89 protein-coding genes and 1 pseudogene are annotated in these 96,898 nt (G+C 64.4%); 47 read left to right on the forward strand and 43 right to left on the reverse strand.

The features are described from left to right. Positions 1-322: 322 nt before the first annotated feature. Complete coding sequence (gene ppc / locus ACLV74_RS15060) at positions 323-3,208, reverse strand: phosphoenolpyruvate carboxylase (protein ID WP_411880208.1); 2,886 nt, start codon at positions 3,206-3,208, stop codon at positions 323-325. A gap of 104 nt (positions 3,209-3,312) precedes the next feature. Here ppc and hemC point away from each other — a divergent pair, with 104 nt between their 5' ends. The 4 genes from hemC to ACLV74_RS15080 are packed head-to-tail and all read left to right on the forward strand — an operon-like array spanning position 3,313 to position 7,579. After that, on the forward strand, positions 3,313-4,278 hold the full coding sequence (gene hemC / locus ACLV74_RS15065) for a hydroxymethylbilane synthase (RefSeq protein ID WP_411880209.1): 966 nt from the start codon (positions 3,313-3,315) through the stop codon (positions 4,276-4,278). Then, complete coding sequence (locus ACLV74_RS15070) at positions 4,278-5,114, forward strand: uroporphyrinogen-III synthase (RefSeq protein WP_411880210.1); 837 nt, start codon at positions 4,278-4,280, stop codon at positions 5,112-5,114. The genes hemC and ACLV74_RS15070 overlap by 1 nt, the downstream gene beginning before the upstream one ends. Beyond that, positions 5,111-6,265 (forward strand): uroporphyrinogen-III C-methyltransferase, encoded by a 1,155-nt coding sequence (locus tag ACLV74_RS15075; protein WP_411880211.1) that lies wholly within the window; start codon positions 5,111-5,113, stop codon positions 6,263-6,265. The genes ACLV74_RS15070 and ACLV74_RS15075 overlap by 4 nt, the downstream gene beginning before the upstream one ends. A gap of 24 nt (positions 6,266-6,289) precedes the next feature. Continuing rightward, entirely contained in the window at positions 6,290-7,579 is a 1,290-nt protein-coding gene (locus tag ACLV74_RS15080) for a heme biosynthesis HemY N-terminal domain-containing protein (RefSeq protein ID WP_411880212.1), read from the forward strand. A gap of 223 nt (positions 7,580-7,802) precedes the next feature. Here ACLV74_RS15080 and ACLV74_RS15085 read toward each other — a convergent pair whose 3' ends face one another. Then, a complete protein-coding gene (locus ACLV74_RS15085) occupies positions 7,803-11,006 on the reverse strand; it encodes an Rne/Rng family ribonuclease (protein WP_411880213.1) in 3,204 nt (1,067 codons plus the stop codon). Between the two features lie 700 nt (positions 11,007-11,706). On the opposite strand from ACLV74_RS15085, the gene ACLV74_RS15090 reads away from it, so the two are divergent. The 4 genes from ACLV74_RS15090 to ACLV74_RS15105 are packed head-to-tail and all read left to right on the forward strand — an operon-like array spanning position 11,707 to position 14,973. Next, positions 11,707-12,804 carry an RluA family pseudouridine synthase gene (locus tag ACLV74_RS15090; protein ID WP_411880214.1) on the forward strand — a complete coding sequence of 366 codons (1,098 nt, stop codon included), beginning with the start codon at positions 11,707-11,709 and terminating at the stop codon, positions 12,802-12,804. A 46-nt stretch (positions 12,805-12,850) separates the two neighbouring features. Next, positions 12,851-13,510, forward strand: coding sequence for an HAD family hydrolase (locus ACLV74_RS15095; protein WP_411880215.1), 660 nt, complete (start codon positions 12,851-12,853; stop codon positions 13,508-13,510). A gap of 17 nt (positions 13,511-13,527) precedes the next feature. Then, positions 13,528-13,893 carry a Rieske (2Fe-2S) protein gene (locus ACLV74_RS15100; protein ID WP_411880216.1) on the forward strand — a complete coding sequence of 122 codons (366 nt, stop codon included), beginning with the start codon at positions 13,528-13,530 and terminating at the stop codon, positions 13,891-13,893. A 21-nt stretch (positions 13,894-13,914) separates the two neighbouring features. After that, complete coding sequence (locus ACLV74_RS15105) at positions 13,915-14,973, forward strand: S49 family peptidase (RefSeq protein WP_411880217.1); 1,059 nt, start codon at positions 13,915-13,917, stop codon at positions 14,971-14,973. Positions 14,974-15,044: 71 nt separating this feature from the next. Here the strand turns inward: ACLV74_RS15105 and ACLV74_RS15110 are convergent, their stop codons facing one another. Both ACLV74_RS15110 and ACLV74_RS15115 read right to left on the reverse strand, forming a co-directional pair. After that, positions 15,045-15,812, reverse strand: a complete 768-nt coding sequence (locus ACLV74_RS15110) for an SAM-dependent methyltransferase (protein ID WP_411880218.1) — start codon at positions 15,810-15,812, stop codon at positions 15,045-15,047. Continuing rightward, positions 15,809-16,429: a Maf family nucleotide pyrophosphatase gene (locus ACLV74_RS15115; RefSeq protein ID WP_411880219.1), complete on the reverse strand. Its 621-nt coding sequence runs from the start codon at positions 16,427-16,429 to the stop codon at positions 15,809-15,811. Before ACLV74_RS15115 ends, ACLV74_RS15110 begins: the two co-directional genes overlap by 4 nt. Before the next feature lie 25 nt (positions 16,430-16,454). Between ACLV74_RS15115 and ACLV74_RS15120 the strand changes: the two genes are divergently transcribed. The 24 genes from ACLV74_RS15120 (at position 16,455) to nagZ (ending at position 38,681) form a co-directional block, all read left to right on the forward strand. Then, the gene (locus ACLV74_RS15120) at positions 16,455-17,006 is read left to right on the forward strand and encodes a YceD family protein (protein WP_411880220.1); all 552 of its coding nucleotides are present in this window, start codon (positions 16,455-16,457) and stop codon (positions 17,004-17,006) included. 243 nt (positions 17,007-17,249) lie between these two features. Continuing rightward, positions 17,250-17,432, forward strand: a complete 183-nt coding sequence (gene rpmF, locus ACLV74_RS15125; RefSeq protein ID WP_007873878.1) for a 50S ribosomal protein L32 — start codon at positions 17,250-17,252, stop codon at positions 17,430-17,432. Between the two features lie 85 nt (positions 17,433-17,517). Further along, positions 17,518-18,633, forward strand: a complete 1,116-nt coding sequence (gene plsX, locus ACLV74_RS15130) for a phosphate acyltransferase PlsX (RefSeq protein ID WP_411880221.1) — start codon at positions 17,518-17,520, stop codon at positions 18,631-18,633. After that, positions 18,633-19,610, forward strand: a complete 978-nt coding sequence (locus ACLV74_RS15135; protein WP_411880222.1) for a beta-ketoacyl-ACP synthase III — start codon at positions 18,633-18,635, stop codon at positions 19,608-19,610. Before plsX ends, ACLV74_RS15135 begins: the two co-directional genes overlap by 1 nt. 44 nt (positions 19,611-19,654) lie before the next feature. Continuing rightward, positions 19,655-21,007 carry a sialidase family protein gene (locus ACLV74_RS15140; protein WP_411880223.1) on the forward strand — a complete coding sequence of 451 codons (1,353 nt, stop codon included), beginning with the start codon at positions 19,655-19,657 and terminating at the stop codon, positions 21,005-21,007. Continuing rightward, positions 20,988-21,629, forward strand: coding sequence for a hypothetical protein (locus tag ACLV74_RS15145; RefSeq protein WP_411880224.1), 642 nt, complete (start codon positions 20,988-20,990; stop codon positions 21,627-21,629). Before ACLV74_RS15140 ends, ACLV74_RS15145 begins: the two co-directional genes overlap by 20 nt. 97 nt (positions 21,630-21,726) lie before the next feature. Further along, the gene (gene fabD / locus ACLV74_RS15150; protein WP_411880225.1) at positions 21,727-22,677 is read left to right on the forward strand and encodes an ACP S-malonyltransferase; all 951 of its coding nucleotides are present in this window, start codon (positions 21,727-21,729) and stop codon (positions 22,675-22,677) included. Beyond that, positions 22,674-23,420 (forward strand): 3-oxoacyl-ACP reductase FabG, encoded by a 747-nt coding sequence (gene fabG, locus ACLV74_RS15155; RefSeq protein ID WP_411880226.1) that lies wholly within the window; start codon positions 22,674-22,676, stop codon positions 23,418-23,420. Before fabD ends, fabG begins: the two co-directional genes overlap by 4 nt. 159 nt (positions 23,421-23,579) lie before the next feature. Then, a complete protein-coding gene (gene acpP / locus ACLV74_RS15160) occupies positions 23,580-23,819 on the forward strand; it encodes an acyl carrier protein (protein WP_007873885.1) in 240 nt (79 codons plus the stop codon). An 84-nt stretch (positions 23,820-23,903) separates the two neighbouring features. Next, entirely contained in the window at positions 23,904-25,148 is a 1,245-nt protein-coding gene (gene fabF, locus ACLV74_RS15165) for a beta-ketoacyl-ACP synthase II (RefSeq protein WP_411880227.1), read from the forward strand. A gap of 34 nt (positions 25,149-25,182) precedes the next feature. Continuing rightward, positions 25,183-25,725 (forward strand): hypothetical protein, encoded by a 543-nt coding sequence (locus ACLV74_RS15170; protein WP_411880228.1) that lies wholly within the window; start codon positions 25,183-25,185, stop codon positions 25,723-25,725. After that, positions 25,722-26,366: an RNA polymerase sigma factor RpoE gene (gene rpoE / locus ACLV74_RS15175; RefSeq protein WP_411880229.1), complete on the forward strand. Its 645-nt coding sequence runs from the start codon at positions 25,722-25,724 to the stop codon at positions 26,364-26,366. The genes ACLV74_RS15170 and rpoE overlap by 4 nt, the downstream gene beginning before the upstream one ends. Positions 26,367-26,476: 110 nt before the next feature. After that, entirely contained in the window at positions 26,477-27,100 is a 624-nt protein-coding gene (locus ACLV74_RS15180) for a sigma-E factor negative regulatory protein (RefSeq protein ID WP_411880292.1), read from the forward strand. 36 nt (positions 27,101-27,136) lie between these two features. After that, entirely contained in the window at positions 27,137-28,150 is a 1,014-nt protein-coding gene (locus ACLV74_RS15185) for a MucB/RseB C-terminal domain-containing protein (RefSeq protein WP_411880230.1), read from the forward strand. An 80-nt stretch (positions 28,151-28,230) separates the two neighbouring features. After that, positions 28,231-29,688 carry a DegQ family serine endoprotease gene (locus ACLV74_RS15190; RefSeq protein ID WP_411880231.1) on the forward strand — a complete coding sequence of 486 codons (1,458 nt, stop codon included), beginning with the start codon at positions 28,231-28,233 and terminating at the stop codon, positions 29,686-29,688. 605 nt (positions 29,689-30,293) lie between these two features. After that, positions 30,294-32,105 (forward strand): translation elongation factor 4, encoded by a 1,812-nt coding sequence (lepA, locus tag ACLV74_RS15195; RefSeq protein ID WP_411880232.1) that lies wholly within the window; start codon positions 30,294-30,296, stop codon positions 32,103-32,105. Next, positions 32,105-33,094: a signal peptidase I gene (lepB, locus tag ACLV74_RS15200; protein WP_411880233.1), complete on the forward strand. Its 990-nt coding sequence runs from the start codon at positions 32,105-32,107 to the stop codon at positions 33,092-33,094. Before lepA ends, lepB begins: the two co-directional genes overlap by 1 nt. Before the next feature lie 67 nt (positions 33,095-33,161). Continuing rightward, on the forward strand, positions 33,162-33,503 hold the full coding sequence (locus ACLV74_RS15205; RefSeq protein WP_411880234.1) for a DUF4845 domain-containing protein: 342 nt from the start codon (positions 33,162-33,164) through the stop codon (positions 33,501-33,503). After that, the gene (gene rnc / locus ACLV74_RS15210) at positions 33,504-34,205 is read left to right on the forward strand and encodes a ribonuclease III (protein ID WP_411880235.1); all 702 of its coding nucleotides are present in this window, start codon (positions 33,504-33,506) and stop codon (positions 34,203-34,205) included. A 180-nt stretch (positions 34,206-34,385) separates the two neighbouring features. Next, positions 34,386-35,339 carry a GTPase Era gene (gene era, locus ACLV74_RS15215; protein ID WP_411880293.1) on the forward strand — a complete coding sequence of 318 codons (954 nt, stop codon included), beginning with the start codon at positions 34,386-34,388 and terminating at the stop codon, positions 35,337-35,339. Between the two features lie 159 nt (positions 35,340-35,498). Beyond that, positions 35,499-36,248, forward strand: a complete 750-nt coding sequence (recO, locus tag ACLV74_RS15220) for a DNA repair protein RecO (protein ID WP_411880236.1) — start codon at positions 35,499-35,501, stop codon at positions 36,246-36,248. 12 nt (positions 36,249-36,260) lie between these two features. Further along, positions 36,261-37,067: a pyridoxine 5'-phosphate synthase gene (locus ACLV74_RS15225; RefSeq protein ID WP_411880237.1), complete on the forward strand. Its 807-nt coding sequence runs from the start codon at positions 36,261-36,263 to the stop codon at positions 37,065-37,067. A 139-nt stretch (positions 37,068-37,206) separates the two neighbouring features. Then, positions 37,207-37,602: a holo-ACP synthase gene (gene acpS / locus ACLV74_RS15230; protein ID WP_411880238.1), complete on the forward strand. Its 396-nt coding sequence runs from the start codon at positions 37,207-37,209 to the stop codon at positions 37,600-37,602. A gap of 20 nt (positions 37,603-37,622) precedes the next feature. Beyond that, positions 37,623-38,681 (forward strand): beta-N-acetylhexosaminidase, encoded by a 1,059-nt coding sequence (gene nagZ, locus ACLV74_RS15235; protein WP_411880239.1) that lies wholly within the window; start codon positions 37,623-37,625, stop codon positions 38,679-38,681. Between the two features lie 308 nt (positions 38,682-38,989). Here nagZ and ACLV74_RS15240 read toward each other — a convergent pair whose 3' ends face one another. From ACLV74_RS15240 to ACLV74_RS15345, 22 genes are all read right to left on the reverse strand, one after another. Further along, the gene (locus ACLV74_RS15240) at positions 38,990-39,526 is read right to left on the reverse strand and encodes a YgjP-like metallopeptidase domain-containing protein (protein WP_411880240.1); all 537 of its coding nucleotides are present in this window, start codon (positions 39,524-39,526) and stop codon (positions 38,990-38,992) included. 33 nt (positions 39,527-39,559) lie between these two features. Continuing rightward, on the reverse strand, positions 39,560-41,116 hold the full coding sequence (gene lysS / locus ACLV74_RS15245) for a lysine--tRNA ligase (protein WP_411880241.1): 1,557 nt from the start codon (positions 41,114-41,116) through the stop codon (positions 39,560-39,562). Between the two features lie 144 nt (positions 41,117-41,260). Beyond that, on the reverse strand, positions 41,261-41,920 hold the full coding sequence (locus ACLV74_RS15250) for an LON peptidase substrate-binding domain-containing protein (protein WP_411880242.1): 660 nt from the start codon (positions 41,918-41,920) through the stop codon (positions 41,261-41,263). Positions 41,921-42,066: 146 nt separating this feature from the next. Then, complete coding sequence (gene accD / locus ACLV74_RS15255) at positions 42,067-42,939, reverse strand: acetyl-CoA carboxylase, carboxyltransferase subunit beta (RefSeq protein WP_411880243.1); 873 nt, start codon at positions 42,937-42,939, stop codon at positions 42,067-42,069. Between the two features lie 108 nt (positions 42,940-43,047). Further along, positions 43,048-43,866 carry a tryptophan synthase subunit alpha gene (trpA, locus tag ACLV74_RS15260; RefSeq protein WP_411880244.1) on the reverse strand — a complete coding sequence of 273 codons (819 nt, stop codon included), beginning with the start codon at positions 43,864-43,866 and terminating at the stop codon, positions 43,048-43,050. Then, entirely contained in the window at positions 43,863-45,167 is a 1,305-nt protein-coding gene (trpB, locus tag ACLV74_RS15265) for a tryptophan synthase subunit beta (protein ID WP_411880245.1), read from the reverse strand. The genes trpA and trpB overlap by 4 nt, the downstream gene beginning before the upstream one ends. Continuing rightward, a complete protein-coding gene (locus ACLV74_RS15270) occupies positions 45,145-45,870 on the reverse strand; it encodes a phosphoribosylanthranilate isomerase (protein WP_411880246.1) in 726 nt (241 codons plus the stop codon). Before ACLV74_RS15270 ends, trpB begins: the two co-directional genes overlap by 23 nt. A gap of 160 nt (positions 45,871-46,030) precedes the next feature. Further along, positions 46,031-46,825 carry a tRNA pseudouridine(38-40) synthase TruA gene (gene truA, locus ACLV74_RS15275; protein WP_411880247.1) on the reverse strand — a complete coding sequence of 265 codons (795 nt, stop codon included), beginning with the start codon at positions 46,823-46,825 and terminating at the stop codon, positions 46,031-46,033. 39 nt (positions 46,826-46,864) lie between these two features. Next, positions 46,865-49,564: a FimV/HubP family polar landmark protein gene (locus ACLV74_RS15280; RefSeq protein WP_411880248.1), complete on the reverse strand. Its 2,700-nt coding sequence runs from the start codon at positions 49,562-49,564 to the stop codon at positions 46,865-46,867. 253 nt (positions 49,565-49,817) lie between these two features. Beyond that, entirely contained in the window at positions 49,818-50,957 is a 1,140-nt protein-coding gene (gene asd / locus ACLV74_RS15285; protein WP_411880249.1) for an aspartate-semialdehyde dehydrogenase, read from the reverse strand. A gap of 379 nt (positions 50,958-51,336) precedes the next feature. Further along, on the reverse strand, positions 51,337-52,407 hold the full coding sequence (gene leuB, locus ACLV74_RS15290; RefSeq protein ID WP_411880250.1) for a 3-isopropylmalate dehydrogenase: 1,071 nt from the start codon (positions 52,405-52,407) through the stop codon (positions 51,337-51,339). Positions 52,408-52,470: 63 nt separating this feature from the next. Beyond that, positions 52,471-53,121 carry a 3-isopropylmalate dehydratase small subunit gene (gene leuD / locus ACLV74_RS15295; protein ID WP_411880251.1) on the reverse strand — a complete coding sequence of 217 codons (651 nt, stop codon included), beginning with the start codon at positions 53,119-53,121 and terminating at the stop codon, positions 52,471-52,473. A gap of 10 nt (positions 53,122-53,131) precedes the next feature. Further along, entirely contained in the window at positions 53,132-54,553 is a 1,422-nt protein-coding gene (gene leuC / locus ACLV74_RS15300; protein WP_411880252.1) for a 3-isopropylmalate dehydratase large subunit, read from the reverse strand. A 45-nt stretch (positions 54,554-54,598) separates the two neighbouring features. Further along, a complete protein-coding gene (locus ACLV74_RS15305; protein WP_411880253.1) occupies positions 54,599-55,573 on the reverse strand; it encodes a LysR family transcriptional regulator in 975 nt (324 codons plus the stop codon). A gap of 135 nt (positions 55,574-55,708) precedes the next feature. Further along, on the reverse strand, positions 55,709-56,686 hold the full coding sequence (locus ACLV74_RS15310) for a succinylglutamate desuccinylase/aspartoacylase family protein (protein ID WP_411880254.1): 978 nt from the start codon (positions 56,684-56,686) through the stop codon (positions 55,709-55,711). Beyond that, a complete protein-coding gene (locus ACLV74_RS15315; RefSeq protein WP_411880255.1) occupies positions 56,679-57,431 on the reverse strand; it encodes an amino acid ABC transporter ATP-binding protein in 753 nt (250 codons plus the stop codon). Before ACLV74_RS15315 ends, ACLV74_RS15310 begins: the two co-directional genes overlap by 8 nt. A gap of 11 nt (positions 57,432-57,442) precedes the next feature. Next, on the reverse strand, positions 57,443-58,093 hold the full coding sequence (locus ACLV74_RS15320) for an amino acid ABC transporter permease (protein WP_411880256.1): 651 nt from the start codon (positions 58,091-58,093) through the stop codon (positions 57,443-57,445). 10 nt (positions 58,094-58,103) lie between these two features. After that, complete coding sequence (locus ACLV74_RS15325) at positions 58,104-58,772, reverse strand: amino acid ABC transporter permease (protein WP_411880257.1); 669 nt, start codon at positions 58,770-58,772, stop codon at positions 58,104-58,106. Between the two features lie 42 nt (positions 58,773-58,814). Beyond that, on the reverse strand, positions 58,815-60,254 hold the full coding sequence (locus ACLV74_RS15330; protein WP_411880258.1) for an MmgE/PrpD family protein: 1,440 nt from the start codon (positions 60,252-60,254) through the stop codon (positions 58,815-58,817). Positions 60,255-60,334: 80 nt separating this feature from the next. Next, positions 60,335-61,123, reverse strand: a complete 789-nt coding sequence (locus ACLV74_RS15335; RefSeq protein WP_411880259.1) for a transporter substrate-binding domain-containing protein — start codon at positions 61,121-61,123, stop codon at positions 60,335-60,337. A 324-nt stretch (positions 61,124-61,447) separates the two neighbouring features. After that, a complete protein-coding gene (locus ACLV74_RS15340; RefSeq protein ID WP_411880260.1) occupies positions 61,448-61,861 on the reverse strand; it encodes a RidA family protein in 414 nt (137 codons plus the stop codon). A 60-nt stretch (positions 61,862-61,921) separates the two neighbouring features. Then, positions 61,922-62,881, reverse strand: a complete 960-nt coding sequence (locus ACLV74_RS15345) for an agmatinase (RefSeq protein WP_411880261.1) — start codon at positions 62,879-62,881, stop codon at positions 61,922-61,924. A gap of 139 nt (positions 62,882-63,020) precedes the next feature. On the opposite strand from ACLV74_RS15345, the gene ACLV74_RS15350 reads away from it, so the two are divergent. Next, positions 63,021-63,920: a LysR family transcriptional regulator gene (locus ACLV74_RS15350; RefSeq protein ID WP_411880262.1), complete on the forward strand. Its 900-nt coding sequence runs from the start codon at positions 63,021-63,023 to the stop codon at positions 63,918-63,920. Between the two features lie 94 nt (positions 63,921-64,014). On the opposite strand, the gene gltA is transcribed toward ACLV74_RS15350, so the two are convergent. The 7 genes from gltA to ACLV74_RS15385 all read right to left on the reverse strand — a co-directional run bounded on the left by gltA (position 64,015) and on the right by ACLV74_RS15385 (position 70,063). Further along, positions 64,015-65,325, reverse strand: a complete 1,311-nt coding sequence (gltA, locus tag ACLV74_RS15355) for a citrate synthase (protein ID WP_411880263.1) — start codon at positions 65,323-65,325, stop codon at positions 64,015-64,017. Between the two features lie 49 nt (positions 65,326-65,374). Then, positions 65,375-65,683, reverse strand: a complete 309-nt coding sequence (locus tag ACLV74_RS15360; RefSeq protein WP_411880264.1) for a succinate dehydrogenase assembly factor 2 — start codon at positions 65,681-65,683, stop codon at positions 65,375-65,377. A 22-nt stretch (positions 65,684-65,705) separates the two neighbouring features. Next, entirely contained in the window at positions 65,706-66,410 is a 705-nt protein-coding gene (locus ACLV74_RS15365) for a succinate dehydrogenase iron-sulfur subunit (RefSeq protein ID WP_411880265.1), read from the reverse strand. A gap of 55 nt (positions 66,411-66,465) precedes the next feature. Further along, positions 66,466-68,259 (reverse strand): succinate dehydrogenase flavoprotein subunit, encoded by a 1,794-nt coding sequence (sdhA, locus tag ACLV74_RS15370; protein ID WP_411880266.1) that lies wholly within the window; start codon positions 68,257-68,259, stop codon positions 66,466-66,468. Positions 68,260-68,312: 53 nt separating this feature from the next. Further along, positions 68,313-68,678, reverse strand: a complete 366-nt coding sequence (gene sdhD / locus ACLV74_RS15375) for a succinate dehydrogenase, hydrophobic membrane anchor protein (protein WP_411880267.1) — start codon at positions 68,676-68,678, stop codon at positions 68,313-68,315. A gap of 19 nt (positions 68,679-68,697) precedes the next feature. After that, the gene (gene sdhC / locus ACLV74_RS15380; protein WP_411880268.1) at positions 68,698-69,144 is read right to left on the reverse strand and encodes a succinate dehydrogenase, cytochrome b556 subunit; all 447 of its coding nucleotides are present in this window, start codon (positions 69,142-69,144) and stop codon (positions 68,698-68,700) included. A 121-nt stretch (positions 69,145-69,265) separates the two neighbouring features. Continuing rightward, positions 69,266-70,063: a GntR family transcriptional regulator gene (locus tag ACLV74_RS15385; protein WP_411880269.1), complete on the reverse strand. Its 798-nt coding sequence runs from the start codon at positions 70,061-70,063 to the stop codon at positions 69,266-69,268. A 315-nt stretch (positions 70,064-70,378) separates the two neighbouring features. Between ACLV74_RS15385 and ACLV74_RS15390 the strand changes: the two genes are divergently transcribed. From ACLV74_RS15390 to ACLV74_RS15410, 5 genes are all read left to right on the forward strand, one after another. After that, positions 70,379-71,365 carry a malate dehydrogenase gene (locus ACLV74_RS15390; RefSeq protein WP_411880270.1) on the forward strand — a complete coding sequence of 329 codons (987 nt, stop codon included), beginning with the start codon at positions 70,379-70,381 and terminating at the stop codon, positions 71,363-71,365. A 56-nt stretch (positions 71,366-71,421) separates the two neighbouring features. Next, on the forward strand, positions 71,422-72,201 hold the full coding sequence (tam, locus tag ACLV74_RS15395; RefSeq protein ID WP_411880271.1) for a trans-aconitate 2-methyltransferase: 780 nt from the start codon (positions 71,422-71,424) through the stop codon (positions 72,199-72,201). Between the two features lie 118 nt (positions 72,202-72,319). After that, on the forward strand, positions 72,320-73,309 hold the full coding sequence (locus tag ACLV74_RS15400) for an HpcH/HpaI aldolase/citrate lyase family protein (protein WP_411880272.1): 990 nt from the start codon (positions 72,320-72,322) through the stop codon (positions 73,307-73,309). A gap of 30 nt (positions 73,310-73,339) precedes the next feature. Next, positions 73,340-74,005 carry a hypothetical protein gene (locus ACLV74_RS15405; RefSeq protein WP_411880273.1) on the forward strand — a complete coding sequence of 222 codons (666 nt, stop codon included), beginning with the start codon at positions 73,340-73,342 and terminating at the stop codon, positions 74,003-74,005. Between the two features lie 49 nt (positions 74,006-74,054). Then, positions 74,055-76,670: a bifunctional aconitate hydratase 2/2-methylisocitrate dehydratase gene (locus ACLV74_RS15410; protein WP_411880274.1), complete on the forward strand. Its 2,616-nt coding sequence runs from the start codon at positions 74,055-74,057 to the stop codon at positions 76,668-76,670. Between the two features lie 99 nt (positions 76,671-76,769). Here ACLV74_RS15410 and ACLV74_RS15415 read toward each other — a convergent pair whose 3' ends face one another. After that, complete coding sequence (locus ACLV74_RS15415; protein ID WP_411880275.1) at positions 76,770-77,144, reverse strand: helix-turn-helix domain-containing protein; 375 nt, start codon at positions 77,142-77,144, stop codon at positions 76,770-76,772. Between the two features lie 19 nt (positions 77,145-77,163). Continuing rightward, complete coding sequence (locus ACLV74_RS15420) at positions 77,164-77,457, reverse strand: type II toxin-antitoxin system HigB family toxin (protein WP_411880276.1); 294 nt, start codon at positions 77,455-77,457, stop codon at positions 77,164-77,166. Positions 77,458-77,605: 148 nt separating this feature from the next. On the opposite strand from ACLV74_RS15420, the gene ACLV74_RS15425 reads away from it, so the two are divergent. Beyond that, on the forward strand, positions 77,606-78,055 hold the full coding sequence (locus ACLV74_RS15425) for a BON domain-containing protein (protein WP_411880277.1): 450 nt from the start codon (positions 77,606-77,608) through the stop codon (positions 78,053-78,055). Between the two features lie 81 nt (positions 78,056-78,136). Here the strand turns inward: ACLV74_RS15425 and ACLV74_RS15430 are convergent, their stop codons facing one another. Continuing rightward, entirely contained in the window at positions 78,137-78,520 is a 384-nt protein-coding gene (locus ACLV74_RS15430; protein ID WP_411880278.1) for a hypothetical protein, read from the reverse strand. Between the two features lie 14 nt (positions 78,521-78,534). Beyond that, positions 78,535-79,038 (reverse strand): pyridoxamine 5'-phosphate oxidase family protein, encoded by a 504-nt coding sequence (locus tag ACLV74_RS15435; RefSeq protein ID WP_411880279.1) that lies wholly within the window; start codon positions 79,036-79,038, stop codon positions 78,535-78,537. Positions 79,039-79,304: 266 nt separating this feature from the next. On the opposite strand from ACLV74_RS15435, the gene ACLV74_RS15440 reads away from it, so the two are divergent. From ACLV74_RS15440 to ACLV74_RS15455, 4 genes are all read left to right on the forward strand, one after another. Next, positions 79,305-80,333: an iron ABC transporter substrate-binding protein gene (locus tag ACLV74_RS15440; RefSeq protein WP_411880280.1), complete on the forward strand. Its 1,029-nt coding sequence runs from the start codon at positions 79,305-79,307 to the stop codon at positions 80,331-80,333. 52 nt (positions 80,334-80,385) lie between these two features. Continuing rightward, entirely contained in the window at positions 80,386-81,972 is a 1,587-nt protein-coding gene (locus ACLV74_RS15445) for an ABC transporter permease (RefSeq protein WP_411880294.1), read from the forward strand. Between the two features lie 4 nt (positions 81,973-81,976). After that, positions 81,977-83,074 carry an ABC transporter ATP-binding protein gene (locus ACLV74_RS15450; RefSeq protein ID WP_411880281.1) on the forward strand — a complete coding sequence of 366 codons (1,098 nt, stop codon included), beginning with the start codon at positions 81,977-81,979 and terminating at the stop codon, positions 83,072-83,074. Between the two features lie 194 nt (positions 83,075-83,268). Then, positions 83,269-83,631, forward strand: a complete 363-nt coding sequence (locus tag ACLV74_RS15455) for a DUF1428 domain-containing protein (protein ID WP_411880282.1) — start codon at positions 83,269-83,271, stop codon at positions 83,629-83,631. A 16-nt stretch (positions 83,632-83,647) separates the two neighbouring features. On the opposite strand, the gene ACLV74_RS15460 is transcribed toward ACLV74_RS15455, so the two are convergent. After that, complete coding sequence (locus ACLV74_RS15460; RefSeq protein ID WP_411880283.1) at positions 83,648-84,484, reverse strand: helix-turn-helix domain-containing protein; 837 nt, start codon at positions 84,482-84,484, stop codon at positions 83,648-83,650. Positions 84,485-84,635: 151 nt separating this feature from the next. On the opposite strand from ACLV74_RS15460, the gene ACLV74_RS15465 reads away from it, so the two are divergent. Continuing rightward, a complete protein-coding gene (locus ACLV74_RS15465) occupies positions 84,636-85,049 on the forward strand; it encodes a hypothetical protein (RefSeq protein WP_411880284.1) in 414 nt (137 codons plus the stop codon). Between the two features lie 5 nt (positions 85,050-85,054). On the opposite strand, the gene ACLV74_RS15470 is transcribed toward ACLV74_RS15465, so the two are convergent. From ACLV74_RS15470 to ACLV74_RS15490, 5 genes are read right to left on the reverse strand one after another with little or no spacing between them, the layout of a single operon-like run. Beyond that, positions 85,055-86,311, reverse strand: coding sequence for an acyl-CoA dehydrogenase family protein (locus tag ACLV74_RS15470; RefSeq protein WP_411880285.1), 1,257 nt, complete (start codon positions 86,309-86,311; stop codon positions 85,055-85,057). Next, positions 86,308-87,690, reverse strand: coding sequence for an LLM class flavin-dependent oxidoreductase (locus ACLV74_RS15475; protein ID WP_411880286.1), 1,383 nt, complete (start codon positions 87,688-87,690; stop codon positions 86,308-86,310). The genes ACLV74_RS15470 and ACLV74_RS15475 overlap by 4 nt, the downstream gene beginning before the upstream one ends. A gap of 10 nt (positions 87,691-87,700) precedes the next feature. Then, positions 87,701-88,732 carry an ABC transporter substrate-binding protein gene (locus ACLV74_RS15480; protein ID WP_411880287.1) on the reverse strand — a complete coding sequence of 344 codons (1,032 nt, stop codon included), beginning with the start codon at positions 88,730-88,732 and terminating at the stop codon, positions 87,701-87,703. 47 nt (positions 88,733-88,779) lie between these two features. Further along, positions 88,780-89,565, reverse strand: coding sequence for an ABC transporter ATP-binding protein (locus ACLV74_RS15485; protein WP_411880288.1), 786 nt, complete (start codon positions 89,563-89,565; stop codon positions 88,780-88,782). Then, complete coding sequence (locus tag ACLV74_RS15490; RefSeq protein WP_411880289.1) at positions 89,552-90,421, reverse strand: ABC transporter permease; 870 nt, start codon at positions 90,419-90,421, stop codon at positions 89,552-89,554. Before ACLV74_RS15490 ends, ACLV74_RS15485 begins: the two co-directional genes overlap by 14 nt. 300 nt (positions 90,422-90,721) lie before the next feature. On the opposite strand from ACLV74_RS15490, the pseudogene ACLV74_RS15495 reads away from it, so the two are divergent. From ACLV74_RS15495 to ACLV74_RS15505, 3 genes and pseudogenes are all read left to right on the forward strand, one after another. After that, positions 90,722-92,344 (forward strand): annotated as a pseudogene (locus ACLV74_RS15495) (rhodanese-like domain-containing protein); the annotation flags it as partial. Between the two features lie 246 nt (positions 92,345-92,590). Beyond that, the gene (locus tag ACLV74_RS15500; RefSeq protein WP_411880290.1) at positions 92,591-95,479 is read left to right on the forward strand and encodes an aconitate hydratase; all 2,889 of its coding nucleotides are present in this window, start codon (positions 92,591-92,593) and stop codon (positions 95,477-95,479) included. Then, positions 95,480-96,670, forward strand: a complete 1,191-nt coding sequence (locus ACLV74_RS15505; protein ID WP_411880291.1) for an FAD-dependent monooxygenase — start codon at positions 95,480-95,482, stop codon at positions 96,668-96,670. It begins immediately after the preceding gene. The last annotated feature ends 228 nt before the right edge of the window (positions 96,671-96,898 follow it).

Raw genomic sequence — 96,898 nt, forward strand, 5'->3', positions numbered from 1 at the left:
GCTCTGCAGCCAGGGCGGCGGCTCAGTTCTTAATCGACGTTAGGGCGGGGTGGGAATTGCTCAGACTGTCGGTCCGCTGTGAACGGCCGATTGCGAATGTGTGGTTCCTCACCCCAGCACCCTAACCATACAAGCGAAGCGAGTTTAGCGAGACCCCGCCTGAACCGAGCACCGCAGGTTGCCCGTAGCGCAGCGGAGGGACGCAGCAACCAGGGGCGCCTTTTCTTTTGCTTACTTTTCTTTGGCGAAGCAAAAGAAAAGTGAGTTGCTGCCGGGCAACCCCCGGCCAGCAGGACTTAGCAGGGGGAAGGGGGGGTGGCCCTTACCCCGTATTCCGCAATCCGGCCGCAATCCCGTTAATCGAAATATGAATCCCCGTCTGCACCCGCTGGTCGGCCTGGCCCGCCCGGTAACGCCGCACCAGCTCGACCTGCAGGTGGTGCAGCGGGTCGATGTAGGGGAAGCGGTGGCGTATCGAGCGCTGTAGCGCTGCGTTGCCGGCCAGGCGCTGCTTTTCGCCGGTGATCAGCACCAGCGCCTCGGCCGTCAGGTGCCATTCGGCCTCAATGGCGCTGAAAATCTTTTTGCGCAGGCGGGCGTCGGCCACCAGCTCGGAGTAACGCGAGGCCAGGGCCAAGTCGCTCTTGGCGAGCACCATGTCCATGTTGCTGAGCAGGGTGCGGAAGAAGGGCCACTGCTTGTACATCTTCTGCAGCAGCGCGAGCGCTTCCTTGCGCGCGGCGGGCGTGCCGCCCTGGTCCAGCATGTGCGCGATCGCCGAGCCGAAGCCGTACCAGCCGGGCAAGGTGAGGCGGCACTGGCCCCAGCTGAAACCCCAGGGAATGGCGCGCAGGTCTTCGATCTTTTGCGAGGCCTTGCGCGACGCCGGACGCGAGCCGATATTGAGTTCGGCGATCTCGCGGATGGGCGTGGCGCTGAAGAAATATTCGGTGAAGCCGGGGGTGTCATAGACCAGCGTGCGGTAGGCCGCCATGCTGGCTTGCGAGAGCTCGGCCGCGGCCTGCAAAAAGGCCTTGGTCGCCGGTTTGGTCGGCTGCAGCAGCGTGGCTTCCAGCGTGGCAGCCACCAGGGTTTCGAGGTTGCGCCGGCCGATCTCCGGATTCGCGTATTTGGAGCCTATGACCTCGCCCTGCTCGGTCAGGCGGATCTGCCCGCGCACCGTGCCCGGGGGCTGGGCCAGGATGGCCTGGTAGCTGGGGCCGCCGCCGCGGCCCACAGTACCCCCGCGGCCGTGGAACATGCGCAGCTGGATGTTGTGTGAATTGGCGAGCACGTCAAAGAGTTCAACCAGCGCAATCTCTGCGCGGTACAGCTCCCAGTTGCTGGTGAAGATGCCGCCGTCCTTGTTGCTGTCGGAGTAGCCGAGCATGATGTCCTGCTCGGCGCCGCTGCGTTTGACCAGCTGGGCGATGCCGGGCACGGCGTAGAAGTCGCGCATGATGGGCGCGGCATTGCGCAGGTCTTCAATGGTTTCGAAGAGCGGCACCACGATCAAATCGTTGGTGGCGTTGTTGTCCAGCGTGCCGTGCATCAGGCCAACTTCTTTTTGCAGCAGCAAGACTTCGAGCAGGTCGCTCACGGTCTCGGTGTGGCTGATGATGTAGTGGCGTATCGCTTCCTTGCCGAAGCGGGCGCGCGCCGTGCGGGCCGCTTCAAAAATCGCGAGTTCGCTTTGCGCATGGGCCGAATACGCGGTGCCGACCACGCGCAGCGGCCGCGCGTCGTTGAGCAGGCCCACCAGCAGCGCGCGCTTGGCGGCTTCGTCGAGCTTGCTGTAGTTCGCTTCGATGCGCGCGACGGCCAGCAGCTCGGCCACCACTTCCTCATGCTTGTCGGAGCTCTGGCGCAGATCGACCGTAGCCAGGTGAAAGCCGAAGACCTCGACCGCGCGAATGAGCGGATGCAGGCGCTGGGCGATCAGGGCCTGGCCGTGGTTGGACTTGAGCGAGGATTCGATGGTGCGCAGGTCGGCCAGGAAATCTTCCGACTTTGGGTAGGCGTTTTGCGGCGCCACGGCATGGCGCGCGGCTTCGCCGCCGGTCAGGTCCTTGAGCGTGGCGGCCAGGCGCGCATAGACGCCGGTCAGGGCGCGGCGGTAGGGCTCGTCCTTGCGGTGCTCGCTGGTGTCGGGCGAGCTTTCGGCGAGGGTGCGCATCTCGGGGCTGAAGTCGACCAGCATGGCCGACAGCGAGAGTTCGCCGCCCAGGAAGTGGACTTCGGTCAGGTAGTGGCGCAGCGCCACTTCGGCCTGCCGGCCCAGCGCGTAGTTGAGCGTGTCGGCGCTGACGTTGGGGTTGCCGTCGCGGTCGCCGCCTATCCACTGGCCCATGCGCAAAAAGCTGTGCACCGGCTGGTTGCCGAGCTCGCGCTCGAGGTTGGCGTACAGCTTGGGAATCTCGCGCAGGAAAGTGGCTTCGTAATAACTGAGCGCGTTTTCGATCTCGTCGGCCACCGTGAGTTTGGAAAAGCGCAGCAGCCGGGTTTGCCACAGCTGCATCACGCGGGCGCGCAGTTGGGCTTCATTGGCGGCCAGTTCGCGCGGCGTGAGGGCGTCCTTGGCGGCGTTGTGGGCCTGGGCCAGCGCCTTGATGTCGTCGCGCGCGGTGAGCAGCTGGGCGATGTCGCGTTCGGCGTCCAGGATGCTTTTGCGCTGCACTTCGGTGGGGTGGGCGGTCAGCACCGGCGAGACGAAGCTGTGCGCCAGCGTGTTCGAGATCGTGCGGGTCGAGATGCCGGCCCAGCGCAGGCGGGCCAGCGCCACTTCGATGCTGCCTTCCTGCGTGTCGCCCGCGCGCTCGTGCACAGCGCGGCGGCGGATGTGGTGGCGGTCTTCGGCCAGGTTGGCCAGGTGGCTGAAATAGGTGAAGGCGCGGATCACGCTGACCGTCTGGTCGCCCGACAGGCCCTTGAGCAGCTTTTTGAGCGCCTTGTCGGCTTCCTGGTCGGCGTCGCGCCGAAACGCGACGGAGAGCTTGCGCACCTGCTCGATCAGTTCGTAGGCGGACACGCCTTCCTGCTCGCGGATCACGTCGCCCAGGATGCGGCCCAAAAGGCGAATGTCCTCGACCAGGGGACGTTCGTTGTCCCTGGAGCGGGTGGAGGCTTTGGGCACGGCAACTGCGGTGCCGTCTCTGGCGCCTTCACTGGCGTGTGGTGGAACCCTCTTGGCGCGCGCGGAAGTGACCATCTCTACCCTCTAGTTCTTGATCCTCGCATGCTAGCATTCACTTCCCCTTATGTATTACAAGCAGGTTACGAGTGTCCGCAGCGTCTGAATCCAAGCCCCATGATATGAAGAAGGTGGTCATCGCCACGCGCGAGAGCCGTCTGGCCCTGTGGCAGGCCGAGCATGTGAAGGCGCTGCTGGAGGCGCGACTGGGCTGGCAGGTCGAGCTGCTGGGCATGACCACCCAGGGCGACCAGATCCTGGACCGCTCGCTGAGCAAGGTCGGCGGCAAGGGCCTGTTCGTCAAGGAACTCGAAGTGGCGCTCAGCGAAGGGCGGGCCGACATCGCCGTGCATTCGCTCAAGGACGTGCCCATGGACTTGCCCGAAGGCTTCGCGCTGGCCTGCGTGCTGGAGCGCGAAGACCCGCGCGATGCTTTCGTCTCTAACCAATTCGCCTCACTGGCCGATTTGCCGCAGGGCGCGGTGGTGGGCACGTCCAGCCTGCGCCGGCTGGTGCTGATCAAGGCTTTGCGGCCCGACCTGGTGATACAGCCGCTGCGCGGCAACCTCGACACGCGCCTGCGCAAGCTCGACGAAGGCCAGTACCATGCCATCGTGCTGGCGGCCGCAGGCCTGAAGCGCCTGGGCCTTGAATCACGCATACGCAACACCTTCGAACCGGCCCAGATGCTGCCCGCCGCGGGGCAGGGCGCGCTCGGCATTGAGGTGCGCGCCGACCGCGCCGACCTGCTGGCCGCGCTGGCCACGCTGGCGCACACGCCGACCTGGCTGGCCGTGACGGCCGAGCGCACGGTCTCGCGCGCCATGGGCGGCAGCTGCTCCATGCCGCTGGCGGCCTTCACGCAAGGCGCGGCGGCCGGCGATGCCATGCGGCTGAACGCGGCCTGGGGCGACCCGGCGACGGCTGAGGCGCCATCAATCACGACCGCCCCGCTGGCCCCACTGGTGCAGGTGAACCAGACGGCGGTGGTGCGCAATTTTGCCGAGGCCGAGGCCCTGGGCGAAGCCGTGGCCGCGCAATTGCGCGCCGGTGGCGCCGTGTGGGCCGGCAAGGGCCCGGGCGCCTGATGCCGCAGATGCCGGTGCGTCCGGCCGGTATGGCGGCCCCCGTCATCGTGACGCGCCCCGCGCAGGATGCCCAGCACTGGGTGCGGCAGCTGCGTGAGGGCGGTATTGCGGCCGAAGCGCTGCCGCTTATCGCCATCGCCCCCGCATCCGATGCCGCGGCGCTTTTGCAGGCGCGGCAAAGCCTGGACCGCTATGCGGCCTGCATGTTTGTCAGCGGCAATGCGGTGGAGTATTTTTTCAAGCCTTTGGCAACTGCGAAACCAGGTTTGCCGCCGTCCCTGCGCTTCATGGCGCCCGGGCCCGGCACCGTGGCGGCGCTGCTGGCTGCGGGCGTGCCCGCCGGGCAGGTCGACGCGCCGGGCGCCGACGCCGAACAATTTGATTCCGAAGCCCTGTGGGCCGTGGTGGGCCGGCGCGACTGGCGGGGCCAGCGCGTGCTGGTGGTGCGGGGCGAAAGCCCGGACGCCGCGGGCGGCGGGGTGTCATCGGGGCGCGACTGGATCGCGCGCCAATGGGAAGCCGCCGGCGCGCAGGTGGATTTTGTCGGCGTGTACCAGCGCCGCGCGCCGCAGTTCAGCGTTGAGCAGCTTGAGCGCGCGCGCGCCGCAAGCGCGGACGGCTCGGTGTGGCTGTTCAGCAGCTCGGAAGCGGTGGCCAATTTGACGCGCCTGCCCGCGCTGGCCGGCATCGACTGGCGCGGCGCCCGCGCGGTGGCGACACATCCGCGCATTGTGGAAGCCGCGCGCGCAGCCGGCTGGGGTGTTGTTGTGGCGTCACGCCCCGCCCTGACGGACATCAGGGACACATTGGCCTCGATAGAATCCCTGTATCCATGAGCGATACCCACACAGCCCAGCCCACCCCTTCCACGCCCGACAACCAGCCTGTGCTGGAGCGCGCGCTGGTCGTGGCTGAACCGTCCGTCGTCGCGCCCGATACCTGGCTGGTGCCGCGCAAATGGGGCCTCCTGGTGGCCGCGCTGGCGGCCGGCGGCCTGCTGGCCAGCGGCCTGCTGTGGCAAAAGCTCGGCAATATCCAGGAAGAGCTGGCGCGCCGCAGCATCGATTCAGGCGCGCAGGCCATCGAGGCCCGTGCCCTGGCGCGCCAGGCCCAGGAAGCCACGCGCGAGCTGTCGGCGCGGCTGGCCATCCAGGAGACCCGCATCAGCGAGGTCAGCCTGCAGCGCACGCAGCTCGAAGAACTCATGCAAAGCCTGTCGCGCTCGCGCGATGAAAACCTGGTGGTCGACGTTGAATCGGCGCTGCGCCTGGCCCAGCAGCAGGCCCAGCTCACCGGCAGCGCCGAGCCGCTGCTGGCCGCGCTCAGGTCGGCCGACCAGCGCCTGGGGCGCGCCGCCCAGCCGCGCCTGAACCCGCTGCAGCGGGCCATCGCCCGTGACATGGACCGCATCAAGGCCGCGACGTTGACCGACGTGCCGGTGCTGATGCTCAAGCTCGACGAACTCGCCCGCCTGGCCGACGACTTGCCGGTGGCCAACGCCATGGTGGCCAGCAATTCCCTGCGTGCCGCGCCTGCCCTGGCTGCGCCTGCTCCGGCCAAGGCCGCCAGCGCGCCGGCGGCCGACAAGCCTTCGATGGGGGTGTTCGACAAGCTCTCGCTCAACGCCTGGTCGCAGCGCACGCTGGACAACCTGCGCGAAGAAGCGCGCAAGCTGCTGCGCGTGAGCCGCATCGAGCAGCCCGAGGCGGCGCTGCTGTCGCCCGAGCAGTCCTTCTTCCTGCGCGAAAACCTGAAGCTGCGCCTGCTCAATGCGCGCCTGGCGCTGCTGTCGCGCCAGACCGATTCGGTGCGCGCCGACCTCGCCAGCGCCAGCGCCTGGCTGGGCAAATACTTCGACCCGTCCTCGCGCAAGACCCAGGCCGCGGCCCAACTGCTGGCGCAGGTGCAGGGCCAGCTCAAAAGCAGCGAGCTGCCGCGCCTTGACGAAACCATGGCCGCGCTGGCCACGGCGGCCGCGGGCCGCTGATTCCCTCAAAGGCAGGACACACGCATGCGCGCCGCTCTCTGGCTCATCGCCCTTTTCGGCGTGGCGGTTGCCGTGGCCCTGTTCGCGGGCAATAACCAGGCGGTGGTGACCATCTTCTGGCCGCCGCACCGGGTCGACATTTCCTTCAACCTGATGGTGCTGCTGCTGGCGGGCCTGTTCATGGTGCTGTACCTGGCGCTGCGCGCGGCGTCGGCGGTCTTCTCGCTGCCGGCCGAGGCCCGCCGCTGGCGCGCCCAGCAGAAAGAACGCGCCATGTACGGCGCCCTCATGGATTCGCTGGCCCACCTGCTGGCCGGGCGCTACATCCGCTCCACCAAATCGGCGCAAAACGCGCTGGCGCAGGAAAAAAGCCTGGGCCTGCTGGCCGACCAGTCCGGCCACGTAACAGGCCACAGCGCCAGCCGCGGCAGCCAGCTGCGCTCCCTTGCCCATTTGCTGGTGGCCGAAGCCGCGCAGTCCTTGCAAAACAAGGGCCTGCGCGAGCAGCACCTTCAGCAGGCGCTGCAAAGCTCGGCGCCGCGCCACGCGCAGGAAGTGCGCGAGGGCGTGCAGTTCCGCGCCGCGCGCTGGGCGCTGGACGACCGCGACGCCGGCGCCGCGCTGGACTGGCTGGCCCAGCTGCCGCAGGGCGCCTCGCGCCGCACGCTGGCCCTGCGCATGAAGCTGCGCGCCTCGCGCCATGCGCGGCAGACCTCGCAGGCGCTGGAAACCGCGCGCCTGCTGGCCAAGCACCGCGCGTTTTCACAGGCCGCCGCGCAAAGCATCATCCGCGGACTGGCGCTGGAGCTGCTCAACGACGCGCACGACCCGTCGCAATTGCAGCAGGCCTGGTTTTCACTCGACGAAAGCGAGCGAGCCATGCCCGAGCTGGTGGTGCATGCCGCCTCGCGCCTGATGGCGCTGCACGGCGATCCGGAACTGGCGCGCAGCTGGCTGCTGCAGGTCTGGGACCGCATGATGCAGCCGCGCTCGGACATCGGCGACAACCTGCGCATCAAGCTGATCACCGTGCTCGAAACCGGCCTGGATTCCCTGGACGCCGCCTGGCTGGCGCGCATTGAAGCGGCGCAGCTGAGCCGCCCGCGCGACGCCAACCTGCAGTACCTGGCGGGCATGGCCTGCCTGAACCGCCAGCTCTGGGGCAAGGCCCGCCAGTTGCTGTCGCAGGCCGCCCCGGCCTTGCAGGACGTGACGCTGCACCGCAATGCCTGGCGCGCCCTGGCCGCGCTGGCCGAGCAGCGCGAGGACGAAACCGCCGCCGCGCAGGCTTACAAGCGCGCCGCGCAGATTTAAGCGCTTTCCTCTTTCCCTCTTGTTTTGTTGTTTGCGGCTTGCCGTCAAGGCCTCGCTCGGCGTGCGCCTGTCCTGAAGACCATTCGCGCGTGAGCGCCAGCTTGCAGGGAGCAGCGGGGCTGCCGGTAGCGGCATTCATCCATGCATCGCGCAAAGAAAAAGGCCCGCATTTGCGGGCCTTTTTAGAGGGGCTCAGCCGTTCGGGCGGCCGAGGCTGGGGCGCTTACGACTTCTCGAAAGGCAGGGGCATCGCACCCAGGTCGCGTTTGGTCTCGACCAGCACCAGCGGGCCTTCGTCCGACACCGCCACGGGCGGGCGCTCGCGGGGCACGTGCGCAGGCTTGGGTTCGGCCGCGATGGCGGCTTGGACCTCGGCGATCTTGGCCGCGTCGGAATTAACCCACTGCAGACCTGAAGACTGGGCTACCTGGGCCAACTGGTCCAAGGGCAGGTCGTAAGACGCGACCTTGGGCAGGCTGGCGGCCACGGGCGCCGGTGCGGCGGCCTGGACCGGTGCGGGCGCCGGGGCTGCGACTACAGGTGCGGGTGTGGGCGCCGGTGCGGCCACCGCAACGGGAGCCGTATACGCGGGAGCCGGTGCTGCTTCAGGCACGAACGGCGCTGCGGGCGTTACGGCGACGGCGGGTGCCGCGTAGTCAGCGGCTGCCGGTGCGCGTTCTTCCCGTGCTTGTCGTTCTTCCCGTTGTGGCTGCTGCTGGGGCTCCGCGAACCCGGCCTGGCCGGCGTCGGCGGCGCCTTCAGCAGGTTGCTGCTGCTCGCTGCGCTCGCCGTTTTCACCGCGTTCGCGGCGGTCACGGCCATAGCGGTCGCGGCTGCGGCGTTCGCGCGGCTGGCGCTGCTCATCACCTTGGGCGCCCTGGCCGTTCTGCGCGGGGGCAACCACATTGCCGGCTTCGTCGAGCACGGGGGCTGCGGGGGCGGCATCGGGGTTGAAGCCGACCGCGCCTTCGGCGGGGGCGTTCTGGCCTTCGGCGCCTTCGGGACGGTCCGCACCGCGGCGGTCGCCGCGGCGTCCGTTGCGGTCGCCGCGTTCACGGCGGCCTTCACCACGTTCGCCGCGCGGCTCGCGGTTGCCCTGGCGTTCGCCGTCCTGGGGAGCGCGCTCCTGGCGCGGCTCGGCGGCGTCACCGCCCATGGCGGCTGCCATCGCGGCCTGGTTGGCCATTGCGAGGTCCTGCTCGACCGGGTCGCGCTGGATACGTTCACCGCGTTCGCCACCGCGTTCACCGCCACGCTCGCCGCGTTCACGGCGGTTGCGGCCGCCTTCGCGGCCTTCACGGTTGGGGGTTTCACCGCGCGGCTGGTCGACGGCGCCTTCGGCGCGGGCCTCACCGGCCGGGCGTTCCTGGCGGCCGGCTTCGTTGCGGCCTTCGGGGTTGCGTTCGCGGCGCTCGCCGCCGCGGCCTTCGCCACGATCACCACGGCCTTGGCCTTCAGGGCGTGCTTCACGGCCCTCGCGGGGTTCGCCGCGGCCTTCAGCGCCACGGCCCTCGCCGCGACCTTCGCCGCGGCTGCGGCCGCCGCGCCGGCCGTCACGGCCGCCGCGTTCGGAGCGCTCACCGCGCTCGCCGTTACGGCCTTCACCGCCGCGGCCTTCACGCCGGCCTTCGCCGCGCTCGTCTTTTTTCACTTCCTTGGCAACAGGTGCCGGGGCCGGCGCTTCGCCGCCGCCGAGCAGGCTCTTGATCCAGCCGAAGAAGCCTTTTTCAGCAGGTGCCGGCGCAGCCACGGGGGCGGGACGGGCAGCGGGCTTGTGCGCAGCTTGCGCAACGGGTTCCGGCTTGGGCGGGGCCACGGGAGCGGGCGCATCGGGCAGTACGCCCTTGATGACGGGCTCCTGCTTGTTGTGCTTTTCCTGGCTGCGGCGCGTGACGGTGGTCGGGTCTTCGATTTCATCGGCCATCTTGTAGCTGGCGGCGATGTTGTCCAGGCGCGGGTCGTCGTGCTTCAGGCGTTCCAGGCGGTAGTTGGGGGTTTCCAGCGTCTTGTTGGGCACCAGCAGCACGTTGATGCGCTGCTTGACTTCGATCTTGGCGATCTCGGAGCGCTTTTCGTTGAGCAGGAAGGAAGCCACGTCGACCGGGACCTGGCACAGCACGGAGGCTGTGCTGTCCTTGAGGGACTCTTCCTGGATGATGCGCAGGATCTGCAACGCCGAGCTTTCGGTGTCGCGGATGTGGCCGGAGCCGCCGCAACGCGGGCAAGGGATGGATGCGCCTTCGGACAGGGCCGGGCGCAGGCGCTGGCGGCTCATTTCCATGAGGCCGAACTTGCTGATGGTGCCGAACTGCACGCGGGCGCGGTCTTGCCGCAGCGCGTCGCGCAGGCGGTTTTCCACGTCGCGGCGGTTGCGCGACTCTTCCATGTCGATAAAGTCGATGACGATCAGGCCGCCCAGGTCGCGCAGACGCATCTGGCGCGCGACTTCGTCGGCGGCTTCGAGGTTGGTGCGGGTGGCGGTTTCTTCAATGTCGCCGCCCTTGATGGCGCGGGCCGAGTTGACGTCGACCGAAACCAGGGCTTCGGTGTGGTCGATCACGATGGCGCCGCCGGAAGGCAGCTGCACGGTGCGGGCGTAGGCCGACTCGATCTGGTGCTCGATCTGGAAGCGGCTGAACAGCGGCGCGTCGTCGCGATAGCGCTTGACGCGGTGCTCGTGCTCGGGCATCACGTGGGCCATGAACTGGCGGGCCTGTTCGTAGACGTCGTCGGTGTCGAACAGGATGTCGCCGATGTCGCTGTTGAAGTAGTCGCGGATCGCGCGGATCACGAGGCTGGATTCCTGGTAAATCAGGAAAGCGCCCTTGCCACCCTTGCCGGCGCCGTCGATCGCGGTCCAGAGCTTGAGCAGGTAGTTCAGGTCCCACTGCAGTTCAGGCGCGCTGCGGCCTATGCCGGCGGTGCGCGCGATGATGGACATCCCGTTGGGATATTCCAACTGGTCCATGTTCTCTTTGAGCTCGGCCCGGTCTTCGCCTTCGATGCGGCGGCTCACGCCACCGCCGCGCGGGTTGTTGGGCATCAGGACCACGTAGCGGCCTGCGAGGGAGACGAAGGTGGTGAGGGCCGCGCCCTTGTTACCGCGTTCTTCCTTTTCGACCTGGACCAGCAGTTCCTGGCCTTCCTTGATGACGTCGTTGATGCGTGCCTGGTTGACGGGCACGCCTTGCGCAAAGTATTGCTTGGAGATTTCCTTGAACGGCAGGAAGCCGTGGCGGTCTTCGCCGTAGTCGACGAAGCAGGCTTCCAGCGAAGGCTCGACGCGCGTGACGACGGCCATGTAGATGTTGCCCTTGCGCTGTTCGCGCCCTTCGATTTCAATTTCGTAGTCGAGGAGTTTTTGTCCGTCGACGATCGCCAGGCGGCGTTCTTCAGCCTGAGTGGCGTTTACCAGCATCCGTTTCATGGGTAGCCTTCCTTATCGTTCTTCGTTTTGATGTCATGTCTCGAACATCAATCACATGCCCAAAATGGGCCAACGACGCCGGAGGGACGCAGTGCGAACGTGGAGGAATTGCCGGAGAGCTTTTGACGGCGCGCGGCCGACCGGGATGAACCGGTCAGCGACGTGGTCTGGGCGTAGGCGCGTGGATGGAGCGAGCAGGGGTCAAACGGGTGGGTGCCGCGCAAAGCGCGGCTGCTTGCGCCCACTGCACAAAGGCCGGCGGCTGATTCATGCCGAACGCAGGGCCCACGAATGTCGTGAAGCGCCGCAGGCATATGTAAATCAGACTGACCAGTATTGTCATCAGAAGGCTACCCGTTAAAGGACTTGATCTCGGCAGGATCCGTGCGCAGCCTGTTGTTCATGACTTGGGCTGCACACATGGTATTCCGTAGTTGTGTTCGCAAAACGTCGACTCGTCTACCGTGCAAAGACGCTCGCCGCGAGGTGCCTGGCACTCGTCGCTTGCGGGCAATTGCCGGCGTGGGCATCGACCTTCCAGCGAGGCTGCTTGCTTGCCTTTTCAGGGCCGGGGACTTGTGTGGACTAAACTCCAGACAAATCAACCACTTACAGCGCATCGCTAGTGAAACACATTATAGGGTCAGCAAAGGGCTTGGCAAGGAGACCCGGGAAAACACCGGTATGGGCGTCTGCGGCCGTGTCCGGGCCCCAGCCGCCAGCCACCCCGGCGCGGCACGTTCCCCAGGCGCCGGCCCCGGCTGCGCCCCAGGCCACGCTGGTGACGGTGGACGAGGACTACGCCGGCCAGCGGCTGGACAATTTCCTGATCCGCCAGCTCAAGGGTGTGCCCAAAACCCATGTCTACCGCATCATCCGCAGCGGCGAAGTGCGGGTGAACAAGGGCAGGGCGCAGGCTGACACGCGGGTGGAAACCGGCGACGTGGTGCGCCTGCCGCCGGTGCGCACCTCGGAGCGGGCCGGGCAGAAGGCCGAGGCCATGGCCCAGGAAATCGCCCGCCACGGCGCCAGTTCCACCACGGGCGGCTACGCGCCCTCCCGCGAATTTCCCATCCTGTTTGAAGACGATTTCGTGCTGGCGATAGACAAACCGGCCGGCGTGGCCGTGCACGGCGGCAGCGGCGTGAGCTTCGGCGTGATCGAGCAGCTGCGCATGGCGCGCCCGGATGCCGATTTCCTGGAGCTGGTGCACCGGCTGGACCGCGAAACCAGCGGCATCCTGCTGATCGCCAAGCGGCGCATGGCGCTCAAGCTGCTGCAGGAGCAATTCCGCGAGCGCGAAACCGACAAGGTCTACCTGGCGCTGGTCGGCGGCGACTGGCCGGCCAACCACCGCGTGATCGACAAGGCGCTGCACAAGTATTTGCTGCCCGACGGTGAACGCCGCGTGAAAGTGGTCGACAACGAGCACCCCGACGGCATGCGCTCGGTGACGCTGGTCAAGGTCAAGGCGGCGATTCCCGCCAGCCCGCTGGTGCCGGCAACGCCTTTCACCTTGCTGGAAGTCACCATCAAGACCGGCCGCACACACCAGATCCGCGTGCACCTGGCCAATGAAGGCCACCCGATCGCCGGCGACGACAAATACGGTGACTTCGAGTTCAACCGGGCGCTGCAAAAAACTGCCGCCGGCGCCGCGCCGCTCAAGCGCATGTTTTTGCACGCCTGGCGCCTGAAGTTTCACCATCCCAAAACCCGCAAGGCCGTGCAACTGGAGGCGTCCTTGCCGCCCGAGCTGCAGCAGTTTCTGCCGGCGGCGCCCGCGGAAGTGGTTTAACACCCTGCCGCACCGGGGCGTAGCGGCCCGGTGACAATAAGGCGATATGCAAACCCGAAATTTCGACCTGATCGCCTTTGACTGGGATGGCACGTTGTTTGATTCGACCAAAATCATCGTGCGCTGCATCCAGGCCGCGGTACGCGATGTGGGCGGCACGGTGCCCACCGACAAGGAAGCTGGCTACGTGATCGGCCTGGGCCTGATGCAGGCGCTGGCCCATGCCGCGCCCGACGTGCCGCCTGAAAAATACCCGCAGCTAGGTGAGCGCTACCGCCACCATTACGCGGCCCATTACGACGACCTGAGCCTGTTCGACGGCGTGCTACCCCTGCTGGATGCGCTGAAGGCGAGCGGCCACCTGCTCGCGGTGGCCACCGGCAAGTCGCGCCGCGGCCTCGATGAAGTGCTGCGCACGGTGGAGCTCAAGGGCGTGTTCGACGGTTCCCGCACGGCCGACGAAACGGCCGGCAAGCCCGATCCATTGATGCTGCATGAATTGATGGCGGAGTTTGACGTGGCGCCCGAACGCGTGCTGATGGTGGGCGACACCACCCACGACCTGCAGATGGCGCTCAATGCCGGCTGCCCCAGCGTAGGCGTGAGCTACGGCGCGCACGAGCCGGACACCTTCGCCGTGCTGGCGCCGCGCCACGTGGCGCACTCTGTGCAGGAACTGCACGACTGGCTGCTCGCCCATGGCTAGGGCCAGGCGCTAAGGCCATGGACGAACGGCAAGCCTTGTGCAACAGCCGTGACCTGCTCGAAGGCGGGCTTGCGGTGCCGTTCGACGTGGTCTACGCGGGGCAGACCTGTCGCGCTTTTGCGGTGCGGTTTGAAGGCGGGGTCCACGCCTATCTGAACCGCTGCACGCACGTTGCGATGGAGCTGGACTGGCAGCCCAACCGGGTCTTCGACGACCAGGGTCAGTGGCTGTTGTGCGCCAGCCATGGCGCCGCCTACCGCCCCGATACCGGCCAATGCGCCGGCGGCCCCTGCCAGGGCGGCCTGGTCAAAATCGCGCTTTCGGAAGCCGAGGGGGTTGTTTATTGGCATTCTGCTTACAACCTTAAACCGCTACAGTTCTAATACCTCTCTAAACTATTGCCCATGAACGATCCCCACCGCACCGAGCCCTCCACAGACCCTGATTTGCTGCGCGAATCGGATTTCCGGCCCAACCAGCCCGAGTCCCTTCCGCCTTACTCGCAAGCCAAAAAATCCGCCGACTACCCTTCCGCTACGCCCGGCTGGGAGCGCGCGACGCTGGAGAAGCTGGCCTTTGCCTCGCTCAATGAGCAAAAGGCCACGCGCCGCTGGAAGACCTTTGTGCGCCTGGCCTGGCTGGCATTTTTTGTCGCCCTGGTCTGGATGGCGCTGCACCGCGGCACGCCCGCCAGCGACGCGACCGTTCCGCACACCGCCGTGGTGGAAATCAAGGGCGAGATCGCCGCGGGCGCCGACGCCAGCGCCGAATTCGTCAACGCGGCGCTGCGCGCCGCCTTTGAAGACGACGGCGCCAAGGCTGTCGTGCTGCTCATCAACTCGCCCGGCGGCAGCCCCGTGCAGGCCGGCATGATGAACGACGAAATCCTGCGCCTGAAGGCCAAGCACAAGAAGCCGGTCTATGCCGTGGTGGAAGAAACCTGCGCCTCCGCCGCCTATTACATCGCCGTCTCGGCCGACAGGATTTACGTCGACAAGGCCAGCATCGTCGGCAGCATTGGCGTGCTGATGGACGGCTTCGGCTTCACCGGCCTGATGGACAAGCTGGGCGTGGAGCGCCGCCTGCTGACCGCCGGCGAGAACAAGGGTTTCCTGGACCCGTTCAGCCCGCAAAGCGAAAAGCAGCGCGCGTTCGCGCAGGCCATGCTGGACCAGATTCACCAGCAGTTCATTGCGGTGGTCAAAGCCGGCCGCGGCAAGCGCCTGAAGGAAACGCCAGAAATGTTCAGCGGCCTGTTCTGGAGCGGCCAGCAGGCCGTTGAACTCGGCCTGGCCGACCAGCTCGGCAACCTCGACTACGTCGCGCGCGAAGTGGTCAAGACCGACGAGATCATCGACTACACGCGCCGCGATAACGTGGCCGAGCGCCTGGCCAAGAAATTTGGCGCGGCCATGGGCGAGGGTGCGATGAAGGCCTTCAAGGCGATTCCGGCGCTGCGTTAAGCAGGCGTTGCCTTCGTGAAAAAGCCCGCGTCATGCGGGCTTTTTTGTGGGCGTTCGCCGCGGCTTGTGCTTCAGCGACCTATGCCGAACACGGTCGGCAAATCCAGCGGCGCCTGCAGCTTGTCGCGCTTCCACGCGCTGACCTGCGAGCTGCGCGACCAGCCCGTGCCCATGGTCAGGCCGCAGCTCAGCGCCAGCCGGGTGTTGCCCTGCAGCGTCTGCAGCAGCGACTGGAACAGCGCGGCATTGCGGTAGGGCGTTTCGATGAAGAGCTGGGTCTGGCCGGATTTCAGCGCCAGCGATTCCAGCTCGCGTATGCGCTGCACCCGCTCGGCCGGCGCCTGCGGCACGTAGCCGGCAAAGGCAAAACTCTGGCCGTTGAGGCCGCTGGCGGCCAGCGCCAGCATCAGCGACATCGGGCCCGTGAGCGGCACGACTTCCAGTCCCAGGTCGTGCGCTGCGCGCACCACGGACGAGCCTGGGTCGGCAATCGCCGGCATGCCGGCTTCGCTGACCAGGCCCATGTCGCGGCCTTCCATGGCGGCCATCAGCAGAGGGCGCGCGTCGAAGTTGCCGCTGTGGTCCCCCTTTTTGTGGACCTCGCGCGGCAGCTCCTGGATTTGCTGCGACTGCAGCGGTGCGACCAGCGGGTGCAGCGCGTCGATGCGCTTGAGGTAGGCGCGCGTGCTTTTGGCGTTTTCGCAGATCCAGCAAGACAGCCGCGAAGCGACCTGCAGCGTCTGCAGCGGCATGACGTCCTGAAGCGGCGCCTGCACGTCGCAGCCGAAATCCAGCGGCGCCGGCACCAGGTAGAGCTTGCCCTTGGCGGCGGCGCTCATGGCCGGCCTCCCGAGAGTAGCTTTACGCCCGCAGCCTGGATCATCCGGCAGGTGCGTATCAGCGGCAGGCCGACCAGCGCCGTCGGGTCGTCGTTGTCTATGGACTCCAGCAGCGCGATGCCCAGCCCCTCGCTTTTGGCGCTGCCCGCGCAGTCGTAGGGTTGTTCGATGCGCAGGTAATGTTCGATCTCCTCGTCGCTCAGTTCGCGGAACTTCACCTTCACCGGGGCCAGGCTTTGCGCCTCATAGCCGCTTTCGAGGCAGACTACGGCCACGGCGGTCTGAAAAATCACGGTGCGCCCGCGCATGCGGCGCAGTTGCGCCACCGCATTTTCATGGGTGCCAGGCTTGCCCAGCGGCTCGCCGTCCAGGTCGGCCACCTGGTCGGAGCCGATAACGACCGCGCCCGGGAACGCCGCGGCAACCGCGCGGGCCTTGGCCAGCGCCAGGCGCTCGGCCAGTGCGCGCGGAGCCTCGCCGGGCTGCGGGGTTTCATCCACCTCGGGCGCGGCGACTTCAAACGGAATGTGCAGCCGCTGCAGCAGTTCGCGGCGGTAAGGCGAGGTCGAACCCAGGACGAGAGGGCGGTTTGTAATGGAATCGGGAGCAAGGGTCATGCCCTGATTCTCTTACACTGCATCCATGTCCAGATCCCTTCAGCCCAACCGGCTCAACATGAAAGCGTTTGCCCAGGAGGGCGCGACGCTTGACGAAACCACTCCGCTACAAAAGATGGAGCGCCTTGCCGAGGAAACGCAAGGCCTGCGGGCCGATTCAATCGTCAGGTGGCAAGCGCTCGGCGAGTTGCGCCCGCGCGCCGGCACCGACGACGATGTGTGGCTGCACCTGCAGGCCCAAGCCACCGTCCCGCTGACCTGCCAGCGCTGCATGGGCGTTGTGGAAACGCCGGTGGAAGTGGACCAGTGGTACCGCTTTGTAGCCACTGAAGACATCGCCATGGCCGAGGATGACCAGTCCGAAGAGGATTTGCTGGTCATGGAGCCCCAGTTCAACCTGCTCGCCGTGCTGGAGGATGAACTGCTGATGGCCTTGCCGCTGGTGCCCATGCATGAGGAATGCCCGGTTGCGCCCAGGCTTCAGGCCGGTGATCTTGAGGATTCAGGCGCGGCGGGCGAGTCTGGCGAAAAACCCAACCCCTTCGCGGCGCTGGCACAGCTCAAAATCAAAAAATAGTATTTTTGTATTACTAATTGTGGGTTCGCCGCCGCAAATCACCGACATTTCACCCGCCGCAAGCCTTTGTGATGAAACTGCCTCGGCATCAAGCTATAATCAAAGGCTTCGCGTACCAATGCGGTGAATACGGCGACGTGGCGCTCAGGCTGCCACGAGCCGATATTCAGGTGCAGCTCCCGCTGCCTGAACTCGGATTTTGGTGCGTAATTTACCAACCTTACACCCCATCAGGAGCCGAACATGGCCGTCCAGCAGAACAAAAAGTCACCTTCGAAGCGCGGTATGCACCGCTCGCACAACGCACTGACCGTGCCAGGCATCGCCGTGGAATCCACCACCGGCGAAACCCACCTGCGCCACCACATCAGCCCCACCGGTTTCTACCGCGGCCGCAAGGTGCTGAAAACCAAATCCGAAGCGTAATTCCACGCTTTAAGCATGGGCCCGCACTCATCCTGCGGGCCTTTCTTTTGCCTGAATTCCTCATTTTGACTGCACCGGTCGCCCCATGATCAGGATCGCTGTCGATGCCATGGGCGGCGATATCGGCCCAGCCGTCACGCTGCCGGCCAGCCTGGCTTTCCTCAACGGCCACCCGGATGCCGGCGTGGTGCTGGTCGGCCAGCCCGAAGTCCTGGCCTTGCATCCGCTGCACGCGCAACTGCAAGCCCATCCGCGCTGCCAGATCGTTCCGGCCAGCGAGATCGTCACCATGGACGATCCCATCGAGATCGCTTTGCGGCGCAAGAAAAACTCCTCGATGCGGGTCGCGATGAATCAGGTCAAGGACGGTGCAGCCCAGGCGGCAGTGTCGGCCGGCAATACCGGCGCGTTGATGGCGATTGCCCGCTACGTGCTCAAGACCCTGGAAGGCATAGACCGCCCAGCCATTGCCACCCAGTTGCCAAATGCCTTGGGCGGTGCCACCACCGTGCTGGACTTGGGCGCCAATGTTGATTGCACCGAAGACCACTTGCTGCAGTTTGCTGTGATGGGGTCCGCATTGGTGGCAGCCATCACCAGCAACCCGACACCAAGCGTCGGCCTGCTCAATATCGGTGAAGAGGCCATAAAAGGCAGTGAAATAATCAAAAAAGCTGGAGAATTGTTGCGTTCTGCTTCTAATTCCGGCGATTTGAATTTTTATGGAAATGTCGAGGGCAACGATATTTTCAAGGGAACGACTGATATCGTCGTCTGTGACGGTTTTGTGGGCAATGTGGCGCTCAAGGCCAGCGAAGGCCTGGCGAGCATGATAGGTGGCTTCATCAAGGCCGAATTTTCCCGCAATATTTTGACCAAAATAGCGGCTATCATTGCTTATCCGGTTTTAACGGCGTTTAAAAATCGGGTTGACCACAGGCGCTACAACGGCGCCGCCCTGCTGGGCCTGCAAGGCCTTGTCTTCAAGAGCCACGGTTCGGCCGACGCCTTCGCTTTTGAGACGGCGCTGAATCGGGCTTATGATGCGGCTCGGAACAATTTGCTTGAGAGAGTCCGCGAACGGATTGCCCATGCGGCCCCTTTGCTGGTCGCGGCGCAGGCGGCATCATCCGCTGAAGCGGTTGCAGAGCCCTCCTCAATGCCAGTTGACTCAGCAGTTTCAACACCGGCCACTCATTAATGACCCGTTACTCACGCATCACAGGCACCGGTAGTTATTTGCCGCCGCGCCGACTGACCAACGCCGATCTGGCCGCCGAACTGGCGACCCGGGGCGTGGAAACCTCCGACGAATGGATTGTGGAGCGCACCGGCATCCGGGCCCGCCACTTTGCCGCGCCCGACGTCACCAGCAGCGACCTGGGCGTGGAAGCCGCCAAAAATGCCCTGCAAGCCGCGGGCCTGCAGGCGTCCGACATCGACCTCATCATCGTGGCGACCTCGACACCCGACATGGTGTTTCCATCCGCCGCCTGCATTTTGCAGAACAAGCTGGGCATCGCCGGTTGCGCGGCCTTCGACGTGCAAGCCGTGTGCAGCGGGTTTGTTTATGCGTTGACCGTGGCCGACGCCTTGATCCGCACAGGCTCGGCCAGCAAGGCGCTGGTCATAGGCGCGGAAGTGTTCTCGCGCATACTGGACTTTTCGGACCGCACCACCTGCGTGCTTTTCGGCGACGGCGCGGGTGCGGTGGTGCTCGAGGCCTCCGACACGCCCGGTATTCTCGCGAGCGACCTGCATGCCGACGGCAAGCATGTCGGCATCCTGTGCGTGCCCGGCAATGTGTCGGGCGGCCAGATCCTCGGTGACCCTCTCCTCAAGATGGACGGCCAGGCCGTGTTCAAGCTGGCCGTGGGCGTGCTCGAAAGCGCCGCGCGCGCCACGCTGGCAAAAGCCAACATGACCGACGCCGACATCGACTGGCTGATCCCGCACCAGGCCAATATCCGCATCATGCAGAGCACGGCCAAAAAACTGAAGATGCCGCTGGAAAAGCTTATCGTCACGGTCGACCAGCACGGGAACACCTCCGCCGCCTCCATTCCGCTCGCGCTGGATGTGGCGGTGCGCAGCGGCAAGATCCAAAAAGGCGACACCCTCATGCTCGAAGGCGTGGGCGGCGGCTTTACCTGGGGTGCGGTGCTGCTCAAATACTGAGTGGCTCCCATCCATCTGCCAGGTTTTCACAGATAGGTGGGCACTTGAATTTCAAACCGTCCGGTGCGTGGGATCGCCTTGCAGCTGCCTTGCTGGTGCTGGCTTTCGCGTTGGCCGGATTGAAAATCCTGCAACGCGCACCGGCATCTGATTTCGCGGTTCCGCTCATTGAGGCCGTCAAGCCCTTGTCACGCACCGGCCTGCCTGGGCAGCAGCTCTCGCCGGATGGGCGCTTCCGCTTTGACGCGCAATTTGTCTCGTCCTCCCCCGGCCAGGCCGTGCACGCCGCCTCCCTCGTGGAATTGCGCGACGGCCGCTTGCGGGCGGTCTGGTTTTCGGGCTCTCGCGAAGGTGCCGGCGACGTCACCATCCAGAGCGCCATCACGGACGCCACCGGTTTACGCTGGGGGCCGGAAAGCACGTTATTCGACCGGCAAACCCTCCAGCAAGGCCTGTGGCGCTACGTCAAGAAGCTGGGCAACCCGGTGATTGCCCGCGCACCGGACGGCTCGCTGTGCCTGTGGATGGTCAATGTCTCGCTGGGCGGATGGGCAGGCAGCTCCATCACCTGGGCGCGCTCCACGGATGAAGGCGCGACCTGGAGCGCACCGCGCCGGCTGGTGACCTCGCCTTTCCTGAACATCAGCACGCTCGTCAAGGGCGCTCCCGTCAACTTTGAAAATGGCGAAACCGGCTTGCCGGTGTACCACGAGTTCGTCACCAAGTTCGGCGAAGTCCTGCGCATCAACGCACTCGGCGAGGTGGTCGACAAGACCCGCATTCCCGGCAGCCGCACCAGCTTGCAGCCGGTGGTATTGGTCTCGGGGCCGGATAAGGCGCAGGTCTATATGCGCTCGGGCAATGCCAGGGCGCTGATGGCCTCGGACACCGCCGACGCCGGCAAGACCTGGTCTGCCACCCATGCAAGCGCCTGGCCCAACCCGGACTCCGCATTGGCGGGCGTCGTGACGAACACCGGCACGCAGTGGCTGGCCCTGAACCCGGCGCCCCGCAACCGCGAAATGCTGGCCTTGCTGCAAACCGCGCCGGGTGGCTCGTTTGACGGGGCGACGCCGTGGATGGTGGAGTCGTCCGCCAATCCGCAGGCGCGCACGTCCACCGCCGACTACGAGCGCCTGCTGACGCAGGAACTCAAGGCGCTGGGCGCCCGTGACGACGAAGCCCAGGCCTATGTAGCCAGCGCGCGGCGGCAGTTGTGCGGCGAGCAGAGCTGCTCCCAGGAATTTTCCTACCCCTACCTGCTGCAAAGCCGCGACGGCTACCTGCACCTTGTCTATACCTGGCACCGCACGCGCATCAAGCATGTGCGGCTGGATCCCCTGCAAACCCCTCAGTCCGCGCAAGCGGCGCCCGCCAATGTTCCCTCCGGCAAATGACCTGATCGCCTTGCTCGGCATCAACCTGGTGCTCAGCGCCGGGGGCCTGCGCCTGCTGAGCTGGCGGCGCGGCGTCACGCCGTGGAGCAAGTGGGCCACGGCGGTGGTGTTTGTGCTGCTGTGGTGTCCGGTCGGGCCGGCCCGCTTGCCGCTGGTGGCCTATGTGCGCGGCATCAGTTCGGACCTGAGTATTTCCTTCGTGGCCATCGCCTGCCTGGGCATGTGCCAGCGCCTGTCGGGTGCTCGCCTGGTGGATGGGCGAGAGCGCGCACTGGTGAACGTGGCCTTTGCGGCCGGCGCCTTGTTTTTGTACCCGCTGGCCCTGGGCTGGGGGGACTGGGATGCTTACCGGCTGGGCTGGGGCTCTGTGGGTTTGTGGGCGGTGCTTCTGGTGCTGTCGCTGGCATGCTGGGCCAAGGGGTTTCGGTTGTTGCCCTTCCTGGTGGCCCTGGCATTGCTGGCCTGGGTAGCGGGCGCGCTGGAGTCCACCAATCTGTGGGACTACCTCATCGATCCGTGGCTGGCCGTCGCGGCCATTTTTCAGTGCATCAGGTCGGCCGTCGGCTGGGGGCTTGCGCGCTTGCGCGGCACGCCTGCCGGCGCTAGTCCTTCGTCATCCTGACAAGCGCTCCGCATCTCAAAAAAATGACCATTCATGTTCTTAAAATGCAGGCGGGTGCTTTTCAGCAACCCAAGAATTCGACCCACGGAGTAATCATTTGAAATCGTTTGCTATTGTTTTTCCCGGCCAGGGCTCGCAGTCGGTCGGCATGCTGGACGCTTGGGGCGACCATCCGGTGGTCGCGCAGACGCTGGCCGAAGCCTCCGAGGCGCTGGGCGAGGATATGGGCCGCTTGATCAAGGAAGGCCCCAAGGAGACGCTGGCCCTGACCACCAATACGCAGCCGGTCATGCTGGTCGCCGGTGTTGCGGCTTACCGCGCCTGGATGGCCGAGACCGGCGCGGCGCCTGCCGCCGTGGCGGGGCATTCGCTGGGTGAATACTCCGCGCTGGTGGCTTCGGGCGTGCTGACGCTCGCGCAAGCCGCGCCGCTGGTGCGCTTTCGCGCGCAGGCGATGCAGGACGCCGTGCCGGTCGGCGTGGGCGCGATGGCGGCCATCCTCGGCATGGACGCCGCCAAGGTGATTGAAGGTTGCGCCGAGGCCGCGCGCAGCTTCGGGCCCAACACCTCGGAAGTGGTGGAGGCCGTCAATTTCAACGACCCGATGCAAACCGTCATCGCCGGCAGCAAGGCGGCGGTCGAAAAGGCCTGCGAAGTGCTCAAGGCCAATGGCGCCAAGCGCGCCTTGCCCCTGCCGGTGTCGGCGCCTTTTCATTCCAGCTTGATGAAGCCAGCGGCCGAGAAGCTACGCGAGAAGCTGGCCGCCGTGGATTTCGCGGTGCCGCAAATCCCGGTCATCAACAATATCGAAGTCGCCGTGCAGACCGATGCCGACCGCATCCGTGCGGCGCTCTACGGTCAGGCCTTTGGCCCGGTTCGCTGGGTGGAATGCGTGCAGTCCATCAAGGCGCGCGGCCTTACAACCCTGGTCGAGTGCGGGCCGGGCAAGGTGCTGGCCGGCATGGCCAAAAGAATCGATCCCGAATTGACGGGAATCCCCCTGTTTGATCCCGCCTCGCTGGCGGAAGTGAAGGAGTTACTGGCATGAGCGAAGTCAAATTTGAAGGCCAGATTGCGCTGGTCACAGGCGCGTCGCGCGGAATCGGTGCGGCCATCGCGCTGGAACTGGCCCAGAAAGGCCTCAAAGTCATAGGCACGGCGACCAGCGACGACGGGGCGGCCAAAATCAGCCACACCCTCGCGGCTTTCCCGGGCTGCGCCGGCAAAAACCTGAACGTGAACGATATGGCCGCCGCTGAAGCGCTGATCGAGGCCATCGTCAAAGAGCACGGTGGTCTGCAGGTGCTGGTCAACAACGCGGGCATCACGCGCGACATGCTGGCGATGCGCCTGAAGGACGACGACTGGGATGCGGTGCTGGACACCAATCTCAAGGCTGTGTTCCGCATGAGCCGCGCCGTGATGCGCACCATGATGAAGCAGCGCTACGGCCGCATCATCAGCATCACCTCGGTGGTGGGTGCTTCGGGCAATGCGGGGCAGTCCAACTACGCGGCCGCCAAGGCCGGCGTGGCCGGCATGACGCGCGCGCTGGCGCGCGAACTGGGCTCGCGCAACATCACGGTCAATTGCGTGGCGCCGGGCTTTATCGAGACCGACATGACGGCCGGCTTGCCCGAAGAGCAGCAAAAAGCGCTTTTGGGGCAGATTCCGCTGGGCCACCTCGGCAAGCCGCAAGACATTGCGCACGCTGTGGCCTTTGTGGCCAGCCCCCACGCGGGATACATCACCGGCCAGGAGATTCACGTCAACGGCGGCATGTATATGTAGGTCACGAGGCCGTTAACCCGCGGTTTCATGAAAACTGCGGGTCGACAGTGGTAAAACACAGGAAATCGAAGCCGGTTTTTATCCGTCCGGCGCGGTGCTTAGGGAAACGACTCTAACGCGGTAAAATCACGGATTAATTTACAACCCTCAGAGGGAACTATGAGCGATATCGAAGCACGTGTTAAGAAAATCATTGCCGAACAACTCGGCGTGGAAGAAGGCCAGGTCACCAATGAAAAAGCCTTTGTGGCCGATTTGGGCGCTGACTCCCTTGACACCGTAGAACTGGTTATGGCTCTGGAAGACGAGTTCGGCATTGAGATTCCCGACGAAGACGCCGAGAAGATCACCACCGTCCAGAACGCGATTGACTACGCGAACACCCATCAAAAGGCCTGAGGCCGCAGGTTTTCACCTGTGACTCAGCCGTCACCAAACCTGAAAAGCCACAGGGCCTTTTCAGGTTCTTTTCAGGATTTCTGAATGAGCCGTCGTCGTGTCGTCGTGACAGGTCTGGGATGCGTCAGCCCGGTAGGTAATACCGTGGCCGAGTCCTGGGCCAATCTTCTTGCCGGGACGCCCGGGATTGATCTTGTCACCGGGTTTGATGCCAGCAACCTCGCCTGCAAATTCGCCGGTGAGGTCAAGGGCTTCAACATTGCGGATTACATCCCCGAAAAAGAAGCCCGGCACATGGACCGGTTCATCCACCTGGGCCTTGCCGCGGCCTTCCAGGCGGTCGCCGACAGCGGTTTGCCGACCGGCGATGCGCTGGGCGACGAGTTGGCCACCCGGATTGGTTGCAATATCGGTTCGGGCATAGGCGGTTTGCCCATGATCGAGCAGATGCATACCGAGCTGGTCAATCGCGGCCCGCGCCGCATCTCGCCGTTTTTTGTGCCTGCCTCGATCATCAACATGATCTCCGGGCATGTGTCCATCAAGTTCGGCTTCAAGGGCCCCAACATCGCGGTCGTCACGGCCTGCACCACCGGCCTTCACGCAATCGGCCTGTCCGCGCGCATGATCGAGTACGGTGACTGCGACGTCATGGTGGCCGGCGGCGCGGAGTCCTGCGTGTCTCCGCTGGGCATAGGCGGCTTTGCGGCCGCCCGCGCCCTGTCGACCCGCAACGAAGACCCGAAAACAGCCTCGCGCCCCTGGGACAAAGACCGCGACGGTTTTGTGCTGGGCGAGGGCGGCGGCGTGGTGGTGCTCGAAGAGTACGAACATGCCAAGGCGCGCGGCGCCAGAATTTACGCTGAGGTCACCGGCTTCGGCATGAGTGCTGACGCGTACCACATGACCGCGCCCGACGTCGACGGCCCGCGTCGTTCGATGGTGATGGCGCTGAAGAACGCCGGTGTCAACGCCGACGAAGTCCATTACCTCAACGCGCATGGCACCTCCACGCCGTTGGGGGACCTGAACGAAACCAATGCCATCAAGGCGGCTTTCGGCGGCCACGCCAAGGATCTCGTGGTCAGTTCCACGAAGTCCATGACGGGCCACCTGCTGGGCGGGGCGGGCGGCATCGAATCTGTGTTTACGGTGCTGTCGCTGTATCACCAGAAGATTCCGCCCACCATCAACATCTTCAACCAGGATCCCGAGTGCGACCTCGATTACTGCGCCAATACCGCGCGTGACGCCAAGATCGAGGTTGCCGTCAAAAATAATTTCGGGTTTGGCGGCACCAACGGCACGCTGGTTTTCAAGCGCGCCTGATTTTGCCCGCACGTTTCGCCAGCCACGCAACGCCTTGACCACGCACAACGCCCCTCCGGTTGTTTATCCGTTGGGGCGTTCGCGTTTGCTGGGCGCGCTTCTTTTGGGCTTGTGGCTTTGCGGCCTGCTGCTGAGCCTGCTCTGGTTTCTTCAAAGCGGCCGGCCGCCGGATTGGCGCATGGCATTGGCTCTCGCCTTCGTCGCGGGAGCCAGTGCCGCGGCGTACATGGGCTGGCGAAACGCGCCGGCAGGGCGGCTGACATGGGACGGCGAGGTCTGGCGCTGGGAAAGCCCAGGTTACCAGGCAGGTGTCGCCGAGTACGAGCTGTCTGTGCTGGGTGATTTTCAGCATGCCCTGCTGCTGCGGCTCGAAAATCAGGCTCATGCACGCTTGTGGCTCTGGGTGGAGCGGCGCGCCTTTCCCGAGCGCTGGCTGGACCTGCGCCGGGCGGTTTACTCGCCCCACAAATCGCTTGCCGCGCCTTGGGTGCATGACTCGCTACACGCGGATCCGCAGCCGGCTGTGGCAGTATCGGGGCCTATGCACCCTGTTGACGGCACGCCAACCCATTCATGAGCGCCGACCTGCCATCCTTGCCGGCCGAAAAAGCCACCGACAGCGACGCCATGCTGGTGGAGCGCACGGTCGCGGGCGACCAGAAAGCCTTCGAGCTTCTGGTTATCAAGTACCAGCGGCGCATCCAGCGATTGATAGGCCGCATGGTCCGTGACGTCGACCTGGTGGAGGACATCGCCCAAGAGACTTTTATCCGGGCTTACCGGGCGCTGGCGCAGTTCAGGGGCGAGGCCCAGTTCTACACCTGGCTCTACCGGATCGCGGTAAATACCGCGAAAAAAGCCTTGATGGACATGAAACGGGACCCGACCGTCTCCGAAAACTCCTTCAAATCCGGCCAAAGCGACGAAAGCGATGAAACTTCCCCGCTGGAAAACGAACTAACAAGCTCGGAAACGCCGGATGCCGTGCTGGCCAGCAAGGAAATCGCGGAAATCATCAATACCGCCATGGAAGCTTTGCCGGAGGAACTCCGCCAGGCCATCACCCTGCGTGAAATCGAGGGCTTGAGCTATGAAGAGATTTCGGAAGCCATGGATTGCCCCATAGGCACGGTGCGGTCCCGGATTTTCAGAGCGCGTGAAGCGATTTCGCAGAAGGTGAAACCCCTGCTGGAAAACCAGAGCGGCAAGCGCTGGTGAGGCCGCAGCACCAGGAGCCACCCATGAACCCACGAATCAAACCAGGTATTTTTCAGTCCTCCGTCACGGCAGTCCCCCTATCCGCGAACACCACGAGCACCACCAACATCATGAAACCGTCTATGCAAACCAGCGAACTTATGTCCGCCCTGGCCGATGGCCAATTGGACGGGGAAGATTTTGCGGCCGCGCTCCACGCCAGCCGGCACGATGATTCGGCGATGGCCTGCTGGGACACCTATCACCTGATCGGCGACGCATTGCGAGCCCCGTCGCGCGGCGACGGGGTGCGCGGCGCCGACTCCGCATTTTTGAGCCGCCTCAACCAGCGTCTCGCCCAGGAAGCGCCTGTGAGCGCGCCGCTTCGTTCCGCCCCGCCAGCCGTTCATGAGTCCGCTTCAGGCCTGCCGCCTCACCGCGGCCAGGCTTCCAACGACGGCGATTTCCGCTGGAAACTGGTGGCGGGCTTTGCATCACTTGCCGCGGTTTCCGCGATTGCGTGGAATGCTTCCGGCCTGTTGTCGCCGGCGGCCGCGCCGCAACTCGCCCAGGCGCCCGCTGCCGTATCCCAGCAGGTGCTCGTCGCCTCGCCGCAAGGCCCCATGGTGCGCGATGCGCGGCTTGAGGAACTGCTGGCCGCGCACAAGCAGCTGGGCGGCACCTCGGCCCTGCAGGAGCCTTCGGGCTTTCTGCGCAATGCCACTTTTGAGACGTCCCAGAATGCGGGGCGCTGAGCTAACGGTGCGCCGCGACCGGGCTTTGGCGGCACCATGAACCTCAAATTTTTCCGTCTTCTGGCCTTGGCAGGGTGCACGCTGCCCGCGGTGAGCCACGTGGCGGCGCAGGCCTCGCCTCCCGCAGTCGCGGCGGCCTCGGAAACCCGCAGCATCAACGACTGGTTGATGCGCATGCACGAGGCCTCCAGGAAACGCTCGTATATCGGCACCTTTGTCGTTTCGTCGGGCGGCGCCATGTCCAGCGCCAAGATCTGGCACGTCTGTGAGGGTGACCAGCAAATGGAGCGGGTCGAAACGCTGACCGGCGCGCCGCGCTCCATCTTCCGGCACAACGATCAGGTGGTCACTTTCATGCCCGACCACAAGGTGGTCCGCAGCGAAAAGCGCGAGTCGCTGGGCATGTTTCCGCAACTGCTGCAATCGGCCGACAGCCGCATCGCCGATTTTTACAAGGTCAAGCAGGAGGGCACCGACCGTGTGGCCGGTGTTGAAGCCGACATCGTGCTGCTGGTTCCCAAGGACAGCCTGCGCTTTGGCTACCGCGTCTGGACCGAGCAGAAAAAAGGCCTGGTCGTGAAGCTGCAGACACTGGACACCGACGGCAAGGTGCTGGAGCAGGCGGCGTTTTCCGAGCTGCAGCTCGACGCCCCCGTCAAGATGGACAAGCTGCTCCAGATGATGGGCAAGGTCGAAGGCTATCGCGTTGAAAAACCGGTCCTGGTCAAGACAACGGCCAGCGCCGAGGGCTGGCTGCTGAAGGCGCCGGTGGCGGGCTTCAAGCCCATGAGCTGCTACAAGCGGCCGGCAACGGCCAACCCGGCGGGCGGCGAAGAGCCCTTGCAGTGGATTTTTTCCGACGGGCTGGCTTCGGTGTCCATCTTTGTGGAACCCCTGGACCGCCAGCGCCACGACAGGGAGTCCAGCCTGTCCATGGGCGCCACGCAGACCATCACCCGGCAGCTGGACAGCTATTGGATCACCGTCATGGGTGAAGTCCCCATGTCCACCCTGAAGCTCTTTGCCAACGGCCTGGAGCGCAAGAAATAATACGGCTGGGCACGGCGCGGTAGCGCTGCCCGGCGATGAGTTTGATTGCCCGACGACCAACATTTATGACGAGGCTGACGATGCTTGAACTGAACTGGAAACCCCTGCGCTCCTGCCTGACCGCCGGTCTGGTGGCCGCCGCTGCCGTCGCGACGCTGGTGCCTGTGGCGCCTGCCTGGGCGCAAAACCGCACATTGCCCGATTTCACGGACCTCGTGGAGCAGGTGGGCCCGTCGGTGGTCAATATCCGCACCCTGGAAAAGGCCAAGCCTTCCGCCGGCGGAAGCGCCGACGAGCAGATGCTGGAGTTCTTCAAACGCTTCGGCATCCCCGTTCCGCCCAACATGCCGCGTGCTCCCCGGGCCGACCGCGGCCAGCCCGACGAGGACCAGCCGCGCGGCGTGGGATCCGGCTTCATCCTGACGGCGGACGGCTTCGTCATGACCAACGCCCACGTGGTGGAGGGCGCCGATGAAGTTCTCGTCACCCTGACGGACAAGCGCGAATTCAAGGCCAAGATCATCGGTTCGGACAAGCGCAGCGACGTGGCCGTGGTCAAGATCGAGGCGACCGGCCTGCCGGCCGTGAAGATCGGCGACATCAACCGCCTCAAGGTGGGCGAGTGGGTGATGGCCATAGGCTCGCCCTTCGGCCTGGAGAACACCGTGACCGCCGGCATCGTGAGCGCCAAGCAGCGCGACACCGGTGATTACCTGCCCTTCATCCAGACCGACGTGGCCATCAACCCCGGTAACTCGGGCGGTCCGCTGATCAACATGCGCGGCGAGGTCGTCGGCATCAACAGCCAGATCTACTCGCGCTCCGGCGGCTTCCAGGGCATCTCCTTTTCGATTCCCATCGACGAAGCCGCGCGCGTCTCCGACCAGTTGCGCAGCACCGGCAAGGTGACGCGAGGCCGTATCGGCGTGCAGATCGACCAAGTCACCAAGGAGGTCGCGGAATCCATAGGCCTGGGCAAGGCGCAGGGCGCTTTGGTCCGCGGCGTTGAAAGCGGTGCACCGGCGGAAAAAGCCGGCATCGAAGCCGGCGACATCATCATCAAGTTCGACGGCAAGGCGATCGAGAAATCCAGCGACCTGCCGCGCATGGTCGGCAATGTGAAGCCCGGCACCAAGGCTGTGGTGACCGTTTTCAGGCGCGGCGCGAGCAAGGACCTCACGGTCACCATCGGCGAAGTCGAGCCCGAAAAGCCGGTGCGCAAAACATCTGGCCCCGAGCCCAAGCCGCCTGTCGCCGGCCCCGCGCAGGTGCTGGGCCTGGTCGTCAGCGAAGTGAGCGACGCGCAGAAGAAGGAATTGAAGATCAAGGGCGGCGTCAAGGTCGACACGGCCGAAGCCGCCGCTTCCCGCGCCGGCCTCAAGGAAGGCGACGTGATTGTGGCGATCGCCAATTCCGAAGTCACCAGCGTCAAGGAGTTCGAAGCGGCGCTCGCAAAGATCGACAAGACCAAGGCCATCAACGTGCTGTTTCGCCGTGGTGAATGGGCGCAATACGCGTTGATCCGGCCTTCGCGTTGAGTGATGTAGCAGGTGGGGACCGGCTGGAATACCGGCTTGCTCAGGCGTAGCGGTTGCCTCGCGGCAGGCCTGAAAAACTCCTGAAAGGCGCTGAAAGCCCCCCATACCCTGCTGGGGTTTATGGGTTTTGGCGGTCCCAAGCCTCTTTTGGGCTCATCACAAAATATATTTTTGAACCCATTTGCCGATGCTTTTTGTTAGTGACTGCTCACAATAAAACGGGTCAAGGACGTATTTCGGTAGAATGCTGGCTTGCCTCTGTGCCTTTTGGATATATCGGGAAGCTCAAAGTGGCGCTTTCGATCTTAATTTTGGGTAATACCCACTGATCCACAGATCACCCACAAGTTGTCCAGAGACAAGCAGTTTAAAATTGTGAATAAGTTGTGCATAAGATTCCTGTTGCTAGCCTGCAACGACAAAAATATGGCGATTTCGGGACTGTTCGGCTCTGGCTTTTTGCCTACAATGAAGTTCCAACTATCGCAGTTGCCATAGATTGTTGGTTCAGGGCGCGTCGCAATCGACGCGCCCTTTTTTATGGCCCCTCGCGAATTGAGTCCAATCTCTTCGCAATACTTTCAAGTACTTAGGCGTTCTCGTTGATGAATCACATCAGAAATTTTTCGATCATTGCGCACATCGATCACGGCAAGTCCACCTTGGCCGATCGACTCATCCAGCGCTGCGGTGGTTTGCAGGACCGCGAGATGAGCGCGCAGGTTCTGGATTCGATGGATATTGAAAAAGAGCGTGGGATAACCATCAAGGCGCAGACCGCCGCGCTCAAATACAAGGCACTCAACGGCGAGGTTTACAACCTCAATCTGATCGACACGCCGGGCCACGTCGACTTCTCTTATGAAGTGAGCCGCTCGCTGTCCGCATGCGAGGGCGCGCTGCTGGTGGTCGACGCGAGCCAGGGTGTGGAGGCGCAGACCGTTGCCAACTGCTACACCGCGCTGGACCTCGGCGTGGAAGTCGTGCCGGTGCTCAACAAGATGGACTTGCCGCAAGCGGACCCCGAAAACGCCAAGCAGGAAATCGAAGAAGTGATCGGCATCGACGCGACCGACGCGATTCCCTGCAGCGCCAAGACCGGCATGGGCATCGACGAAATCCTGGAGGCCGTCGTCGCCAGGATCCCGCCGCCCAAGGGCAACCCGAACGGCCCGCTGCGCGCCATGATCATCGACAGCTGGTACGACGCCTATGTGGGCGTGGTCATGCTGGTGCGCGTGGTGGACGGCCGGCTCGCCAGGGGCGACCGCATCAAGCTGATGGCGAGCGAGGCCATGTATAACGCCGAGCAACTGGGGGTCTTCACGCCACACACCGAGCCGCGCCAGGCGCTTGAGCCCGGCGAAGTGGGCTTCGTGATTGCCGGCATCAAGGAACTGCAGGCCGCCCGCGTGGGCGACACCATCACACTGATCAAGCCCGGCACAGGCGGTGCGGCCTTTACCGCCACCCAGGCGCTGCCCGGCTTCAAGGAAATCCAGCCTGCTGTCTTTGCCGGCCTGTACCCGTCCGAAGCCAGCGAATACGAATCCCTGCGCGACGCGCTGGAAAAACTCAAACTCAACGACGCCTCGCTGCACTACGAGCCGGAAGTCAGCGAAGCCCTGGGTTTCGGCTTTCGCTGCGGTTTCCTGGGACTGCTGCATATGGAGATCGTCCAGGAGCGGCTGGAGCGGGAATTCGACCAGGACCTGATCACGACGGCGCCCAGCGTGGTGTATGAGGTTCTCCAGTCCGACGGCCAGACCATCAAGGTGGAGAACCCGTCCAAAATTCCGGACGGCGGAAAAGTCAACGAGATCCGCGAGCCCATCGTCACCGTGCACTTGTATATGCCGCAGGACTATGTCGGCGCCGTCATGACGCTGGCCAACCAGAAGCGCGGCGTCCAGCTGAACATGGCCTACCACGGCAAGCAGGTCATGCTGACCTACGAGATGCCGCTGGGCGAGATCGTGCTGGACTTCTTCGACAAGCTCAAATCCGTCTCGCGCGGCTACGCGTCCATGGACTACGAATTCAAGGAATTCCGTGCCTCCGACGTGGTGAAGGTCGACATCCTGCTCAACGGCGAGAAGGTGGACGCGCTGTCCATCATCGTCCACCGCAGCCAGTCGGCCTACCGCGGGCGGGCGGTGGTGGCCAAAATGCGCGAAATCATCTCGCGCCAGCAGTTCGACGTCGCGATCCAGGCGGCCATCGGAGCCAACATTATTGCGCGTGAGACAATCAAGGCCCTCCGCAAAAACGTGATCGCCAAGTGCTACGGCGGCGACATTTCACGCAAGCGCAAGCTCCTAGAGAAACAAAAAGCGGGTAAAAAACGCATGAAACAAATCGGTTCCGTTGAAGTACCCCAGGAAGCCTTCCTGGCCATTTTGCAGGTGGAAGACTGATGCGCGGCGCAATGGGCACGATCACGGCCGTAGTGCTGGCGGCATTTGTGGGTTACGGCGCCGCCTGGTATTTCGGCGCCGTCGAAGGCAACTTCTCCCTGCTGCTGTTCCTGGCCTCCGTGGTCACCGGCATCTACTGGCTGGCAGAACGCTTTTATTTCCTGCCGCAGCGCTACAAGGCCGCCGCGACGCTCGAGGAAAACGCCGCCGGCCGGAAGGCGGAGTTGGCCAAAATGGGCATAGACCAGGTCGACAACGAAAGCAATCTGGTCGAAGCGAGGATTCGGCTCATCATGCAGCCCTGGTGGCTGGACTGGACCGCCGGCCTCTTCCCGGTGATCGTGGTGGTCTTTTTGTTGCGCTCCTTCCTGTTTGAGCCCTTCAAGATCCCCTCGGGCTCCATGATCCCGACCCTGCTGATCAACGACCTGATCCTGGTCAACAAATTCCACTACGGCGTGCGCCTGCCGGTGCTGAACATCAAGGTGCTGGACAACCAGAGCCCGCAGCGCGGCGACGTCATGGTGTTTCGCTACCCGCCCAAGCCCAGCCTGGACTACATCAAGCGCGTGGTCGGCGTGCCCGGGGATGAGGTGGCCTACGTCAACAAGAAGCTGACCGTCAACGGAAAGCCCTTGCCCAAGACGCCGCTGCCGGACTTTTTCGACGAGGACGTGCTGCGTTACGCCAAGCAGTTCGAAGAGGTCAACGGCGGCAAAAAATACCGCCTGCTCAATGACGACACACGGCGCGCCGGGGTGGACGAACGTGAGGTGCTGGACTTCCCCTTCAAGCAAAATTGCCGTTACAGTAGCGAGGGCATGGTCTGCAAGGTGCCCGAGGGGCAGTACTTCATGATGGGCGACAACCGCGACAATTCGCTGGACTCCCGGTATTGGGGGTTTGTCCCCGAGAAAAACATCGTGGGCAAGGCCTTTTTTGTCTGGATGAATTTCGGCAACCTCAAACGTATCGGCTCTTTCGAATAACCGGCACGGGCGGCAACGCGGCCCAGGCCGGGAGCCGTCATACTTTCTAGTCAGAGCAGGAGAAAAAATGAAACGTCAGCAACGCGGTATTTCCTTCATCGGCCTTCTGTTTGTGTGCGTCGTCCTGGTCTGCGCCGGCATTCTGGCGGCCCAGGTCCTGCCGACATTGATTGAACTCCAGAACATCACCAAGGCTGTCAACAGGGCCAAGGAAGGCAGCACCGTGGTGGAGGTCAGAACCCTTTTCGACAAGTCGGCGCAGATTGACGACATCAAGTCGATCACCGGCAAAGACCTGGAAATCACCAAGGAAGGCGACAAAACCGTGGTGGCGTTCGCTTACACCCGTGAAATCCACATGGCCGGCCCAGCCTTTTTGCTGCTCAAGTACAACGGCAAATCCAAATAAGTGCGAGCCAGCGCCCCATCAAGCCCAGGTCTGCCGGCGCTGCAAAAGCGCCTGGAGCATGAGTTCTCCAACCCCAAGCTGCTGCAGCAGGCGCTGACGCACCGCAGCTTTTCGTCCGACCACAACGAGCGCATCGAATTCCTGGGCGATTCCGTCCTGAACCTGGCGGTCGCCGGCCTGCTCTATGAGCAACTGAGCGAGTTGCCCGAAGGGGACCTTTCGCGCGTGCGTGCCAACCTGGTCAAGCAGGACACCCTGCACAAGCTTGCGGTGGTGCTGGGCCTGCCCGACATGGTCCGGCTGGGCGAGGGCGAGGCCAAGTCCGGCGGGCACAAGCGGCCGTCCATCCTGGCCGATGCGCTGGAAGCCGTGATAGGCGCGGTCTACCTGGATGCGGGGTTTGAAACCGCCAATCAGCTGGTGCGCCGCCTTTTCAAGGACGTGGAAATCAACCCGCAGATGCAGGCCATCGGCAAGGATCCCAAGACCGAATTGCAGGAGTGGTTGCAAGGGCGCAAAATGAACCTGCCCATCTACCGCGTGGTGGGCACCATGGGCGCGGCCCACAAGCAGACCTTCGACGTGGAGTGCGAAATCGCCGAGTACGGGCGGGCCGAGCGCGGCATAGGCGGTTCGCGCCGTGCCGGAGAGCAGGCCGCTGCGGCGGCCATGCTGATGTTTGTCAAGACACTGGATTCCTGACTCCGTGCCGGCGGCCGCCCAGAGGCTGCGGGCCAACACACCAAGATTATGAGTACAGGTAAAAAAGACCCCAAGAAGCCGGCGACCGCCGTTGTTGCCGCAACCACCCCCGCAGCCGCGCCGAAAAAGCGCCAGCCCAAAGCCCTGGAGGCCGTCCAGCCGCCCGATGCGCTGGAGGCCATGCTGGCGCAGGCGCTGTCCTCGCGCGGCGCGGCCGTGCCAGCCGCCGACGCTGCTCTAGCGCCGCCTGCCGGCGAGCAGCGCTGCGGCCTGATCGCCATCGTCGGCAAGCCCAACGTGGGCAAGTCCACGCTGCTCAACGCCCTCGTGGGGCAAAAAATCAGCATCACCTCGCGCAAGGCCCAGACCACGCGCCACCGCATCACCGGCATGCGCACCGTCAAGGCCACGCAATATGTCTTCGTGGACACGCCGGGTTTCCAGACCCGTCACGGCAATGCGCTGAACCGTTCGCTGAACCGGACCGTGGTCGGCGCCGTCAACGACGTGGACCTGATCGTCTTTGTCGTCGAGGCCGGGCAGTTCAACCAGGCCGACGCCAAGGTGCTGGCGTTGCTGCCCGAGAACACGCCCGCGATCCTGCTGGCCAACAAGTTCGACCTGATACACCGGCGCGCCGAGATCGCGCCCTGGCTCAAGGAGATGCAGGAGCGCCACAATTTCGCCGAGTTCGTGCCCATGTCGGCCAACAACGCCAAGGACATCGAGCGCCTGTTCGGCATCTGCGAGAAATACCTGCCGGTCCAGCCCTGGATGTACGGCGCCGACGAACTGACCGACCGCAGCGACCGCTTTATGGCGGCCGAGATCATCCGCGAAAAGCTGTTCCGCCTCACCGGCGACGAACTGCCGTACACCTCCACTGTCATCATCGACCGGTACGAGGAAGAGGGAGCCCTGCGCAAGATTGCCGCCACCATCGTGGTGGAGCGAGACGGCCACAAGGGCATGATCATTGGCGAGAAGGGCGAAAAGCTCAAACGCATAGGCACCGAGGCCCGGCATGAGCTCGAGACCCTTACCGGCGGCAAGGTGTTCCTGGAAATCTGGGTCAAGGTCCGCTCGGGCTGGGCTGACGACGAGGCCAGAGTCAAAACGTTCGGGTATGAGTAGAGCCCCCACGCTTTTCACTTCGCCTTCGGCTACGTGTAATGCGCTGCCCCCCGAGGGGGCGCTGCGCCTGCGGCCCGGCAAAGCCGGTTCCGCGGCCCTTGCTTGCCTTGGTTCGCTGACGTGACGAAGAATTGTTGGTCTTTTTTCTGACGTCCCGTCATGGCCACTAAACGTATAGGCGACGAGCCGGCCTACGTCCTGCACCGCTACGATTGGAGCGAGTCCAGCCTGATCCTCGAGGTGTTCACCCGCAAGTACGGGCGGGTGGCGCTGGTGGCGCGGGGGGCGAAAAAACCCAGTTCCAGTTTCCGGCCCATCTTGCTGCCGCTGCAGCCGCTGCACATCGCTTTCGGCGGCGACGCGGAAATCCGCACCCTCAAGAGCGCCGAATGGCAGGGCGGCCATGTCATGCCGACCGGGGACGCGTTGCTGTCCGGTTATTACCTCAACGAATTGCTCATGCGCCTGATGGCGCGGGACGACCCGCACCCCGTGCTGTTTGACGCCTACGCGGCCACGGTGCAACTGATCGCCGCGCAGAGCGCCGAGACCCTGCAGCTGGCCTTGCGCGCCTTTGAGCTGCGGCTGCTGCGCGATATCGGTCTCTTGCCCCTGCTGGACGCCGAAACCGCCACGCTGGCGCCCCTGGACCCGGACACCCGCTATGTGCTGGTGCCCGAGGCGGGCCTGCGGCAGGCGCACGACGACGACCGCGTCAGCCTGCCCGGCGGGCAATGGCAAGCGCTACAGCAGGCGCTGGGCGACGAGGCCTTGTTCTCCGACACTGTGCGGGCCTGTATCCCCGGCTTCAATGAGCTTAAAACCCAGTTGCGCGCCTTGCTGCACTACCATTGCGGCGTGAAGGTCCTGAAAACCCGGCAGATGATGATGGACCTGCAAGCTTTTTAACGAGCCACCGCCATGAAACTCCTTTCGCCCGCTCCCCTCGCTCCCAACGCCTTCCACAAGACGGCGCTGTCGGTCAACGTCAACAAGGTCGCGCTGCTGCGCAACACCCGCCACCTGGACATCCCCAGCGTGCGCCGCGCCGCCGAGCTGTGCCTGGAGGCCGGCGCCCAGGGCATCACGGTGCACCCCCGCCCCGACGAGCGCCACATCCGCCCCGACGACGTTTTTGAGCTCGCCGCGCTGATGAAGGACTGGCCCGACCGCGAATTCAACATCGAAGGCAACCCCTTCCAGAACCTCATGGGTTTTGTGCACGACCTGGCTGCCCGGGGCTTGCCGCTGCACCAGTGCACCTTTGTGCCCGACAGCGAAGACCAGTTCACCAGCGACCACGGCTGGAATTTCCCCGAAGACGCCGAGCGCCTGCGCCCCCTGATAGCGCAGGTGCATGACCGCCGCGTGCGGGTCAGCCTTTTTATGGACCCGGTGCCGGAAGCGATGGCGGCCGCCAAAGCCGTGGGCGCCGACCGCGTGGAGTTTTATACGGAAACCTACGCGCGCGCCTGGGGCGGCCCCGAAAAAGCCGAAGTGCTGGCCCGCTTTACCCGCGCGGGCCAGGCCGCGGCGGCGGCCGGCCTGGGCATCAACGCCGGCCACGACCTGAACCGCGACAACCTCACGGAGTTCGTGCGTGAAGTGCCCGGCGTGCTGGAGGTGTCCATAGGCCATGCATTGATCGCCGACGCGCTGGAGCTGGGCTACGCTGCCACCGTCAGGAGCTATCTGGCCTGCATAGACCGGGCGTTTGCACCTGCATGAGTGGAGCCCCCACGGTCGCCCACTGCGTGTGGCTTCCTTCCCCCCGAGGGGGCCGCCCGCCTGCGGCCCGGCAAAGCCGGTTCCGCGGCTCGAGCTGGCTTTTTTGGGGTCACCTTGCGGCGGCGGTCGTGGAGGGCCGATGATTTACGGTATCGGTACTGATATTTGCGACGTGCGCCGCATCCGCGCCAGCCTGGAAAAGCACGGCGAGCGCTTTGCCCAAAAGATCCTGGCCGAGGGCGAACTCGCCACCTGGAAAGAACGCAGCGCGCGCTGGCCCGACCGCGGCGTCAGTTACCTGGCCACCCGCTTTTCCGCCAAGGAGGCCTTCAGCAAGGCGATCGGCATGGGCATGCGCATGCCCATGACCTGGCGCTCCTGTGAAATCGCCAAGGCCGCCAGCGGCAAGCCTGAAATCGTGCTGCACGGCGCCCTCAAGGCCTGGTTCGAGGAGCGCCAGCTCACCGCCCACGTCACCGTGACCGACGAGACCGACTACGCCGCCAGCTTTTGCGTGGTGGAAAAACTCCCCTGACCCAACCCCCGGATTTCCTTATGACCCAGCACGCGCCCCTCATCATCGACATCGACGGTTTTTCGCTCACCAAGGCCGACCGCCGGCGCCTCAAACACCCGCTCACGGGCGGCATCATCCTGTTCGCCCGCAACTGGAAGGACCGCCGGCAGCTGTCCGACCTGTGTGCAGAGATCAAGGACATCCGCGAGGACTTGCTGATTTGCGTCGACCACGAAGGCGGCCGCGTGCAGCGTTTTAAAACCGACGGCTTCACCCACCTGCCGCCCATGCGCGAGTTGGGCCTGCTGTGGATGAAAGACCAGTTGGGTGCTACCAACGCTGCAACCGCCTGCGGTTATGTGCTGGGCGCCGAGTTGCGCGCCTGCGGCGTCGACTTCAGCTTCACGCCCGTGCTGGACCTGGACTACGGTGAAAGCGGCGTGATCGGCGACCGCGCCTTCGGCCGCGACCCGCGCGTTGTCACGCTGCTGGCCAAAAGCCTGATGCACGGCCTGCTGCAGGCCGGCGTCGCCAATTGCGGCAAGCACTTCCCTGGCCATGGCTTCGTCAAGGCCGACTCCCACACCGACATCCCCGTCGACAAGCGCAGCCTCAAAGCCATCCTGGCCGACGACGCCGCACCCTACGGCTGGCTCAACACCACGCTCACCAGCGTGATGCCCGCCCACGTGATCTACCCCAAGGTGGATGCGAGGCCGGCCGGCTTCTCCAGCCAGTGGCTGAACTTCATCCTGCGCAGCCAGCTGGGCTTCGGCGGCGCGATTTTCAGCGACGACCTCAGCATGGCCGGCGCCCGCCTGATCGACGGCCAGGAAGTCAGCTACACCGAAGCGGCCGTCACCGCACTCAACGCAGGCTGCGACATGGTGCTGCTGTGCAACCAGTCGGTCGGCGAAGGCCAGCCGGTGGACGAGCTTCTTGACGGAATGTCCGAAGCGCTGCTCAAAGGCCAATGGGAAGCCATGGAAGCCAGCGAACTGCGGCGGCTGGCGCTGCTGCCGCAGGGCAGGGCGTTTGGCTGGGATGAGCTGATGGTGCAGCCGGCGTATATGCATGCGGTGGGGTTGATTCCTTAAGCCTCTTGCGCCGGCTTGCGCGCTTCTGGTTTCTTTGCATAGGCTTGTTGGCCGGGGGTTGCCCGGCGGCAACTCACTTTTCTTTTGCTTCGCCAAAAGAAAAGTAAGCAAAAGAAAAGGCGACCCTGGTTGCTGCGTCCCTCCGCTTCGCTGCGGGCAACCTGCGGTGCTCGGTCCAGCCGGGGTCAAAAACAACTCGCCTTCGGCTCAAACAAGTTTTTGCCCTGATCCGTCTGGCCCTCCGCTCCTCGGCGCATCCACAAGGGTGGGAGAGAAATACCAAACAGCCGGCCGGAGCAAGACCCGACTCAGGGAGCGACCTGCCCGGAAGGCCAAGCCAGCTTCCCCACCACATCCACATGCGTGAGGTAAACCCGCAAATCAAACTCATACTGGTGATACTGCGGTTCCATATGCGTACACAACTGGTAGAAAGCCTTGTCATGGGCCTTCTCCTTGATGTGGGCCAGCTCATGGACCGTGATCATGCGCAAAAACTCCACGGGCACGTCCTTGAACAGGGTGGCTACGCGGATCTCGCGCTTGGCCTTGAGTTTGTTGCCCTGCACGCGTGAGACGGTGGTGTGCGTGCCCAGCGCGTGGGCGATCACGTGGAGCTTGCTGTCGAAAGCCACCTTGGACAAGGGTTCGGAGCTGCGCAGGAAATCGTTCTTGAGATCCATCACGTAGTCGTACAGCGCCTTGTCGGTCCGCACGCCGTGGCCCTGGGGGTACTTGGTGAGCAGCACCTCGCCCAGGCGGCCCTTGTCCAGTAATTGCTGAACTTGGGTTTGCAGGTTTTCGGGATAACCGGCGAGGTATTTCAGGGGAGAGGCATTGGCCATGAGATTCGGGCCAGACGCCTCACCGCTTGCGCTTCAGGCCTCGCGGCGAAGGGCAGGGAACAAAATCACGTCGCGAATGCTGGCGCTGTCGGTCAGCAGCATCATCAGGCGGTCGATCCCCACGCCGCAGCCGCCTGTGGGGGGCATGCCGTATTCGAGGGCGCGCACGAAGTCGTGGTCGTAGAACATGGCTTCGTCGTCGCCGCTGTCCTTGGCCGCGACTTGCGCGTTGAAGCGGGCGGCCTGTTCTTCGGCGTCGTTGAGTTCGCTGAAGCCGTTGCCGAATTCGCGGCCGGTGATGTAGAGCTCAAAGCGCTCGGTCACCTCGGGCCGGCTGTCGTTGGCGCGGGCCAGAGGCGAGATTTCCGTCGGGTGCTCCATGATGAAGGTCGGCTGCCAGAGCTTTTCTTCGACCAGTTCCTCGAAGTAGAGCACCTGCAGGCTGGCCAGCGAGCGGGTCGAGAGGCGGTCTTTTTCTTCGTTCATGCCCAGCTTTTTGAGGGCATTGGTCAGCCAGGCGGCGTCGTCGACATGTTCGCCGGCTTCGGTGTGCTTGAGGATGGCTTCGCGTATCGTCAGGCGGGCGAAGGGTTTGGCGAGGTCGACTTTTTCTTCCTTGCCGCCGTAGCCCAGCTGCAGCGTGCCCACCGCCTTTTGCGCGGCGTCGCGAATCAGCGCCTCGGTGAAGTCCATCAGGTCGTTGTAGTCCCAGTAGGCCGCATAGAACTCCATCATGGTGAATTCGGGGTTGTGCCGCACCGAGATGCCTTCGTTGCGGTAGCTGCGGTTGATCTCGAAGACGCGGTCGAAACCGCCGACGATCAGGCGCTTGAGGTAGAGCTCCGGCGCGATGCGCAGGAACATCTCCTGGTCCAGCGCATTGTGGTGCGTCTTGAACGGCTTGGCATTAGCACCGCCCGGGATCGGGTGCAGCATCGGCGTCTCGACCTCGAGGAAGTCGTGGCTGACCATGAATTCCCGGATCGAGCTGACGGCCTTGCTGCGCGCCGTGAAACGCTTGCGTGCCTGCTCGTCGGTGATCAGGTCCACATAACGCTGGCGGTATTTCTGCTCCTGGTCGGCCATGCCGTAAAAATCGCCGGGCAGGGGACGCAGGCTCTTGGTCAGCAGGCGCACGCTGGTGGCATGGATGGACAGCTCGCCGGTTTTGGTCTTGAAGACCTTGCCTTCGGCCGCCACGATATCGCCGAGGTCCCAGTGCTTGAAGGCGGCGTACAGCTCTTCGCCGATTTCATCGCGCGTGAGGAAAATCTGGATGCGCCCGGTGCTGTCCTGCAGGGTTGCAAAACTCGCCTTGCCCATCACGCGCTTGAGCATCATGCGGCCGGCGATCTTCGCGGGAACCGCCTCGGCGGCCAGCGTCTCGGCATCTTTTTCATCGTGCGCGGCGTGCAGTTTGCCCGCGTGGTCGGAAGGCTTGAAGTCGTTCGGGAAGGCCGGGCCTTTACCGTCCGCCTGGTCTTTGCGCAAGGCCTTGAGCTTTTCGCGGCGCTCGACGATCAGCTTGTTGTCGTCTTGCGGGGCGGGTGCGGCGCTGCCGGCGGCGGGCGAATTCGGCTGGATGGACATAAGGTCGGTGTTTCCGGAAAAGAGATCGAAAGGAGTCGTGCGCCCTGCCTTGAGTAGAAAGCCTGAAAAGCGCCGAATTGTCGATTTTAAGTTTTTACGGGGGCGTTTTGGCGCGGCCGCCCGAAAAGGCGTGTTTGGCGGCGCTCAGAGCGCAATACCGGTGCGCTCAAGGATGTCGCTCACGAGTTCCAGCCGCATCAAGGGGTTGTCCAGCTGCATCAGCCGTTGCTTGAGCTCCACCGGCATAGGCAGCAATTCGCACCAGCGGTTGGCGACCCAGCCGCAGTCGTCCAGCTGGTAGGGCGCGAGCAGCGGCATCTGCGCCTGCGGCACTTCGCGCTCCTGCAGGCTTTTGATCAGCTTGCCCAGCGCGTCGGCGGTGCCCTGCAAGTCCGGCGGGATCTTCACGAACTGGTCGTCTTCCAGCCGCGTGACGTCGGCGATCCACAGTCCGTGCTTGAGTTTTTCACGGCGGGAGATTTCAAAGCGCTGCGCGCCCACGCAGCGTATGACCATCAGGCCCGGCTGCGGTATGGAAAATTCGGTGATGGTGGCCAGGGTGCCGATGCTGCTGAAAGCCTCGTGCGCGAAGCCGTCGCCCGTGGGGCCGGTATCGGCGGGGCGGCGCACTTCCGAGCCTTCGGTGAGCGACACCACGCCAAAGGGGGCGCCCGCCTTGTGGCATTTGCCTATCATGTCCAGGTAGCGCACTTCAAAGATGCGCAGCGGCAAAATGCCGCCGGGAAACAGCACCGCGCCTAGCGGGAACAAGGGGAGGGAACTCAGCGTCAGGGCTTCGGGCATGGTCTCATCGCGCTTTGGATTGCAGTGAGCCACATCATCCCATGCTCCCCCTGGGCCGCGAATTTTTCATGCGCCTAGTACGCCGGGCTCAAGGGGTTTTCAGGAGGCTTTTGACGCCGCGCAAGCATGAGGCCCGGCGGGTTTTCTCAGCTGACGGCGTCGGCCGGCTGCCGCAGCAGCATGGCCAGTGAGCTGGCCACGGTCTTGCGCAGTTCGCGGCGGTCGCAGATGAAGTCGATCGCGCCCTTGGTCTGCAGGAATTCGGCGCGCTGGAAGCCCTCGGGCAGCGTCACGCGCACGGTGGATTCAATCACGCGCGGGCCGGCAAAACCGATCAGGGCCTTGGGCTCGGCGATGACGACATCGCCCACAAAAGCGAAGCCGGCGCTCACCCCGCCCATGGTCGGGTCGGTCAGCACGCTGATGTAAGGCAGGCCTTTTTTGGCCAGGCGGGTCAGGGATGCATTGGTTTTGGCCATCTGCATGAGGCTGAGCAGGCCTTCCTGCATGCGCGCGCCGCCGGTGGCGGTAAAGCAGATGAAGGGCACTTTTTGCTCGATGGCCGCATGCACGCCGCGCACAAAACGCTCGCCCACCACGCTGCCCATGCTGCCGCCCATGAAGTCGAATTCAAAGCAGGCCACGACCACGCCTATACTGTGCACTGCGCCGCCCATGACGATGAGCGCGTCGGTTTCCTGGGTGTTTTCCAGGGCTTCCTTGAGACGCTCGGGGTATTTGCGGCTGTCCTTGAACTTGAGGGCGTCGACCGGCAGCACTTCCTGGCCGAGTTCGTAGCGGCCTTCCGGGTCCAGGAAGGCGTCAAGCCGGGCGCGCGCGCCTATGCGGTGGTGGTGGCTGCACTGCGGGCAGACGTTCTGGTTCTTTTCCAGGTCGGTCTTGTAGAGCACCGCTTCGCAGCTGGGGCATTTGATCCACAGGCCCTCGGGCACCTGGCGGCGTTCCGTCGGGTCGGTGGGGCTGATTTTGGGAGGGAGAAGTTTTTCTAGCCAAGACATGAAGTCAGTCCTTTTGGTGTCGGGCGGCGCCTGGGGCTTTGCCGGGCGAAAAGCGCAATTATGCGCCGGTTTCCCGGGTGTCCAGCCGGGCGCCGGCCCGCTTGAAAGTCAGTCCAAAGCAGTACGGATTTCCCGCAAAAATGCCTGGGCCACGGCCGCCACCTTGTCGCGCGGCTCATTTTCGATCAGCTGGATGATCTTGCTGCCGATGACCACCGCATCGGCCACCTTGCTGATGGCCTTGGCGGTGGCCGCGTCGCGGATGCCGAAGCCCACGCCCACGGGCACGTTCACGTGTTTGCGTATGCGCGGCAGCATGGCTTCCACCGCATCCACGTCCAGCGTGCCGGCGCCCGTCACGCCCTTGAGCGAGACGTAGTACACATAGCCGCTGGCCACTTCGGCCACCTGGGCCATGCGCGCGTCGGTACTGGTGGGGGCCAGCAAAAAGATCAGATCCATGCCGTGCGCGCGCAGCCGGGCGGCGAATTCCACGCATTCCTCGGGCGGGTAGTCGACGATGAGCACGCCGTCCACGCCGGCCTGCGCGGCATCGCGGATGAAGGCGCTTTCGGCCCCGCTGCCGCCGTGCTTGATGTCGTAGCGCTCGACCGGGTTGGCGTAGCCCATCAACACCACGGGTGTTGCGCCGTCTTTGGCGCGGAACTGGCGCACCATGTCCAGTACCTGGGCCAGGCCGGTGCCGAAGGACAGCGCCTTGTCGCCGGCCTTCTGGATCACCGGGCCGTCGGCGCTGGGGTCGGAAAAGGGCACGCCCAGCTCGATCACGTCGGCGCCGCCCGCCACCATGGCGTGCATCAGCTCGGGTGTGACGTCGGCAAACGGGTAACCCGCGGTGACGTAGGGAATCAAGGCTTTGCGGCCCTGGCGTTTGAGCGCGGAGAAAGTGGAGGCAATGCGGCTCATGACTGCACTCCGCTGCCCTTGGCGCCGCTGGCATCGAAGGACGCCGCCAATGCCGCGCCGCCCCCCTTGACGGAGAGGCCGCGCATGGATGGGCGGTCGTAAAAATCGGCGCCGGACAGGTCGGCCACCGTGCCGATGTCCTTGTCGCCCCGGCCCGAAAGGTTGACGAGCAGGCTCTGGTCGCTGCGCATGCTGCGCGCCATCTTCATGGCGCAGGCCACTGCGTGGCTGGATTCGAGCGCGGGGATGATGCCTTCGGTGCGGCACAGGTAGTGGAAGGCCTCCAGCGCTTCCTTGTCGGTGATGCCGACGTATTCGGCGCGGCCTATGTCTTTCAGGAAGGCGTGCTCGGGGCCCACGCCGGGGTAGTCGAGGCCGGCGCTGATGCTGTGCGTTTCGGTGACCTGGCCGTCCTCGTTCTGCAGCACGTAGGTGCGGTTGCCGTGCAGCACGCCCGGCAGGCCGCGCTGCAGCGAGGCTGAGTGCTTGCCGCTTTCAAGTCCCTCGCCGGCCGCCTCGACACCGATGAGGCGGGTTTTGGCGTGCTGGATGTAGGGGTGGAAGATGCCCATGGCATTGCTGCCGCCGCCCACGCAGGCGATCACGGCGTCGGGCTGTTTGTTGCCGATGAATTCCGGCATCTGCTGCAGGCATTCGGCGCCGATGACACTCTGGAAGTCGCGGACCATCATGGGATAGGGGTGCGGGCCGGCCACGGTGCCGATGATGTAGAAGGTGTTGTCCACGTTGGCGACCCAGTCGCGCATGGCTTCGTTGAGCGCGTCCTTGAGCGTTTTACTGCCGCTTTCAACCGGCACCACCGTGGCGCCCAGCAGGTTCATGCGGTAGACATTGGGGCTCTGGCGTTTGACGTCTTCGCTGCCCATGTAGACCACGCACTCCAGGCCGTAGCGCGCGCAGATCGTGGCGGTGGCTACGCCGTGCTGGCCGGCGCCGGTCTCGGCGATGACGCGCGGCTTGCCCATGCGGCGCGCCAGCATGGCCTGGCCTATGGTGTTGTTGATCTTGTGCGCGCCGGTGTGGTTGAGGTCTTCGCGCTTCAGGTAAATCTGCGCGCCGCCTTGCTCGCGGCTCATGCGCGCGGCGTGGTAGATCGGCGAAGGACGGCCGACAAAATGCGTCAGCTCAGAATGGAATTCGGCGATGAACTCCGGGTCGTGCTGGTATTTCGCGTAAGCGTCCTTGAGTTCGTTGATCGCGTGGGTCAGCGTTTCCGAAACGAAACTGCCGCCGTAAATTCCGAAATGGCCTGAAAGGTCAGGCTGGTGGTACTCGTACATGATGGGAACTCTTTGCAAGTAACTCGTCGCCGGCGCGGACGGCCGCGACGAACTGGTTGATTTTGTCGGCGCTTTTGATTCCTTTTGAAATCTCGACGCCGGAACTGACATCAACGGCCAGCGTTGTGCAACGCGGCCTGACTTGCGAAATGCCATCGATCACGTTTGCAGGCGTCAATCCACCAGACAAAACGAGGTGAGCGCTGACGTTTGGAGGAAGAAGTGACCAATTGAATGTGTTCCCGCCGCCGCCGTAACCTTCGACATGGGCGTCGAGAAGGATGGCTTGTGCGGCCTTGAAGTCCTGGGCGTATTTTACGAGATCAAAGCCGCCCGGGAAGCCCGGGGTGTTTTCAGCCGCTTTTTCGCCCAATGGGATGCGTGCCGCACGCATGAAGGGCCGGCCGGCGGCCAGGCAGGCCTCGGGGGTCTCATCCCCATGGAATTGCAGCAAGGCGTTGGGGATGAGGGCGCAGGCGGCGCTGATGTTCGCCGCCGGAGCGTTGACGAAAAGCAGCACCGGCGTAATGAAAGGCGGCAGGCGGCGTGCCAGTTCGGCGGCGCGTTCGGCCGTCACATAACGCGGGCTGGCCTCGTACATCACAAAGCCGACCGCATCCACGCCGGCCGCCACGGCGGCGTCCACGTCTACTTCGCGGGTCAGGCCGCAGATCTTGATGCGGGTACGGATTGGAGGCGTCATCTGGCATCCCCAGGTGGGGGTAGTGGCGATCGAGAGTGCGAAGTCGGTGAGCGGGGATGTACTTGCCAGCGGGGGCCGCGGAACCGGCTTTGCCGGGCCGCAGGCGCAGTGGCCCCCTCGGGGGGCAGCGCATTACACGAAGTGAAAAGCGTGGGGGCAATCATGGCAACCAATCATAGGCTGCTGTACGGCCCGGGAGGCCGTAGTGGTCTTCATAGACCGGCCCCAGGAAATACAGGCCGTCCGGCGAAAACGTCGGTGCGGCGGCATCGCGGCTGCGCGCGGCCATCACCTCGGCGAGCCAGTCCGGCGGGTAATTTCCCTGGCCTATCGCCACCAGGCAGCCCATGATGTTGCGGATCATGTGGTGCAAAAAGGCGTTGGCTTCGAACTCGAAGCGCCAGTAGCGGGAGCCCGTGCCGTCGCGGTGCGAAATCTCTATCCTGCTGATGGTTTTGACCGGGGATTTGGCCTGGCATTGGGCGGCCCGGAAAGAGCTGAAGTCGTGTTCGCCGACAAGGTGTGTGATGGCTTGCCGCATGGCCGCATCATCCAGCGGCCGGTAGACCCAGCCGACCCTCCCGGCTTCCACGCTGGGGCGCACAGGTGATTCCAGCACCACATAGGCGTAGCGGCGCGCGATGGCGCTGCCGCGGCAATGGAATTCGTCGGGCACTTCTCGCGCCCACTGTACGGCAATGTCGGACGGCAAAAAGGCGTTGGTGCCGCGCACCCAGGAGGCGATGTTGCGCTGCAGGAGGGTGTCGAAATGCACGACCTGCATCAGCGCATGCACGCCGGCGTCGGTACGGCCGGCGCACAGGGTGCGGATGGGCCGGGCGGCGAATCTGGCCAGCGCCAGTTCCAGCTTGTCCTGCACCGTCTTGCCCGAAAGCTGGCTCTGCCAGCCTTCGTAGCCGCTGCCGCTGTAGCTGATGCCGAGTGCAATCCTCACAGGCGGGCACGCAGTGAACGCAGCGCGTTCAGGCTGCGCTCACGACAGGGCGTTCAGGAAGGCCTGCGCCTTGACCTTCAGCGGGCCCTTGGCTTCGGCCAACACCTCTTCGGCCAGGGACCTGGCGCCGTCGGAATCACCCAGGGAACGGAATTCTTCCGCCAGCAGGAATTTGGTTTCCAGCGGGTCGTCGGACGAAACCTCTATCGGAAGGGCCGGGCTTTCCGTGGTGGGGCCGTTCAGGTCGAGCGACAGCGAACCGAGGTCGAACTCCAGCATGCCGCTGTCGGCCACGGCCGGGGCGGGTGCCGCGGCCGCCTTCACCGGGGCTACCGGTTTGGGGGCGGGTGTGAACGGTTCGGGCGTGAAGTTCAGGCCTTCGGACATGAAGTCTTCAGGTGCTGCCGCAACCGGTTTGGCTGCCGGCGCCGTGGGCAGGGCCACCGTGGCGCTGCTGAAATCCATGTTCAGTGGGGCCGGTTCCGGTTTGTGAGCTACCGCGGGCGGGGGAGCGGGCGGCGGCGGTGGGGCCGAGATGACGGCGGGGGTGGTGGCCGCCGTATCAGGCTCATCATCGAGCGAGAAGTCCAGGTCGAGGTCGACATCCATCGCAGGCGCAGGCGCTGGCGGAACATAAACCGGCTGCGCCACCATGGCCACGGTGCCGCCCGGGCTGAATGCCGAGGTGCCGCCGGCCTTGGCGGCGCCGGCGGGCTGGCCGCCGGGCTGGTACATCGGGTTGGCGGGGTCCAGCTCGCGGCCCATTTCGGTGATGTAAGCCCATTCAGGGCCACTGCCGTGGGTCAGGTTGAAGGCTTCAATGGCAACGGTTTCAAAGGCCTTGCTGTCCCGGCGTTTGGCGTAGATTTCCATCAGCTTGGCATGGATGGCCACGCGCGTCGGACTGGTGCGCATCGCCTCCTTCAGGATTTCTTCGGCCTGCAGATCGCGTCCATAGGCCAGGTACACATCGGCTTCGGCTACGGGGTCGACGTCGCCAGCGGCATCCAATTGACTGGGCGAATACACCAGGGACGAACCGGTGGCGTTGCCTTCATTCGTGTCAATTCTTTGGCCGCCGCTGGCGCCGAAAAAAGAATCTGGTTGCAGCCTGCTTTCGAGGAAAGAACTGTCCACCTGGGCCGCACCGCCGCGCTGGCGGTAGCGGTAAAAACCGAAGCCGGCCAGCAACAGCAGCAAACCACCGGCGATCGGCAGTACCAGCGGGTTATCAAGCAGTTCGTCGATCAGGCTGGGCTCAGGCGGGGGCGGCGGAACGACCACGGGTTTTTTGGGAACCACCACGGGGGCCGCGACCACCGCGCTGGCGACGGGCGCCGGCTGGGAGGCGGCAAGCGCAGGGGCCGGGCTGGCGGAAGTGTCTGCGGGGGAGGCGGATGCCGGCAGGCTGCTGCCGGCTGCGCTGGCTGCCTGCGCCGTGGGGGCGGGGGCGGGAGTTGCCACAGCGGGGGCTGCGGTCACCGCGGGCGCCGCAGGAGTGACTGCGGCTGCCGGGGCGGCGGGTGCCGGCACAGGGACAGGCGCGGGCAGAACGGCGGGCGCGGGAACGGCGACACCGGGTGCTTTGGCCGCAGGCGCTGCCGCGGGTGCACCGCCCAGCTTGCTCAAGTCGTTGATGTTTTTGGACAACTCTGCCACGCGGGTGGAAGCTTCCTTGGCCTGGCGTTCCTTGGCGATCTTTTCTTCGGCCGCCGTGGCTGCCTTGCCCTGGACGGCGCCTTTGGAGAGCGTCAGCTTGTCGGGCGTGGTGCTGGCCGGTGCGCGGTCTTCGACCTTGGCCTGCACCTTGCCGCCGGCCTGGCGGTCGGCGCTGGCCACTTGCGTGGCCGGCACACCTTCGGCGAGTTTGCGGCGGAAGCTGTTGAAGTCCTTGCTTTGCGCGACGATGGTCTGGGTGGCTTCGGCGGCGGAAATCGCACCGGCCGTATCCGCGCTGGGGATATCCAGCACGGCGCCGGATTTCACGCGGTTGACGTTGCCGCCTATGAAGGCATCCGGGTTGCTGCGCAGCAGGGCCACCAGCATCTGGTCCAGCGAAATGCTGGCCGGCTTGTTCTGGGCGGCGATCTTGCCGGCGGTGTCACCGGACTTGACCGTCACCTGTTTGTCGCCACCAGCGGGGATTTTTTCCAATGGTGCGGCGGGAGCCTTGGCGACTGGTGCGGGGCGGCTGCTGGGGCCGGCCGGCGGTGAATAGGGGATGGAGGCCATGCCTCTGGCGGGTGGCGCTACAGGTGCTGAAGGCCGCGACGACAGGACGGGCGCCGTGGGCGCGATCGCCGCGCCTGAACCGGCCGAGCGCATGGCCGGCGGGTCGAACAGCATGGTGTAGTCGCGCGTGATGCGGCCGTTGGCCCAGCTGGCTTCCAGGATAAGGTCGACAAAAGGCTCGGTGACGGGACGGCTGCTGCTCAGCCGCAGGAATGAACGGCCGTCGGCCCGGCGTTGCAGGCTGACTTCGACGCCGGCCGCCACGCTGCCGTATTCCAAGCCGGCGGCCTTGAAGGTGTCGGCCGGTGCCACGCCGGCCTTGAGGCTGGAGGCTTCGTCGGGCCGGATGTCGGCGATCTCGATTTCGGCGCGTAAGGGTTCCCCTAGCGCTGATTGAACCGTGATCCGGCCCAGCGCGAGCGCATGGGCTTCCAGACTTGCCAGGCTGCCCAGAAGTGCAATGGCACTTGCCAGGGCGCCGATACGCCAACGACCGCGATTATTCATGGGGTTGTGAGCCTCCAGTGCTCGGTCTGCATGTAACTTTATTCTGCTTATGCGCACAAAAACCTCGATGCGAATTTTCGAAAAACAACCTTAACATCAAGGCATTAGGCTGACAAGCTAAGACACCACTTAAGTTTTGACACAGCGAGTTAGCAGCAACTTACAAGTTTCGGATGTTGTCTGACGACAACGTCTTGTGACATGTAGTTACGGATGGGCGGCTGAATGTTTGCAGCCGCTCACCTCCATTAATTCAGGCCTGCAGCAGGATGCGCAGCATGCGGCGCAGCGGCTCGGCCGCGCCCCACAGCAACTGGTCACCCACGGTGAAGGCGCCGAGGTAGTCCGGTCCCATGGCCAGCTTGCGCAGGCGGCCCACCGGGATCTGCATGGTGCCGGTGACGGCCACCGGCGTAAGGTTCTTGACCGATGCCTCGCGCGTGTTGGGCACGACCTTGACCCACTCGTTGTCGGCCGCGATCATGGCCTCGATATCGGCCAGCGGCACGTCCTTCTTGAGCTTGAAGGTCAGTGCCTGGCTGTGGCAGCGCATGGCGCCAATGCGCACGCAGAAGCCGTCAACCGGGGTTTCGGCTGTGCCGAAGCTGGCGCCCTGGCCCAGGATCTTGTTGGTTTCGGCGCCGCCCTTCCATTCTTCCTTGCTCATGCCGTTTCCCAGGTCCTTGTCGATCCAGGGGATCAGCGAGCCGCCCAGCGGCACGCCGAAATTGGCGGTTTCGGAGTTGCTGAGGCTTTGCTGCTTGGCGAGGATGCGGCGGTCGATTTCGAGAATCGCGGACTTGGGGTCGTCCAGCAGCGTGCGGACTTCGCTGTTGAGCGTGCCGAATTGCGTGAGCAGCTCGCGCATGTGCTGCGCGCCGCCGCCCGAGGCCGCCTGGTAGGTCATGCTGGTCATCCACTCGACCAGGCCGGCCTTGTACAGCGCGCCCACGCCCATCAGCATGCAACTGACGGTGCAGTTGCCGCCAATCCAGTTGCTGCCGCCCTTGGCCAGCGCGTTCTGGATCACGGGCAGGTTGACCGGGTCCAGGATGATGACGGCGTCGTCGTTCATGCGCAGCGTGGAGGCCGCGTCGATCCAGTGGCCCTTCCAGCCGGCCGCCCGCAGTTTGGGAAAGACTTCGGAGGTGTAGTCCCCGCCCTGCGCCGTGATGATGACGTCGCACTTCTTGAGGGCTTCAATGTCGAAGGCGTCTTTCAGCGTGGTCTCGTTCTTCGCCTGGGCGGGGGCTTTTCCGCCCGCGTTGGAGGTCGAGAAGAATACCGGCTCGATCAGGTCGAAGTCGCCTTCGGCCTGCATGCGGTCGATCAGGACCGAGCCGACCATGCCGCGCCAGCCGACGAGTCCTGTGAGATTGCCTTTGAGTTTCATTGGAACTGCCCCTTCAAAAAGTACATAAAAATGGCTTTTTGGCCCGGCTCATCGAGCCGGCAGGGCACGACGAACCAGGCTTGCTAGCCTTTAATGGTGGTCGTCTTGGTGATCTGGGCAAAAACCGGCGCGCCACGTCCCGCGCGCAGGGCGGCGGGGCAGTGGGTGAAAGCGGGATTTTTGCGCATAGGTGCCGATTGTAGCCAGGCTTGGCTTTGCCGAGCCTGACAGCCGCCTCAAACCATAGGCAAAACTTTTGTTTGAAGCGGTTTGCGGCGAAAAAACGTCAAAGATGTTTATCCGCCGGGCCGCCCCAAGGAAAAATGCGCCCCCTTGGGGGGCAGCGCATGACACGGAGTGAAAAGCGTGGGGGCTTCAGTTATCCAAGCGCCTTGACGACGGCATCCCCCATCTGCACCGTGCCGACCTTGGTCGTGCCTTCGCTGTAGATGTCGGGTGTGCGCAGGCCCTGGCTCAGCACGGCGTCCACGGCTTTTTCGATGCGGGCGGCGGCTTCGGGCTGGTTCAGGCTGAAGCGCAGCATCATGGCGGCGCTCAAAATCGTGGCCAGCGGATTGGCGACGCCCTTGCCTGCGATGTCCGGCGCGCTGCCATGGCTGGGCTCGTACAGGCCCTGGTTTTTGTCGTTCAGGCTGGCCGAGGGCAGCATGCCGATGGAGCCGGTCAGCATGGCGGCGGCGTCGCTGAGGATGTCGCCGAACATATTGCCGGTGACGACCACGTCGAACTTCTTGGGCGCTTTGACCAGCTGCATGGCGGCGTTGTCCACATACATATGGTCCAGCGCGACGTCAGGGTACTCCTTGCCGACTTCGGTGACCACGTCTTTCCAGAGCTGGAAGGTTTCCAGCACGTTGGCCTTGTCGACGCTGGTTACGCGCTTGTCGCGTTTGCGGGCCGCCTGGAAGGCGACGTGGGCGATGCGTTCGATCTCGGGGCGCGAATAGCGCATGGTGTCAAAAGCTTCCTCGGAACCGGGAAAGTGGCCGTCCGGCGAGACGCGGCGGCCGCGCGGCTGGCCGAAGTAAATGTCGCCGGTCAGCTCGCGGATGATGAGGATGTCCAGGCCGGACACCAGCTCGCGCTTGAGGCTGGAGGCGTCCACCAGCTGCGCATAGCAGATGGCCGGGCGGAAGTTGGCGAACAGCCCCAGGTTTTTGCGCAGGCCCAGGATGGCCTGCTCGGGGCGCAGCGGCCGGTCCAGCTTGTCGTATTTCCAGTCGCCGACCGCGCCGAACAACACGGCGTCCGCATCCTTGGCGAGCTTGAGTGTGGCCTCGGGCAGCGGATGGCCGTGGGCTTCGTAGGCGGCACCGCCGACCAATGCGCTTTCGGTTTCAAACTTGAGGTCAAGTGCTTTGAGGACCTTGACGGCTTCCGCGACGATTTCGGTACCGATGCCGTCACCAGGCAGGATTGCGATTTTCATTTTTGCTGTCTTTGTGAAGGCCGCGGCCCGTGTTGGCGGGCCGCGGCGGATGCGGGATGGTGTTCAGCCGGCCACGGTGTGGTTCAGCCATGGCTTGGTCGCCAGGCGCTCGGCTTCAAAGGCCTTGATCTTGTCGCTCTGGCGCAAGGTCAGGCCGATGTCGTCCAGGCCGTTGACCAGGCAGTATTTGCGAAAAGCCTGCACGTCGAAGGGGAGTTCCTCGCCCTGCGGCTTGACGATGACCTGGCGCTCCAGGTCCACCGTCAGCTGGTAGCCCGGGAAGGCCAGCGCTTCGTCGAACAGCGCGGCAACTTGCGCTTCTGGCAGCACGATGGGCAGCAGGCCGTTCTTGAAGCTGTTGTTGAAGAAGATGTCGGCATAGCTGGGCGCGATGATGGCGCGAAAGCCGTATTGGTCCAGCGCCCAGGGCGCGTGTTCGCGCGAGGAGCCGCAGCCGAAGTTCTTGCGCGCCAGCAGGATGGACGCGCCGGCGTAGCGCGGCTGGTTCAGCACAAAGTCGGGATTCGGCTTGCGCGAGGCCGGGTCCTGGCCGGGGAAGCCCGGGTCCAGGTAGCGCCATGCGTCAAACAGGTTGGGGCCGAAGCCGGTCTTGCGGATGGATTTGAGGAACTGCTTGGGGATGATGGCGTCGGTGTCGACGTTCTCGCGGTCCATGGGGGCGACGAGGCCCTTGTGTACGGTGAATTTCTGCATGGTGCTGCCCTCAGGAGAATTTGCGGATGTCTACGAAATGGCCGTGCACGGCCGCCGCCGCGGCCATCGCGGGGCTGACCAGGTGGGTGCGCCCGCCGGCGCCCTGGCGGCCTTCGAAGTTGCGGTTGCTGGTGGAAGCGCAGCGTTCGCCCGGCTCCAGCCGGTCGGCGTTCATGGCCAGGCACATGGAGCAGCCCGGTTCGCGCCACTCGAAGCCGGCGGCCACAAAAATCTTGTCCAGGCCTTCGCGCTCGGCCTGCTCCTTGACCAGGCCCGAGCCCGGCACCACCAGCGCCAGCTTCACATTCTTGGCGACCTTCTGGCCTATCTTCTTGATGACGGCCGCGGCTTCGCGCATGTCTTCAATGCGGCTGTTGGTGCAGGAGCCGATGAACACCTTGTCGACATAGAGGTCGTTGAGCGCCTTGCCGGGCTCCAGGCCCATGTACTTGAGGGCGCGTTCGATGGCGTCGCGCTTGTTGGCGTCTTTTTCCTTGTCGGGATCGGGCACGCGGTCGTCGATGGACAGCACCATTTCGGGCGAGGTGCCCCAGGTGACCTGCGGGCGGATCTGGCCGGCGTCGAGCTCGACCACGGCGTCGAATTTCGCGTCGGCATCGGACTGCAGCGTGTTCCAGTATTTGGCGGCCATGTCCCATTCGACGCCGGTGGGCGAAAGCAGCCGGCCCTTGACGTAGTCGATGGTCTTCTGGTCCACCGCGACCAGGCCGGCGCGCGCGCCAGCTTCAATCGCCATGTTGCAGACCGTCATGCGGCCTTCCATGCTGAGCGCGCGTATCGCCGCGCCGCCGAATTCAATTGTGTAGCCGGTGCCGCCTGCCGTGCCGATCTTGCCGATGATGGCCAGCACGATGTCCTTGCCGGTGAGGCCGGGTGCGAGCTTGCCTTCGACCTTCACGAGCATGTTCCTGGCCTTTTTGGCCAGCAGGGTCTGCGTGGCCATCACGTGCTCGACCTCGCTGGTGCCTATGCCGTGCGCCAGCGCGCCGAAGGCGCCGTGGGTGGAGGTGTGCGAGTCGCCGCAGACCACCGTCATGCCGGGCAGGGTCGCGCCGCTTTCGGGGCCGATGACGTGCACGATGCCCTGGCGCTTGGAGAGGAAGGGGAAGAACGCGGCCGCGCCGAATTCCTTGATGTTGCTGTCCAGCGTGGTGATCTGTTCCTTGCTGACCAGGTCGGTGATGCCGTCGTAGCCCAGCTCCCAGCCGGTGGTGGGCGTGTTGTGGTCGGCGGTCGCGACGATGGAGCTGATGCGCCAGACCTTGCGGCCGGCCTCACGCAGGCCTTCGAAGGCTTGCGGGCTGGTGACTTCGTGCACCAGGTGGCGGTCTATGTAGAGGATGGCCGTGCCGTCTTCTTCGGTATGAACGACGTGCTCGTCCCAGATTTTGTCGTAGAGGGTGCGTCCCATGGTTTTCCTTCGTGGTCTCTTGTTGTCGTCTGTCGTGGGGTGATTTTAGGCGGCCGCGTGGTCAGCGGCCGCCGCGGTTTTGGCGGGTTTGCCGCGGGTCGTTTGCGGCGCCGGCTGCGCCAGGTGGTCGACCAGCAGCCGGGCCGTCAGGGGCAGGGTGGAAAAGTCGCGCGCCACCAGCTGGATCTGGCGCTCGGCCCAGCTGTCCAGCAGCGGGATGGATTCGAGTTCGCCGACGCCGTGCGTCAGTTCAAAGGCGCGCTGCGGCATCACGCCCACACCCAGGCCGTTGTGGATCATGCGGCACATGGCGTCCAGGCCGGTCACGTGGATGCGCAGCTTGATGGTGCGGCCCAGCCGCGCCGCGGCTTCCCGCATTGCCAGGTAAATCGAGCTGTTGGAATGCAGGCCGACCTGGTCGTAGTCCAGCGCGGCTTCGAAGCGGATGGCGCCTTGCGCGCACAGCGGATGGCCCCGGGGAACGATGAGCACCAGCTTGTCGGTGCGGTAGGGCAGGGTCTGCAGGTCGCCCGTGCCGTCGGCCGTGTTGCAGATGCCCAGGTCGGCCGCGCCTTCCTGCACGGCGCGAACGACCTCGGTGCTCAGGTGCTCTTCCAGGTCTATCTTGATGCCGGAATGCTCGCGCGTGAAAGCGCCCAGGTCTTCGGGCAGGAACTGCACGATGGCCGAGATGCTGGCATGCACGCGCACGTGGCCGCGCACGCCGTTGGCATATTCGCTGAGCTCGCTCTGCATTTTTTCGAGGCTGAACAGCACCGAACGCGCGTGGTGCAACAGGCTTTCGCCGGCCGGCGTCAAATCGACGCCGCGCGTGTGACGGTACAGCAGCGGCGTGTCCAGCGTGGCTTCGAGGTCGGAGAGCCGCTTGCTCACGGCGGAAGCGGCGATGAATTCGCGCTCGGCCGCCTTGCCTATGCTGCCCAGCTCGCACACGGCCACAAAGAGCTGAAGCGAGGTCAGGTCAATGCGGCGGGCAAAGTTGCGTTCTGAGCTTTTCATGGGGCTTGTGGCTTGACGTCATCGCATTCGACGACGGTGAAACGCCATTTTGCCGCTAAGAACAGGGTTTTGCCATCGCAATACGCGATGACCCGCTTGCCGATGGGCGTTTTCCGGGAAGTTACCCGGCCAGGCTCAGCTTCTGCGGCCCAGCCGCACCGTGGTCACGCCCGGCCGTAGCTGCTTGACGGAGGGCATGATCAGCACGCAATCGTCGTAAGGGGCGACTATGGGTTCGCCGGCATCCCTGGCGATGAGTTCCCCGGCCTTGCGGATGACTTCGCCGCCGCGGAAATCCTGGACAAACCGGAAGTCCATGGATTTGGCCACGATGCGGTGGGTCACGACCAGGGGCTGTGGCGCCGGCGCGTCCGGCAAGGTCCAGCCGGGCGGCACGTCGCCGCTCTCAATCACGCCGGAGGCGAGCAGGAATCGCATCAGTGCGTTGCGGGCCGTTTCAAGGGATGAAGGGTCCCAGTGCTGGCCGGCTTCCAGCAGCAGCGCAATCTCCGATCGCGCGGGATCCGCCAGCCGGTCGAAATCACGCATGCGCACGCCGTCCTCATGGCCCGCATCCACGATCACCTGCGCGCCCAGGCCCAGCGATTGTGCGAAATCGATGTTGCGTTGCAGCAGTCCTGTGACCAGCAGCGGCTCGCAGGGCTCGTGCATGGAATGCAGGTCCAGCAGATAAGTAGCGCGCTCGACAAAAGGCCGCAGCGTTCTTGCCCGCTCCAGTTCGCTGCTATGCCCCGCACCGTCCAGCCGTTCAAGCGACCACACGCGGTTGAAATCCTCGTCGACAAAGCGCGAGGCGTCAGGGATGGCCGGATCGAAGCGCGCGAAAGCCGCGACGTTGCAGAACGCGGCGGTGATGCGGCCTTTGCGTGGGCGGATGCCGCTGCCAAGGAAGGCATCGAGCGCCATCGCGCCGGAGTATTCGTTGCCATGCACCAGCGCGGTGACCAGCACCTCGGGCCCTTGCAGGCCTGAGGCTAGCTCATGCACGTACTCAACGCCGGTGGCGGAGGCGGCGCGGGACGTGATGGTTGGCGCTTGCAGTTGCACTGCATGCGCTTTGGCGGGAATGTGTTCGGGCATGAGCTCAGCCATGGTTCATGGATAAAAAGTTTCGCAGCTCCGGTGTCTGCGGGTTGGTGAAGATGGCTTCCGGTGTTCCCATCTCATGGACCAGTCCCTGGTGCATGAAGATGATGCGGTCGCAGACTTTCCTGGCGAAGTTCATTTCGTGCGTCACGATCATGAGCGTAACCCCTTCTTCGGCCAGGCCTTCAATGACCTGCAACACCTCCCCTACAAGTTCCGGGTCGAGCGCGGAGGTGATTTCATCGCAAAGAATGACCTCGGGGTTCATGGCCAGCGCGCGAGCGATGGCCACACGCTGCTGCTGGCCGCCCGACAGTTCATGGGGGTAGCTGTCGAATTTGTCTTCCAGCCCCACGCGCTTGAGCAGCTTTTCCGCGAGTGCCCTCGTTTGCGCATCCGGCAGGCCTTTGACCAGTCTGGGCGCCAGCATGACGTTGTTTCCGGCGCTCATGGCCGGAAACAGGTTAAAGCTTTGAAACACCATGCCGACTTTTTGCCGCAGCGTGCGCATGGCGTGCGCGTCGTGGCTTTTTACGGGCTGCCCATCGACCAGCAATTCCCCTTGCTGGAAAACTTCAAGCCCGTTCACGCAACGCAGCAAGGTGCTTTTCCCCGAACCGCTTTTGCCGATGATGCACACCACCTCCTTGCGCTTGATGCAAAGGTCTATGCCTTTGAGCACCTCGACCTCGCCATAGCTTTTGCGCAGTTTCCTGATTTCCACCAAACCGGTGGGCTGGACGTCTGTCATGGGAGCGTTCCTCAATGTTTGAAGCTGAATTTGCGCTCAAGCGCGCGGCCCCACATGGAGCAGGGAAAGCAGATCGCGAAATACAGCAACGCGACAACACCGTAAACGAAGAAGGGGTCGTAGGTCACGTTGGTGATGATCTGGCCGGTTCTCGTCAGCTCGACAAAACCGATCACCGATGCCAATGAGGTGTTCTTGATGATCTGCACGCCCAGGCCCACGGTGGGCGGGACGGAAACCTTGATGGCCTGCGGGAAGATGACGTAGCGCAGTTGTTCGCGCAGGTTCAGCGCCAGGCTGCTCGAGGCTTCCCATTGCCCCTTGGGGATGGACATCACGCTGCCGTGCCAGGTCTCCGTCAGGAAAGCGCCGGCGTACAAAGACAGGCACAAGGTCGCGGCCAGCAGGGGTGAGGGGTTCAGGCCGAACAGCGCGAGGCCGAAGTAGGTCAGGAACAGCTGCATGAGCAGCGGCGTTCCCTGGAACAGCTGCACATACCAGGTGATGGCTCGGCCAAATGAATGCGGCTTCATGATGCGAAGCACCAGCAGGACAAGTCCCAGCACGGAGCCGCCCACAAATGCAATGGCCGACAGAAAAAGCGTCCACGGCACCGACAACAACAGGTTGCGGATGACGTCCCAGGTGGTAAAGCTGCTCATCGTTCTACTTTCAGAATTTCATTCGCCCGAAGACAAAACGCGGGCCTATCCATAAAAGCAGTTTGCGCAGCAGGATGGCCAGCACGAGATAACACGCGGTGACGACCATGAAGGCCTCAAAGCTGCGGAAGGTTTTGCCGGCCACGAAGTTGGCGGCATAGGACACCTCTTCCGCCGATATCTGGCTGCACACCGAAGAGGCCAGCATGATGATGACCAATTGGCTGATCAGCGCCGGCCACACGCGCGCGAGTGCGGGTGCGATCAGGACGCGGGTGAAGATCTGCCAGCGGCTCAAGGCCAGAGACTGGGCGGCCTCGATCTGGCCCTTGGGTGTGGCTTCTATCCCGGCGCGGATGATCTCGCAGGCGTAGGCGCCGAGGTTGAGCACCAGGGCGATCAGGCTGGCCGGTATCGCGCTCATCTTCAGGCCGACGGAGGCGACACCGAAAAAGATGAAGAAGATCTGGATGATGAAGGGCGTGTTGCGGAACAGCTCGACATAACAAGCCAGCCCGGCTTTCAGCCATGCAGGCCCTTGAATACGGCCCCAGGCGCAGGCGGCGCCCAGCAGCGTGCCCAGCAGGCAGCTGACGGCGGTCAACACACACGTCAGCCACAAGCCCTCCAGGAACAGGGGCCAGGCTTGCACGACCGCGGAAAAATCAAGTACCGACATGGCGATCCAATGGATAAAAGAAGGAGGGCATGGACGCTTGCATCATGAGGCAGTTTGCTTTTCAAAAATCTCTCGCAGCAAAATCTCACCATCCAGTGCATCAAGGCGCGAGAGAAGGCTCGCCGCAGGATCGCTGCCTATGGTTGGCGTTGCACAGGCCAGAAATTTGTCGCCTATTTCCTCGCGGCTCAAGGGCGAGCCGACCGAGCCTCGCGCCGTGGCCCTGAAGAACTGCAACACTTTCCCGTCGCGCAATCGCAGGTGAACTTCCGCGCCCTCCGGTGCGGATTGCCGCAGTTCAGCGTCATCCCACAAAGGCCCCGTGCACATCTGAACCCGCGCCATGAGCGAGGCCAGCTCCCGGTCATTCAACAACTTCTCGTCAAGATGCGCCAGTGTGAAGCTCCCGAACTTCAGGGAGACGGCGATGGCGTACTGCATGCTGAACTGGCTCTGCTGGATCGTCTCCGGCTGGTTGTAAACCAGGTTTCTGGCCACCATGGGCGGCACGTTGCACACAATGCTTTCGATGTCATCGAGCCGGATGTTGTGCGTGGCCACCAGGTTCATGAGCGCATCAACCGCGGCATGGGATGAAAGGCAGACCGGAATCCGCTTGATGTCCACGCCCGGCTCCTGCGAAAACCAGCGGGAGCCCAGGCCATCCATCGCCGCGAGGTCAAACACACCTTCATTGAACAGCCTGGCGAAGCCGTTGGTGGATTCGACGGCGTCCAGCGGGCCGCGCGCGCCCTGCGCGGCAAGCAGTGCGCAGGCAACGCCCGCCTCCGCGGCGCGGCCCGCCATCAAGGCCTTGCCGTCGGTGCCGAAGCAGGCCTTGGTTCCGCCTGCGCCTGTGATGGCAAGGCCCAGGGCCGAGCTCATCTTCTCGGGGTCAAGTTTCAGCAAATGCGATGCGGCCACGCAGGCACCTATGGGACCGAGCACACCGGTGGTCCACCAGCCTTGCTCGTACAGAATGTTTTTTGACGCTGCCCCTACCGCGTACTCACATTCCGATCCGGCGACGAAAGCCGTAATCAGGTCTTTACCGCAGGCGTTGACCTTTTGGCCCACCGCCAGTGCCGCCGGGGCGATCACCGCGGACCCATGCACGACACCCGCATAGCAGTTGTCGTCGAAGTCAAGCGCATGGGCCGAGGCGCCGTTGACGAAGGCTGCCGTTTGTTCCGACACGCGCGTGGTGCAGCCGAACAGCGTTGACCACCCGCGCGAGCCGGCTTGAAGGCCGGTCTCCCTGGCGATGCCGCCCACGCGCGTCCGGGATCCCGCGATGGACACGCCTATCGTGTCGATCAGGCTGGTTTTGGCCAGCGCCCGCACGGTATCGGGAATGGCGCTGCCTTGCAGATCTGACGCCCACCGGGCCAGCCTCTGCGTCACAGAGAGATGCGTCGTCGTCATCGAAATTCTTTCTGAGACATGCCTGCCCCTTCCATGACCTGGCGGTAGCTGGATCAAGTCAAGTAGCGGTGCTCCCGCCGCATCTGGAAAAAGATGCATCGCGGGAGAAGAGGAGGCACGCATGCCTGGGGAAGAACTTACTCCGGGAGATTGCCCGCAGGCGCGCCCAGCCACCGTTGGGAAATCTCGTCCAGCGTGCCCGCTTTCTTGGCGTCCAGAATGATCTGGTTGACTTTCGCCAGCAGCTGGGTTTCTCCTTTGGGAACGCCCACATAGCAGGGGGCGTTCGCCAGGATCACTTTCAGCTCCAGGCTCAGCGCCGGATTCTTCTGCTTGATGGCGGCGGCGACGGCTGTGCCCGTTGCGAACATCTGGGTTTGCCCCGAAAGGAAAGCGGCCAGCGTGCTGTTGTTGTCTTCAAAGCGTTTGACGACGGCGGCGGGCGCCAGGCGCTGCAGTTCTTCGTCCTGCATGGAGCCGCGGGTCACCGAGATGGTTTTGCCCGTCAGTTCGCCAAAGCTCTTGGCCTGCACTTCCTTGCTGCCGAAGATGGCATCAAAGAAGGGGGCGTAGGCCACGCTGTAATCGATGACCTTCTCGCGCTCCGGCGTTTTTCCCAACGAAGAAATCGTGAGGTCGGCCTTTTGTGTTTGCAGGTAGGCGATGCGATTCGGCCCGGTGACGGGAATGAGTTCCAGCTTCACGCCCAGCTTGGTCGCGATGATGTTGGCCATCTCGATGTCATAGCCTTTTGGCGCCATATCGGTGCCGACGAACCCATAAGGGGGATAGTCGGTGGGCACGGCGACGCGAATGGTTTTTCGCGACAGGATTTTGCTCAATGCATCGTCGGCCGCAACAGCCGGGAAGGCCAGCAAGCTGCTCAACAGGGCCATGCAGGCGAGTAGTGTGGATCTGCGTTTCATGTGAATGGTTCTTTCCAGGTGGGGATTCATGATTGCCTTAACCAACCGATCTCAAGCGCTCAAATTGCCTCGCTCTTTTTTTAATGCGCCTTTAAATTCAGCGCGCATCTCCAACTCCGCGATCAAAAAACTTCAGCATCGGTCTTGTAGAACCAGCCAGGCGATGTACGGAAAATAGTCTTCAGTGCATTGCTTGTCGGGTACTTTATTGATGGTGCAAGACGCATGCCAAAAACGTTTTTTTCATTGGAGATTCATCATATTTTGAACATTTATTTTTTTGTTCAAAACGCATGGACCGCTATCGATGCCGCCGTGAATTTTTCAATCAGGAATGACCGCGGTGGCATCCACTTCAACAAGATATTCAGGACGCGCAAAAGCCGACACCACGATGCCGGTGGACACCGGATACACACCGGCAAGCCATTTGCCGACCACGCGATAAACATCTTCGCGATAGCGCGGGTCGCTGATGTACACCGTGAGCTTGCAGATGTGCTCGAGTTTTCCGCCGGCTTCCTTCATCAGTATGTCGATGTTCTTCATCGCCTGTTCCGTCTGGCCGGCGACGTCGCCAATGCAAACGCTTTCGGACGTGTCGAGGTTCTGGCCTATCTGGCCGCGCAGGAACACTGTGGTCCCGCGCGCCACAACGGCCTGGCATAAATCGTTGCTGATGGACTGCTCGGGATAGGTGTCCTTGGTGTTGAATTTGCGGATGCGTGTGTGCGCCATGAGTGTGCTCTTGGTAGTTTGATGAGGGAGAAAGGTGGGTGTTGCCGGCGGGTGCGGGTGTTATCTGTCGAAGTAACCGGCCTTGATGGTGCTGCCGATGAGGTTGACGATCAGGCGCCCTGCCGTCACGCAGGTCAGCCTGGTGGCGGTGTCCTTGGCGGGCTGGATCTCCACGATGTCCATTCCCACCACACGTCCTTTTTTTACCAGGCCGTGAATCAGCGCGCGTGCCTGCACGAAGTCGACGCCGCCGGGCGCGGGCCCGTCGACGGCGGGCATGATGGTCGGATCCAGGCCGTCGGCGTCTATGGTGAGGTAGTAATTGCCGCCGGAGGGAATGCGGTCCAGCACGGCCTTCATGCCGACCTCATGCAACTCGTAGGCGGAGATCAGCACGGCGCCGTAGTCACGCGCCGCCTGGTAGTCGGCCGGGCGTCCGCTGCCTTGGGCGCGCAAGCCGATCTGCACGATGTGCTTGACGAAGGGCAGTTCCGACGCGCGGCGGATGGGGCTGGACAGGCCGTCCTTGACGCCATTGACCTCGTCGCGCCAGTCAAGGTGGGCGTCGACATGGACCAGCGTGATGGGGCCGACCTCATCAAAGGCGCGCAGGATGGGGTTGGTGATGCCGTGGTCGCCGCCCAAGACGATCGGCAGGCCGCCGCCCTTGAGGATGTGGCGCACCGCCAGTTCGGCCTTGCGGTAGTGGTCGCCCGGGATCTTCAGGTCGGGCAGCACGTCGCCGCAATCGACAAAACGGATGTCGGTGCGGCCTTGCAGCAGCGGGCCGTCGATGTCGAAGTCGTAATGCTCGGGCGCGCGAACGATGCGGTCGGTGACGTCGCGTATGGCCTGGGGCGCGTTGGTCTGGTCGTTGGTGAAGCCGCGGGGGCTGTAGGCGGAACCGAAGGGCATGCCGAGGATGGCGATGTCCGACTGCAGGCCTTCAAGCTGCGTCACGAGTTCGGAGTACAGCAGGGTCTTGTGGCCGGTGCGGGGAGGGACGGTGAGGGATTCCATGTGTGGGGCGTCGTTTTAAGGTCGGTTCGTCGGAGGATTTGCGGGGCTTGCATTGCACTTTAATGACCGTGAAGCAAATCAAAAAATGACTTTTTTGAGGGTGTAGTCTTAGAATCCAATACCTTTCACGACTGAACCCATGATCAAGCTCGACTTTGACGAAAAGGACTTGCGCTCGCTGCGCGTGTTCTGCAGCGTGGCGCAGGCCGGAGGGTTTGCCGCCGCCGAGAAGCAACTGCTCATGTCAAAGGCCTCTATCAGCCGCCATGTGAGAGAGGTGGAAGAGCGCCTGGGTGTGCAGCTTTGCGAACGCGGGCCCGCGGGCTTCAGGCTGACGCCGGAGGGGGAGGTGGCCGTGAAGCTGGCGTCCAGCGCGTTGCGCTCGCTGGAGCGCATACGGCCTGAAATCGATGCGGTGCACGGGGTCTTGTCGGGTTGCCTGTCCATAGGCATAGGCGAGCACGCCACTTCGCATGCGGATTTCAGGTTTCCCCAGGCGCTGGCGCGCTTGCGCGAGCGCGCGCCGAACGTGAAGCCCGAGATTTCGGTCATGACATTCCCAGAGCTCAACCAGGCCTTGCGGGAAAACCGGGTGGACATCGCCTTGCGCGGAAAGTACGTGGAGGACGGCGAGTTCAGATATTTGCCGCTGTTCAAGGAGACGCACCGCGTCTACGTCTCAACGCTGGTCGGGGAGCAGGAGGGCAAAAAGCTGCCGCTGGTGTTTCGCATGCATCCCTATGTGCAGCAGGCGATCGACAAATGGGGCTACGAGCGTGGTCCGGCCGCCGGAGGGCTGGAGGCCATCGGTGTGCTGATCGCCACGGGCCATTACCAGGGTTTGCTGCCCACCCATTTCGGCAACCTGCTGGCCAAGCGTTATCCGCTGCGGCTTCAGGCCGGCAGCCCGGCTTTCAGCCACCCCATTTGCGCGGTCACGAATCCCGCACATCCTTTTACCCACCGCGCCGAGCTTTTCCTCAAGATTCTTGAAGAGCTCCATGCGGGCTTTGCCGAATCGTCCGGCGACACGCAGTAGCGGGCGGCGGCCACCAGAAGAGAGGGCGGCACTCCGGCAGGCAGAAAAGAAAAAAGCCCGCACAAGCGGGCTTTTTCGTGGGTTGCCGGTCTGATCAGCGCTTGTCGAGCGGCTTGACCTGGCGGGTCGTCGAGCCGGTGAACAGCTGGCGCGGACGGCCGATCTTGTACTCGGGGTCGCCGATCATTTCATTGAGCTGGGCGATCCAGCCTACCGTGCGGGCCAGCGCGAACACGGCGGTGAACAGCGGCACGGGGATGCCGATGGCGCGCTGCACGATGCCGGAGTAGAAGTCGACGTTAGGGTAGAGCTTGCGCGAGACGAAGTAGTCGTCTTCGAGGGCGATCTTTTCCAGGGCCATGGCCAGCTTGAACAGCGGGTCGTTTTCCAGGCCCATCTCTTTCAGCACTTCCTTGCAGGTTTCCTGCATGAGCTTGGCGCGCGGGTCGTAGTTCTTGTAGACGCGGTGGCCGAAACCCATCAGCTTGACGCCGGAGCTCTTGTCCTTGACCTGCTTGATGAATTCGCCGATTTTCTCGACGCCGCCCTGCTTCTGGATGTCGCCCAGCATGTTGAGGGCTGCTTCATTGGCGCCGCCGTGGGCCGGGCCCCAGAGGCAGGCCACACCGGCCGCGATGGCGGCGAAGGGGTTGGTGCCGGAGGAGCCGCACAGGCGAACGGTGGAGGTCGAAGCGTTTTGCTCGTGGTCTGCGTGCAGGATGAAGATGCGGTCCAGCGCGCGCTCGAGCACCGGGTTGACCTTGTACTCTTCGCACGGCGTGGCGAACATCATGTGCAGGAAGTTGCCGGCGTAGCTCAGGTTGTTCTTGGGGTACATGTAGGGCTGGCCCACGGTGTACTTGTAGGCCATGGAAACCAGGGTCGGCATCTTGGCGATCAGGCGGATGGCCGAGATGTCGCGGTGTTCCGGGTTGGTGATGTCGGTGCTGTCATGGTAGAAGGCCGACAGGGCGCCGACCAGGCCGGTCATGATGGCCATCGGGTGCGCGTCACGGCGGAAGCCGCGCAGGAAGAACTGCATCTGCTCGTTGACCATGGTGTGGTTGGTCACGCGGTGCACGAAGTCGGATTTCTGCGCTACGTCGGGCAGCTCTCCGTACAGCAGCAGGTGGCAGGTTTCCATGTAGTCGCAGTTGGTGGCCAGCTGCTCGATGGGGTAGCCGCGGTACAGCAACTCGCCCTTGTCGCCGTCGATGTAAGTGATCGCCGACTGGCAGGCCGCAGTCGACAGGAAACCGGGGTCATAGGTGAACATGCCGGTCTGGGCATAGAGCTTTCGGATGTCGACGACGTCCGGGCCGACATTGCCCTGGTACACCGGCAGGTCGATGCTGGGGCTGCCGTTGCTGAAGGACAGGGTGGCTTTGTTGTCAGCTAGCTTCATTTCTTGCTTCTTTCTTTCGTATCAGTGTGAAATTGGGGACGGCATGCAATCACGGGGCCGGCGCTGCGGGCTGCAGCAACTTTAAAACTTCATGGGCTTCGGAAGTAGAGGCGCTTGCCTTGGCCGCTTCATCGGGCAGTTGGGTGGCGTCTTTTCGTTTTAACAGCAGGTCCAGCAAGTCGTTGTCGGACAAATCCATTAAATCATTCAACCCTTTTGCCTGCCTGACGGTGAGCGTGGCTTCGTGACCCCGGAAGAAGCGTTCGATCAGCAGGTCGTTCTCAAGCAGGCCGCGCCGGCAGCGCCACTTGAGCTTGCTCAGGGCGCGCTCGTCGAGCAGGGCGTCGGCGGTTTCCATGATTATTGTCGGCCAGACGGTATCAGACTGCTCTGAGGACCATCATCTCCTTGATCTTGCCGATGGCTTTCGTCGGGTTCAGGCCCTTGGGGCAGACGTCGACGCAGTTCATGATGGTGTGGCAGCGGAACAGGCGGTACGGGTCTTCCAGGTTGTCCAGGCGTTCGGCGGTGGCTTCGTCACGGCTGTCGGCGATGAAGCGGTAGGCCTGCAGCAGGCCGGCCGGGCCGACGAACTTGTCGGGGTTCCACCAGAAGCTGGGGCAGGAAGTGGAGCAGCTGGCGCACAGGATGCACTCGTAGAGGCCGTTGAGCTCGTCGCGCTCTTCGGGGCTCTGCAGGCGTTCCTTCTCTGGCGGCACGTTGTCGTTGATCAGGTAGGGCTTGATCGAGTTGTACTGCTTGAAGAACTGCGTCATGTCGACGATCAGGTCGCGCACCACGGGCAGGCCGGGCAGGGGCTTCAACACGATGTCGCCCTTCAAGGTCAGCATGTTGGTCAGGCAGGCCAGGCCGTTCTTGCCGTTGATGTTCATCGCGTCCGAGCCGCAGACCCCTTCGCGGCAGGAGCGGCGGAAACTGATGGACGGGTCCTGTGCCTTGAGCTTCATCAGCGCGTCCAGCAGCATGCGCTCATGGCCGTCGAGTTCGACCTCGATGGTCTGCATGTAGGGCTTGGCGTCGGTGTCCGGGTCGTAGCGGTAGATCTTGAAGGTGCGTTTGGTCATGGGGTTCTCGCTTCTTGTGGGGTCGCAGGCCGGCAGTGCTTGTTTTTGTAAGTGGTCAGAACGTGCGCGTCTTCAGCGGCACGGACTCGACGGTCAGGGGCTTCATCTGCACAGGCTTGTAGGCCAGGCGGCTGCCTTCGCTGTACCACAGCGTGTGCTTGTGCCATTCAGTGTCGTTGCGGCCGTTCGGGTGCTCGGGCGTGTCGCCGTAGTCGTCGACCGAGTGCGCGCCGCGGCTTTCCTTGCGGGCGGCGGCCGACACGATGGTGGCCTCCGCGGCCTCGATCAGGTTCTCGACTTCCAGCGCCTCGATGCGCGCGGTGTTGAAGATCCTGGACTTGTCCTTGAGGCCTATGCTGTTGACGCGGCTACGCAGCGCGGCGATCTTGGCCACGCCTTCGTCCATGATGGCTTGCGTGCGGAACACGCCGGCGTGCTGCTGCATGGCGGCGCGCAGGTCGTTGGCCACGTCTTGCGCATATTCGCCGTCGGTCGCGTTGTCCAGGCGCGCGATGCGGGCCAGGGTCTTGTCGGCGGCGTCAGCCGGCAGCGGCTTGTGTGTGGTGGTCTTGGCGAACTCGACGATGTGGTTGCCGGCGGCCTTGCCGAAGACCAGCAGGTCCAGCAGCGAGTTGGTGCCCAGGCGGTTGGCGCCGTGCACGCTGACGCAGGAGCATTCGCCCACCGCGTAAAGGCCGTTGACAACCTGGCTCTGGTTGTTGGCGTCCTGCGTGACGACCTGGCCGTGGATGTTGGTCGGGATGCCGCCCATCTGGTAGTGGATGGTGGGCACCACGGGAATCGGTTCCTTGGTGATGTCGACGTTGGCGAAGTTGTGGCCGATCTCGAACACCGAAGGCAGGCGCTTCATGATGGCGTCCACGCCCAGGTGGGTCATGTCCAGCAGGATGTAGTCCTTGTTGGGGCCGCAGCCGCGGCCTTCCTTGATTTCCTGGTCCATGGAGCGCGAGACGAAATCGCGCGGCGCCAGATCCTTCAACGTGGGCGCATAGCGCTCCATGAAACGTTCGCCGTTGCTGTTGCGCAAAATCGCGCCTTCGCCGCGGCAGCCTTCGGTCAGCAGCACGCCGGCGCCGGCCACGCCGGTCGGGTGGAACTGCCAGAACTCCATGTCTTCCAGCGGGATACCTGCGCGCGCGGCCATGCCCAGGCCGTCGCCGGTGTTGATGAAAGCGTTGGTCGATGCGGCAAAGATGCGGCCGGCGCCGCCGGTGGCCAGCAGCGTGGTCTTGGCTTCAAAAATGTGAACGTCGCCGGTTTCCATTTCGAGCGCGGTCACGCCCACCACGTCACCGGCGGCGTCGCGGATCAGGTCCAGCGCCATCCACTCGACGAAGAAGCTGGTTTTTTCCTTGACGTTCTGCTGGTACAGCGTGTGCAGCATGGCGTGGCCGGTGCGGTCGGCCGCGGCGCAGGCGCGCTGCACGGGCTTTTCGCCGTAGTTGGCGGTGTGGCCGCCGAAGGGGCGCTGGTAAATCGTGCCGTCGGGGTTGCGGTCGAAGGGCATGCCCATGTGCTCGAGGTCGTACACGACCTTGGGCGCTTCGCGGCACATGTATTCAATCGCGTCCTGGTCGCCGAGCCAGTCGGAGCCCTTGACGGTGTCGTAGAAGTGGTAGTGCCAGTTGTCTTCGCTCATGTTGCCGAGCGAGGCGCCTATGCCGCCCTGGGCCGCGACGGTGTGCGAGCGCGTGGGGAACACCTTGGAGAGCACGGCCACGTTGAGGCCGGCGCGCGCCAGTTGCAGCGATGCGCGCATGCCGGAGCCGCCTGCACCGACGATGACGACGTCAAATTTGCGCTTGGGGAGATTGGATGTTGCTGTCATGATTTTTTGTGGGGTGTCGGTCTTCTTGTCGGGTCTGCGGTGTCAGCGGCGCGTCAGAGACGCCACAGGACCTGGATGCCCCAGCCGGCGCAAGCCACCAGCCAGACAATCGTGAAAACATTCAGCACGAGCTTGACGGAGACCGGCTTGATGTAGTCCATCCAGATGTCGCGCATGCCGACCCACACGTGGTAGAGCAGGGCGATGATGACGGTGAAGGTCAGCACTTTCATCCATTGCGACGAGAAGATGCCGGCCCATTTGTCGTAGCCGATGGGGCCTTTGCTGAGCATGACCTGGGCCAGCAGCAGCACGGTGAAGAGGGCCATCAGGGCGGCCGTGATGCGCTGCGCGAGCCAGTCGCGCAAGCCGTAGTGGGCACCGACAACGATGCGCTTGGAGCCGTAGTTAACTGCCATTTTTTTGTGCTCCTTCAGATCAGTAAAAGCCGAACAGCTTGGCGCCCAGGATGAGCGTCAGGGCCACGCTCACGACCAGCGTGAAGAGCGCCGAGGACTTGCCGAATTCCTTGCTGACGGCGGCGTGGCTGACGTCCATCCAGAGGTGGCGCAGGCCGGCGATGAAGTGGTGCAGGTAGGCCCAGATCAGGGCCAGTGCGACCAGCTTCCAGATGATGCCGGGCAGGCCCAGCATGCCGATGTTGAAGGCGGCCTTGAATTTTTCGAAAGAGATTTCCGAAGAGATCGAGGTGTCCAGCATCCAGATGATGAAGGGCATCAGCAAAAACATGATGAAGCCGCTGATGCGATGGAGGATGGAGACGATGCCTGCGAGCGGAAGGCGGTAGGAGGGAAGGTCGGTGAGGGCGTTGATGTTGCGGAACTCGGGCCGCTTGGGACGCTGTTTGGATGCCAGCTCTGTCATTTTTAGGCTTTCGTGGGTGTAACTGGGTGGGAACCGGGAATGCAATTACAGCTAAACAGCCGGATTCTATTGCAACGCAGCAATGCGCTCACAAACCTTGTCAGCTTCCTGAGGGTTCCCGTCAACTAAGGTCGTTCTTGTAGTGATGGGTGTCGGTGCGGTACAGGCCCCGGCGCAATTCCATGGGCAGGTCGTTGTAGGTGTAGGCGGTGCGCTCCACGCTGAGCAAAGGCTCGCCTACGGCCACGCCGAGCAGCGCCGCGGACGCTTCGTCGGCCGCGACGGCGCGGATTTTTTCCTCGGCGCGCACCATGCGCACGCCGAATTCGGTTTCAAACAGCGCATACATGGGGCCGCGGTGCGTGGCCAGCCGCTCGGCGGTCAGGCCCTTGAACGGGCCGCCGGGCAGCCACACGTCTTCAAGAATCGTCGGCGTGCCCTGGAAGGCCAGCACGCGGCGCAACTGCAGCACGGCGTCGCCGGCGCGCAGCGACAGCGGGCGCGCGATGTCGGCCGGCGCGCGCAGGCGCCTGCAATCGATGATCTGCCGCTCGGCCGGGCCTTCGCTGGTGGTGTCGCCGCTGTCGGGCATGAGGCGCAGGAAGCGGTACTGCACGTGCTGCTCGGCATGCGTGGCCACAAAAGTGCCCTTGCCCTGGCGGCGCACCACCAGGTTCTCGGCGGCCAGCTCGTCGATCGCCTTGCGCACCGTGCCCTGGCTCACGCGAAATCGCGCGGCCAAATCCATTTCGCTGGGAATGGCTTCACCCGGTTTCCATTCGCCCGCCTGCAGGCTTTGCAGGATCAGCACCTTGATCTGCTGGTAGAGCGGGCTGAAGGCCGGTGCCACGCCCGTTACCGCGCCGGCATCGCCGGCGAGGGCGGCGCTGTCGGTCAATGAGGACGGATTGATGGCCATGGGGCAGCAGGTTAGCAGCAGTTAGCGGTGGATTAAAGCGGGTTGCGAGCGGCGCCGCGGCAGGCGCGCGGCAACCTGGAAAAAGTCCGAATCAGGCCTGAATCATATCTTATATAAGACATAAGACAAATTGACGCCCGTCGCTTTTCAAGCGTAAAATCTTTGGCTGAGCCAGTGCATGGCCTGCCGTTTTGCGGTGATTTTGTGGGGCGAAGCGCCCCGTCCGAACCATCTCCGAATATCCCAGGCTCGCGCCAGACATCTCACATCACATCCTCAGCCAACCGATTCTTAACTTTCCTGGAGCCCTCAATCATGAGCAAAAAACCCGTCCGTGTTGCAGTCACCGGTGCAGCTGGCCAAATCGGTTACGCACTGCTGTTCCGTATTGCCTCCGGCGAGATGCTCGGCAAGGACCAGCCCGTCATCCTGCAATTGCTTGAAGTGCCTGTTGAGGGCCCGCAAAAAGCGCTCAAGGGCGTGATGATGGAACTCGACGACTGCGCCTTCCCGCTGCTGGTCGGCATGGAAGCGCACAGCGACCCGATGACCGCCTTCAAGGATGCCGACTACGCGCTGCTGGTCGGTTCGCGCCCGCGCGGCCCCGGCATGGAACGCGCCGAACTGCTGGCCGTCAACGGCGCCATCTTCACGGCGCAGGGCAAGGCGCTCAACGCCGTCGCCAGCCGCAACGTCAAGGTGCTGGTGGTCGGCAACCCCGCCAACACCAATGCCTACATCGCCATGAAGAGCGCGCCCGACCTTCCGCGCAAGAACTTCACCGCCATGCTGCGCCTGGATCACAACCGCGCCGCCAGCCAGATCGCCGCCAAGACCGGCAAGCCGGTGGCCGACATCGAAAAACTCACCGTCTGGGGCAACCACTCGCCCACGATGTACGCCGACTACCGTTTTGCCACCATCAAGGGCGAAAGCGTCGCCAAGATGATCAACGACCAGGAATGGAATGCCAACGTGTTCCTGCCCACCGTCGGCAAGCGCGGCGCCGCCATCATTGAAGCGCGCGGCCTGTCCTCGGCAGCGTCGGCCGCCAACGCCGCCATCGACCACATGCGCGACTGGGCGCTGGGCACCAACGGCAAGTGGGTCACCATGGGCATCCCGTCGGACGGCCAGTACGGCATTCCCAAGGACATCATGTTCGGTTTCCCCGTGACCTGCGAGAACGGCGAATACAAACTCGTCGAAGGCCTGGAAATCGACGCCTTCAGCCAGGAACGCATCAACAAGACGCTGGACGAACTCAAGGGTGAGCAGGACGGCGTCAAGCACCTCCTGTAATCAGCACGCAGTACGAGGCCGCCCAGCACCTTGCCCGCACACCACCGCCGTCACCCATGAGCGACTGGAACCCCGCACTCTACAGCCGCTATGAGGACGAGCGCACGCGCCCGGCCCAGGAGTTGCTGGCGCGTGTTCCGCTCGCGCAGGCGGCCAGCGTGTTCGACCTGGGCTGCGGCCCCGGCAACTCCACCGAGTTGCTGGTCCGACGCTTTCCCGGCGCCGTGGTCACGGGCACAGACAACTCCGAAGCCATGCTGGCCAGCGCGCGCAAGCGTTTGCCGGCCTCGCGTTTCGCGTTGAGCGACATCGCCGATTGGCAGCCCGCATCCGGCGATGCCGCACCCCAGCTGATTTATGCGAATGCGGCCCTGCAATGGGTGCCCGACCACGCCAGGCTGATCCCGCGGCTGTTCGCCGCGCTGGCGCCCGGCGGCGTGCTGGCTATCCAGATGCCCGACAACCGTGACGAGCCTACGCACCGCCTGATGCGCGAGTTGGCGTCCGAAGCGCCGTGGACCGAGGCGATTGGTGATTATTCAAAGCTGCGCACCGAGCTGTTTTCCATAGACCGTTATTACGACCTGCTGGCCGCCGAGGCAGCGCACGTCGACGTCTGGCGCACGGCCTACCAGCACCCGATGGATTCCGCTGCAGCGATTGTGGAATGGGTGCGCGCGACCGGCCTCAAGCCTTTTGTGGACCGCCTCCCGCCGGACCTGCAGGCGAGTTACCTTGCGGAATACGAACGACGCGTCGACAAAGCCTATACGCCGCGCAGCGACGGAAAACGGCTGCTTGCATTTCCCCGCATGTTCATCGTGGCGCAGAAATGAGCCCCCACGCTTATCACTTCGGGCCTGCGGCGCGCTGCCCCTCTCCTCACGGATGGTGCGCTGCGCCTGCGGCCCGGCAAAGCCGGTTCCGCGGCCCCTGCTTGAAGGGGGTTTCTCTGTGAATCCCCGCGAGGTACTTCTGGGCGCGCAAGCGGGGGCCGTTGTGTTGCCCGTCTGCGACCACTACAGCGGCGTTGAGGCGCGCATGCGCAAAAGCCTGCAGTTGCAGGCCGAGATGATCGAGGAATTCGGCGCCTGTGTATTCGATGTGACGCTGGACTGCGAAGACGGCGCGCCCGTGGGCGGAGAGGCCGACCATGCCGCCATGGTGGTGGCGCTGGCGGCCCTCGCCAGCGACAAGGCGCGTGTTGCCGTGCGCGTGCATGCGGTGGACCATCCGGCCTTTGATGCCGACATGGCGGTCATCGCCGGCAAGCTGGCGCGCCACCTGTCGCACATCATGGTTCCCAAGGTCGAGTCGGTGGCTGATGTCATTCGTGCCGAAAAGGCGCTGCTGGCCGCATCCGCCGGCGACTTGCCGCTGCACGTGCTGATCGAGTCGCCGCTTGCGGTGCACAACGCCTTTGAAATCGCCGCGCACCCGCGCGTGCAGTCGCTGAGCTTCGGGCTCATGGATTTTGTGTCGGCCCACGCGGGCGCGATTCCGGCCGGCGGCATGAGCAGCCGGGGCCAGTTCACGCACCCGCTGGTGCTGCGCGCCAAGCTCGAAATCGCGTCGGCCTGCCATGCCTACGGCAAGGTGCCCTCGCATTGTGTTGTCACGGAGTTCAAGGACATTGACGCCATGACCGCCGCCGCACGCCATGCCGCCCGCGAACTGGGCTACACCCGGATGTGGAGCATCCACCCGAACCAGATCCGTCCCATCCTGGAGGCTTTCGCACCCGGTGAAGGCGAGATCGAGGACGCGGCAAAAATCATCACCGCCGCAGCCAGCGCAGACTGGGCCCCCATCAGCTTTGACGGTAAGCTGCACGACCGCGCGAGTTACCGCTATTTCTGGCAGGTCCTGGAGCGCGCGCACCAGACCGGCCGGGCGCTTCCCCCCGAGGCGCAACTTTATTTCCAGCCGACCACGCTTCATTGAACGCCAACCATCACCGCACGAAAGCCCCCCATGAAAAACTTCAGCACTTCTTTTGCCGGAACCCTGGCTACCGCCGTTCTGTTGACCGCTTCCGGCCTGGCCGTGGCCCAGACGGCCGCTCCCGCAGCCCCTGCCAAGGCCGCGGCCGCCAAGCCGGCCACGCCCGCCGCCAAACCAGCGGCAAAGCCCGCCGTCAAGAAGCAGCCCGTCGTCAACCCGTCCAGCCGCACCAACCTCAAGAGTGCCGCCAAGAACGTGGCCGCCGGTATTGAGGCCGCCGAAGCCGCGATGTCGCCGGCCGAACTGGCCATCGCCGAGCGCGTGCACGTCGGCAACCTGCCGTGCGAGCTGGGCTCCTCGGTCAACGTGACCGCCGACGCCAAGAACGCCGGCTACTTCGACGTGAACGGCAAAAACTTCAAGTACCGCATGTTCCCCGTGGCCACCACCACCGGCGCGATTCGCCTGGAAGACCAGAAGGCCGGCGCCGTCTGGCTGCAACTGCCCAACAAGTCCATGCTGATGAACCAGAAACTGGGCATGCGCCTGGCCGACGATTGCATGAGCCCGGCGCAAATGAAAGTGGCCGAAGCCATCAAGCTGAACCCGCCCGCCAGCGTGCTGGATGCGCCCAAGCCCGTGGCCGCCGCTACAGCCGCACCCGGTGCCGAGCAGCCCGCCTCGCCTTCCAAATAAAACAAGCCATTTTTTAATACCCACGATTTTGACTACAGGAGTAAGCAGCATGTCATCCGAGTTCTTGCAAACCTACCGCAACCACGTCGCCGAGCGCGCTGTCATCGGCATCCCGCCACTGCCGCTGTCCGCCAAGCAGACCGGCGAAGTCATCGAGCTGCTGAAGAACCCGCCCAAGGGCGAAGAGGCCTTCCTCGTCGACCTGATCACCCACCGCGTCCCGGCAGGCGTCGACGACGCAGCCAAGGTCAAGGCCAGCTACCTGGCGGCCGTGGCCCACGGCACCGAAAAGTGCGAACTGATCTCGCGCGAAAAAGCCACGCAGTTGCTGGGCACCATGCTGGGCGGCTACAACATCAGCCCCATGGTTGCGCTGCTCGACGACGCGGAAGACAGCGTCGCCACGCAGGCCGCCAGCGGCCTGAAGAACACCTTGCTGATGTTCGACCAGTTCCATGACGTCCAGGAAAAAGCCGAAAAGGGCAACAAATACGCCAAGGCCGTGCTGCAAAGCTGGGCCGATGCCGAGTGGTTCACCAGCCGCCCTGAAGTGCCGGAATCGATCAAGCTGACCGTCTTCAAGGTGGCCGGTGAAATCAACACCGACGACCTCTCGCCCGCACCCGACGCCTGGAGCCGCCCCGACATCCCGCTGCACGCCATCGCGATGCATAAGAATGCGCGTCCCGGCGTCACGCCGGAAGAAGACGGCAAGCGCGGCCCGGTCAAGTTCATTGAAGAACTCAAGGCCAAAGGCAACCTCGTGGCCTACGTCGGCGACGTGGTCGGCACCGGTTCCTCGCGCAAGTCGGCCACCAACTCCGTGCTGTGGTGGACGGGCCAGGACATTCCTTTCGTTCCGAACAAGCGTTTCGGCGGCGTCTGCCTGGGTGGCAAGATCGCCCCGATTTTCTACAACACCATGGAAGACTCGGGCGCGCTGCCGATCGAACTCGACGTGAGCCAGATGGCCATGGGCGACGTGATCGAACTGCGCCCTTACGACGGCAAGGCGCTCAAGGACGGCAAGGTGATCGCCGAGTTCAAGCTCAAGAGCGACGTGCTGTTCGACGAAGTGCGCGCCGGCGGCCGCATCCCGCTGATCGTCGGCCGCGGCCTGACGGCCAAGGCGCGCTTTGCGCTGGGCCTGCCGCTGTCCACCCAGTTCCGCCTGCCCGTCAGCCCTGAGGACAACGGCCGCGGCTTCACGCTGGCGCAGAAAATGGTCGGCCGCGCCGTCGGCCTGCCTGAAGGCCAGGGCGTTCGCCCCGGCACCTATTGCGAACCCAAGATGACCTCGGTCGGCTCGCAGGACACCACCGGCCCGATGACGCGCGACGAACTGAAAGACCTGGCCTGCCTGGGCTTCAGCTCCGACCTGGTCATGCAGTCCTTCTGCCACACGGCGGCTTATCCCAAGCCCGTCGACGTGAAGATGCACCACGAGCTGCCCGACTTCATCAGCACCCGCGGCGGCATCTCGCTGCGTCCCGGCGACGGCATCATCCACAGCTGGCTCAACCGCATGCTGCTGCCCGACACCGTCGGCACCGGCGGCGACAGCCACACGCGTTTCCCCATCGGCATCAGCTTCCCCGCGGGCTCCGGCCTGGTGGCCTTCGGCGCCGCCACCGGCGTCATGCCGCTGGACATGCCTGAGTCGGTGCTGGTGCGCTTCAAGGGCGAAATGCAGCCCGGCATCACGCTGCGCGACCTGGTCAACGCCATCCCGCTGTACGCCATCAAGGCCGGCCTGCTGACGGTTGCCAAGCAGGGCAAGAAGAACATCTTTTCGGGCCGCATCCTGGAAATCGAAGGCTTGCCCGATCTCAAGGTGGAACAGGCGTTTGAATTGAGCGATGCCTCCGCCGAGCGTTCCGCAGGCGGCTGCACGGTGCACCTGAACAAGGAACCCATCATCGAGTACATCAACAGCAACATCACGATGCTGAAATGGATGATCGCGACGGGCTACTCGGACGTGCGCACCATCAAGCGCCGCATCCAGGCCATGGAAGCCTGGCTGGCCGACCCGCAACTGCTCAAGGGCGACGCGGATGCCGAATACGCCGCCGTCATCGAGATCGACCTGGCCGACATCCACGAACCCATCGTGGCCTGCCCGAACGACCCCGACGACGTGAAGACGCTCAGCGAAGTCGCCGGCAGCAAGATCGACGAAGTCTTCATCGGCAGCTGCATGACCAACATCGGCCATTTCCGCGCGGCTTCCAAGCTGCTCGAAAACAAGCGCGACATTCCCGTCAAGCTGTGGATGGCGCCGCCGACCAAGATGGACGCCAAGCAACTGACCGAAGAGGGCCACTACGGCGTGCTCGGCTCGGCCGGCGCGCGCATGGAAATGCCGGGCTGCAGCCTGTGCATGGGCAACCAGGCGCAGGTGAAGGAGGGCGCGACGGTGTTCTCCACCTCCACCCGCAACTTCCCCAACCGCCTGGGCAAGAACTCCAACGTCTACCTCGGCTCCGCCGAGCTGGCCGCCATCTGCTCCAAGCTGGGCCGCATCCCGACCAAGGCCGAATACATGGCCGACATGGGCGTGCTGACGGCTGCCAGCGACACGGTCTACCAGTACCTGAACTTCGACAAGGTCAAGGATTACACCGACATGGCCGACACTGTGAAGGACGGCGTGCCGGCTTGAGCTTCATATCGCGCTACGTCAATGAAAAAGCGGCCTTCGGGCCGCTTTTTTTATTTGTTCGAAGCCGCATGCTCCCTCAAAAAGGTGAATCGCTAATCGTCAAGCTACCTGCCGCAATTCATAACCCGCAATCAGCAAGTCTGCAGGCAGGTCAAGACCGGCAGACAGCCGGCGAATCATTTCCAGTGACAGGGGGCGAACACGGTTAAGCACTTCGGCCACACGAGCGCGTGAACCGATGTAAGGTTCCAGATCCTTGCGGGTGAGTTGGCGTGCTTCCATCACATGCAGCAGCAGGCTGACTGGGTCTACATTGGGCACAGTGATGTGTTTCTTCTCGTATTCTTCGACCAACAGGCTTAGCACCTCCAGCTCGTCAGCTTCGGGCGACTTGGGCTTGGCATCCCAAACCGTGTCTATGCGTTGCAGCGCAGCGCGGTAATGGGCTTTGGTGTGGATAGGATGGATGTTCATAACGATTTGCACCTTAAATTCAGACTTTGCTGGCATCGATCTGGTCGTACTGGCGATGAGTGCCTACAAAACGGATGTATGCGATTTGCCGGTTGTAGTGCATCGCCACCACAAGTCGGTAGTCGTTTCCCTTGATGTTGAAGACCACCCGGTTTCCCGCTAAAAAACTGGCGCTGCGGTAAGCTGACTTCACCTCTGCGGGGGATGTCCAGCGGACTCGACTGACAATCGCATACCAGGCGCTCAGCGGCTCCAGCGCGTCGGGGTGTTTGATCCAGAAGTCACGCAGAGTGCCCAGGGCAATTATTCGCATCGGTAAATTTTACCATGATCCCATTTTGGGAGCAATTGTCCGGCGGGATGAAATATGCGATTTCCTGGCAGTTGACATCCACCGGGTGAGCTGAAAAGATTAACCGATGATGAAAAAGCTGATTTTCACCTTCTTGTCTGCCATTTTGATGACAGCCCTGCCCCTCAGCGCCCAGGAGGCGCGCACCAACGCCTTCAACGATCCTTTCCTGCAGGTCACCTCGGCCATTGCCCGGTGCCCGGTTCCCGAGGGGCCGCTCTACACCGGGCAGGAGGTGCGCGACGTGGCCCATGTGCGGGCGCAGCACGGCGGCAGCTGTTACCGCGTGGGCCGTTGCCGGCTGCCCAACTCGTATTTGTACGACGCCGAAATCATTCCGCGCGTTTTGCGGTACATCCAGCTCGACGGACGTTTTGACGACACCAGCGTCTGGATACAGGGCGAACGGCGGCTGGTGTTCCTCAAAGGCTGTGTCAGGACGCGCGAGCAGTCCGAGGCGCTGGAGAAAGCCGTCTGGCTGGTCGATGACGTGATGGGCGTGGTGAATTATTTGCGTGTGGGCGATGAGCCCTTGCGTTACGTGCCCGCCCAAAAATAGAGCGGTACGCGCAGCCGGCTGCTGCAAGAAAAAAGCCCTGCTGGAAACAGCGGGGCTTTTCTTTTCGGGACGTGATTTTCGTCAGAACTCCAACGGCAAGGGATCCGTCACGCGCAACTCCGAACCGTCGACAAACTTCAGGTACCAGAACTCCGGCGACAGCGGCAGGTTGGGGCGGATGTGGCTGACGTTGGCCGGCGATACATAGACCGTGCTTGCGCCGTCGTCGGGCGGCGGCGCGAGGTAGTGGCGCTTGACCGCCACCAGGCCGCCTATGGAGGCCACCACCGTGCCTATCGACTCGGTGACGGCGTTGACCATGCTGCCCTGGCCCAGCATGTGGATGGTGGTCTGGCCGACCAGGTCGGGGCGCGAGGCCTCCACGTACAGCACTGCGGTGGTGTTGATGCGAAGGTCGTCGGGCGCGGCCGGTTCGGTGGATTTGTTGAAGGAGATAAAGGGCATGGATGGGTGCCGGTTCAGGACAGGTGCAGTTCTTTGTGCTCGCCCAGCCGCGGAGGCGTCTCGCCGGTGAGCGCGGCCTTCGCCATCTTGGCCAACTGCACCATCTTGCTTTCCTTCACATCCCAGTATTCGGCGTGGTGAATGTGCACCGCCAGCAAGGCCAGGTCCGGGTCGTTCACGCCGGCCGGAAACCAGGCCCGGGCCACCGGCGACCAGAGATCCTCTTTTTTGGCCTGGTCTTCACTGATCGCCGCCTGCCCGGACAGCGACACGTAGCTGTCATCGCCGGGGTCCGCGTACGAGACGTTGACGTTGCCGTCCTGCTGCAGGCGCTGGGCCAGCTCGCTTTTGCGCGAAATGAAGAAATACAGCTGCGAGCCCTCGTCAATGGACTGGTTCTGCGTGGTCAGCGGATGGGCATGCAGCATGCCGTTGGCATGGCGATGCGTCAGCATGCCGAAGCGTATGTCCTTGATCAGTTCCCACAGCGTGTCGTGGTCGGATTTGGGTGTGCTCATGGGAACTCCTTGAAGGGTTGTTGTGCCGTCTATGTTCCATCCTAGAAGTGGGCGGGCGCGCGGCGCCTCAGCCGCCGTCGCGGCCGTCTGTCAGCAAGGGCCGACAGCCTCACCGCCTGCCACCAGCGAATACCCACTTCACGACGCCAGGCACGGCGGAAGCGGTTACCATACGAATGCAAGTAATTCGCATTTGTAATGACGGCTTGCTTACAGGCACAGCCCCTTCCGGCCCCTGTCCGCCCCTCCATCCCTAAAGGTGTTCCATGAAACTGTCCCTCACATCCCTTGCCGGCGCCGTCGCTCTGGCCGCCGGCCTGCTGGCCGCACCGCTGGCCGCCACCGCCCAGGGCGTCAAACCCTCGGCCGAAGGCATCGTGGTCTACAACGCGCAGCACGCCAGCCTCACCAAGGCCTGGGCTGATGCTTTCAGCAAGGAAACCGGCATCAAGGTCACGCTGCGCAACGGCAGCGACACCGAACTGGGCAACCAGATCGTGCAGGAGGGCGCCGCATCGCCCGCCGACGTGTTCCTGACCGAGAATTCGCCCGCCATGGCGCTGGTTGACACGGCCGGGCTGTTCGCGCCGCTGGACGCCGCCACGCTGTCCGAAGTGCCCGCCAACTTCCGCCCCGCGCACGGCCGCTGGACGGGCATCGCCGCGCGCAGCACCGTGTTTGTCTACAACAAGGCCAAGCTCACGCCGGCCCAGCTGCCCAAGTCCATGCTGGACCTGGCCGCCCCCGCCTGGAAAGGCCGCTGGGCCGCCTCGCCTTCGGGCGCCGACTTCCAGGCCATCGTGAGCGCGCTGCTCGAGCTCAAGGGCGAGGCCGCCACCGCCGCCTGGCTCAAGGCCATGAAGGAAAACGCCATACCCTACAAAGGCAATGGCACGGTGCTCAAGGCCGTCAACGCCGGCCAGATCGAGGGCGGGATCATCTACCACTATTACTACTACGGCGACCAAGCCAAGACCGGCGAGAACAGCAACAACGCCCAGCTGCATTACTTCCGCAACCAGGATGCTGGCGCTTTTGTGAGCATTTCCGGCGGCGGCGTACTGGCCTCCAGCAAGCACCAGCCCGAAGCCCAGGCTTTCGTGAAGTGGATCGCCGGCAAGGGCGGCCAGGAAATTTTGAAGACCGGCGACGCCTATGAATACGCCGTCGGCACGGGCGCGCAGTCCAACCCCAAGCTGGTGCCGCTGGCCGATCTGCAGGCGCCCAAGGTTGAGCCCTCCAAACTCAACAGCAAAAAAGTCTCCGACCTGATGACCCAGGCCGGCCTGCTGTAAAGCGTTTCGAAACACCTTCAGGTCCACCGATCTGACACTTCCCTTGAGTGCCGTGCCTCTAGATGCCGAAGCCGCCCTGAACCCCGCGGTTGCGGTGCTGCTGCCTTCGCCCGCTGCCGGGCGCGGCGGCTGGCGCCTGTCCTGGGTGGGCGGTGCGGCGCTGGTCGTGTCGCTCCTGGCCTTGCTGCCGCTGGGCTTTGTGCTCTGGGTCGGCATCCAGACCGGCTGGGACACCGCCTCCGCGCTGATCTTCCGGCCGCGTGTCGGCGAGCTGCTGCTCAACACCGCGCTGCTGGTTGTGCTCACCGTGCCGCTGTGCGCGGTGCTGGCCGTGGCCCTGGCCTGGCTCACGGAGCGCAGCGACCTGCCCGGCGCGCGCACCTGGGCCTGGCTGCTGGTCGCGCCGCTCGCGGTGCCGGCCTTTGTGCACAGCTATGCCTGGATGACGGTGGCGCCAGGCCTGCACGGCCTGACGGCCGGCGTGATGGTTTCGGTGATCGCCTATTTCCCGTTTTTGTATTTGCCGGTCGCCGCGGCCTTGCGGCGCCTGGACCCGGGCATGGAAGACAGCGCCGCCTCGCTGGGCCTGAGCCCCTGGGCGGTGTTCTTTCGTGTGGTGATGCCGCAGTTGCGGCTGGCGGTGTGCGGCGGCTCGCTGCTGGTGGGGCTGCACCTGCTGGCCGAATACGGCCTTTACGTGATGATCCGCTTCGACACCTTCACCACCGCCATCGTCGACCAGTTCCAGTCCACCTACAACGGGCCCGCCGCCAACATGCTCTCGGGCGTGCTGGTGGTGTGCTGCTTCGCGCTGCTGGGGCTGGAGTCGGCCGCTCGCGGCAAGGAGCGTTACGCGCGCGTCGGCTCCGGCGCGGCGCGCATGCCTTTCAAACGCAGCCTGGGCCGCTTCACCGCGCTCGGCCTGCTGCTGCCCGCGCTGCTGACGGTGCTGGCGCTGGGCGTGCCGTTGGTCACGCTGGGGCGTTGGCTGGTGGCGGGCGGCGCGGCCGTCTGGCGCTTTGATGAACTCGGCCCCTCGCTGTTGCAAACCCTGGCGCTGGCGATGGGCGGCGCATTGCTGACCACCGTGGCCGCCGTGCCCATGGCCTGGCTGTCGATACGCTCGCCGGGCCGGCTGCAGCGCGTGCTCGAAGCCTGCAATTACATGGTCGGCTCGCTGCCCGGCGTGGTGGTGGCGCTGGCCCTCGTCACGGTCACCGTGCGCCTGCCGATCTACCAGACGGCGTTCACGGTGTTGCTGGCCTACCTGCTGATGTTTTTGCCGCGCGCCCTCATCAGCCTGCGTGCCGGCATCGCCCAGGCGCCGGTGGAACTCGAGCAGGCCGCGCGCAGCCTGGGCCGCACGCCCGCACAGGCGTTGTGGGCCATCACCCTGCGGCTGGCCGCGCCCAGCGCGGCCGCCGGCGCGGCGCTGGTGGGCCTGGGCATCACCAACGAACTCACCGCCACGCTGATGCTCGCGCCCAACGGCACGCGCACGCTGGCGACTTCCTTCTGGGCCTACAGCAGCGAGATCGACTACGCCGCCGCCGCGCCCTATGCGCTCATCATGGTGCTGCTCTCGCTGCCCATGACCTGGCTGCTTTACCACCAATCCAAACGCACGGCGGGACGATGACGCGATGACGACTTCTCTGGAACTGCAAGCCATCCGCAAACACTACGGCCCCGTCGAGGCGCTGGGCGGCGTGGACCTGAGCGTCGCGCCCGGCAGCCGCACCGCCGTCGTCGGCCCCTCGGGCTCGGGCAAGACCACCCTGCTGCGCATCATCGCCGGCTTCGAGGCGCCCGACGCCGGCCGCGTCACGCTGGGCGGCCGGCAACTGGCCGACGGCCCCGACGCCGTGCCCGCGCACGAGCGCGGCATCGGCTATGTGCCGCAGGACGGCGCGCTGTTTCCGCACCTCACGATTGAAGGCAACGTCGGCTTCGGCCTGCCGCGCAACACCCCACGGCGCGCCGAGCGCATTGCCGAACTCATGGACATGGTCGCGCTGGACACCGCCATGCTGGCGCGCCGCCCGCATGAACTTTCGGGCGGCCAGCAGCAGCGCGTGGCGCTGGCGCGCGCGCTGGCCCAGCGGCCCAAGCTCATGCTGCTGGACGAGCCTTTTTCGGCACTCGACACCGGCCTGCGCGCCAGCACCCGCAAGGCGGTCGCGCAGCTGCTCAGTGCCGCCGGCATCACCACCATCCTCGTCACGCACGACCAGGCCGAGGCACTCTCGTTTGCCGACCAGGTGGCCGTGATGCGCGGCGGGCAGCTGGTGCAGGCCGGCCGCCCGCTCGATGTGTATCTGCGTCCGCGCGATGAGGCCGTGGCCGGCTTCCTGGGCGACAGCATCGTGCTGCCGGCGCAACTTGCCGGCGGCTGGGCCGATTGCGCGCTGGGGCATGTTGCCGTCAACGACAGCGCGCGCAAGGGCGCGGCGCAAATCATGCTGCGGCCCGAGCAGCTGCAGGTGGCCGAAGTGCCCGCCGATGTGGCGGCGCATGGCGACGCGTGTTACGGCGCGGTCACCGACACCGACTTCGGCGGCTCGGTCTGCGTGCTGTCGGTGCGCCTGGTGCGCGGCGCCGGCGCGGCTACCGCCGCACCGGCGCCAACGGCCGGATGGGATGAGCCGCTGCTGGTGCACAGCGCGGGCATCCATGCGCCAGCGCTGGGCGCCATGGTGCGCATCACGGTGGCCGGCCAGGCGCACGTTTTCAGCGCCTGACGATCCATCCGCCGTCGCGGGCGGCGCCGGCCCGCCTGTCGTGTCTGCCTCAAGCTTTGTTACTTTTTCCCGCAAGGACATTCCTGCTTTTGGGTATATTGTGTACGGCGTACACAAGAACTGCGATGGCACTCGCTGCTGTTTCCCCGCTCGTGTCGCATGCACTTCATTGACCCTCAAGCAAGGAGACTCCCATGGCCCGTTACGTTGATGGATTTGTGCTTCCCGTTCCAAAGAAGAAGGTCGACGCTTACCGCAGGCTGGCGCGCAAGGCCGGCAAGATCTGGAAGGAATACGGCGCGCTCGAATGCACCGAATGCATCGCCGACGACGTCAAGCCCGGAAAACTCACATCCTTCCCGCAAAGCGTCAAGCTCAGGAAGGATGAGGTGGTGGTGTTTTCATGGATCATCTTCAAGTCGCGCAAGCAGCGCGACAGCATCAACAAGAAGGTCATGGCCGATCCGCGCCTGGAGGGCATGATGGACCCGAAGAACCATCCCTTCGACGCCAAACGCATGTTCTGGGGTGGCTTCAAGACCATCGTCGAGCTCTGAGAGCAGCTCTTGACGCCTAGCGCTGCGCCGCCAGCGCATGCAGCGTCTGGCGCGTGAAGTCATCCGCCGGGAAAAACGTTTCCATCGCCAGTTCCTGCAGCGTCACGTCCACCGGCGTGCCGAAGATGGTGGTGGTGCTGATGAAACTCAGCATGCCGGCCGGCGTGCGGAACAGGAAGGGCATCACCACGCCGGGGTGTTCGCCTGCCAGGTGTTCGGTCGTCGCTTCTTCGGGCACCGGGTAGGCCTTGAGTTCTTCCAGCAAGGCCCCCAGCAGCGGGTCTGCCGTCGCCGCGACCTGCTGGCGCAGGCGCTCAAAGATATGCGCGCGCCACTGCGGCAGGTTGGCGATGCGCGGCGCCAGGCCTTTCGGGTGCAAACTTAAACGCAACACGTTCACGGGCCCCTGCAACAACGAGGCATCGGCGCCCTCCATCAGGTGCGGCACCATGCGGTTGGCGGCCAGCAGGTTCCAGTGCCGGTCCACCGCCAGGGCCGGGTAGGGCTCATGGCTTTTGAGCAGCAGCTCCACCGCCTGCCGGGCCGAGGCCAGCGCCGGGTCGTCCAGCGGCCGCTCGCGGTACATGGGTGCATAGCCGGCCGCCACCAGCAGCGCATTGCGTTCGCGCAGCGGAATGTCCAGCCGCTCCGACAGCCGCAGCACCATCTCGCGGCTGGGCACGGAGCGGCCGGTTTCCACAAAACTCAGGTGGCGCGTCGAGATGTCGGCCTCATGCGCCAGGTCCAGCTGGCTCAGGCGCCGGTGCTGGCGCCAGTGGCGCAGGTGCTCACCAAAAGGCTGGGGCGCGCTGCGCGGCGCCGGGCGGCTGGGGTGGTGGGTGCTGGCGGTCATGGCGCCATCGTAAGGCCGCCGCATCCGGCTTTCCATTACCTGCCGGGTCATGGACCGGCCGCCGCCGCGCGGGAATGATGCCTTCCATGCGCACGGTCCGGCGGCCCGGCGCGCTGGTCACCTCACCGGCTGCTGCTTCAGGAGTTTTGCCATGTCTTCGAGTTCCCTCCTTTCCTCCCCCAACTTCCTGCGCAACGTACTGCGTGTGGATGCGCTTTCCTGCATTGCCTGCGGTGTGCTTCAAGTCGCCTTTCCGGCCACGATGGCCCGGCTTTTCAACCTGCCCGAGGCTTTGATGGCCTATACCGGCGAGTTTTTGCTGGCCTACGCGGCGGTCGTGGTTTTTGTTTCAACGCGTAAGCCTTTACCGCGGCCCGTGATCTGGGCGCTGGTAGTCGGCAACCTGGGCTGGGCACTGGCCTGCGTGCTGTTGCTGCTCAGCGGCCGGGTGTCGCCATCGGCGCTGGGCGTGGCTTACGTGCTGGTGCAGGCCGTGACCGTGGCGGTGCTGGCCGAACTGCAGTACTTCGGCCTGCGCCGCGCATCGCCGCAACCGGCCTGGTGATCCGCTCAGAAGAAGCCCAGGTTGGGCGGCGCTTTCTGGTTGAGTTCGTAATCGCCCAGTGCCCGCGCCTTGAACGCCGCCGGGTTGTGAGCGGCCAGGGTGCGCGCATTGCGCCAGTGCCTGTCCAGGTTTTCGCTGCGCCTGGCGCTTGACGCGCCGCCCACCTCAAACAGCAGGGTGGCCGAGCGCAGGGCCAGCTCGTCCACTACCAGTTTGGCCTTGGCGGCCTTGAGTGCCGCCTCCAGTGATGCTTTCTGGTAGCCGGCCTCGTTGCTGCCGTCTTCACCGATGAAAACATCCAGCGCATCGGATGCGGCCAGCACGATGCTCTCCGCCGCAAAGGCGTTGGCGGCGATCTGGCCGATGGTGTGCTGCACCAGCGGGTCGTCGGAAGATTTTTCAGCTGTCGCGTGATAGAAGGAGCGCGGCCGTTTGTGCACCAGCGCGGTCGCGTCGCGCAGCACGCTCTGCGCCACACCCGCGTTGATCGCGGTGACGTAAAGCTGTGGGATGGTGGAGATGTAGTGAAAGGGGCTGGTGTCGCTGTCCGATCCCTGGATCAGTTCATCAGCCTCCACCCGCACCTCGTGCAGGCGCGTGGTGCCGGTGCCGGTCAGCCGCTGGCCGAAGCCGTCCCAGTCGTCCACCAGTTCCACACCGGTGCGAGCCGCGGGAATGATCACGGTGGCCGTTTCACCCTGAGGGGTGAGCACCGGGATGGCGATGTAGTCCGCATACAGGCAACCGGTGCTGTAGTACTTCTCGCCGTCCAGGCGGTAAGCGCCGTCGGCCTGAAGGCTCAGGCGTGTGCTCACCACCGACAGTGAGCCCGAGCGCTTGGCGCCCAGTTCGGTCCCGGCCAGGCTGAAGATGGCGCCTTCGGCCGCGGCTTTGATCCAGCGGCGGTTGCGCTCGCTGCGCGGCGCGCTGAGGATGCGCTCCAGCGTGACAAAGTGGTTGCGCAGGATGTGCGCGACGTTGGAATCGGCTTCGCCCAGGCGTATGACCACCGCGAACAGCTCGCGCAGGCTGACGCCCAGGCCGCCTTCGTCCTTCGGGATGCGAATGGCGCCCAGCCTGGCCTGGCGCAGGGACTCGATCACGCCAAAGGGCAGCTCGCGCTCCAGGTCGCGGTTTGACGCGCCTTCGCGGATGCTGTCCAGCAGGGCGGCCAGTTTTTCCGAGGCGGGATGCAGGGGCGGGCCGGCCGTTGCCGCCTCGGCTGCGGGGCTGATCTCAAGCGTGGAGGATGTGTGGGTCATGCCGCGGCTTTCAAAGGTGGAGGTTCATGGGCGGCATTCGCTGCCTGGCGGGCGGCGCTTGCCGGGTACAGGCTGGCGGGCTGGGCCAGGCCGTAGTGCTCGCGCAGCGTCCTGCCTTCGTAGTGATGGCGGAAGATGCCTTTCTTGCGCAGCAGCGGAACCACCTCGCCGACAAACACCTCCAGGCCGGAGGCCACCACGTCGGGCACCACGTTGAAGCCGTCAACGTGGCCGCTGAGAAACCATTGTTCGATGGAGTCCGCCACCTTGTCCGGTGTGCCGGTGATCACGCGGTGCATGGTGGCGCCGCCGCCCAGCACGCGGATCAGTTCGCGCACGGTCAGGTTTTTTTCTTCCGCCAGGCGCACGGTCTGCTCGAAGGCGGTGTGCGAGCCGCGCGCGGGCTTAGCGATGTTGCGCGGCAGGGGTTTGTCCAGCGACAGTTCCGACGGTGCCAGCCCTAGCACGGTGGCCAGGCGGTTCACGCCGTACTGCAGCGGCACCAGCTCCCAGAGTTCGTCGGAGCGCCGCCTGGCTTCGGCCTCGGTGCTGCCGATGACGGTGACCAGGCCGGGCAGGATGGCAATGGCATCGCCGGCGCGGCCGAAGGCGCGGGCGCGCCGGCGCAGGTCGGTGGCATAGGCGGCCGCGTCTTCCAGCGTGTGCGCGGCGGTGAACACGATCTCGGCATGTTTTGCGGCGACCTCGCGGCCGTCCGAAGAGCCGCCCGCCTGCACCACTACAGGCCGGCCCTGCGGCGTGCGCGGCACGTTCAGCGGCCCGCGCACGGAAAAGTACTCGCCCCTGTGGTTGATCTCATGCAGCTTGGCCGGGTCCACCAGCCGCCCGGCCGCCTTGTCGCCCACCAGGGCATCGGCCTCCCAGCTGTCCCAGAGTTTCTGCACCACCTCGATGAACTCAGCCCCCCGCGCATAGCGGTCGGCATGGGCGTAGGCATCGGCCTGGCCGAAGTTGTGCGCGGCCGCCGTGTCCGCGGTGGTGACGATGTTGATGCCGGTCCTGCCGCCGCTGATGTGGTCCAGCGACGCGAAGCGCCTGGCGATGTTGAAGGGGTCGTTGTAGGAGCTGGAGACCGTGGCGATCAGGCCGATCCGCTCGGTGTGCGCGGCGATGGTGGCCAGCAGCACCGTGGGCTCCAGCGACTGGAAGGGCTTGAACTCGGGCGAGTCATTGAGCGCCAGGCTGTCGGAGAAAAAGATCGCATCGAACGTGCCTTTTTCGCAGAGCTGCGCCGCCTCGACGTAGTAGTTGCTGTCGATGAAGGCGCGCGGGTCGCTGTCGGGCCAGCGCCAGGCCGAACTGACGTTGCCCGCGTTGTTGAACAGCAGGTTCAGGTGAAGGCTTCTCTGGGCGCTCATGGTGCCTGCCTCAGCGCGCCGTAGCCACGGACGCGTTGCCCGGCACGGTGTAGGCGTTGAACCTGGGGCTCAGCTCCGAGTTCACGTTGATCTTTTTGGGGATGGCCTTGAACTCGAAGAACAGGTCCGACAGGTTCTGCAGCTTGCGGCCCAGTTCCTTGTCCACGGGCTTGAATTCGGCAAAGGAGTGGCGCGCCGTGAACTGGGCACGCTCGGCGTTCTGCTGCAGCTTCTTCACGTAAATGTCTTCGACGGCCGGCAGGTTCTTCTCGTACCAGGTCCAGTGGGTGCGCACCCGCGCGAGGAATTCGCCGAGGGCCTCGCTCCTGGCCTTGTCGGCGATCACGTCCTGCCGGGCGATGAAGATGGTCACACCGGGCACTTCGGTTTCCCTGTTGTCGATCAGCACCCTGGCCGTGCCGTTCTTCAGCGATTCAAAAATGCCGGGCGCGCTGCCCGAAAACACTTCGACCTGCCCATGGTTGAAGGCGGTGCCGCCGGCAAACTGGTCGGTAAAGCGCGCGGGGGCGATGTCCTTTTCGGTCAGGCCGGCCTTGACCAGGGTGGCGATGTACTGGCCGTAGTTGTAGCCGCCGTAGTTGTGCGCCCAGCGCTTGCCCTTGAGGTCCTTCAGGCTGTTGATACCGGCGTCCTTGCGCACGGCGGTGATGATGGACGGGTATTTCGGGTCGGGGTTCTCCCAGGCCGCCACGATTTGCAGCGGCGGGTTTTTCTCGTCCCATTTTTCGGCCTTGGCCTGCTCGAAGATCAGCGAGGTCGAGCCGCCCAGGCCGATGTCGATGGACTTCGAATACAGCGCCGACAACTGCGCCGCCGGGCCGGGCAGCACCGCCCACTCGATGTCGAAGGGCGCGCCGTCCAGCACTTTGGAGGCCAGCACGGTTTCGCGCAGCTCTATGGTCTGGATGCCCACCACCAATTTGGTGCGGCCCTGTGCATGGGCTTGCACGGTGAGCAGGGACAGCGCGGCCGCGCCCAGCAGCAGTGCGTTGCGAAGGAGGTGTCGTCTTGTGTTGCGCATAAGGGTTCTTCGGTTAAAGGATTAAAAACATGCGGGAATGGGGTCACTCAGGCGGCTTCGGCGAGCTCGCCCGCAAGGGCTTCCTCGCGCGGGACGGTCACGCCAAGCTGCAGGAGCAGCTGCGTTCTCAGGCGGTCGAATTCGGGATGGGTCTTGCGGCGCGGCTTGGGCAAGTTGACCTGCACGTCCAGGGCGATCTGCCCGTTGGACAGCACCAGCACGCGGTCGGCCAGCAGGATGGCTTCGTCCACGTCGTGGGTGACCAGCACCACGGCGGGCTGGTGGCGCGCCCACAGCTGCTGCACCAGCTCATGCATGCGGATGCGGGTGAGCGCGTCCAGGCTGGCAAAGGGCTCATCGAGCAGCAGCAATTTGGGCTCATGCACCAGCGCGCGCGCCAGCGCCACGCGTTGCGCCTCGCCGCCGGACAGCGTCTTGGGCCAGGCGTGGGAAAGTTTCGTGAGGCCGACTTCTTCCAGGGCGCGCAGGGCGGCGGCTTGCGCTTCCCGGCTGCTTTCGCCCAGCACCACGTTTTCCCAGACCTTTTTGGCCGGCACCAGGCGCGGCTCCTGGAACACCACCGAGCGGCTGGCGGCCAGGCGCACGCTGCCGCCGTCGGCCTGGTCCAGGCCGGAGAGGATGCGCAGCAGTGTGGTCTTTCCGGTGCCCGACGGGCCCAGCACCGCGACGAATTCCGAGGCGCGCAGCGTCAGGTCGATCTGGTTGAGGACCTTGCGGTCGCCGAAGCGGCGCAGCACCTTGCGCAGCTCGACGGCGTTGTGCGTCTGGCTCATGTTGTTGGCTCCCGCCGCGCCCGCATCAGGCGACCGCATGCTGGGGCTTCCAGGGCAGCAGCGAGGATTCGACCTTGCGCATGATGATGTCGGTCAGGATGCCCAGGAAGGCGTAGACGATGATGCCGGCGATGATGATGTCGCTGCGCTGGTTCAGGTTGGCATTGGCCAGGATGTAGCCTATGCCGGCGCGCGCGTTGATCTGCTCGGACACCACCAGCGCCAGCAGCGAAACTCCCGCGGCATAGCGGATACCCACCAGGATGGAAGGCATGGCGGTCGGCAGGATCACGTGGCGGATGATGCGCGCGTGCGACAGGCCGAAGATGCGGGCCGCCTCAATGAGCTTGGGGTCCACCGAGCGCACGCCCGAGTAAGTGTTGAGGTAGACCGGAAAGATGGTCGCCACCAGGATGATGATGATCTTCACGCTCTCGTCGATGCCGAACCAGATGATGAACAGCGGCACGGCGGAGATGAAGGGAATGGTGCGCAGCATCTGCAGCGGCGCATCAAAAATCTCTTCCCCTTTTTTCCACAGGCCCGCGAACAGCCCCAGCAGCAGCCCGATGCCGCCGCCAATGGACAGGCCCGCCAGCGAGCGGCCTATGGAGGCGGGCAGCGCGCGCTGGAGCTCGCCGTTCTCGATCAGCTCGGCGAAGGCCGCGATGATCTGCGTGGGCGGCGGAAGGACCTGGCGCGAGACCAGGCCCAGTTCGGCCGTGACCTGCCACAGCAGCAACAGGCCCAGCGGGGAGGCGAGCCGGCGCAGGTAACCCGCCCACACGCGAAACTCACCGGCCCACTTCGCCCGCGCCACCCGCGGGCTGAGGTCGATCAGGAAGTCTTGCGGCTGTGCGCCAATGTCGCCAGCCAGTGCGGGGTTGCGGGCCATCTTGCTCCTTTGCAATGTGTGAGCGCCGATTGTTGGAGCGCGCACACGCCAGGGCAACGAAGCATGTCGAGGCTGTTTATGTGCGAATCGTTTGTGCATATGCATGCGCTTTTTCTGGTGACGAGCGGCGACGGTGCGGCGCATATCCATATGCGGATTGCGCAGTTGCCACGCGGCGCATGCACCCTTACCGTGCGAGTCATCCAGTAACTTCCATCCACTCGTAAAAGGTTTCCGATGACACGTACCGCCGCCTCCCCTGCTTCCCCCGGCCAGCATGCCGACGTTGATGCGGCACGCGTCAGCCCGCGCGAACTCAAGGCCGCGCTGGCCGACGGCCGCGAGATTGCCGTGCTCGACGTGCGCGAGACGGGGGTCTTCTCCCGCGGCCACATTCTGTTCGCGGCATCGCTGCCCTTGTGGCGCATCGAAGTGTTGATAGACCGCCTGGTGCCCCGGCGCGACACCCGCATCGTCCTGGTGGACGGCGATGAAACCCTGGTGCACCAGGCCGTCGCCAAGCTGCGGCGCCTGGGCTGGCGACACCTTTCGGTGCTGGCGGGCGGCACCCGCGCCTGGGCCGATGAAGGCCATGAAATCTTCACCGGCACCAACGTGCTCAGCAAGGCCTTCGGCGAAGTCATCGAGGTGCAAAAACACACGCCCTCGATCAGCGCCGATGAACTTGAGCAGCGCGTCGCGCGCGGCGACAACATCGTGGTGGTGGACAGCCGCACGCCCGAGGAGTTCACAGACTTCAGCCTGCCCTTCGCCCACAGCCTGCCCGGCGCCGAGCTGGTCTATCGCATCGGCGAACTCGCGCCCGACCCCAAGACGCTGGTCGTCGTCAACTGCGCCGGCCGCACCCGCAGCATCCTGGGCGCGCAGACGCTGATCGATGCCGGCATCCCCAACCGCGTGGTGTCCTTGCGCGACGGCACCATGGCCTGGCTGCTGTCGGGCCGCAACCTGGCCAACGGCAGGCGGCCCGCATTGCCGACACCGGGTGCCGATGCCCTGGCCGCCGCGCGCGCCGGCGCCGGCGCGGCGGCTGAACGCGCCGGCGTGCGCCGCATCGACGCGGCCGGGCTGGCCCGGCTGGAGAAAGAAGCGGGTGAGCACACGCTGTACCGCTTTGACGTGCGCACGCGCGAAGAATACGCGGCCGGCCACCTGGAAGGCTGGCGCTGGGCGCCCGGCGGGCAACTGGTGCAGGCGACCGATGAGTACCTGGCCACCCGGCGCGCGCGCACCGTGCTGGCCGACTGGGACGGCGTGCGGGCGCTGACCACCGCTGCGTGGCTGGCGCAGTTGGGCGGGCAGGAAGTGTATGTCTACAGCCCCGAGGCCCTGGCCGCCCTGGTGACGGGCGCGGAGCCGGTGCGGGTGCAGCGGCTGCATGCCGTGCAGCCGTCGGTCTCGGTGCAGGAAGCGGACCGGCTGGTCAATGGTGGCGCCGTCGTCTTTGACGTGGAGCGCCGCGCCGCCTACGAGCGCAACCACATCGCGGGCGCCTTGTTCGCGGTGCCCGACCGCCTGGAGGAGTTCCTCTCGGCGCAGGAGTCCGGCCGCGCCGTGTTGCTGGCCTCTTCCGATGGCGTTCTGGCGCAGGCCGTGGCCGCCGAACTGGCTTTTCGCACCGGCCGCGGCGTGTGGGCTGTTGCCGGCGGCACCCGGGCCTGGGCGGAGGCGGGGTTGCCGACGGCCTCGGGCGCGGAGGGTGTGCTGACCGGCGACGACGACAGCTGGTTCAGTCCCTACCACCACGCCAGCCAGCAGGCGCGCGACCAGGCTTTCCGCACCTACCTGGACTGGGAGCTCGGCCTGGTCGAGCAGATAGAAAGGGAAGGCGATACCGGCATACGGCTGGCACCCGCCGCGCGGCCTGCGGCACCGGTCGCCGCGCCGCTGGTCGCGGTCTAGGCGTCAGCGAGGGGCGGAGGCGGGTTGTTGCCGCCCTGGTTCCGGGCAGGGATGCCCTGCGATGGGGCTTCTTTGCGTTTTGAAACGAAAAGTATTTCATCCCCTGTTGCCCCGGGAAAAACATCTTCTGGGCCTTTGTTACCCGGCCAAGACTGAGCCGCCGGGCAGGATATGGAGGGGCGGGCTGTCCAAGGCGGGCCCGTGCCTGCCAGAATGGGGGCTGCCGTCAATAAAAAGGAGTCCGCCATGGCCAAACCGCCTCCCCACGCTTTTTCCTCCACGCTCAAAAGCTTCAAGACCGCCTCGGGCAAAACCGGCAAGTTCTACTCGCTGCCGGAACTGGCCAAACAATTCCCCAAAGTCTCCCGCCTGCCGGTGTCCATGCGCATCGTGCTCGAATCGGTGCTGCGCAACTGCGACGGCAAAAAAGTCACGGCCGAACACGTGAGCCAGCTGGCCAACTGGCTGCCCCAGGCCGAGCGCAGCGACGAAATCCCTTTCGTCGTCTCGCGCGTGGTGCTGCAGGATTTCACCGGCGTGCCGCTGCTGGCCGACCTGGCCGCCATGCGCAGCGTGGCGCTCAAGCTGGGAAAGAACCCGAAAGCCATCGAGCCGCTGGTGCCGGTGGACCTCGTGGTCGACCACTCCATCATGGTCGACTACTACGGCAAGAAAAATTCGCTGGACCTCAACATGAAGCTCGAGTTCCAGCGCAACCGCGAGCGCTACGAATTCATGAAGTGGGGCATGCAGGCCTTCGACACCTTCGGCGTTGTGCCGCCGGGCTTCGGCATCGTGCACCAGGTCAACCTTGAATACCTCTCGCGCGGCGTACACAAGACCAGGGACAACATTTATTACCCCGACTCGCTGGTGGGCACCGACAGCCACACCACCATGATCAACGGCATCGGTGTGGTCGCCTGGGGCTGCGGCGGCATCGAGGCCGAAGCCGCCATGCTGGGCCAGCCGGTGTACTTCCTCACGCCCGACGTGGTCGGCTTTGAGCTGACCGGCCGCCTGCGCGAAGGCGTCACCGCCACCGACCTGGTGCTGCGCGTGACCGAGCAGCTGCGCCGCGAAAAAGTCGTCGGCAAGTTCGTCGAGTTCTTCGGCGAAGGCACTCGTACGCTGGCCTTGCCCGACCGCGCCACCATCGGCAACATGGCGCCCGAATACGGCGCTACCATGGGCTTCTTCCCGGTCGATGAAAAAACCATCGATTACTTCAAGGGCACGGGCCGCACCAAGGAAGAGATCGAAGCCTTCGAGGCCTACTTCAAGGCGCAAGGCCTGTTCGGTGTGGCCAAGGCCGGCGAGATTGATTACTCCCATGTGGTCAAGCTCGACCTGGGCGACGTCACGCCCAGCCTGGCCGGCCCCAAGCGCCCGCAGGACCGCATCGAGCTCGGAAACGTCGCCGGCCAGTTCAAGTCGCTGTTCAGCAAGCCGATTGCCGAGAACGGTTTCAACCAGCCCGCGGGCATGCTGAACACGCGCCACCTGGTGCGCCGCACCGACGAAGGGCGGCTGGATACGCTGCCCTCGGCACCGCCCACACCGGCGGGGGCCGCGCGTCCCGTGATGGAAATGGAAGGCAACCGTCCCACCCTGGCGCACGCCCGCGCCAGCAACACCACCGATGCGCCCGCCAAGTCGCAGACCGAGGTGGTGCATTCCGCGCCCGGCATTACCGTAGGCAACGGCGACATACTGATCGCCGCCATCACCAGTTGCACCAACACCTCCAACCCCAGTGTGCTGCTGGCCGCCGGCCTGCTGGCCAAGAAGGCGGTGGAAGCCGGCCTCAAGGTGCAGCCGCACATCAAGACCTCGCTGGCGCCTGGTTCCCGCATCGTGACCGAGTACCTCACCGAAACCGGCTTGCTGCCCTACCTTGAAAAGCTGGGCTTCGCGTTGGCCGGCTATGGCTGCACCACCTGCATCGGCAACGCCGGCGACCTGACGCCCGAGCTCAACGAGGCCATCAGCAAAAGCGACCTGGTGTGCGCGGCCGTGCTCTCGGGCAACCGCAATTTCGAGGCGCGCATCCATCCCAACCTCAAGGCCAACTTCCTGGCCAGCCCGCCGCTGGTGGTGGCTTATGCGATTGCCGGCACGGTGATGCGCGACCTGATGACCGAGCCCGTCGGCAAGGGCAAGGGCGGCAAGGACGTCTACCTCGGCGACATCTGGCCGACCAGCGACGAAATCCACAAGCTCATGAAGTACGCCATGAACGGCAAGGCCTTCCGCGCCAACTACGCGAAAGTGAAAACCGAACCCGGCAAGCTCTGGGAAAACATCAAGGGCGTCAAGGGCACCTCCTACACCTGGCCCGCCAGCACCTACATCGCCGAGCCGCCGTTCTTCAAGGACTTCACGATGGACGCCGGCGAGGCCGGCAGCGTGGACGTCAAGGGCGCGCGCATCATGGCGCTGTTCGCCGACTCCATCACCACCGACCACATCTCGCCGGCCGGCTCCATCAAGGCCAGCTCGCCCGCCGGCCTGTGGCTGCAGGCCAACGGCGTGCAGAAGGCCGACTTCAACAGCTACGGCGCGCGCCGCGGCAACCACGACGTGATGATGCGCGGCACGTTTGCCAACGTGCGCATCAAGAATTTGATGATCCCGCCCGACGCCGAAGGCTCGCGCGAAGAGGGCGGCGTGACGCTGTTCCAGCCGGGCAACGAGAAGATGTTCATCTACGACGCCGCCATGAAGTACATGGACGAAGGCACGCCCACGGTGATTTTTGCCGGCGAGGAATACGGCACCGGCTCTTCGCGCGACTGGGCCGCCAAGGGCACGCAACTGCTGGGCATCAAGGCCGTGGTGGCGCGCAGCTTCGAGCGCATACACCGCAGCAACCTGGTCGGCATGGGCGTGCTGCCCCTGCAGTTCAAGCCCGGCGACTCGTGGCAGACCCTCAAGCTCACCGGCACCGAAGTCATCGACGTGATCCCACACCCCGAGCTCAAGCCGCAAAGCGAGGCCAAGCTGGTCATCACGCGCGACGACGGCTCACGCGAGGAAGTCACCGTGATCCTGCGCGTGGATACGCCCATTGAAGTGGATTACTACCGCAACGGCGGCATCCTTCCGTTTGTGCTCAGGCAGCTTCTCGCCTAAATGTTCCGGCAGGCCCTGATAGCCGGCGGCGGCATCGGCGGATTGGCGGCGGCGCTCGCGGCGTCGCGCGCCGGCTGGGACGTTCGCCTCTTTGAACGCGCCAGCGCCTTCAGCGAAGTCGGCGCCGGCGTCCAGCTCGGCCCCAACGTCGTCAAGGTGTTGCACGGCTGGGGCCTGGCCGACGCGCTGCAGGCCGTGGCCGCCTTCCCCGAACGTTTGCAGGTGCGCAGCGCCGTGTCGGGCCAGTTGCTGGGCGAACTGCCCTTGGGCGACACCATGGCCCAGCGCTACGGCGCGCCTTACCTCACCATCCATCGCGCCGACCTTCATGGCGTGTTGCTGCATGCCGTGCAGCAGCAGGCCGACGTGAAGCTGCACCTGAGCCGCCCCTTGCAATCCTTCACCCAGACCGCCCAAGCCGTCACGGTGCAGGCCGACGACGGCCCCGGCATTGAAGGCGATGCCCTCATAGGCGCCGACGGTGTGTGGAGCACGGTGCGCCAGGAACTGCTGGGCGACGGCCTGCCGCGCCGCACCGGCCACCTGGCTTACCGTGCATTGGTGCGGCAATCCGACCTGCCCGAAGCGCTCAGGAGCCGGCAGGTCACCGCCTGGCTGGGGCCGCGCATGCACGTGGTGCAGTACCCGGTGCGCGGCGGCGAATGGCTCAATGTGGTCGCCATCGTGCAGGGCGAGGTTGCGGCCGAAGCCGACCTCTGGGACCACAGCGCCAACGCCGCCGACCTGGCCGCGGCAACCAGCGGCTGCTGCGCCGCGTTGCGTGAGGTGCTGGAGGCAGTCGAAGGCTGGCGCCTTTGGGTGCTGCACGACCGCGCGCCCATGCAGGGCGCCCACCAGCACGCCGTCGGCCGCGTGGCCCTGCTCGGCGACGCCGCCCATCCCATGCGCCCCTACCTGGCGCAAGGCGCCGGCATGGCAATTGAAGACGCCGCCGAACTGGGCCGCGCCCTGGCCCAGGCGCTGGACCCGGCGCTGGACGTGCCCACCATGCTGCAGCGCTATGCGCTCAACCGCTGGCAGCGCAATGCGCGCGTGCAGGCGAGGGCTTTGCGCAACGGGCAGGTGTTCCATGCCGATGGGGTGGTGCGGTGGGGGCGGGATTTGGCTATGAAGGTGCTTGGGGAGAAGCTGCTGGATATGCCTTGGTTGTATGCGGGTGGAGGTTCTTAGCCGGGTCTTGCGCCGGCGGTGCGCCCTCGTCTGAGCCCTCGTCTGAGGATTGCTGGCCGGGGTCGCCCGGCGGCGACTCACTTTTCTTTGCTTCGCCAAAGAAAAGTAAGCAAAAGAAAGGCGACCCTGGTTGCTGCGTCCCCTGCGCTTCGCTCCGGGGCAACCTGCGGTGCTCGGTCCAGCCGGGGTCAAAAACAACTCGCCTGCGGCTCAAACAAGTTTTTGCCC

It is taken from the genome of Polaromonas sp. YR568 (assembly GCF_943369415.1).
Classification (GTDB): Bacteria; Pseudomonadota; Gammaproteobacteria; order Burkholderiales; family Burkholderiaceae_C; genus Polaromonas.

Bases quoted from the DNA above. Each gene is read 5' to 3' on its own strand.
- ppc (WP_411880208.1), bottom strand. From the start codon at position 3,208: ATGGTCACTTCCGCGCGCGCCAAGAGGGTTCCACCACACGCCAGTGAA.
- hemC (WP_411880209.1), top strand. From the start codon at position 3,313: ATGAAGAAGGTGGTCATCGCCACGCGCGAGAGCCGTCTGGCCCTGTGG.
- ACLV74_RS15070 (WP_411880210.1), top strand. From the start codon at position 4,278: ATGCCGCAGATGCCGGTGCGTCCGGCCGGTATGGCGGCCCCCGTCATC.
- ACLV74_RS15075 (WP_411880211.1), top strand. From the start codon at position 5,111: ATGAGCGATACCCACACAGCCCAGCCCACCCCTTCCACGCCCGACAAC.
- ACLV74_RS15080 (WP_411880212.1), top strand. From the start codon at position 6,290: ATGCGCGCCGCTCTCTGGCTCATCGCCCTTTTCGGCGTGGCGGTTGCC.
- ACLV74_RS15085 (WP_411880213.1), bottom strand. From the start codon at position 11,006: ATGAAACGGATGCTGGTAAACGCCACTCAGGCTGAAGAACGCCGCCTG.
- ACLV74_RS15095 (WP_411880215.1), top strand. From the start codon at position 12,851: ATGCAAACCCGAAATTTCGACCTGATCGCCTTTGACTGGGATGGCACG.
- ACLV74_RS15100 (WP_411880216.1), top strand. From the start codon at position 13,528: ATGGACGAACGGCAAGCCTTGTGCAACAGCCGTGACCTGCTCGAAGGC.
- ACLV74_RS15105 (WP_411880217.1), top strand. From the start codon at position 13,915: ATGAACGATCCCCACCGCACCGAGCCCTCCACAGACCCTGATTTGCTG.
- ACLV74_RS15110 (WP_411880218.1), bottom strand. From the start codon at position 15,812: ATGAGCGCCGCCGCCAAGGGCAAGCTCTACCTGGTGCCGGCGCCGCTG.
- ACLV74_RS15115 (WP_411880219.1), bottom strand. From the start codon at position 16,429: ATGACCCTTGCTCCCGATTCCATTACAAACCGCCCTCTCGTCCTGGGT.
- ACLV74_RS15120 (WP_411880220.1), top strand. From the start codon at position 16,455: ATGTCCAGATCCCTTCAGCCCAACCGGCTCAACATGAAAGCGTTTGCC.
- rpmF (WP_007873878.1), top strand. From the start codon at position 17,250: ATGGCCGTCCAGCAGAACAAAAAGTCACCTTCGAAGCGCGGTATGCAC.
- plsX (WP_411880221.1), top strand. From the start codon at position 17,518: ATGATCAGGATCGCTGTCGATGCCATGGGCGGCGATATCGGCCCAGCC.
- ACLV74_RS15135 (WP_411880222.1), top strand. From the start codon at position 18,633: ATGACCCGTTACTCACGCATCACAGGCACCGGTAGTTATTTGCCGCCG.
- ACLV74_RS15145 (WP_411880224.1), top strand. From the start codon at position 20,988: ATGTTCCCTCCGGCAAATGACCTGATCGCCTTGCTCGGCATCAACCTG.
- fabG (WP_411880226.1), top strand. From the start codon at position 22,674: ATGAGCGAAGTCAAATTTGAAGGCCAGATTGCGCTGGTCACAGGCGCG.
- acpP (WP_007873885.1), top strand. From the start codon at position 23,580: ATGAGCGATATCGAAGCACGTGTTAAGAAAATCATTGCCGAACAACTC.
- fabF (WP_411880227.1), top strand. From the start codon at position 23,904: ATGAGCCGTCGTCGTGTCGTCGTGACAGGTCTGGGATGCGTCAGCCCG.
- rpoE (WP_411880229.1), top strand. From the start codon at position 25,722: ATGAGCGCCGACCTGCCATCCTTGCCGGCCGAAAAAGCCACCGACAGC.
- ACLV74_RS15180 (WP_411880292.1), top strand. From the start codon at position 26,477: ATGAAACCGTCTATGCAAACCAGCGAACTTATGTCCGCCCTGGCCGAT.
- ACLV74_RS15185 (WP_411880230.1), top strand. From the start codon at position 27,137: ATGAACCTCAAATTTTTCCGTCTTCTGGCCTTGGCAGGGTGCACGCTG.
- ACLV74_RS15190 (WP_411880231.1), top strand. From the start codon at position 28,231: ATGCTTGAACTGAACTGGAAACCCCTGCGCTCCTGCCTGACCGCCGGT.
- lepA (WP_411880232.1), top strand. From the start codon at position 30,294: ATGAATCACATCAGAAATTTTTCGATCATTGCGCACATCGATCACGGC.
- lepB (WP_411880233.1), top strand. From the start codon at position 32,105: ATGCGCGGCGCAATGGGCACGATCACGGCCGTAGTGCTGGCGGCATTT.
- ACLV74_RS15205 (WP_411880234.1), top strand. From the start codon at position 33,162: ATGAAACGTCAGCAACGCGGTATTTCCTTCATCGGCCTTCTGTTTGTG.
- era (WP_411880293.1), top strand. From the start codon at position 34,386: ATGCTGGCGCAGGCGCTGTCCTCGCGCGGCGCGGCCGTGCCAGCCGCC.
- recO (WP_411880236.1), top strand. From the start codon at position 35,499: ATGGCCACTAAACGTATAGGCGACGAGCCGGCCTACGTCCTGCACCGC.
- ACLV74_RS15225 (WP_411880237.1), top strand. From the start codon at position 36,261: ATGAAACTCCTTTCGCCCGCTCCCCTCGCTCCCAACGCCTTCCACAAG.
- acpS (WP_411880238.1), top strand. From the start codon at position 37,207: ATGATTTACGGTATCGGTACTGATATTTGCGACGTGCGCCGCATCCGC.
- nagZ (WP_411880239.1), top strand. From the start codon at position 37,623: ATGACCCAGCACGCGCCCCTCATCATCGACATCGACGGTTTTTCGCTC.
- ACLV74_RS15240 (WP_411880240.1), bottom strand. From the start codon at position 39,526: ATGGCCAATGCCTCTCCCCTGAAATACCTCGCCGGTTATCCCGAAAAC.
- lysS (WP_411880241.1), bottom strand. From the start codon at position 41,116: ATGTCCATCCAGCCGAATTCGCCCGCCGCCGGCAGCGCCGCACCCGCC.
- ACLV74_RS15250 (WP_411880242.1), bottom strand. From the start codon at position 41,920: ATGCCCGAAGCCCTGACGCTGAGTTCCCTCCCCTTGTTCCCGCTAGGC.
- accD (WP_411880243.1), bottom strand. From the start codon at position 42,939: ATGTCTTGGCTAGAAAAACTTCTCCCTCCCAAAATCAGCCCCACCGAC.
- trpA (WP_411880244.1), bottom strand. From the start codon at position 43,866: ATGAGCCGCATTGCCTCCACTTTCTCCGCGCTCAAACGCCAGGGCCGC.
- trpB (WP_411880245.1), bottom strand. From the start codon at position 45,167: ATGTACGAGTACCACCAGCCTGACCTTTCAGGCCATTTCGGAATTTAC.
- ACLV74_RS15270 (WP_411880246.1), bottom strand. From the start codon at position 45,870: ATGACGCCTCCAATCCGTACCCGCATCAAGATCTGCGGCCTGACCCGC.
- ACLV74_RS15280 (WP_411880248.1), bottom strand. From the start codon at position 49,564: ATGAATAATCGCGGTCGTTGGCGTATCGGCGCCCTGGCAAGTGCCATT.
- asd (WP_411880249.1), bottom strand. From the start codon at position 50,957: ATGAAACTCAAAGGCAATCTCACAGGACTCGTCGGCTGGCGCGGCATG.
- leuB (WP_411880250.1), bottom strand. From the start codon at position 52,407: ATGAAAATCGCAATCCTGCCTGGTGACGGCATCGGTACCGAAATCGTC.
- leuD (WP_411880251.1), bottom strand. From the start codon at position 53,121: ATGCAGAAATTCACCGTACACAAGGGCCTCGTCGCCCCCATGGACCGC.
- leuC (WP_411880252.1), bottom strand. From the start codon at position 54,553: ATGGGACGCACCCTCTACGACAAAATCTGGGACGAGCACGTCGTTCAT.
- ACLV74_RS15305 (WP_411880253.1), bottom strand. From the start codon at position 55,573: ATGAAAAGCTCAGAACGCAACTTTGCCCGCCGCATTGACCTGACCTCG.
- ACLV74_RS15310 (WP_411880254.1), bottom strand. From the start codon at position 56,686: ATGGCTGAGCTCATGCCCGAACACATTCCCGCCAAAGCGCATGCAGTG.
- ACLV74_RS15315 (WP_411880255.1), bottom strand. From the start codon at position 57,431: ATGACAGACGTCCAGCCCACCGGTTTGGTGGAAATCAGGAAACTGCGC.
- ACLV74_RS15320 (WP_411880256.1), bottom strand. From the start codon at position 58,093: ATGAGCAGCTTTACCACCTGGGACGTCATCCGCAACCTGTTGTTGTCG.
- ACLV74_RS15325 (WP_411880257.1), bottom strand. From the start codon at position 58,772: ATGTCGGTACTTGATTTTTCCGCGGTCGTGCAAGCCTGGCCCCTGTTC.
- ACLV74_RS15335 (WP_411880259.1), bottom strand. From the start codon at position 61,123: ATGAAACGCAGATCCACACTACTCGCCTGCATGGCCCTGTTGAGCAGC.
- ACLV74_RS15340 (WP_411880260.1), bottom strand. From the start codon at position 61,861: ATGGCGCACACACGCATCCGCAAATTCAACACCAAGGACACCTATCCC.
- ACLV74_RS15345 (WP_411880261.1), bottom strand. From the start codon at position 62,881: ATGGAATCCCTCACCGTCCCTCCCCGCACCGGCCACAAGACCCTGCTG.
- ACLV74_RS15350 (WP_411880262.1), top strand. From the start codon at position 63,021: ATGATCAAGCTCGACTTTGACGAAAAGGACTTGCGCTCGCTGCGCGTG.
- gltA (WP_411880263.1), bottom strand. From the start codon at position 65,325: ATGAAGCTAGCTGACAACAAAGCCACCCTGTCCTTCAGCAACGGCAGC.
- ACLV74_RS15360 (WP_411880264.1), bottom strand. From the start codon at position 65,683: ATGGAAACCGCCGACGCCCTGCTCGACGAGCGCGCCCTGAGCAAGCTC.
- ACLV74_RS15365 (WP_411880265.1), bottom strand. From the start codon at position 66,410: ATGACCAAACGCACCTTCAAGATCTACCGCTACGACCCGGACACCGAC.
- sdhA (WP_411880266.1), bottom strand. From the start codon at position 68,259: ATGACAGCAACATCCAATCTCCCCAAGCGCAAATTTGACGTCGTCATC.
- sdhD (WP_411880267.1), bottom strand. From the start codon at position 68,678: ATGGCAGTTAACTACGGCTCCAAGCGCATCGTTGTCGGTGCCCACTAC.
- sdhC (WP_411880268.1), bottom strand. From the start codon at position 69,144: ATGACAGAGCTGGCATCCAAACAGCGTCCCAAGCGGCCCGAGTTCCGC.
- ACLV74_RS15385 (WP_411880269.1), bottom strand. From the start codon at position 70,063: ATGGCCATCAATCCGTCCTCATTGACCGACAGCGCCGCCCTCGCCGGC.
- ACLV74_RS15390 (WP_411880270.1), top strand. From the start codon at position 70,379: ATGAGCAAAAAACCCGTCCGTGTTGCAGTCACCGGTGCAGCTGGCCAA.
- tam (WP_411880271.1), top strand. From the start codon at position 71,422: ATGAGCGACTGGAACCCCGCACTCTACAGCCGCTATGAGGACGAGCGC.
- ACLV74_RS15405 (WP_411880273.1), top strand. From the start codon at position 73,340: ATGAAAAACTTCAGCACTTCTTTTGCCGGAACCCTGGCTACCGCCGTT.
- ACLV74_RS15410 (WP_411880274.1), top strand. From the start codon at position 74,055: ATGTCATCCGAGTTCTTGCAAACCTACCGCAACCACGTCGCCGAGCGC.
- ACLV74_RS15415 (WP_411880275.1), bottom strand. From the start codon at position 77,144: ATGAACATCCATCCTATCCACACCAAAGCCCATTACCGCGCTGCGCTG.
- ACLV74_RS15420 (WP_411880276.1), bottom strand. From the start codon at position 77,457: ATGCGAATAATTGCCCTGGGCACTCTGCGTGACTTCTGGATCAAACAC.
- ACLV74_RS15425 (WP_411880277.1), top strand. From the start codon at position 77,606: ATGACAGCCCTGCCCCTCAGCGCCCAGGAGGCGCGCACCAACGCCTTC.
- ACLV74_RS15430 (WP_411880278.1), bottom strand. From the start codon at position 78,520: ATGCCCTTTATCTCCTTCAACAAATCCACCGAACCGGCCGCGCCCGAC.
- ACLV74_RS15435 (WP_411880279.1), bottom strand. From the start codon at position 79,038: ATGAGCACACCCAAATCCGACCACGACACGCTGTGGGAACTGATCAAG.
- ACLV74_RS15440 (WP_411880280.1), top strand. From the start codon at position 79,305: ATGAAACTGTCCCTCACATCCCTTGCCGGCGCCGTCGCTCTGGCCGCC.
- ACLV74_RS15450 (WP_411880281.1), top strand. From the start codon at position 81,977: ATGACGACTTCTCTGGAACTGCAAGCCATCCGCAAACACTACGGCCCC.
- ACLV74_RS15455 (WP_411880282.1), top strand. From the start codon at position 83,269: ATGGCCCGTTACGTTGATGGATTTGTGCTTCCCGTTCCAAAGAAGAAG.
- ACLV74_RS15460 (WP_411880283.1), bottom strand. From the start codon at position 84,484: ATGACCGCCAGCACCCACCACCCCAGCCGCCCGGCGCCGCGCAGCGCG.
- ACLV74_RS15465 (WP_411880284.1), top strand. From the start codon at position 84,636: ATGTCTTCGAGTTCCCTCCTTTCCTCCCCCAACTTCCTGCGCAACGTA.
- ACLV74_RS15470 (WP_411880285.1), bottom strand. From the start codon at position 86,311: ATGACCCACACATCCTCCACGCTTGAGATCAGCCCCGCAGCCGAGGCG.
- ACLV74_RS15475 (WP_411880286.1), bottom strand. From the start codon at position 87,690: ATGAGCGCCCAGAGAAGCCTTCACCTGAACCTGCTGTTCAACAACGCG.
- ACLV74_RS15480 (WP_411880287.1), bottom strand. From the start codon at position 88,732: ATGCGCAACACAAGACGACACCTCCTTCGCAACGCACTGCTGCTGGGC.
- ACLV74_RS15485 (WP_411880288.1), bottom strand. From the start codon at position 89,565: ATGCGGTCGCCTGATGCGGGCGCGGCGGGAGCCAACAACATGAGCCAG.
- ACLV74_RS15490 (WP_411880289.1), bottom strand. From the start codon at position 90,421: ATGGCCCGCAACCCCGCACTGGCTGGCGACATTGGCGCACAGCCGCAA.
- ACLV74_RS15500 (WP_411880290.1), top strand. From the start codon at position 92,591: ATGGCCAAACCGCCTCCCCACGCTTTTTCCTCCACGCTCAAAAGCTTC.
- ACLV74_RS15505 (WP_411880291.1), top strand. From the start codon at position 95,480: ATGTTCCGGCAGGCCCTGATAGCCGGCGGCGGCATCGGCGGATTGGCG.